99 protein-coding genes, 1 tRNA gene and 1 pseudogene are annotated in these 115,343 nt (G+C 66.9%); 41 read left to right on the top strand and 60 right to left on the bottom strand.

The window, feature by feature from the left end:
* Positions 1-85: 85 nt before the first annotated feature.
* Positions 86-847 (bottom strand): imidazole glycerol phosphate synthase subunit HisF, encoded by a 762-nt coding sequence (gene hisF, locus QM732_RS00505; protein WP_415654259.1) that lies wholly within the window; start codon positions 845-847, stop codon positions 86-88.
* Between the two features lie 114 nt (positions 848-961).
* Between hisF and QM732_RS00500 the strand changes: the two genes are divergently transcribed.
* Positions 962-1,567, top strand: a complete 606-nt coding sequence (locus QM732_RS00500) for a CHRD domain-containing protein (RefSeq protein ID WP_415654258.1) — start codon at positions 962-964, stop codon at positions 1,565-1,567.
* Between the two features lie 7 nt (positions 1,568-1,574).
* On the opposite strand, the gene hisA is transcribed toward QM732_RS00500, so the two are convergent.
* The 12 genes from hisA to QM732_RS00440 form a co-directional block, all read right to left on the bottom strand.
* A complete protein-coding gene (gene hisA, locus QM732_RS00495) occupies positions 1,575-2,321 on the bottom strand; it encodes a 1-(5-phosphoribosyl)-5-[(5-phosphoribosylamino)methylideneamino]imidazole-4-carboxamide isomerase (RefSeq protein WP_415654257.1) in 747 nt (248 codons plus the stop codon).
* 66 nt (positions 2,322-2,387) lie between these two features.
* A complete protein-coding gene (gene hisH / locus QM732_RS00490) occupies positions 2,388-3,035 on the bottom strand; it encodes an imidazole glycerol phosphate synthase subunit HisH (protein ID WP_415654256.1) in 648 nt (215 codons plus the stop codon).
* Positions 3,032-3,640 (bottom strand): imidazoleglycerol-phosphate dehydratase HisB, encoded by a 609-nt coding sequence (gene hisB / locus QM732_RS00485; protein WP_415654255.1) that lies wholly within the window; start codon positions 3,638-3,640, stop codon positions 3,032-3,034. The genes hisH and hisB overlap by 4 nt, the downstream gene beginning before the upstream one ends.
* Positions 3,637-4,716: a histidinol-phosphate transaminase gene (hisC, locus tag QM732_RS00480; RefSeq protein WP_415654254.1), complete on the bottom strand. Its 1,080-nt coding sequence runs from the start codon at positions 4,714-4,716 to the stop codon at positions 3,637-3,639. Before hisC ends, hisB begins: the two co-directional genes overlap by 4 nt.
* Positions 4,713-5,144 carry a PIN domain-containing protein gene (locus QM732_RS00475; RefSeq protein ID WP_415654253.1) on the bottom strand — a complete coding sequence of 144 codons (432 nt, stop codon included), beginning with the start codon at positions 5,142-5,144 and terminating at the stop codon, positions 4,713-4,715. Before QM732_RS00475 ends, hisC begins: the two co-directional genes overlap by 4 nt.
* Positions 5,141-5,359: a CopG family transcriptional regulator gene (locus QM732_RS00470; protein WP_415654252.1), complete on the bottom strand. Its 219-nt coding sequence runs from the start codon at positions 5,357-5,359 to the stop codon at positions 5,141-5,143. Before QM732_RS00470 ends, QM732_RS00475 begins: the two co-directional genes overlap by 4 nt.
* A 55-nt stretch (positions 5,360-5,414) precedes the next feature.
* Positions 5,415-6,263 carry a substrate-binding periplasmic protein gene (locus QM732_RS00465; protein WP_415654251.1) on the bottom strand — a complete coding sequence of 283 codons (849 nt, stop codon included), beginning with the start codon at positions 6,261-6,263 and terminating at the stop codon, positions 5,415-5,417.
* Between the two features lie 39 nt (positions 6,264-6,302).
* The gene (gene hisD / locus QM732_RS00460; protein ID WP_415654250.1) at positions 6,303-7,610 is read right to left on the bottom strand and encodes a histidinol dehydrogenase; all 1,308 of its coding nucleotides are present in this window, start codon (positions 7,608-7,610) and stop codon (positions 6,303-6,305) included.
* Positions 7,607-8,266, bottom strand: coding sequence for an ATP phosphoribosyltransferase (gene hisG, locus QM732_RS00455; protein ID WP_415654249.1), 660 nt, complete (start codon positions 8,264-8,266; stop codon positions 7,607-7,609). Before hisG ends, hisD begins: the two co-directional genes overlap by 4 nt.
* Complete coding sequence (locus QM732_RS00450) at positions 8,263-8,502, bottom strand: BolA family protein (protein ID WP_415654248.1); 240 nt, start codon at positions 8,500-8,502, stop codon at positions 8,263-8,265. Before QM732_RS00450 ends, hisG begins: the two co-directional genes overlap by 4 nt.
* Positions 8,503-8,634: 132 nt before the next feature.
* Complete coding sequence (locus QM732_RS00445) at positions 8,635-9,390, bottom strand: ABC transporter permease (RefSeq protein ID WP_415654247.1); 756 nt, start codon at positions 9,388-9,390, stop codon at positions 8,635-8,637.
* Entirely contained in the window at positions 9,387-10,310 is a 924-nt protein-coding gene (locus tag QM732_RS00440) for an ABC transporter ATP-binding protein (RefSeq protein WP_415654246.1), read from the bottom strand. The genes QM732_RS00445 and QM732_RS00440 overlap by 4 nt, the downstream gene beginning before the upstream one ends.
* Positions 10,311-10,482: 172 nt before the next feature.
* On the opposite strand from QM732_RS00440, the gene QM732_RS00435 reads away from it, so the two are divergent.
* From QM732_RS00435 to QM732_RS00415, 5 genes are all read left to right on the top strand, one after another.
* Positions 10,483-11,145 (top strand): TetR/AcrR family transcriptional regulator, encoded by a 663-nt coding sequence (locus QM732_RS00435; RefSeq protein ID WP_415654245.1) that lies wholly within the window; start codon positions 10,483-10,485, stop codon positions 11,143-11,145.
* A gap of 13 nt (positions 11,146-11,158) precedes the next feature.
* Entirely contained in the window at positions 11,159-11,932 is a 774-nt protein-coding gene (locus QM732_RS00430) for a hypothetical protein (protein ID WP_415654244.1), read from the top strand.
* Between the two features lie 185 nt (positions 11,933-12,117).
* Complete coding sequence (locus QM732_RS00425; protein WP_415654243.1) at positions 12,118-12,462, top strand: hypothetical protein; 345 nt, start codon at positions 12,118-12,120, stop codon at positions 12,460-12,462.
* Positions 12,463-12,570: 108 nt separating this feature from the next.
* Positions 12,571-12,924, top strand: a complete 354-nt coding sequence (locus tag QM732_RS00420; protein ID WP_415654242.1) for a hypothetical protein — start codon at positions 12,571-12,573, stop codon at positions 12,922-12,924.
* 83 nt (positions 12,925-13,007) lie between these two features.
* On the top strand, positions 13,008-13,361 hold the full coding sequence (locus QM732_RS00415; RefSeq protein ID WP_415654241.1) for a hypothetical protein: 354 nt from the start codon (positions 13,008-13,010) through the stop codon (positions 13,359-13,361).
* A gap of 13 nt (positions 13,362-13,374) precedes the next feature.
* On the opposite strand, the gene QM732_RS00410 is transcribed toward QM732_RS00415, so the two are convergent.
* Complete coding sequence (locus QM732_RS00410) at positions 13,375-14,808, bottom strand: wax ester/triacylglycerol synthase family O-acyltransferase (protein WP_415654240.1); 1,434 nt, start codon at positions 14,806-14,808, stop codon at positions 13,375-13,377.
* Positions 14,809-14,914: 106 nt separating this feature from the next.
* On the opposite strand from QM732_RS00410, the gene QM732_RS00405 reads away from it, so the two are divergent.
* Positions 14,915-15,166 (top strand): acyl-CoA-binding protein, encoded by a 252-nt coding sequence (locus QM732_RS00405; RefSeq protein WP_415654239.1) that lies wholly within the window; start codon positions 14,915-14,917, stop codon positions 15,164-15,166.
* 49 nt (positions 15,167-15,215) lie between these two features.
* On the opposite strand, the gene QM732_RS00400 is transcribed toward QM732_RS00405, so the two are convergent.
* Positions 15,216-15,542: a polyhydroxyalkanoic acid system family protein gene (locus QM732_RS00400; protein ID WP_415654238.1), complete on the bottom strand. Its 327-nt coding sequence runs from the start codon at positions 15,540-15,542 to the stop codon at positions 15,216-15,218.
* Positions 15,543-15,649: 107 nt separating this feature from the next.
* Here QM732_RS00400 and QM732_RS00395 point away from each other — a divergent pair, with 107 nt between their 5' ends.
* Genes QM732_RS00395 through QM732_RS00385 form a run of 3 tightly spaced genes read left to right on the top strand, consistent with a single transcriptional unit; the run spans position 15,650 to position 17,610 of the window.
* Complete coding sequence (locus QM732_RS00395; RefSeq protein WP_415654237.1) at positions 15,650-16,417, top strand: tetratricopeptide repeat protein; 768 nt, start codon at positions 15,650-15,652, stop codon at positions 16,415-16,417.
* A gap of 2 nt (positions 16,418-16,419) precedes the next feature.
* Positions 16,420-17,382 carry an aldo/keto reductase gene (locus QM732_RS00390; RefSeq protein ID WP_415654236.1) on the top strand — a complete coding sequence of 321 codons (963 nt, stop codon included), beginning with the start codon at positions 16,420-16,422 and terminating at the stop codon, positions 17,380-17,382.
* Positions 17,383-17,400: 18 nt separating this feature from the next.
* A complete protein-coding gene (locus QM732_RS00385) occupies positions 17,401-17,610 on the top strand; it encodes a hypothetical protein (protein WP_415654235.1) in 210 nt (69 codons plus the stop codon).
* A gap of 13 nt (positions 17,611-17,623) precedes the next feature.
* Here the strand turns inward: QM732_RS00385 and QM732_RS00380 are convergent, their stop codons facing one another.
* The 4 genes from QM732_RS00380 to QM732_RS00365 are packed head-to-tail and all read right to left on the bottom strand — an operon-like array spanning position 17,624 to position 21,976.
* On the bottom strand, positions 17,624-18,163 hold the full coding sequence (locus tag QM732_RS00380) for a GNAT family N-acetyltransferase (RefSeq protein WP_415654234.1): 540 nt from the start codon (positions 18,161-18,163) through the stop codon (positions 17,624-17,626).
* Positions 18,129-19,184 (bottom strand): aminopeptidase, encoded by a 1,056-nt coding sequence (locus QM732_RS00375; protein WP_415654233.1) that lies wholly within the window; start codon positions 19,182-19,184, stop codon positions 18,129-18,131. Before QM732_RS00375 ends, QM732_RS00380 begins: the two co-directional genes overlap by 35 nt.
* Positions 19,181-21,190, bottom strand: a complete 2,010-nt coding sequence (locus QM732_RS00370; protein WP_415654232.1) for a molybdopterin-containing oxidoreductase family protein — start codon at positions 21,188-21,190, stop codon at positions 19,181-19,183. The genes QM732_RS00375 and QM732_RS00370 overlap by 4 nt, the downstream gene beginning before the upstream one ends.
* A gap of 54 nt (positions 21,191-21,244) precedes the next feature.
* Complete coding sequence (locus QM732_RS00365) at positions 21,245-21,976, bottom strand: SDR family oxidoreductase (RefSeq protein ID WP_415654231.1); 732 nt, start codon at positions 21,974-21,976, stop codon at positions 21,245-21,247.
* A gap of 112 nt (positions 21,977-22,088) precedes the next feature.
* Here QM732_RS00365 and QM732_RS00360 point away from each other — a divergent pair, with 112 nt between their 5' ends.
* Positions 22,089-23,003, top strand: a complete 915-nt coding sequence (locus QM732_RS00360) for a LysR family transcriptional regulator (RefSeq protein ID WP_415654230.1) — start codon at positions 22,089-22,091, stop codon at positions 23,001-23,003.
* On the opposite strand, the gene QM732_RS00355 is transcribed toward QM732_RS00360, so the two are convergent.
* The gene (locus QM732_RS00355; RefSeq protein WP_415654229.1) at positions 22,994-24,379 is read right to left on the bottom strand and encodes a sensor histidine kinase; all 1,386 of its coding nucleotides are present in this window, start codon (positions 24,377-24,379) and stop codon (positions 22,994-22,996) included. The genes QM732_RS00360 and QM732_RS00355 overlap by 10 nt on opposite strands.
* Positions 24,376-25,035, bottom strand: a complete 660-nt coding sequence (locus tag QM732_RS00350) for a response regulator transcription factor (RefSeq protein ID WP_415654228.1) — start codon at positions 25,033-25,035, stop codon at positions 24,376-24,378. Before QM732_RS00350 ends, QM732_RS00355 begins: the two co-directional genes overlap by 4 nt.
* Positions 25,036-25,188: 153 nt before the next feature.
* Here QM732_RS00350 and QM732_RS00345 point away from each other — a divergent pair, with 153 nt between their 5' ends.
* Positions 25,189-26,250, top strand: coding sequence for an ABC transporter ATP-binding protein (locus tag QM732_RS00345; protein WP_415654227.1), 1,062 nt, complete (start codon positions 25,189-25,191; stop codon positions 26,248-26,250).
* Positions 26,251-26,254: 4 nt separating this feature from the next.
* Here QM732_RS00345 and QM732_RS00340 read toward each other — a convergent pair whose 3' ends face one another.
* Genes QM732_RS00340 through QM732_RS00330 form a run of 3 tightly spaced genes read right to left on the bottom strand, consistent with a single transcriptional unit; the run spans position 26,255 to position 28,251 of the window.
* Positions 26,255-26,857: a hypothetical protein gene (locus QM732_RS00340; protein WP_415654226.1), complete on the bottom strand. Its 603-nt coding sequence runs from the start codon at positions 26,855-26,857 to the stop codon at positions 26,255-26,257.
* Between the two features lie 34 nt (positions 26,858-26,891).
* Positions 26,892-27,605, bottom strand: coding sequence for a hypothetical protein (locus QM732_RS00335; RefSeq protein ID WP_415654225.1), 714 nt, complete (start codon positions 27,603-27,605; stop codon positions 26,892-26,894).
* Between the two features lie 55 nt (positions 27,606-27,660).
* Positions 27,661-28,251 carry a hypothetical protein gene (locus QM732_RS00330; protein WP_415654224.1) on the bottom strand — a complete coding sequence of 197 codons (591 nt, stop codon included), beginning with the start codon at positions 28,249-28,251 and terminating at the stop codon, positions 27,661-27,663.
* A 359-nt stretch (positions 28,252-28,610) separates the two neighbouring features.
* Here QM732_RS00330 and QM732_RS00325 point away from each other — a divergent pair, with 359 nt between their 5' ends.
* Positions 28,611-29,690, top strand: coding sequence for a porin (locus QM732_RS00325; protein ID WP_415654223.1), 1,080 nt, complete (start codon positions 28,611-28,613; stop codon positions 29,688-29,690).
* A 187-nt stretch (positions 29,691-29,877) separates the two neighbouring features.
* On the opposite strand, the gene QM732_RS00320 is transcribed toward QM732_RS00325, so the two are convergent.
* The 6 genes from QM732_RS00320 to QM732_RS00295 all read right to left on the bottom strand — a co-directional run bounded on the left by QM732_RS00320 (position 29,878) and on the right by QM732_RS00295 (position 36,161).
* A complete protein-coding gene (locus QM732_RS00320; protein WP_415654222.1) occupies positions 29,878-30,762 on the bottom strand; it encodes a family 16 glycosylhydrolase in 885 nt (294 codons plus the stop codon).
* 34 nt (positions 30,763-30,796) lie between these two features.
* Complete coding sequence (locus QM732_RS00315; RefSeq protein ID WP_415654221.1) at positions 30,797-32,134, bottom strand: GH1 family beta-glucosidase; 1,338 nt, start codon at positions 32,132-32,134, stop codon at positions 30,797-30,799.
* Between the two features lie 6 nt (positions 32,135-32,140).
* Positions 32,141-32,959, bottom strand: a complete 819-nt coding sequence (locus QM732_RS00310; protein ID WP_415654220.1) for a carbohydrate ABC transporter permease — start codon at positions 32,957-32,959, stop codon at positions 32,141-32,143.
* Complete coding sequence (locus QM732_RS00305; RefSeq protein ID WP_415654219.1) at positions 32,956-33,852, bottom strand: carbohydrate ABC transporter permease; 897 nt, start codon at positions 33,850-33,852, stop codon at positions 32,956-32,958. The genes QM732_RS00310 and QM732_RS00305 overlap by 4 nt, the downstream gene beginning before the upstream one ends.
* Complete coding sequence (locus QM732_RS00300) at positions 33,849-35,117, bottom strand: ABC transporter substrate-binding protein (protein WP_415654218.1); 1,269 nt, start codon at positions 35,115-35,117, stop codon at positions 33,849-33,851. The genes QM732_RS00305 and QM732_RS00300 overlap by 4 nt, the downstream gene beginning before the upstream one ends.
* A 126-nt stretch (positions 35,118-35,243) precedes the next feature.
* A complete protein-coding gene (locus QM732_RS00295; protein WP_415654217.1) occupies positions 35,244-36,161 on the bottom strand; it encodes a LysR substrate-binding domain-containing protein in 918 nt (305 codons plus the stop codon).
* Between the two features lie 105 nt (positions 36,162-36,266).
* On the opposite strand from QM732_RS00295, the gene QM732_RS00290 reads away from it, so the two are divergent.
* The 6 genes from QM732_RS00290 to fusA all read left to right on the top strand — a co-directional run bounded on the left by QM732_RS00290 (position 36,267) and on the right by fusA (position 45,842).
* Positions 36,267-37,028 (top strand): SDR family NAD(P)-dependent oxidoreductase, encoded by a 762-nt coding sequence (locus QM732_RS00290; RefSeq protein ID WP_415654216.1) that lies wholly within the window; start codon positions 36,267-36,269, stop codon positions 37,026-37,028.
* A gap of 11 nt (positions 37,029-37,039) precedes the next feature.
* Positions 37,040-37,420 carry a nuclear transport factor 2 family protein gene (locus tag QM732_RS00285; RefSeq protein ID WP_415654215.1) on the top strand — a complete coding sequence of 127 codons (381 nt, stop codon included), beginning with the start codon at positions 37,040-37,042 and terminating at the stop codon, positions 37,418-37,420.
* Between the two features lie 43 nt (positions 37,421-37,463).
* Entirely contained in the window at positions 37,464-38,540 is a 1,077-nt protein-coding gene (locus tag QM732_RS00280) for a LacI family DNA-binding transcriptional regulator (RefSeq protein ID WP_415654214.1), read from the top strand.
* Between the two features lie 403 nt (positions 38,541-38,943).
* On the top strand, positions 38,944-41,817 hold the full coding sequence (locus QM732_RS00275; RefSeq protein ID WP_415654213.1) for a TonB-dependent receptor: 2,874 nt from the start codon (positions 38,944-38,946) through the stop codon (positions 41,815-41,817).
* Positions 41,818-41,824: 7 nt separating this feature from the next.
* Complete coding sequence (locus QM732_RS00270; RefSeq protein ID WP_415654212.1) at positions 41,825-43,363, top strand: tryptophan halogenase family protein; 1,539 nt, start codon at positions 41,825-41,827, stop codon at positions 43,361-43,363.
* Positions 43,364-43,829: 466 nt separating this feature from the next.
* On the top strand, positions 43,830-45,842 hold the full coding sequence (gene fusA, locus QM732_RS00265) for an elongation factor G (RefSeq protein WP_415654211.1): 2,013 nt from the start codon (positions 43,830-43,832) through the stop codon (positions 45,840-45,842).
* A 105-nt stretch (positions 45,843-45,947) separates the two neighbouring features.
* Here fusA and QM732_RS00260 read toward each other — a convergent pair whose 3' ends face one another.
* The 7 genes from QM732_RS00260 to QM732_RS00230 form a co-directional block, all read right to left on the bottom strand.
* Entirely contained in the window at positions 45,948-46,316 is a 369-nt protein-coding gene (locus QM732_RS00260; RefSeq protein WP_415654210.1) for a hypothetical protein, read from the bottom strand.
* Between the two features lie 17 nt (positions 46,317-46,333).
* A complete protein-coding gene (locus QM732_RS00255) occupies positions 46,334-47,683 on the bottom strand; it encodes a S41 family peptidase (protein ID WP_415654209.1) in 1,350 nt (449 codons plus the stop codon).
* Positions 47,684-47,787: 104 nt separating this feature from the next.
* The gene (locus QM732_RS00250) at positions 47,788-48,504 is read right to left on the bottom strand and encodes a pirin family protein (protein WP_415654208.1); all 717 of its coding nucleotides are present in this window, start codon (positions 48,502-48,504) and stop codon (positions 47,788-47,790) included.
* Positions 48,505-48,593: 89 nt separating this feature from the next.
* Entirely contained in the window at positions 48,594-49,079 is a 486-nt protein-coding gene (locus QM732_RS00245; RefSeq protein WP_415654207.1) for a GNAT family N-acetyltransferase, read from the bottom strand.
* Positions 49,076-50,392, bottom strand: a complete 1,317-nt coding sequence (locus tag QM732_RS00240; RefSeq protein WP_415654206.1) for a cytochrome-c peroxidase — start codon at positions 50,390-50,392, stop codon at positions 49,076-49,078. Before QM732_RS00240 ends, QM732_RS00245 begins: the two co-directional genes overlap by 4 nt.
* Entirely contained in the window at positions 50,389-50,844 is a 456-nt protein-coding gene (locus tag QM732_RS00235) for a FixH family protein (protein ID WP_415654205.1), read from the bottom strand. The genes QM732_RS00240 and QM732_RS00235 overlap by 4 nt, the downstream gene beginning before the upstream one ends.
* Positions 50,845-50,887: 43 nt before the next feature.
* Positions 50,888-51,247, bottom strand: a complete 360-nt coding sequence (locus tag QM732_RS00230; RefSeq protein ID WP_415654204.1) for a DUF3703 domain-containing protein — start codon at positions 51,245-51,247, stop codon at positions 50,888-50,890.
* A gap of 600 nt (positions 51,248-51,847) precedes the next feature.
* On the opposite strand from QM732_RS00230, the gene QM732_RS00225 reads away from it, so the two are divergent.
* Positions 51,848-52,897, top strand: coding sequence for a sensor histidine kinase (locus tag QM732_RS00225; protein ID WP_415654203.1), 1,050 nt, complete (start codon positions 51,848-51,850; stop codon positions 52,895-52,897).
* Positions 52,898-52,918: 21 nt separating this feature from the next.
* Positions 52,919-53,725 carry a LytR/AlgR family response regulator transcription factor gene (locus QM732_RS00220; RefSeq protein WP_415654202.1) on the top strand — a complete coding sequence of 269 codons (807 nt, stop codon included), beginning with the start codon at positions 52,919-52,921 and terminating at the stop codon, positions 53,723-53,725.
* 12 nt (positions 53,726-53,737) lie between these two features.
* Here the strand turns inward: QM732_RS00220 and QM732_RS00215 are convergent, their stop codons facing one another.
* From QM732_RS00215 to QM732_RS00190, 6 genes are all read right to left on the bottom strand, one after another.
* Positions 53,738-54,418 (bottom strand): general secretion pathway protein GspB, encoded by a 681-nt coding sequence (locus QM732_RS00215; protein ID WP_415654201.1) that lies wholly within the window; start codon positions 54,416-54,418, stop codon positions 53,738-53,740.
* A 14-nt stretch (positions 54,419-54,432) separates the two neighbouring features.
* Complete coding sequence (locus tag QM732_RS00210; protein WP_415654200.1) at positions 54,433-56,076, bottom strand: AAA family ATPase; 1,644 nt, start codon at positions 56,074-56,076, stop codon at positions 54,433-54,435.
* Between the two features lie 82 nt (positions 56,077-56,158).
* The gene (locus tag QM732_RS00205) at positions 56,159-58,057 is read right to left on the bottom strand and encodes an NPCBM/NEW2 domain-containing protein (RefSeq protein ID WP_415654199.1); all 1,899 of its coding nucleotides are present in this window, start codon (positions 58,055-58,057) and stop codon (positions 56,159-56,161) included.
* The gene (locus tag QM732_RS00200) at positions 58,054-60,726 is read right to left on the bottom strand and encodes an alpha-galactosidase (protein ID WP_415654198.1); all 2,673 of its coding nucleotides are present in this window, start codon (positions 60,724-60,726) and stop codon (positions 58,054-58,056) included. Before QM732_RS00200 ends, QM732_RS00205 begins: the two co-directional genes overlap by 4 nt.
* On the bottom strand, positions 60,723-61,817 hold the full coding sequence (locus QM732_RS00195; protein WP_415654197.1) for a hypothetical protein: 1,095 nt from the start codon (positions 61,815-61,817) through the stop codon (positions 60,723-60,725). The genes QM732_RS00200 and QM732_RS00195 overlap by 4 nt, the downstream gene beginning before the upstream one ends.
* 121 nt (positions 61,818-61,938) lie before the next feature.
* The gene (locus QM732_RS00190; RefSeq protein ID WP_415654196.1) at positions 61,939-64,764 is read right to left on the bottom strand and encodes a TonB-dependent receptor; all 2,826 of its coding nucleotides are present in this window, start codon (positions 64,762-64,764) and stop codon (positions 61,939-61,941) included.
* A gap of 376 nt (positions 64,765-65,140) precedes the next feature.
* On the opposite strand from QM732_RS00190, the gene QM732_RS00185 reads away from it, so the two are divergent.
* The 5 genes from QM732_RS00185 to QM732_RS00165 all read left to right on the top strand — a co-directional run bounded on the left by QM732_RS00185 (position 65,141) and on the right by QM732_RS00165 (position 70,425).
* A complete protein-coding gene (locus tag QM732_RS00185) occupies positions 65,141-66,046 on the top strand; it encodes an EamA family transporter (protein WP_415654195.1) in 906 nt (301 codons plus the stop codon).
* Positions 66,043-67,323 carry a D-tagatose-bisphosphate aldolase, class II, non-catalytic subunit gene (locus QM732_RS00180; protein WP_415654194.1) on the top strand — a complete coding sequence of 427 codons (1,281 nt, stop codon included), beginning with the start codon at positions 66,043-66,045 and terminating at the stop codon, positions 67,321-67,323. The genes QM732_RS00185 and QM732_RS00180 overlap by 4 nt, the downstream gene beginning before the upstream one ends.
* Positions 67,324-67,417: 94 nt before the next feature.
* Positions 67,418-68,608, top strand: a complete 1,191-nt coding sequence (locus QM732_RS00175) for a tagatose-6-phosphate ketose isomerase (protein WP_415654193.1) — start codon at positions 67,418-67,420, stop codon at positions 68,606-68,608.
* On the top strand, positions 68,605-69,561 hold the full coding sequence (locus tag QM732_RS00170) for an N-acetylglucosamine kinase (protein WP_415654192.1): 957 nt from the start codon (positions 68,605-68,607) through the stop codon (positions 69,559-69,561). Before QM732_RS00175 ends, QM732_RS00170 begins: the two co-directional genes overlap by 4 nt.
* Positions 69,562-69,612: 51 nt before the next feature.
* Positions 69,613-70,425 (top strand): DeoR/GlpR family DNA-binding transcription regulator, encoded by an 813-nt coding sequence (locus QM732_RS00165; RefSeq protein WP_415654191.1) that lies wholly within the window; start codon positions 69,613-69,615, stop codon positions 70,423-70,425.
* Positions 70,426-70,431: 6 nt separating this feature from the next.
* Here QM732_RS00165 and QM732_RS00160 read toward each other — a convergent pair whose 3' ends face one another.
* The 13 genes from QM732_RS00160 to QM732_RS00100 all read right to left on the bottom strand — a co-directional run bounded on the left by QM732_RS00160 (position 70,432) and on the right by QM732_RS00100 (position 86,388).
* Complete coding sequence (locus tag QM732_RS00160; RefSeq protein ID WP_415654190.1) at positions 70,432-70,839, bottom strand: RidA family protein; 408 nt, start codon at positions 70,837-70,839, stop codon at positions 70,432-70,434.
* Positions 70,836-71,246, bottom strand: coding sequence for an acyl-CoA thioesterase (locus QM732_RS00155; RefSeq protein ID WP_415654189.1), 411 nt, complete (start codon positions 71,244-71,246; stop codon positions 70,836-70,838). The genes QM732_RS00160 and QM732_RS00155 overlap by 4 nt, the downstream gene beginning before the upstream one ends.
* Positions 71,243-72,844 (bottom strand): AMP-binding protein, encoded by a 1,602-nt coding sequence (locus QM732_RS00150; protein WP_415654188.1) that lies wholly within the window; start codon positions 72,842-72,844, stop codon positions 71,243-71,245. Before QM732_RS00150 ends, QM732_RS00155 begins: the two co-directional genes overlap by 4 nt.
* 7 nt (positions 72,845-72,851) lie before the next feature.
* Positions 72,852-73,991 (bottom strand): acyl-CoA dehydrogenase family protein, encoded by a 1,140-nt coding sequence (locus tag QM732_RS00145; protein WP_415654187.1) that lies wholly within the window; start codon positions 73,989-73,991, stop codon positions 72,852-72,854.
* 1 nt (position 73,992) lies between these two features.
* Positions 73,993-74,832, bottom strand: a complete 840-nt coding sequence (locus tag QM732_RS00140; RefSeq protein ID WP_415654186.1) for an enoyl-CoA hydratase family protein — start codon at positions 74,830-74,832, stop codon at positions 73,993-73,995.
* Positions 74,829-75,308: a MarR family winged helix-turn-helix transcriptional regulator gene (locus tag QM732_RS00135; RefSeq protein ID WP_415654185.1), complete on the bottom strand. Its 480-nt coding sequence runs from the start codon at positions 75,306-75,308 to the stop codon at positions 74,829-74,831. The genes QM732_RS00140 and QM732_RS00135 overlap by 4 nt, the downstream gene beginning before the upstream one ends.
* A complete protein-coding gene (locus QM732_RS00130; RefSeq protein WP_415654184.1) occupies positions 75,308-76,039 on the bottom strand; it encodes an SDR family NAD(P)-dependent oxidoreductase in 732 nt (243 codons plus the stop codon). The genes QM732_RS00135 and QM732_RS00130 overlap by 1 nt, the downstream gene beginning before the upstream one ends.
* On the bottom strand, positions 76,036-78,369 hold the full coding sequence (locus QM732_RS00125) for a bifunctional salicylyl-CoA 5-hydroxylase/oxidoreductase (protein WP_415654183.1): 2,334 nt from the start codon (positions 78,367-78,369) through the stop codon (positions 76,036-76,038). Before QM732_RS00125 ends, QM732_RS00130 begins: the two co-directional genes overlap by 4 nt.
* A 121-nt stretch (positions 78,370-78,490) precedes the next feature.
* On the bottom strand, positions 78,491-79,219 hold the full coding sequence (locus tag QM732_RS00120; RefSeq protein WP_415654182.1) for a polysaccharide deacetylase family protein: 729 nt from the start codon (positions 79,217-79,219) through the stop codon (positions 78,491-78,493).
* Entirely contained in the window at positions 79,219-80,529 is a 1,311-nt protein-coding gene (locus QM732_RS00115; RefSeq protein ID WP_415654181.1) for an MFS transporter, read from the bottom strand. Before QM732_RS00115 ends, QM732_RS00120 begins: the two co-directional genes overlap by 1 nt.
* Before the next feature lie 121 nt (positions 80,530-80,650).
* Entirely contained in the window at positions 80,651-82,387 is a 1,737-nt protein-coding gene (locus QM732_RS00110) for a glycoside hydrolase family 9 protein (RefSeq protein WP_415654180.1), read from the bottom strand.
* A 103-nt stretch (positions 82,388-82,490) separates the two neighbouring features.
* Positions 82,491-84,785 carry an alpha-xylosidase gene (gene yicI / locus QM732_RS00105; protein WP_415654179.1) on the bottom strand — a complete coding sequence of 765 codons (2,295 nt, stop codon included), beginning with the start codon at positions 84,783-84,785 and terminating at the stop codon, positions 82,491-82,493.
* A 79-nt stretch (positions 84,786-84,864) separates the two neighbouring features.
* Complete coding sequence (locus tag QM732_RS00100) at positions 84,865-86,388, bottom strand: tryptophan halogenase family protein (RefSeq protein WP_415654178.1); 1,524 nt, start codon at positions 86,386-86,388, stop codon at positions 84,865-84,867.
* A 183-nt stretch (positions 86,389-86,571) separates the two neighbouring features.
* Here QM732_RS00100 and QM732_RS00095 point away from each other — a divergent pair, with 183 nt between their 5' ends.
* The 13 genes from QM732_RS00095 to QM732_RS00035 all read left to right on the top strand — a co-directional run bounded on the left by QM732_RS00095 (position 86,572) and on the right by QM732_RS00035 (position 108,869).
* Entirely contained in the window at positions 86,572-87,804 is a 1,233-nt protein-coding gene (locus tag QM732_RS00095; protein ID WP_415654177.1) for an ROK family protein, read from the top strand.
* Positions 87,804-89,273: a xylulokinase gene (xylB, locus tag QM732_RS00090; protein WP_415654176.1), complete on the top strand. Its 1,470-nt coding sequence runs from the start codon at positions 87,804-87,806 to the stop codon at positions 89,271-89,273. The genes QM732_RS00095 and xylB overlap by 1 nt, the downstream gene beginning before the upstream one ends.
* 3 nt (positions 89,274-89,276) lie before the next feature.
* Complete coding sequence (gene xylA, locus QM732_RS00085; protein ID WP_415654175.1) at positions 89,277-90,590, top strand: xylose isomerase; 1,314 nt, start codon at positions 89,277-89,279, stop codon at positions 90,588-90,590.
* A 181-nt stretch (positions 90,591-90,771) separates the two neighbouring features.
* Entirely contained in the window at positions 90,772-93,789 is a 3,018-nt protein-coding gene (locus QM732_RS00080; RefSeq protein WP_415654174.1) for a TonB-dependent receptor, read from the top strand.
* 59 nt (positions 93,790-93,848) lie between these two features.
* Positions 93,849-95,492: a DUF5597 domain-containing protein gene (locus QM732_RS00075; protein WP_415654173.1), complete on the top strand. Its 1,644-nt coding sequence runs from the start codon at positions 93,849-93,851 to the stop codon at positions 95,490-95,492.
* Positions 95,489-97,849: a glycosyl hydrolase family 95 catalytic domain-containing protein gene (locus QM732_RS00070; RefSeq protein ID WP_415654172.1), complete on the top strand. Its 2,361-nt coding sequence runs from the start codon at positions 95,489-95,491 to the stop codon at positions 97,847-97,849. Before QM732_RS00075 ends, QM732_RS00070 begins: the two co-directional genes overlap by 4 nt.
* 2 nt (positions 97,850-97,851) lie before the next feature.
* Positions 97,852-99,126: a GDSL-type esterase/lipase family protein gene (locus QM732_RS00065; protein ID WP_415654171.1), complete on the top strand. Its 1,275-nt coding sequence runs from the start codon at positions 97,852-97,854 to the stop codon at positions 99,124-99,126.
* The gene (locus QM732_RS00060; protein WP_415654170.1) at positions 99,127-100,485 is read left to right on the top strand and encodes a GH1 family beta-glucosidase; all 1,359 of its coding nucleotides are present in this window, start codon (positions 99,127-99,129) and stop codon (positions 100,483-100,485) included.
* Complete coding sequence (locus tag QM732_RS00055; protein WP_415654169.1) at positions 100,482-101,921, top strand: MFS transporter; 1,440 nt, start codon at positions 100,482-100,484, stop codon at positions 101,919-101,921. The genes QM732_RS00060 and QM732_RS00055 overlap by 4 nt, the downstream gene beginning before the upstream one ends.
* Positions 101,918-103,495, top strand: a complete 1,578-nt coding sequence (locus QM732_RS00050) for a family 43 glycosylhydrolase (protein ID WP_415654168.1) — start codon at positions 101,918-101,920, stop codon at positions 103,493-103,495. The genes QM732_RS00055 and QM732_RS00050 overlap by 4 nt, the downstream gene beginning before the upstream one ends.
* Entirely contained in the window at positions 103,492-105,087 is a 1,596-nt protein-coding gene (locus QM732_RS00045; protein ID WP_415654167.1) for a GH39 family glycosyl hydrolase, read from the top strand. The genes QM732_RS00050 and QM732_RS00045 overlap by 4 nt, the downstream gene beginning before the upstream one ends.
* Before the next feature lie 152 nt (positions 105,088-105,239).
* On the top strand, positions 105,240-106,277 hold the full coding sequence (locus QM732_RS00040) for a glycoside hydrolase family 5 protein (RefSeq protein WP_415654166.1): 1,038 nt from the start codon (positions 105,240-105,242) through the stop codon (positions 106,275-106,277).
* 108 nt (positions 106,278-106,385) lie between these two features.
* Positions 106,386-108,869, top strand: a complete 2,484-nt coding sequence (locus tag QM732_RS00035; protein ID WP_415654165.1) for a response regulator — start codon at positions 106,386-106,388, stop codon at positions 108,867-108,869.
* On the opposite strand, the gene QM732_RS00030 is transcribed toward QM732_RS00035, so the two are convergent.
* Together QM732_RS00030 and QM732_RS00025 are read right to left on the bottom strand one after the other, a co-directional pair.
* Positions 108,866-109,354, bottom strand: coding sequence for a DUF1579 domain-containing protein (locus QM732_RS00030; protein ID WP_415654164.1), 489 nt, complete (start codon positions 109,352-109,354; stop codon positions 108,866-108,868). The genes QM732_RS00035 and QM732_RS00030 overlap by 4 nt on opposite strands.
* A 7-nt stretch (positions 109,355-109,361) precedes the next feature.
* Positions 109,362-110,129, bottom strand: coding sequence for an NIPSNAP family protein (locus tag QM732_RS00025; protein WP_415654163.1), 768 nt, complete (start codon positions 110,127-110,129; stop codon positions 109,362-109,364).
* A 330-nt stretch (positions 110,130-110,459) separates the two neighbouring features.
* On the opposite strand from QM732_RS00025, the gene QM732_RS00020 reads away from it, so the two are divergent.
* Positions 110,460-112,031 carry a methyl-accepting chemotaxis protein gene (locus tag QM732_RS00020; RefSeq protein ID WP_415654162.1) on the top strand — a complete coding sequence of 524 codons (1,572 nt, stop codon included), beginning with the start codon at positions 110,460-110,462 and terminating at the stop codon, positions 112,029-112,031.
* Between the two features lie 6 nt (positions 112,032-112,037).
* Positions 112,038-114,875, top strand: coding sequence for an EAL domain-containing protein (locus tag QM732_RS00015; RefSeq protein ID WP_415654161.1), 2,838 nt, complete (start codon positions 112,038-112,040; stop codon positions 114,873-114,875).
* A 109-nt stretch (positions 114,876-114,984) separates the two neighbouring features.
* On the opposite strand, the gene QM732_RS00010 is transcribed toward QM732_RS00015, so the two are convergent.
* A tRNA-Met gene (locus QM732_RS00010) sits at positions 114,985-115,061 on the bottom strand.
* A 183-nt stretch (positions 115,062-115,244) separates the two neighbouring features.
* A pseudogene (locus QM732_RS00005) lies at positions 115,245-115,343 on the bottom strand (50S ribosomal protein L17); the annotation flags it as partial.

Genomic DNA, 115,343 nt, shown 5'->3' with positions numbered 1-115,343 from the left:
TGCGCACCGGCCGAGCACCAGGCCGCTCCAAGCCGGCCGGCGTTGCGTCGAGAGATGGACGAACGCACTTGTTCAACGCCGGGCTTCATGTTCTGACTGGAATGCCGCGTGCGGCCATCAAGGCCTTGGCCTCGCCCACGGTGTGCTGGCCGAAGTGAAAGATGCTGGCGGCCAGCACCGCGTCGGCGCCGCCGATCGTGATGCCGTCGGCCAGGTCTTCCAGCGAGCCGACTCCACCGGAGGCTATGACGGGCACCGGCACGGCATCACTCACGGCACGCGTCAGCTCCAGATCGAAACCACTCTTGGTGCCGTCGCGGTCCATGCTGGTCAGCAAGATCTCGCCCGCGCCGAACTCGGCCATCTTCTTCGCCCACTCGACTGCATCCAGGCCCACGTTCTTGCGACCGCCATGCGTGTACACGTCCCAACCCGAGCCGCCGTCGCGCCGCTTGGCGTCGATGGCAACAACGATGCACTGCGCACCGTAGCGATCGCTGGCCGCACGGATCAGTTCGGGGTCGGCCACGGCGGCTGAGTTGAATGACACCTTGTCGGCGCCGGCATTCAGCAGCCTCCGCACATCGGCCACCGAACGAACGCCGCCACCCACCGTCAGCGGAATGAAGACCTGGGCCGCCACGGCCTCGATGATGTGCAGGATGAGATCGCGGCCATCGCTGGTAGCCGTGATGTCAAGGAAGGTCAGCTCGTCCGCGCCCTGCTCGTTGTAGCGGGCTGCGATGTCCACCGGGTCGCCTGCATCGCGCAGGCCGACGAAGTTGACACCCTTCACCACGCGGCCGGCGGTGACGTCGAGGCAGGGAATGATGCGTTTGGCGAGCATGGAGGCGGCTGACGGGAGCGAAGCCCGAATTATTCCCTCGATGGTTAGGGGCTTCGCGGGAGCTCCGAACAGATGCCAAATCCGCAGGCTTCGTCAATGACACAGGAGACTTGCATGCCTCGCGTCGCCCTTTTCGCCCTGAGCACCCTCGCGCTCGCGCTGGCCCTGCCCGTGGCGGCCCACGACACGGTCTACGTGGGCACCCTGGCCGGCAGCAAGGAGGCGCCCGCCAACGCCTCCCCCGGCACGGGCAGCGTGGTCATCACGTTCAACGACCACGACAGCACCATGCGCGTGCAGTTCGACTATGCGGGCCTGATCGGCACATCGACGGCCGCCCATATCCACTGCTGCACCGTCGCGGCAGAAACCGGCACAGCCGGCGTCGCAACCACTACGCCGACCTTCACCGGCATGGTGCTCGGCCTGACCTCGGGCAGCTATGACCACACCTTCGACATGACCCTGGCGAGCAGCTACAACCCGGCCTTCCTGAACAACGCCTCCACCTACAACGGGAACACGGCGCTGGCATTTGCTGGCCTGATGGATGGCATCGCCAACGGCAAGGCCTATCTGAACGTGCACAGCAACGCCTTCCCAGGGGGCGAGATCCGAACCTTCCTCCAGCTGGCACCGGTACCCGAGCCCGGGACCTATGCGCTAATGCTGAGCGGCCTGGGCGTGCTGGCCATGGCGGCGCGGCGCCGCCAAGGCTGACGCGGCGTCAGCCCGCCGCCATCAACTCGTCGGCGCGCGCCTGGGCTGCACCGAAGTCCAGCGCGCCGGTGTAGATGGAGCGGCCACAGATGACGCCCTCGACGCCTTCGCCAAAGACCGCACACAGGCGTTCGATGTCGGCAATGTCCGAAAGGCCGCCCGACGCGATGACGGGGATGGTCAGCGCCTGGGCCAACTTGACGGTGGCCTCGATGTTGATGCCGGTCAGCATGCCGTCGCGGCCGATGTCCGTGTAGATGATGCCTTCGACGCCGTAGTCCTGGAACTTCTGGCCCATGTCGATGACTTCATGGCCTGTCAGCTTGCTCCAGCCGTCGGTGGCGACCTTGCCGTCCTTGGCATCCAGGCCCACGATGATGTGGCCACCGAAGGCGCTGCAGGCGTCCTTCAGAAAGCCGGGGTTCTTGACCGCGGCAGTGCCGATGATGACGTAGGACAGTCCATCGTCCAGGTAGCGCTCGATGGTGTCGAGGTCGCGGATGCCGCCACCGAGCTGGATGGGGATCTCGTCGCCCACCTCTTTGATGATGGCCTTGATGGCGGGCTCGTTGACCGGCTTGCCCGCGAAGGCACCGTTCAGGTCCACCAGGTGCAGTCGCCGCGCGCCGGCATCCACCCAGCGGCGCGCCATCGCGGCAGGATCTTCGCCGAAGGTGGTGGAGTCGTTCATGTCGCCTTGCTTGAGGCGGACGCAGCGACCGTCTTTCAGGTCGATGGCAGGGATCAGCAGCATGGCCTAGGGCTGAGCGGAAGGGTGGAAAGGCGGCGGGTCGAGAACGTGCGGATCGGCGCGTGCCGATCAGGGCTTCCAGTGCAGGAAGTTGCGGTACAGGGCAAGGCCCAGCGCGGCACTTTTCTCGGGATGGAATTGGGTCGCGAAAATGTTATCCCGCGCCACCGCACAGGTAAAGCGCAGACCGTAGTCGGTCTCGCCTGCGCTGTGCTCGGGCTCGGCCGTCGTCGCATAGAAGCTGTGCACGAAGTAGAACCAGCTCTCGTCCGGAATGCCGTTCCACACCGGGTGTGCACGCTGCTGGTGCACACGGTTCCAGCCCATCTGCGGCACCTTGAAACGGCTGCCGTCCTCCTGCAGCCGGCCCTCCAGCCGGAAGCGCTGCACGCGCCCAGGGATGAGGCCAAGGCCGGGCGTGTCCTGCTCCTCGCTGTGGTCCAGCAGCATCTGCATGCCGACGCAGACGCCCAGCAGTGGCTTGGCGGCTGCGGCCTCCAGCACGGCCTCCTTCACACCAGAGTCGGCCAGCTCACGCATGCAGTCGCGCATCGCGCCCTGGCCCGGCAGCACGACGCGCTCGGCAGCCCGCACGACCTCGGGGTCGCTGGTGATGGCCACGTCGAAACCCTGGCCTTCAGCAGCATGGATGACAGCTTGCGACACCGAGCGCAGGTTGCCCATTCCGTAGTCGACGACGGCGACCGTTCTTGTCACAGCGAGCCCTTGGTCGAGGGAATCACGCCGGCCGAGCGCGGATCCGCCGTCGTGGCCATGCGCAACGCGCGGCCAAAGGCCTTGAACATGGTCTCGGCCTGGTGGTGGGCGTTGTGGCCCTTGAGGTTGTCGATGTGGACAGTGGCCAGCGCATGGTTGACGAAGCCCTGGAAAAACTCGAAGGTCAGCTGGGTATCGAATGCACCGATGCTTCCGGCAGTGAACTTGACGTCCATGTGCAGGCCCGGGCGGCCGGAAAGGTCGATGACGACGCGCGACAGCGCCTCGTCCAGCGGCACGTAGCTGTGGCCGTAGCGCGTCAGGCCGGCCTTGTCACCAACGGCCTTGGCCACGGCCAGGCCCAGCGTGATGCCGACGTCTTCCACGGTGTGATGGCCGTCGATGTGCAGGTCGCCCTCGCAGTGGATGTCCAGGTCGATCAGGCCGTGTCGGGCGATCTGGTCCAGCATGTGGTCGAAGAAACCGATGCCCGTTTGCAGCCTGGACTGGCCCGTGCCATCGAGATTGATGCGCACGGTGATGCGGGTCTCACGGGTGTTGCGGGTGACTTCGGCAACTCGGGAGGTGACAGGGAGGGTGCTCATAGACAGCTCGGGAGTTCGGCCAGCAGGCGGGTGTTTTCGTCGGGCGTTCCGACGGTGAGGCGCACACAGTTCGCGAGCAGCGGGTGCATGGCCGAAACGTTCTTGATCAGCACGCCACGGGCCTTGAGCGCCGCAAAGGTGGCGGCAGCGTCCTGCACCCTGGCGAGGATCATATTGCCCTGGCTGGGCCAGGGGTCGATGCCAGGCAAGGCCTGCAAGGCCGCGAACAGCTCCTCGCGCTGCTGACGCAGCTCGGCAGCCTGGGCTGCGTAGACCTCGGCATGCTCCAGCGCGAACAGCGCGGCCTCGGCGTTCAGCACGCTGATGTTGTAGGGCGGGCGCAGCTTCTCGACCTGGTCCACCAGTTCGCGGACGCCCAGCAAATAGCCGATGCGCACGCCGGCCAGGCCGAACTTGCTCATGGTGCGCATGACGAGCACGTTCTTGCGGCGCGCCATCAACGCGAGGCTGTCGGAACTGGCGAATGGCTGGTAGGCCTCGTCCATGATGACCAGCCCGGGCGCAGCCTCCGCAATGCGCTCGATGACGGCTGCATCCCATAGCGTGCCAGTAGGGTTGTTGGGATAGGCCAGGTAGATCAATGCCGGCCGGTGCTCGCGAACGGCGGCCAACATGGCGGCTTCGTCAAGCTGGAAGTCGTCGGCACGCAGCGGCACACCCACAAAGGCCAGCCGCTGCTGGCGCGCCAGTGCCTCGTACATGACGAAGCCAGGCACGGGCGCCAGCACCGTGGCACCTGGCTGCGCCACAGCCAGGGTCAGCAGGCCGATGAGCTCATCCGAACCGTTTCCCAGCGTGACGCCGACCTCGTCACCCACGCCGGCATGACGGGCCAGCGCCCGGGCCAGTTCGGCGGTGCGCTCGGCCGGATAGCGATTCAGTGCCAGTGCGCCGAGGCGCTCTCCCAGCGCATGCTGCAGTTCAGCCGGCAGCCGGTAGGGGTTCTCCATCGCATCCAGCTTCAGCAGGCCGGCACTGGGCTGCACGACGTAGGCGTGGGCCGCGCGCACGTCGGAGCGGATCTGAGCAAGAGCTTGGTCGAGTGCAGCGGTCATGGCGCGATGACGAGGGGGTTGATCACCTGCACGCTGTCGTAGACGGCGTCATGAGGCAGGGCCAGGCTGAGCAGGCGGGCACAGCCCTGCGCCTTGGCGCTTGCAACAACGAGGGCATCGGCGAACGGGAGGCCGAAGCGGCTTTCCAGCGACCACGCGGATTCGACGGTGGCCTGGTCAGCAGCCCAGGGACGCCAGTGCTGGTAGCGACGTACCTCGGCGCGCACGTCGCCCTGCGGCATGGGCGGGCTTACCCGCTGCGTAGCGAGCAGGTAGAAGTCGTTCAGCACCTGGACGGAGACGCGACCAGTGCGCGCAGCCCACAGCTCGCGCAGCCAGGCCAGCACCCGTTCGCGCTCGGGCGGTCGGGCACCGTCCTCGCTGAACAGCAGCACCGAGGTGTCGACAAAGACTGGGGCGGCGCTCACAGCGCACCCCGACCTGGATAGGGCTGGCCGTCAGACGACCAGGAGCGCTCACGATGCAGCCAGTCCTGCAATGCGCGCTCGTAGGCGTCGTCGTGCTGCATCTTCTCGGCCAGCAACTCGCCAAGCAAGCGTGAGACGCTGGTGTTGCGTCGCGCGGCCTCCAGCCGGGCCCATTCGGCCACGGCGTCATCCATGGACACGGTGACGTTCTTCATGCCCGGCAGAGTAACACGAAGTTCGTGAAACACGAACTTCGTGTCGCAACAACCCTCAGGGCCGGTACCAGAGTTCAGACTTGTCCAAAGGCGTCAGCGGCGGCAGCAGCGGGTTGTGCAATCTGATGATGCGGCGGCTGCCAAGCCGGGAGCGGGCCAGGTCCTGGGCGTGGTGCTGTGCAAAGAGGCGCTCGAAGGCGCCGCTGGAAAGCAGGCGCCGCAGGCCCAGTTCGATGGCGGCCGCCAACTCGACCTCGTCGGGCGCGACGAAGTAGTAGACAGGGGCCGGATAGTGCAGGCAGATATCGGGCACGACGGCCAGTCCCTGGCCGTAGCGATCCAGCTCCCACCAGACTTCCTCCACGGAGCGCGGAAAGGCGTCGACCCGTCCCAGGCGCAGTTGCCGGAACATCGCCTCGTAGCCAGGCGACACCACCACGTTCAGGCCGTTGCCCTGCAGGATGCCGGTATCGGGCCACTCCAGTCCCTGAACCAGAGAGAACGTGCGCAACTCGTCGAGGGTCCGCACCCCGCGCATGCGCGCTGCGACCTCGGGCAAGGCCAGAAGCAACCGCCAGCCGTACAAGCCCTTGAAGATGGGCACCCGGACGGGCAGCGCCTGCTGCTCGCGCTCGATCGAGGTCATGGTCCAGAGCACGTCCAGCCGTGCGCGCTGGCCCAGCTCCTGCAACGCGCGATTCTGCGGGATCAGCTCGGCAGTGGGCTCCAGCGTGACCGGCATTCCAGCCGCCGCCAGCGCCTGCTCCAGCAACACGGCCGCATAGCTGCGCGTCAGCGCGGCCTTGGCCGATACCTGCGGAATGCGCAAGCGGCGCGGATCCGCATGGGCGGTCAGCGGGACCGCGGCCGTGCAGAGGAGCAGTTCACGACGACGCAGCGGCATGGCGCCAGCGTAGCCGAAGCAGCGGCGCGGCTCACGCGCCTACCGCAGCCGCAACTCCGCGGCACGCGCATGGGCCTGCAGGCCTTCGCCGTGCGCCAGCTCGCTCGCGATGCGGCCCAGTCCCTGCGCGCCTTGCGCACTGACCTCGATAAGGCTGCTGCGCTTCTGGAAATCGTAGACGCCCAGTGGCGATGAGAAGCGCGCGGTGCCGGCCGTGGGCAACACATGGTTGGGCCCGGCGCAGTAGTCGCCCAGGCTCTCGCTGGTGTAGGCGCCCATGAAGATGGCGCCGGCATGGCGCAGCAGTGGCTCCCAGCGCTGCGGCTGGACGGCGCTGATCTCCAGGTGCTCAGGGGCGATGCGATTGCTGATCTCGCAGGCCTCTTCCATCGAGCGCGTCAGTATCAATGCGCCGCGACCTTCCAACGAGGCCCGGATGACGGCCTCGCGCGGCAGCGAGGGCAACAGCTTCTCCATGCTGGCGCGCACGGCGTCGAGATAGGCTGCATCGGGGCTGAGAAGGATGCTCTGCGCCAGTTCGTCGTGCTCGGCCTGGCTGAAAAGGTCCATGGCCACCCAGTCCGGCGGTGTCGTGCCGTCGGCGATGACGAGAATCTCGCTCGGGCCGGCGATCATGTCGATGCCCACCTGCCCGAAGACGTGCTTCTTGGCCGAGGCAACATAGGCATTGCCCGGGCCGGTGATCTTGTCGACGCGCGGGATGGTGGCCGTGCCGTAGGCCAGCGCGGCTACGGCCTGCGCGCCGCCCACGGTGAACACGCGGTGCACGCCGGCCACGGCGGCGGCGGCCAGCACCAGAGGGTTGCGGTGACCGTCGGGCGTGGGCACGACCATGACGATTTCCTGCACCCCGGCGACATGGGCCGGGATGGCGTTCATCAGCACGCTACTGGGATAGGCGGCCTTGCCGCCGGGCACGTACAGGCCCACGCGGTCCAGCGGCGTGACCTTCTGGCCAAGCAGGTTGCCGTCTTCGTCGCGATAGCTCCAGCTCAGGCCGCAGGCCTGCAGCTGGCGCTCATGGTAGGTGCGCACGCGCTGCGCGGCAGCCTGCAGCGCCGCTGCCTGAGCCGGCGTGATGGCGGCCAGTGCGGCCTGGAGCTCGGCGGCCGTGATCTCCAGCGCGGCGACGCTGTCCGCCTTCAGGCGGTCGAAGCGGGCTGTGTAGTCCAGCACGGCGGCGTCGCCACGGGCCTGCACATCGGCCAGGATCTCCGCCACGCGACCCTCGATGGCCGCGTCCGTCTCCGCCGACCAATGCCGCAGGCGCTCGAACTCGTCATCGAAGTCGGCGGCGGCAGTCGAGAGTTGGCGAATCAGCTTCATGCGGAAACGGCTTCAGAGAAGGCGTCGATGAGAGGACGGAGGGCGTCGCGCTTCAACTTGAGCGCGGCCTGGTTGACGACCAGGCGCGACGAGATGTCCATGATCTGCTCCACTTCCACGAGCTTGTTGGCGCGCAGCGTGCCGCCGGTGGAGACGAGGTCCACGATGGCCTCGGCCAGGCCGGTCAGCGGAGCCAGTTCCATGGAGCCGTAGAGCTTGATAAGGTCTACATGCACGCCCTTGTCGGCGAAGTGCTGGCGGGCGATCTCTGTGTACTTGGTGGCAACGCGGATGCGCGAGCCCTGTTTCACGGCCGCGGCATAGTCGAAGTCGGCGCGCGTGGCCACGCTCATGCGGCAGCGCGCAATCTTCAGGTCCAGTGGCTGATAGAGGCCGTGCGAGCCCCCCTGCGCCAGCGCCTGCTCATGCAGCACGTCGCGGCCGGCCACACCCAGGTCGGCGCCTCCGTACTGCACGTAGGTGGGCACGTCGCTGGCGCGCACCAGCACCACGCGCACGCCATCGCGGTTGGTCGGCAGGATGAGCTTGCGCGAGGTCTCCGGGTCCTCCAGCACCTCGATGCCTGCCGCGCGCAGCAGCGGCAGCGTCTCCTCAAAGATGCGGCCTTTCGACAGCGCGAGAGTGAGGCCGCTCATTGCTGCCACTCCTCAGGCGTCAGCGTCTTCATCGACAGCGCGTGGATCTCCTCGCGCATGCGCTCTCCCAGCGCCGCGTAGACACGCTGGTGGCGCTTGATGCGCGTAAGGCCCGTGAACTCCGCCGACACGATGGTGGCAAAGAAATGGCGGCCGTCGCCCTCGACTTCCAGATGCGCACAGGGCAGGCCTGCGGCAATGAAATCGCGCACTTGTTGCGGAGTCGGGTCGGCCATCACGGGTCCTCGGTGGAAACCCGGGATTTTAGGGAGGGTTGGCGCGACGCCCTTCGGCGCTGCGCAAAACCTCCTTCGGCGAGGAGCTGCGTTGCACCCAAGGGCAGCGCAACGCTCCTTCTCACTGAGTACTCAGGAACGGATCTTGTAGCCGCTCTTCAGCAGCGACAGCGCCAGGGTGGCCGTAGCGACGAAGCTGCATCCCACGACGCCTAGGCTCAGCCACGGTGACACGTCGCTGATGCCGAAGAATCCTCGCCGAAAACCGTCAATCATGTAGAAGAACGGGTTCAGGTGGCTGATGCCCTGCCAGAAGCCGGGCAGCGAGTGCACCGAATAGAACACGCCCGACAGGAAGGTCATGGGCATCACGATGAAGTTCTGGAAGGCCGCCAACTGATCGAACTTCTCGGCCCACAAGCCCGCGATCAGGCCCAGCGTGCCCATCAGACCGGCGCCCAACACCGTGAAGGCCAGCACCCAAAGAATGTTGTCGAGCCCCGGCGGCGCAAACCAGGCGGTGACCAGCAGCACCCCGGTACCCACGGCCAGGCCGCGCACGATGGCCGCACCGACATAGGCGACGAACCAGGCCAGCGGCGACAGTGGCGTCAGCAGCAGGAACACCAGGTTGCCGGTGATCTTGCTCTGGATGAGACTGGACGAGCTGTTCGCGAAGGCGTTCTGCAACACGCTCATCATCACGAGGCCCGGGATAAGGAACTGCGTGTAGCCGACGGTGTCGTAGACCCTTACGTGGTCTTCCAGCGTGTGGCCGAAGACCAGCAGGTACATGACGGCCGTCAGCACCGGCGCCGCGACGGTCTGGAAGGCGACCTTCCAGAAGCGCAGCACTTCCTTCTTGAACAGGGTGGAGGCGCCGTTCATGCGTGCTCTCCATGCATGATCTCCAGGAACACATCCTCGAGGTCGGCACGGCCGATCTCCAAGTCTTCAACGGGCACGCCAACCTTCCTCAGCTCCGCCAACGTGGATTCGACTTCGGCGGCGTCATGCGCCGTCACCTGCACGATGCGACCCGTCACGCGCGCACGAGCGGCGATGTCTGGCGGCAACTGCGCGTCGGTCTTGAATCGCAGCATGGTCGACGCCGTGCCGGCCAACAGCTGCGAGGTGCGATCCAGCGCGACGATGCGGCCCTGCTTCAGCATGCCGATGCGCTGACAAAGCGCCTCGGCCTCCTCGAGGTAGTGCGTCGTCAACAGCACCGTGTGGCCCTCCTTGTTGAGGCGGGCGATGAATTGCCACAGCGTCTGGCGCAGTTCCACGTCCACACCGGCCGTCGGCTCGTCCAGCACGATCACGGGGGGGCGATGCACCAGGGCCTGGGCCACCAGCACGCGACGCTTCATGCCACCCGAAAGCTGGCGCATGTTGGCATTGGCCTTGTCGGCCAGGCCAAGATTGGAGAGCAGCTCGTCGATCCAGTCGTCATTGCCATGCACGCCGAAATAGCCGCTCTGGATACGCAGCGTCTCACGCACGCTGAAGAAGGGGTCGAACACCAGCTCTTGCGGCACCACGCCCAGGGCCTTGCGGGCGGCGGCGTAGTCGTCGACGACATCGTGGCCCATCACGCGCACGCGGCCTTCGGTCGCCCTGGCCAGGCCGGCCAGGACGCTGATCAGCGTCGTCTTGCCGGCGCCATTGGGGCCAAGCAGGCCGAAGAACTCACCCGGGTGAATGTCGAACGTCACGCCGTCCAGCGCCTTCAACTGCCCTCCCCGGTAGGTTTTCTTGACGTTCTCGAACGAGATGGCGGGGGGCGATGAGGTCGGACTCGGCATAAGCTTGCGATTCTAAAAGTCGGCCTCTCCTGCGCGCAGATCACTGCCAGAATGGCCTGATGACCTGTGCGCCCCTACGCTCATTGCATTCGCCGCCGCCCCAAGGATCGCGCAGCGGCCACCGCGTGAACCATGAGATGCATCGGTCGCTCCGGACGGCCGCGCGCTCCTGATGCCCACGCCCAAACGCCCACGCCGCACCGCCGAGCGCATCCTGGAGATCACGCTGGATCTCTTCAACCGCTTCGGCGAGCCCAACGTGTCGACGACGCTGATCTCGGCCGAACTCAAGATCAGTCCGGGCAATCTGTATTACCACTATCCGGCCAAGGACGAGTTGGTCAACGCCTTGTTTGGCCGTTACGAGGCGGAGCTCGGTGAGTTGCTGGCCGCGGCAGACAACGTGCGCAACGTGGAGGACGCCTGGCTGTTCTTCCATATGCTCTTCGAGCTGATCTGGAGGCACCGCTTCCTCTATCGCGACCTGAACGACCTGCTGTTCAAGAACCGCCGCCTCGAAACCCATTTCCAGAGCCTGCTCGCTGCCAAGGAGCAGGCGATGCGCAACGTGCTGTCGGGCCTGCACCTGGGCGGCGCACTGAAGATGGAGCTGCGCGAAGCGGCACCGACAGCCAATGCAATGGTGGTGGTGGTGAGCTACTGGCTGAGCTACGAGTACGTGCGCGACCCGCGCCATGCGCTGGAGCCCGAACGCGCCGGCAGCGCCTTGATGCGCGGGGCCTTCCATGCGCTGAGCCTGCTGCTACCCTACCTCGAACCTGCCTCCAAGGACCACCTCTTCAAGCTCGCCGGTCAATACCAATCACAACCCTGAAGGAGACATCGCGATGGCCAAGTGGACCGCCTTTCCCTACGACAACAGCGCCTTTGTCTACACGCCGGCCACGCTGAAGAAGCACTGGGCCCGGCTGCACGCCGGCGACGCCGAGCCCTTCCCCAAGGACGCCGATGTCCAGCAGGCCTGGATCCACTTCCACGCTGGTGACTTCCAGGCAGCCTATGACGCAGGCCTCGCCGCCGGCGGCGCCGGCCTCACGGTGGCCAACAAGGCCCAGGGTATCTACGCCAACTACCTCGAGAAAAAGGAGAAGGTGAAGCTGGAGATGTTCCTGGAGATCGCCGAGCGCGCGGAAGGCCAGCAGGCCGAGGAACCCGAGAACGCCAATGCCTGGTACTGGCAGGCCTACGCGCTGGGCCGCTACGGCCAGGGCATCAGTGTCGCCAAGGCACTGGCGCAGGGCTTGGGCGCCAAGGTCAAGAACGCACTGGAGACCACCATCACGCTGGCTCCCAAACATGCCGACGCCCACATCGCCCTCGGCGCCTTCCACGCCGAGGTCATCGACAAGGTCGGCAAGCTGCTGGGGCGCACCCAGGGTGCCGACACGGCCACCGGACTGAAGATGTTCGAGCAGGCCCTGAAACTCAACCCGAGCAGCGCCATCGCCATGATCGAGCGTGCGAACGGCCTCGTCATGCTGGAAGGCGACAAGCGCATGAAGGAGGCCGAGAAGCTGTACGCCGACGCAGCGGCCTGCGAAGCCCGGGACGCGATGGAGCTGCTCGACATCGAGTTGGCCAAGGAAGAACTCGAGGAGTGAGCTGACGCAAGCAGCGTGCTGCCGGCGATGCCCGCCCCATGCGAGGAAGCGGGCATATTTCACGGCCGCGCGCTCGATTCGTGAATTACGTCACGACCCGACCTCCCGCGCCCTCGGGGGTGCCAGTCCAGGCGTCGCGGCGTAAGCTCCGCACCCATCACTCACCCCCCAAACGAGACAGCGCCATGAAGTTCCTGATCCCCGCAATTGCAGCCTTCACCGCTTTCGCAGCCCAGGCCGCCAACAACGCCACGCCCGAGCAAGCCGAGTTGCGCGCCGAGTGCGCCAAGAGCTACAGCGACACCAGCAGCATCTCGACTCCCGTCGCCGCGAACGAATACCAGTTCGTGTACGCCAACGGCAAGTACAAGGGCGAAGCCCGGCCCGGAAAGCTGCTGGCCTGCACCGAGCAACAGTACGCCGCCTACCTGGACAAGGCCGACCCGGCGAAGGTGATGGCGGCATACCCGACGGCCGCAGGCCGGCCGACCGTCAAGGGCAAGAAGAAGGCCGAGGCTGCCGGCTCCTGATACGGGACCATCTGTTAGCAAACGCAAGGCGCTCCTCGGAGCGCCTTTGTTTTTTCCGGCATGGTCGCCTAATCTTTCGACTCAGCGCAATTGCGCAGGAGGCCAGCCATGCTGAAGTCATTCACCCTTGCATTCGTCCTGGGCAGTGCCAGCGCCTTCGCGGCTGACAGCCCTGACACGCCGATGGACAAGGCCCGGACTGAGTTGCGCACCGCCTGCGCCCAGAGCCACGCCAGCTTCAGCGCCCACTACCCGGCCGGCAACACGCCGGAGTACCGCGGCGAAAAGTACCCCGGCGACAGCAAGTACTACCCCGACGCGAAGCCCTGCACCGAGGAACAACTGGCCGCCTACCTGGACAAGGCCGACCCGGCCCTGGTCATGCGCGCCTACCCCAGCGCGGCCGGTCGGCCGCAGCCCAGGAAGCCAGCGACCAACGCCTCCACGCCGGGCTCATCCTGATCGCAACCCTCGTCCCACGGCGCGTGCATTCGCGGCCGGCCAGGCGCAGTCTGGCGCATGCCCCAGCCGTAAGGAGGTCAGCCATGAGAGCTACAGCAACCGCAATTGCCGCTCTGCTCACCACCCTACCTGCATTCGCCGCCAACACGCCGGCCGACCATGCCCAGGCAACGTTGCGCGACGGCTGCTCGCAGAGCTACGCCAGCCACAGCGCCTACTACCCACCCGGCAGCCCAGGCCCCGCCTTCGGCGGCGAGCGCTACAAGGGCGACAACCGCTACTACAACGACGCCAAGCCCTGCGACGAGGCGCAGTACGCGATCTATCTTGAGAAGGCCGACCCGGCGACGGTCGCAATGGCCTACCCTTCCGCCGCCGGCAGGCCTCGGATGAAGAAGGCTGCTGCCGGCACGACGGGTCCCGTCAAGCCGAAGTAGGCCTGGTAGGCGCTCAGGCCGCGTCCCGCTCCCAAGGCAGCATCAGCGACAGCATCAGCAGCTTTTCGAACTCGGGGGCGAAGTTGGCGATGATGGTCTCTGGATCGGGGCACAGGCCGGTATCGGTGATGAGGCCGAACTGCACGCGGCCGGCGTAGGTCAGGATGCTGACCCCCATGCCGATGTCGCCGGACTGCGGCACCCAGAACATCACCTTCTCGACCGTCGAGCCGCAGAACTTCAGTGCCTGAGCCGGGCCGGGCACGTTGGTCATGACGGCCGTCGCCTTCTTCGCGAAGATGTTCAGCATCGCATGCTGGACCGGCTTGATCAGCAGGCCAGCCACCGACAACAGGCCGAAGGCCATCACGGGCTGGAAGCTGCCCTTGAGCTCGCTCATGCGCGCACGCACGGCGAACAGCCGCTCGACGGGGTTGGCGATGCCGATGGGCAGCACCAGCGGCACGAGGCCGAAGCGGTTGCCAAGCTGCCAGGCCTGCTCCAACGGGCGCAGGTTGACCGGCACCATGGCGCGGATCTCCTTGCCTGCCGGATCTTCGCCCTTGTCCGCCAGGTACTTGCCAATTGCCCCGGCCGCGCAGGCCAGCAGCACGTCGTTGATGGACGCTCCCAGTGCCTTGCCGACCGCCTTGACCTCATCCAGCGCAAGGCTGTCGTCCCAGGCCACCGTCTTGCCCACGCCGGGCTTGCCCTTGAGCCGGGTCGCCGAGTCGTCCGGCATCAGCGCAAACGCTGCCACGTCGGACACAGCCTGGTAGCCAAGGCGGGCCATCTCCAGCGACGAGTCCATCGGCGTGCCACCACTCAGGGCCAGGTTCATCCCCTTGGCGACGCCCTTGCCGGTCATGCCAATGGCCTTGACCGTCATGTTGCTCATGGGCCGCAGGAACGCGTCCAGCAGCCAGTCCGTCTCCTGCGGCTCCTCCGCCTCAGGCTTGGGGGCACGGTGGGGAGGCGCCTTGCCGCCGTCGGTGATGGACAGCATGACGGCGATCAGCGCGATCCCGTCGGCGATGCAGTGGTGGATGCGAGCGATCAGCGCACTGGTGCCGTCGCCCATGTCCTCGATGAGCTGGAACTGCCACAGCGGGTGCGCTGGGTCCAGCGGCTGCGTGCACAGCTCGCCGACGCGTTGGCGCAGCACCTCGTCGCGGCTCTGGCCTCGCAGCGGGAGCGGCACCTCGGCGACGACGTGGCGGGCAATGTCGAAGTCCTTGTCGACCACCCATTGCGCTCCCAGCAGCGCATCCTCGACCACCTTCTGCCGAAAGCGTGGGTACTGCAGCAGCCGCTCGGCCACGCGCGCACGCAGGTCGCTGAGAGAGATGCCTGGTCGGATGGACCAGACCCCGACGATCATCATCAGGTTGGCCTCGGTGTCCATGCGCAGCCAGGCCGTATCCACCTTGGACATGCGTTCGCTCATCTGGCCCACTGCGTCTCCTCGCGAGTTGTTCTTCGGGGCCTAAACTCGGCGGCCCGTCGACCGATTGTCACCAGATCGACGCCACTGATTCAGCCTGGAGAAACCCGTGAGCCTGAAAGACCAATTCGAAGCTGCCATCGCCGACTCGAAGAACCTGCCCGAGCGGCCCGACAACATGACGCTGCTGAAGATCTACGCTCTCTACAAGCAGGGCAGCAGCGGCGACGTGCAGGACAAGCGCCCCGGCTTCACGGACATGGTCGGCCGCGCCAAATGGGACGCATGGAACGAGCTCAAGGGCACCAGCACCGACGACGCGATGCAGCAGTATGTCGATCTCATCGATTCCCTGAAATAAGCCGCAGGCCGCGCTCGCGGCCGCGCCATGGAACCGGCCGGCCGCGTGGTCAGGCCGGTTTCTTTTTGTCCGGCGGCTTTTTGCTGCTCGCGGCGAGCAGGGAGTCCAGTTCCTTCTTGATCTCGTCCTCGATGGTCTTCTTGAAGGCACCGAGCAAGAAGCCCAGCTGGGCTACCAGCTCGAAGTGGTCGGGCGCCACGATCAGCTCGCCACTGACGCCTGGGCGAGTGAATTCGACGGTATCGCTGGTCTCGCCTTCAAGCACCGTGCACTCCATGTCGAACTTCTCCTCGACCTGCTCAGCCCACTTCCAGGCAATATCCCTGGCCTTCTTGAGGCCCAGCGCGTGGTCCCGGTGGATGCGGATCTCGGCCATCTGCGGCTCTCCTTGTCTCGTGGCCTGCACTCTACCGCTGCCACCCGGTTTGCACGCATACTGCCGCGCCGGAAAGCGGGCCGACGAGCCCGCCCCAGGGAGGAACCATGCGCCTTGTCGAACCCGACCCGCACCGCCTCGAACCGCTCGGCGAGGGGCTGCGGCATTTCCGCGCCGCCGACCCCGACCATGAGCAGGCCGTCTACTGGTTCCGCGTTGCCGCCGATTCGGGCGACGCCGAAGGCTTGGCGATGTTCGCTGTCTGCCAGCTCGAGGGCCTGGGCCTGCCCTGCGACCCCGTACAGGCGCGCGAGCGTCTGGAGCGCGCTTGTGCCGAAGGAAGCCTGACAGCCAAGTTCCACCTCGGCCGGGCCCTCGTCGCCGGCTGGGGAGGCGACCCCGATGCCCCGCGCGGCATCGCCCTCTACACCGCTGCCGCGACGCTGGGCCACGCCGACGCAACCTTCAACCTGGCCAGCTGCCTGGAGGCCGGCTGGGGCTGCCAACCCGACCGCATCGCCGCCAAGGCCTTGTACCTGCGCGCCCGCACCCTGGGCAGCGCACTGAAGGCGCAGGGCCTGCGCATTCGCCAGCGCGAGCTGGACGCCGTACGCGAACTCGCACGACGCCTGCAGCAGGGCAGCGAACTCGCCTCCCTCATCGAGGAACGCCAGCACGAGCTCCTGCTGATGCACGAGCTCGCCCACCAACCGAGCCGCAGGCCCCTGCTGAGCCCAAGGCAGCGCCGCCGGCTGCTGCATGCTGCCAGTGTCACGGCCATCATCGCGGGCCTCGCTGCGGCACTCGCCGGACTGCTCGGCTGGCGCAGCCCCCATCCGCTGGCGCATGATGCCGGCCCAAGCTCCATCGCCTGAACATGACCCGAACCCTGCCCCTGAACGCCCACCTGATCGATGTCGGCCCTCTCGTCTACGGCTGCATGGCCCTCGGCGGCGACTGGGGCGGCGCTCCCGTCACCGAGACCGACATTGCCCATGCCCATGCCGCTGTCGAAGCAGCGCTGGACATCGGCGTCAAGCTCTTCGACCACGCCGACATCTACCGCCGCGGCAAGGCCGAGGCCGTGTTCGGCGAACTGCTCAAGCGGGACCCGGGCCTGCGTGCCAGGGTGCGACTGCAGAGCAAATGCGGCATCCGCTTCGCCGACGAGGCCAACGTCGGCCGCTACGACCTCAGCGCAGACCACATCGAACACAGCGTCGACGGCATCCTGCGGCGCCTGGCCGTCGAGCACATCGATATCCTGCTGCTGCACCGCCCCGACGCGCTGATGGAGCCGGCCGAAGTGGCCCGCGCCTTCGGGCGCCTCAAGGCGGCCGGCAAGGTCGGGCACCTGGGCGTATCCAACATGCACGCCGGCCAGATGCGCTGGCTGCAAACGGCGCTGAGCGAGCCCCTTGTCGTCAACCAGCTGGAGCTCAGCCTGGCCAAGCTGGACGCCATTGACGCGGGCACCACGTTCAACGATCCACAGGTTGGCTCAAGGCCGGGCAGCATCGCCTGGGCCGGTACGCTGGAGTACGCGCAGCAACACGGCATGCAGCTGCAGGCCTGGGGCTCGCTGGCACAGGGGCGGTTCAACGACCCGGCGGCGTCGGCTGCGGCCCAGGTCGTCCACGAGATCGCCGAGACGCACCGAACGACGAGTAACGCCGTGCTGCTGGCCTGGCTGCTGCGGCACCCGGCAGGGATTCAGCCGGTCATCGGCAGTGGCAATGCCGAGCGCATCCGCGCGTGCGCTGATGCAACCCGGCTCCAGCTGAGCCGGGATGAGTGGTATCGCCTGTATGTGACGGCGCGAGGGCAGGCGCTGCCCTGAACCGCCCGGACGCCTGACATGCTTCGACACCTTGCCATCGCAGTCATGGCCTTGGTGGGCGATGCGGCATGGCCTCGACCCGTGATCTGTATCGCCATCGCAGCCGCATTGCTCGCCATCGTGTACTTGCTGGCACTGCCCGTCGAGCTGCCCGAATGGCCGATCTACACAGTGCTCGGTACCGCCGCCGCGATAGGTTTCATCTGGGACCGCTACTCCAGGCCCTAGTCGCGCCGCTGGCTCAGGCCGTCGAGACCTGCACCAACGGCTGCCTCGGGTGCAGCCTGGCCATCGTCACCACGTCCACATACTCTCCGTTGCGCAGCGCATAGGCCTTGAGCCGGCCCTCGGGCGCAAAGCCATGCCGCTCATAGAGGCGGATGGCGCGCTGGTTGTCGTGATAGACCGTCAGCTCGACGCGCAGGACCTGCGCCCAGTTGTCGGCATAGTCCAGCAGCGCGGTCATCAGTGCCTGACCCACGCCCTGGCCTTGGTTTGCCCTGGCAACGGTGATGCCCAGGCCCATCGCATGGCGGCGGCGCACCGATGGGCCGACCGGGTGCAGCCCCGCGAGGCCCACGGGTTTGTCGCCGAGCAGGGCAGCTAGCGCGATCTCGTTGGAGCCGGCTGCCGGCGGATTCATGCCGGCGATGCGCTGCGTCCACATTTCCTCGCTGGCGAAGGGCAACTGCAAAGTACCGCCAAAGACGTCGGGATCGCTGAACTGTTCGGCAATGGCCGCGGCGTCAGCGGCCTTGACGCGGCGCAGGGTCAATGTCATCGGAGCCTCCTTGGCTTCGCAATGTAGCCCGGCGCTCATCGCGTGGCAGCGACTTCAGCCGCTCGACGGCCGCGTGAAACTTCACCCAGTCCCGCCCCCCGCGCTCGAACAGGCGCACGAAGTCCGGCATCAGCTCGTCATAGGCCGACAGGATGGCAAAGCTGGCGTTGTTGGCTCGCTGGAACCAGACTTCATAGCCCGGCGCCTCCTTGGCTGCCCGCTCCCGCAGCTCGGCCATTACGGCAGCCTTGGCCGCGGCACGCGCCTCGACCGGGCCGGCGTAGACGGCCAGCAACCGTTCCCGCCCCTCGCGCGCCAGCGCCAGGAAGCGCGCCCGCCGCGCCCTGCCGGCCTCGAACGTGGCCAGCGCCTGCGGCTGAGGCGCCAGCCACTGGCGAGCGCCCAGCAGCTCAACCGCGCTGGCATAGGCCTCGTTGAATCCGGTGTCGTCGCCGACGTAGACGCGCTGGTGGGCCAGCTCGTGAAAGATCATGGCTGCCAGCTCGCCCTCGGGGTAGCGGATGAAGGTGTTCAGCAGCGGGTCACCGCCGAGCCAGCGGCTCCAGCCCAGCGTCGAGTAGGCCGCAATGGGCTGCACCTGCACCTCCCAGCCTTCGGCCTTCAACGCATCGGCATGGCGATATGCGTCGTCGCGGTCGAACCAGCCCTGATAGCCCGCGCAGCCCATCAGCGGATAGCACCATGTCTTGAGCTGCAAGCCGAACTCGGGCGCGGCGACGATGTTCCAGACCACGGCCGGGCGGCCCAGATCAGCGTAGCGCCGATAGCTGTTGTTGTCCGGCAGCGCCAGGCGCTGGCTCGCAAAGTCGCGCATCTGCTGGGCTAGACGCAGACGCTCGACGAGGTCGACGGACGTCACGGGATCGGCCAGCCAGTCATCCACCGGCTTGGCGGCACGCACGACGCCAAGATGCCCACCAGCGGCCTGCGCCCAGTGCCCCACCGCGCCGCAGCCGGAGAGGGTCAGCAGCGACGCGGACAGCAACAGCCGTTGGATCAAGCGGCCTCGACCTCGACCAGACAGTCGTAGAACGCCGGCGCGTTGCCCATGTCGGTCAGACGCTGGTGCGTCACCTCGTTGACGTTGCTCCCCTGCACGCCCAGCTTGCGCCACCACACACCCAGGCCGTTGACGACACCGGGTCGCGCGCGCGGGCTGACCCTGAGCTTGGCGACATAGCGGCCTCGGTCGTTGAAGGCGGCCACCAGCGTGCCGTCGGCCAGGCCGCGCGCGGCTGCATCGTCGGCGTACATCTCGATGACGGGCTCGCCCTCGATATCGCGCAGGCTCTTCACGTTGACGAAGCTGCTGTTCAGGAAATTGCGCGCCGGCGGCGAGATCATGGCCAATGGATAGCGCGCCGCCAGCTCGGGAGCAGCCTGGGCGCTCTCGTAGTTGGGCACGAAGTCCGCACCCGCTGCCTGGGCGCGGCCGTTGGGCGTGCGAAAACCGCCATTGGCAAACGGCGCATCCGGGATGGGCAAAGGCTGCCAGCCCTGGCTGCGCAGCAGATCCAGATCGATGTCGGGCGTGAAGGCCTGGGCGGCAAGCTCCTCGTCGGTCGCGCTGAAGGCTTTGTCGGTCAGCCCCATCGCCGCGGCCAATTCGCGGAAGATCTGCGTGTTGGTCTTGGCCTCACCCAGCGGCGCTATTGCCGCCTGGTTCATCAGCACGTCTGTGTGGCCGTACGAGGTGTGCACGTCCAGGTGTTCGAGCTGGGTCGTAGCCGGCAGGACGTAGTCGGCGAGGTCGGCCGTGTCGGTCATGAAATGCTCCAACACGACGGTGAACAAGTCCTCGCGCTGGAAGCCCTTGACCACCTTGGGCGACTCCGGCGCCACTGCTACAGGGTTGCTGTTGTAGACGACGACGGCCTCGATCGGCGGGTCGGCCTGCAGCAGCGCATCGCCGATGGTGCTCATGTTGACCATGCGCGGCTGGCGGCCGGCCAGCAAGTCGGGGCGTTCCAGCTCGGGGTTCTTGTAGGGCGCGTTCCAACCCGAGGCGGACAGCAGCGCGCCGCCGCTGGGATGGCGCCATGCGCCGGTCAGGCAGGGCAGCAGCGCGATGAGGCGTACCGCGTTGCCACCTCCCCGCACCCGCTGCAGGCCATAGTTCATGCGGATGGCGGCGGGAGCCTCCATCACATCCCTGTCCGCATAGTCGCGGGCCAGGCCGCGCACCTCGTCGGCCGTGATGCCGCAGGTCTCGGCCACCCGCTCGGGCGGCCAGGCCAGTGCCTTGGCGCGCAGCTCGTCCCAGCCGTCGACGTGGCTCTCGATGTAGTCGCGGTCCAGCCAGTCGTTGCGGATCAGCTCGTGCATCAACCCCAGCGCCAGCGCGCCGTCGGTGCCGGGCAGCACGGCGATGTGCTGGTGGCATTTGTCGGCCGTCTCTGTCCTGCGCGGGTCGATGCAGACCAGCTTGGCGCCTTCGCGCTTGGCCTGGTTGGCATAGGTCCAGAAATGCAGGTTGGACGTGATGCTGTTGCTGCCCCAGATGATGATCAGCTTCGCACCCGCGAAGTGCCGGGTGTGCATGCCCAGCTTGTGGCCATAGGTCAGCGCCAGGCCGGCACCGCCGGCCGAGGCGCAGATGGTGCGGTCCAGCCGGGCAGCGCCCAGCGCGTTCCACAATCGGCCGGCCATGGCTTCACCCTGGATCAGGCCCATGGTGCCGGCATAGCTGTAGGGCTGGATGCACTGCGGGTCCCTGACCGCCTTCAGCCGCGCCGCGATGTCAGCGATGGCATCGGCCCAGCTCACTTGCACGAAGCGCGGTGCCTCGGTCTTCTTGCTAACACGCTTGAGCGGGTGCAGCACCCGCTCGGCGTGATAGGTACGCTCGGCGTAGCGAGACACCTTGGTGCACAACGCGCCATGGGTGTTGGGATGCTCGGCGCGGCCCTGCACCTTGATGACGCGCTCGTTCTCGACGGTGACCTGCAGCGCGCAGGTGTCGGGGCAGTCATGGGGGCAGGCGCCGAAGACGGTACGGGTGGTCATGGCAATGGCGGATCAGGCTGAACCGCGATTGTCGCCACCCGCCGCCGGCTCTGCTCACAGCTGGCTCATGCCCCCATCGACGATGATCTCGCTGCCGACGATGAAGGCCGACTCCGGCGCGCTGAGATGCAGCACGGTCGCGGCGATCTCCTCTGGCGCACCGAAGCGGCCCAGCGGCACCTGGCTCTGGATCTGCGCGGCCACCTGCGTCAGCGTGTCGGCGTCGAAACCCAGCTTGCCATACAGCGGCGTCGTCACCGGACCAGGACTGATGACGTTGACGCGGGCGCCTTGCGGCAGCAGTTCGGCCGACACCGTCTTGGCCAGAGAGATCAGCGCGGCCTTGCTGGCGGCGTAGACGGCCGAGTTGGGCATGCCGATGTGCGCATTGATGGAGCCGTTCAGCACGATGGATGCGCCCCGGGCCAACACCGGGCGCAGCGCCTGGATCAGGAAGAAGGCACCCCTGACATTGGTTGCGAAGGTACGGTCCCAGAGATCCTCACTGACGTCGGCCAGTGAGGCGAACTCGGCGATGCCAGCGTTGATGAAGACGGCGTCGAGCTTGCGCCCAGCCGCGGCGAGATGGGCACCGAGGGCGCGGGAGCCGTGCACGTCGGCGGCGTCCAGCGGCATCAGCTCGAAGCCTTGGGCGTCCTGCGTCTTACCCGGGCGGGCGGTGATGATGACGTGTGCGCCTTCGGCCGCGAAGGCACGGGCGGCGGCCAGGCCGATGCCGGAGGTGCCGCCGGTGACGAGGACGGTCTTGTTCATGAAGCGGGTCATGGTGTTTCCTTTCAAGGGTTTGAAGCGGCGGTGTTGCCGTGGACTCGATACTCGGCCCGCCCCCCTTTTTGACGTCCGGCCGCATTGGTCGACTCGTACGAGGCTTTCGAACATGCTCAGCGACGACGAGATCCAGTTGATGGAAGCCATCCGCGAAAGCGGCAGCCTCTCGCGTGCCGCGGCCAGCCTGGGCAAGGCGCCGTCCACGGTGTCATACACGCTGCGCCAGATCGAGGGCCGTTTCGACGCGCTGCTGTTCGACCGTCGCCGCTATCGGCTGCAGCTCACCACCGCTGGTGCCCTGCTGGTGCGAGAAGCGGTGCGCCTGCGCGACGACATGCAGCGCCTGACGCGCCGCGTAACGCAGGTGGCCCGGGGCTGGGAGGATCGGCTACGCATCGTCAGCGACGAGATCATCGAATTCGAGTCGCTGCTGCCCGTCATCCACGACTTCGATGCGCTGGACTCGGGCGTCAGCCTGCGCTTCACGCACGAGGTGCTGGGCGGCACTTGGGAGGCGCTGGCCGAAGGTCGGGCTGACCTCGTCATCGGCGCGACCAACGAGCCACCCGCCCTCGTCGGCCTGCAGTGGCGCGAGCTCGGCGAGATGCGCTGGGTCTATGCCGTAGCGCCCCGCCACCCGCTGGCCAGGGCCAGGGCGCCGCTTGGCGCCGAGCAGATGAGGGAGCATCGCGCGGTCGTCGTGGCCGACAGCTCGCGCCGCGGTGATGGCCGAGCCTACGGCCATGGCGCCGGCCAGCCGACGCTGGCGGTGCCGAGCATGACCGCCAAGATCGCTGCCCAGCGCGCGGGGTTGGGCGTGGGCTGGCTGCCAGAGGCGCGCGTGGCGTCGCTGCTTCAGCGCGGCGAGCTGGTCGCCAAGGCGGTCGCCGTGCCGCGCGAGCCCAATCGGCTCTACCTCGGCTGGCGTGCTGGCGATGGCCGCGCGCTGGCCTGGTGGCTGGACCGGCTGAGCGATGCGCGGCTATGCCGGCGTCTCGTCGATGGCGTCGACGCCTACGCCTGAAGCGGCAGCGTCAGCCGCGCGATGCAGCCGTGCGGTGCAGCCGGCAGCAGTTGGGCGCTGCCGCCATGGCGCTCGGCGATCTCGCGCACGATGGCCAATCCAAGGCCGCAACCCTCGCCTGTCGTCGCCCCGCGCACAAAGCGCTCGAAGACGCGCTCGCGCAGCTCGGGCTCGATGCCAGGCCCGTCATCCTCGACGTCCAGCCACAGGTCATCGCCCGCACGGCGCAACCGCACGGTGAGCGTGGCGCCCGAGCCAGCGTAGCGCACCGCGTTGTCGATGAGGTTGACCAGGGCCTCGCGCAGCAGTAGCTCCACGCCCTGCACACGCAGGCCCACATCAACAATGTCCACGCCCAGGTCGCAGCCCGCTGCGAGTGCGCGCGGCACCCAGTCGGTCGTGGCCTCGTGCACGAGGCGATCACAGTCCACCGCCGCCCAGCCCTGCGCCGCCACGGCCTCGGGCTCTGCGCGCGCCAGCACCAGCAACTGGGACACCAGGCGGGCGCCGCGCACGGCGCTCTCGTGCACGCGCTGCAGGCGCTGGCGTAACGCTGGATCAGTGGCCAGCTCGAGCGCGAGCTCCGTCTGGCTCTTCAGCCCCGCCAGCGGTGTGCGCAGCTGGTGTGCCGCGTCGCTGATGAAGCGGCGCTGCGTGGCCAGGTTCTGCTGCACCTGGCCCAGCAGCTCGTTGACGGCACCGGCAAGCGCGCCGACCTCAGGCGGCGCCGCGCGCAGCTGCACCGGGTCCAGAGCATCGGCACGGCGCCCCTCCACCTGCCGCTGCAACTCAGCCAGCGGCTCCAGGCCCTTGCGGATACCGGCCCAGACGACCATGCTCATCAGAGCAATCAGCAGCGACAGCGGCAGCGCCGTGTCCAGCAGCATGCGCCGCGCCAGCAGCTCGCGCGACGCGCTGGAACGGGCGACCTGCACGCGCAACGTCGAGTCCGCTGCACCAGCGGCGCCGAGATGCTGGTCCAGCGAGACGACGCGCATGGGCTCGGGCACGAGGGTGTCGAAGAACACCGGCTCGCCCAGCGCCGGCATACCGGGTGGCGGCGGCAGGCGCGAATCGCCCAGCCGCAACTGGCCCGGTGGCGAACTGACCGTGTAGATGACGCGGCCATCGGGGTCGGCCGAATCGGTGCTGAGGATGTCCTGGGCCGAGCGCGGCAGGTCGACGAAGATGCCGCTGGCCGTGGGCTTGATCTGGCGGGCCAGCGCGCGTGCAGCCTGCAGCAGGCTGGCGTCGACGAGCTCGTCGGCGTGGCGGCTGGCAAGCCGGTAAGCCCCAAAGGCCGCGACCAGCCACAGCACGATCTGCGGCAGCAGCAGCCACAACAGCAATTGCCGGTGCAGCGAACGGCCGTTCACGATGCCGATGTGGCTTCGAGCAGATAGCCCAGGCCGCGCACGGTGCGCACGGCCAGGCCCGAGCCTTCCAGCTTCCTGCGCAGCCGGTGGATATAGACCTCGATGGAGCCCCCCTCGTCGGCCCCCCAGGCCTCGACGATCTGCTGCTTGCTGACGACGCGGTCTCTCTCGGTCAGCAGCAGGTCCAGCAGCGTCCACTCGCGCGGACTCAGCTCCAGCGGTTCGCCACCGATGCTGGCGCGACGCGCCGCACGGTCCAGACTCAACCGCCGCAACTGCTGGGTCTGCGAGGCCGGACGGCCTCGGCGCATCAGCGCATGCAGCCGCGCCTCCAGCTCGGGAAAGTCGAAAGGCTTGGTCAGATAGTCGTCGGCACCGGCCTGCAGGCCCGCCACACGATGATCCAGAGCGTCCAGCGCGGTCAGCACGAGGATGGGCAGGGTGCGGCCGGCCTCGCGCACGCGCTTGAGCACGGTCAGCCCGTCCACCAGCGGCAGGCCGAGGTCCAGGATCGCGACATCGAAGTCCTGCTTGCGAAGCAGGTACTCGGCCACGGCACCGTTCTCGGCCCACTCCACCTTGAACGAGGCGTTAAGCAACTGCTGTTGCAGCGCATCGGCCAGCAGAGCGTCGTCTTCGGCGAGCAGCAGGTTCATGGGGCCGGACTGTAGTCGCGTCGGCCCTCGTGGTTAATACGATATTAAGTTTATTAATCATCAGTAATGATGTCGGCGGACGAAGCGCATGGCCGCGCAGGCTGCCATGGCAGCCTCCGTCCCGATCTTGCAGAACATCCACAGGAGACACCCTTGACCCGCGTTCACATCCAGGACCTCGGCATCCGCTTCGGCAACCATGAGGTCATCAAGGGGCTGGATCTCGACGTGCACAGTGGCGAGTTCCTGGTACTGCTGGGGCCTTCGGGCTGCGGCAAGTCCACGCTTTTGCACACCATCGCCGGCCTCAATCCCGTCAGCAGCGGCAGCATCCACATCGGCGAGCAGGACATGACCAGCGCCGAGCCCAGCCAGCGCGGCGTGGGCATGGTGTTCCAGAGCTACGCGCTGTATCCGACGATGACGGTGAAGGAGAACCTCGCCTTCCCTTTGAAGATGGCCAAGACGCCCAAGGCGGAACTTGAGAAGCGCGTCGCCGCAGCCGCCGACATGCTGCAGCTGGGCCCCTTGCTGGAGCGCCGGCCCAGCCAGCTCTCCGGCGGCCAGCGCCAGCGTGTCGCCATCGGCCGTGCGGTGGTGCGCGAAGCCAAGGTACTGCTGCTGGATGAGCCGCTGTCCAACCTCGACGCCAAGCTGCGCACCGACCTGCGCCGCGAGCTAAAGCTGCTGCACTCGCGCCTGGGCAACACCATGATCTACGTGACGCATGACCAGGTCGAGGCAATGACGCTGGCCACGCGCATCGTCGTCATGCACCAGGGCATCATCCAGCAGATCGGCACGCCCGCAGAGGTCTACGACAAGCCCCGGAACCTGCGCGTGGCCGGCTTTGTCGGTTCGCCGGCCATCAACCGCATCGAAGGCCAGGTCGGCGAAGGTGGTCTGTTCGTGTCGCCCGCGCTGAGCCTGCCGCTGCCCGCGCCCCTGGTCTCGCGCCCACAAGGGGAGGTGTTGACTCTGGCGGTGCGCCCCGAGAACGTGCGCCTGGGAGCCGATCAGACCTTCGGCGGCGAGATCCAGCTCGTCGAGCCGCTGGGCAACCAGCACGTCGTCTGGCTGGGTTGCGCCGGCACCACCCTCTCGGCCGTGCTGCCGGGGCAGCCCGAAGTGGAGGATGGCGCCAAGGTCCGCTTCGGCTTCGACGCGACGAAGACGCTTTGGTTCGACGCCGCTGGCGAGCGACTGGAGGCCTGAGGCCTCAGAACACGTTGGACTTGGACTTCGCCTTCTCCGCGGCGTCACGGTCGTCACGACCTTTGGCCTGCCCCTCGACGGCGGCAAACAGGTCCGCGTTCAGATAGGTCAAGGTGGTGGGCTCGCTGACGAAGAACGGCCGCTTGAAGACGAGCTGCATCCCTTCCGGAAAACGCCAGATGTAGCTGCCGTCGCCGACGTACTCGGCAGCGAAGTCCGGCGTACCCCGAGAAGCCGACGGGTTGCCGTACTTCGACTTGAGCATCTTGCGCAGCGTCTCATTCTGGTAGTCGACCTCGTACTGCGCCGCCATCACCCGGTCGCCGGCATAGGTGACCGTCAGGGTCTTGACTGCGGGGATGCCCAGTGCGACGACGTCAAAGCGTTCGGCCGGGCCTTTGCGCCCCTGGCTCTTGGCGCCGGCGGCGCGGGCCGCCCCCTGGAACTGCGCCACGGACGCCGAGGCGAGATCGATGCTGAACAGCGCCAGCCGCTCGCCGCTGACAGCCGGCGCAGGCGGCGCGGCGTGGCTGGCAGCCGGCAACACGGCAAGGATGGCGCCTGAGACGGCGAGAAGGAGGCCAGCTAGGCGGCGGGACGGATTCATCATGAAGGCAAACGTCGGGTGTTGGGGAACGGGGTCAGAGGCTGGCCTTGAGCTTGCGCAGCTCCTCGGTGGAAAGGCCCGCGTCGTCCATGGGCACTTCGGGCTTGGCAAAGCTCTGCGTCGCATCTGGCTCCGTTGCGGGGCGGTGGCGCGCCGCTGTGCTCGCCGGCCGGGCTGCGGCCTCGGCAGTGCGTGTCGCGGAGCGCGATGCGGGCCGGGGTTGGGCGTGATCCGCGATCGGCGGGGGCGCCAAGACGCGGGCCGGCTGAGCGTCGCCTAAGTGTGTCGAGCCTTCGTCGCGCGCCTGGAGCTGGCCATACAGCCACATCGCGATCGCGGCCACGGCCCAGAAGCCCGCGACCGCCACGACAAAGCGCATCCGAGGACCGGATTGCGCGGCAACGGCACTCCGGCGCTGGGGCGGCTGCGGGTCTGCGGGGGCCTCCAGCAGCCTGCGCACGGCGCGTTGCGCCGTCTGGACGAAGCGTTCCGGCTGGCGCACTTCGGCCAGCGGGTTGTGGGCAAAGTCGTTGCGCACGGACGCGAGGTAGCGCAGATCGGCTACCAGTTCGCCGGCCAGCCGATGCTGGACCGCGCTGACACGCGAATGGATGCCGGTGCCTTCGGCCTGGAATCGGTTCGCGAGGATCCATTCGACCCAGCGGGCCGCCTCCATGACGCCCGCGGTGTCTGCTTGGACGTGCTGGATTTTTCCGATGATCTCGGCCGAGGTGGGCGCCGCGCTCAAGATGAAGCTCCTGTGGAAGGGTGATGCAGGGACCGGCGGGAGTACGAGCTCGGGATCACCAAGAGTCCAAGTTGCTGCCGGAAGAAATGCCCGAGTTGAAGTCATCGGACGAGAACGAATGCGAGGCGAAGGTATCGGACCCGAAGGCATGGTCTGAGCCGAACATGTCGCTGGACTGGGTCCCGTACAGGTTGCCGCCCACGTCGACGCCGCCGATGGAGTCACCGACCATGGGCAGGCCCGTGGCGGGGTTGATCACCGGCAGCGACGAATTGCTGTCGAAGGTGTCGTTCCAGGCAGGGCTGGCATCGTGCGTCGGCGACGCGAACGCCTGCGCACTGAGCGCCCCCAGGGCACCGAGACCCGCGCCAGCGATCACCGCATGGCCGTCATCGCTTGCGGATGAGCGGCGTGGCTCGGCCGAGGTGCCGGCCGGGCGGCTTGCATCCGGCCGCCCCAGCCGGGGTCGGGGGCGCTGCACGGCGAAAAGGCCCACGCAGGCCAGGAAGGCGGCAACAGTCGCCAACGGCATGCGTAGCGGTCCCTGTTCCGTGAACGCTGCAACGACCAGCGCACCGATCAGCCAGCAGACCGCGAACACCGCGGTGACCTTGATGAAATGCAACGCCCTCTGGAACCAGCTCACTTCCCCATCCCTGAGCGTTAGTCAAGCGGCGCATTCTTGGGGAGCCAGGACAGAGGCAGGAGCGGAAATACGCGTCAGGTGTGAACTACTGCAGCCCACGCCGCAAGGCGCGCGGGCTCGAGCAATGCGGCGCTATCGGCATCCACCGTGTCAACACCTGGCACCAGCACGCGGCTTGCGCACACTTTGGCGCCCGCGCAGACCTCGATTGAGGCGGAATCCGCAACAGTCCATTCCTGCCGGTCAGTCTTTTGACCCGGGCCCGAGGCCCGATCTGTCCAGTCGTGCGGGGCGCCCAGAAGGCGCTGGCGCACGGGGACCGCCAACCGGCGGCTCGACAGCCATCGAAAGACAAGACCATGAAGTACAAGACCTATGCCCTCTCCATCCTGGCCCTTGCCGCCAGCTCTGCCGCCTTCGCCCAGTCCGCAAGCCCGCAGGTGACGCTCTACGGCACCCTGGACGCCAACGTGCAGTTGCTTGACGGCGCGGCGCGCCAGACCCGCGTGCAGTCCGGCGGCCTGTCCGGCTCACGCTTCGGCCTGCGCGGCAACGAAGACCTGGGCGGTGGCCTGAAGGCTTTCTTCACGCTGGAATCTGGCATCAATGTCGATGACGGCAGCTATGGCCAGAACAGCTTCTGGGGCCGCCAGGCCTTCGTAGGCCTGGGCACGCCCTACGGCTCTGTATCGCTGGGCCGCCAGTACGGCAGCGTCTACACGCTGACCAACGAGTTCAGCCAGTTCTCCAACGTCGGCACCGGCGCCAGCACGGCCGTGATCGGTGGCTTCGGCGGCTACGAGCCGGTTCGCGGCAGTGACAACTCAGCCACCGGCAACGGCGGCCCGGCACGGGTCAACAACTCGGTGAAGCTGGAGAGTGTCAACTACGGCGGTTTCAGTGCCGGCGTGCTGTGGGGGCTTGGCGAAGTGGCAGGCGACACCAAGGGCAACCGCGTCGCGGATCTGTACGGTCGCTACACAGGCCACGGTTTCGACGCGATGCTGTCGCTGGTTGACGACAAGGCCGATGCGCTGGGTCGCAACCTGCGCACGGTGTCGGCCGCCGCCGCCTACGACTGGGGCAACGCTCGCCTCAACGGCGGCGTGATGCAGGTCGATGACCGCAGCGCCGCCGACCGCGACGGCAAGGGCTACTGGCTGGGCGCGAGCTATCGGATGGGCCAGCACCTGATCAAGGGCCAGTACGTGGAAAGCAAGAACGACGGCGCACTGGCCGACGGCAAGACCCAGGCCTTTGGCGTTGGCTACCAGTACGACCTGTCCAAGCGCACCGCGCTGTACAGCTCGCTGACCCGCTTCAAGAACGATGGCGCAGGGTACGTCAGCCGTGCGGCCGGCACCATCCCCGTGGGTTTGACCGACGCGAACGATCGCAACCTGACCGAGTTCGTGGCCGGCATCCGCCACAGCTTCTGAGTCCGGACCCAGGACAGTCAGCCGCTGGGTGAAGGCCGGGCGGTGTGCCAGCCGATTGGCATCACCCCGGCCCGACGAGCACGGCCCCCCCCGCGTTCCTCCCGGGTGCGCACAGATCCCGACGCGCACCCTTGGCCCAGCCCGCAAGGGTTGGGCTTTTTTTTGGCCGCGCATCGCGGCCCTGCGTTCACTCTTCCTTGTAGATGCGCACCCAGTCCACCAGCATGCGCGCCGGCAGCGGCGTGGTGGCGTCGGGCGCACCGGGCCAGTCGCCACCAACCGCGAGGTTGAGGATGACGAAGAACGGCTTCTCGAACACCCAGGTGCCGCCGGCCGGCAGTAGCGCAGGCGTCAGGCGGTGGAACTCGACACCGTCGACGTACCAGACGATCTCGTTGGGTCGCTTGACAATGGTGTAGGTGTGAAAGTCGCTGGCTACCGGGGCGCCGAACTCGCGCGGCTTGGCGATGCCCTGCGCGCCGGAGTAGCCAGGGCCGTGCAGCGTACCGTAGGTGGTGCTGGGGGTCTTGCCAACAAACTCCATGATGTCGATCTCGCCGGACTTGGGCCAGCCCACCGCCGCGAGGTCGGTGCCCAGCGCCCAGAAGGCCGGCCAGATGCCCTGGCCGGCCGGCAGCTTCATGCGTGCTTCGACCTTGCCATAAGTGAAGCCGACCTTGCCGCTGGTATGGATGCGGGCCGAGGTGAACTCGCAGGGCTTGCCGTTCCAGCATGGGCCGGGGTTGCTGGCCTTCTCGGCCGTAATGACCAACATGCCGGCGCCGTCCATCTGCGCGTTGCGCGCGTTGGCGGTGTAGTACTGGAACTCGTGGTTGCCCCAGCCGTTGTTCTCGGCGTTGCCAAGGTCATAGTTCCAGGCCGCCTTGTCAGGCACGCTGCCGGCGGCGCCACTGAACTCGTCGCTCCAGACCAGCGTCCAGGTCTTTGACGGGGCAGGGGCAGGCGTAGGAGCCGCTGTGGCGGAGCCGCCGCCGCCGCAGGCGGTCAGCACGGCGGCGATGACGGGCAGCGCGCCACGCCAGGGGTGGGGGGCGGGGGTGGGTTTGTTCATGCATGTCTCCTGTGTTGTCGATGTTGTCGTGGACTCAGCCGCGCCAGGCCTGGAGGAAGTCGCGGTACCAATCGGCGCTGGCCTTGGGCGTGCGGTCCAACGTCTTGTAGTCCACATGCACGATGCCGAAGCGCTTTAGATAGCCGCTGGCCCATTCGAAGTTGTCCATCAGGCTCCAGACCATATAGCCGGCCATGGGTACGCCCTGCTGCATGGCACTGGCCACGGCGGCGATGTGGCCGCGCAAATAGGCGATGCGGTCGTCATCCTGCACTCGGCCGTTGGCAAAGGTCTGGTCCCTGAAGGCACCGCCGTTCTCCGTCACGTAGACGGGGGGCAGCTCAGGGTAGTCGCGGTGCAGCAGGCACAGCAGATCGGTCAGTCCCTGCGGATAGACCTCCCAGTCCATGTCGGTGACGGGCAGGCCGCGCTCCTTGGCGCCCCAGTCAGCACCGCTCGCCGACACCACGGTACGGGTGTAGAAGTTGACGCCCAGGTAGTCCATCGGCTGGGCGATGGATCTCATGTCGCCAGGCTCCACGACGGGTGCGTCGGCGCCCAGCTCGGCCAGTACCTCCTCGGGATAGCAGCCCTTGAAGAGGGGGTCGGCATACCAGCGCCGGCCGCGCGCATCGGCCATCGCGGCAGCCGCGATGTCCTCCGGCATGGCCGTGGCCGGCACGCACGACGACAGGTTGAGCACGATGCCCAGTTGGCTCTTCGCGCCGTCGGCGCGCAGCGCCTGCAGCGCAAGGCCGTGGCTGAGCAGCAGGTGGTGCGACACCTGCGCGGCAATCTTGCGACTCTTGATGCCTGGCGCGAAGTTGCCATGGTCATGGCCCAGCGTGGCGACGACCCAGGGTTCATTGTGCGTCGTCAGGCCGTCGATGCGGTCGCCAAGGCGGGCCTGGACGTGGCGCGCGTAGTCGACGAAGCGGTGCACGGTGTCTCGATCGTTCCAGCCGCCACGCTCCTGCAAGCCCTGCGGCAAGTCCCAATGGTTCAGCGTGGCCCAGGCCTTGATGCCGCGCTGCCTCAGCCCGTCCACCAAGCGCTCGTAGAAGTCCAGTCCCTTGCCGTTCCAACCGCCATGGCCGAGGGGCTGCACGCGCGGCCAGGCGATGGAGAAGCGATAGGCATTGACGCCCAGCGACGCGATGAGGTCAAGGTCCTGCTCAAGGCGGTGGTAGTGGTCGCAGGCGATGTCGCCGTTGCTGGCGTCGGCAATGGCGCCGGGCTGCTTGCAGAAGCGATCCCAGATTGACTCGCCCTTGCCATCCGCGTGGGCTGCGCCTTCGATCTGGAAGCTGCTGGTGGCCACACCCCAGACGAAGTGGGGCGGGAACTGGCGGTGCAATGGGCTTTGGGACATGGGCATTTACTTGACGGCGCCGGCGGTCAGGCCCGCAATGAGCTGGCGCGACGAGATGACGAAGAGGACCAGCAGGGGCAGCGTCGCGATGGCCGAACCGGCCATCAGCGCCCCCCACTCCGTGCTGGTGGTGCTGAAGAGGCTGCGCAACGCCAGCGGCAGCGTGTAGTTCTCGGCGCTGCGCATGACGATGAGCGGGTTCATGAAGTTGTTCCATGAACTGATGAAGGTGATGAGGCCCAGCGTGCCCAGGGCCGGCTTCATCAGCGGCAGCGCGATACGCCAGTAGATGCCCAGCTCGCTGGCGCCATCGATACGCGCGGCACTGAGCAGCTCCCGCGGCACCGTGGAGGCCGCGAACTGGCGCATCAGGAAGATGCCGAATGCGCTCGCCGCACCCGGCAGGTACAGCGCGCGGTGGGTGTCTATCCAGCCGAGCGCATCCATGACCATGAAGGTGGGGATCATGTTCATGAAGGCGGGCACCATCAGCGTGCCCAGCACCAGCGCGAACAGCGGCTTCTTGAAGCGGAACTCCAGCATCGCGAAGGCGTAGCCGGCCATGGAGCAGAACAGCAACGTCAGCGCCGTGGACATCAGGCCAACGTAGAGACTCCAGCCGACGTTCTTCCAGAACGGCAGCCGCGTGGTCAGCACCTGGATGTTGTTGAGCAACTCACCGCTGAACCACAGCGGCGGCGGCACGTTGAAGATGTCCGTGCGCGACTGCGTCGCAAACACGAACATGAAGTAGAACGGCGCCAGCATGATCAGCGCGCCAACGACGACGATGGCATAGGCCAGGAGCTTGGAAGTCCGGTTCATGCCTTCACCTGCCGTTCCGCGAACGCCTTGTTGGTGAGCCAGGTGAGCGCAGCGATGACGCCGAACATGATCCAGGCCAGCGCACTGGCCCCACCGAAGTCACTGAAGTCGAAGGCCAGCCGGTACAGGTAGATGCCCACGGTCATCGCGGCCTGGTCCGCGCCACCCTTGCCGTTGGTCAGGATGAAGGGCTCCTCGAAGAGCTGCAGGCCACCAATGACGGACAGCGTCACGCCAAACAGGATCATGGGTCGCAATCCAGGCAGCGTGATGCGCCAGAACTGCTGCCAGGGGCCGGCACCGTCGAGCTTGGCGGCCTGGTAGAGGTCGTGCGGGATGGTCTGCAGCGCGGCGAGATACAGCACGAGATTGAAGCCGACGTAGCGCCAGAACACGACGATGGCGACCGCCGGCTTGATGGCCTCCGGCGAACGCATCCAGTTGATGTTCTCGGTGCCGAACAGCGCATGCAGCGCCTGGTTGACCAGCCCGTAGTCGGTGGAGAACAGCGAGCCGAACAGCATCGCGATGGCAACGGTGGACGTGATGTAAGGCAGGAAGTAGGCGCCCGAGAACAGGCCGCGCCAACGACCGAGCGCCTGATGCAGGAACACCGCCAGCGGCAGCGCAACCAGGTGCTGCGGCACGCCCGACATGATGGCCAGCCAAAGCGTGTTGTAGAGGGACTTCCAGAACCAGCCGTCGGTCAGTGCGAAGACGAAGTTGTCCAGGCCGACGAACTGCATGGCGTCCAGTCCGCTGGTCGGCTCCCAGCTCTGGAACGCCAACCACAGCGAGAACAGCAGCGGGAACAGGCCGAACACGACAAACAGGATCAGGAAGGGGCTGACCAGGACGTAGGGCGCCCAGCGGCTCGGGATGCGGAGTCTCATCGGTTCGCGCGGTGGACGAGCAGGGCCTGGGCGTCCGCCAGGGCCTTGGGGATGGGCTTGCCGTACTCCAGCACGTTGTCCAGCTCGGCGTTGACGACCTCGTCCGCGAACTTCTGCTGCTTGTGCATCTTGACGGCGGGAATGCGTCGCGCCGCCTCCCTCCACAGGACGCGGGCATGCTGTCCACCCAGGAAGGGCACGGGCTGGTCGAAGAAGGCGTCGTCCTGCGCCGCCAGCAGGGCCGGGAAAGCGTCCTGCGTGCGGAAGGCGTCGAGCTGGCGCTGGCGGTCCAGGGTCAGTTCCTGGACGAGCTGCCAGGCCAGTTGCTTGCGTTCCGGCGCAGAGCGGCGTGGGATGGCGTAGTAGGTCCCGCCATAGGAGCAGAAGGTGTTCTCGGGCAACTGGGCCACGCGCCACTTGCCGGCGGTGCCAGGAGCCACCCAGTTGGCCATCTGGCCGGCCATCCAGCCACCCGAGATCTCCGTGGCGAGTCGCCCGCGCTTGAGCATCTCGGCCCAATCGTTGAACCACACCTCCACGCGCGCGTCCAAGCCCTGGCGGCGCACCTTGCGCGCCAGCTCGAAGGCGCGCACGAAGCGCGGCGAGGTGACCTGCGCCCGCCCCTCGTTGTCGAAGAACTGGCCCTCGCCCGGCGGTGTTCCGGCGCGCACGATGATGTCCTTGAGCAGGCGTACGTCGCCAATCAGATAGGCGCCGGTCCTGGCCTTGATCTGCATGCCGGCCTCGACGTAGCCCTCCCACGAGCGCGTCAGGTCCGCCTCCGTCAGGCCGGCCTGGGCCAGGAGGTCCACACGATAGAACAGCGACCCGGGGCCGATATCGCTGGGCATGGCGACGATGGCGCCCTGGCGGTTGCGGGCCGTGTCGATCGCAAAGGGCACGAAGCCGTCCCGGAAGCGCTCCGCGCCGAACGCTGGCGCCGACAAATCCTCCAGACCCGATCCCAGCGAGAAGCGGCCCAGATAGCTGGTCTCCAGCGCGATGACGTCGGGCAAGTGACCCGAGGTGGACAACGCCGTCGTCATGGCCGTGTGGTGGTCGTCGTACTGGCGGCTGATGACCTGGGTGCGGATATCGGGGTGGCGCTGGCTCCAGCCCTTGAGCAGGTCCTTGGCGATGACGTCCACGAGCGGAAAGGCCGCCACCGTCAGCGGCCGCTCCGTCCTGGCCTCGCCCACGCCAGCTGCGCCGCCCAGGGCGGCGGCGAGCAGATGACGTCGAGGGATGGAAAGTGGGTTCTGCATGATCTTGAAAGCGCTTTCAAGATTGTGCGTCCATGCGCCGTCGCTCCCCAGCCGCACAAACCCTAGGGCGCCCGGGGGTGGGGGCGGCCAGGACGGCGAATTCCCACGGCAAACGTCAGCGAAACCTCAGCCGCTACGGCGGTCGTCGAAGGGCGCGAACACCTCGGCCACCCAGTCCGCAAACACCCGCAGCTTGGCATTTAGATGCCTGCCACTGGGGTAGATCAGGTGCATCGGATGGCGCGCGCGCGTCCAGTCGGTCAACAGTGCCACGAGCGCGCCGCTCGCCAGGTGGGGCGCCACCATGAAGCGGAAGGTCTGGCCCACGCCCAGACCAGCCAGCAGCACACTGAGGTGGGCCGTGCTCTCGTTGACGGCGACGCCCGAGGGCGCCTGCACGACGACTTGCTCCTCGCCACGCTGGAAATGCAGCGGGAACGCCTTGCCGCTGAGTGACGAGAAATAGCCCGCGACCGTATGCGCCAGTGTCTGCAGCTCGGCCGGCTGGGTGGGCACGCCGTGCGCGGCCAGGTAGGCCGGGCTGGCGCAGGTCACATAGTCCAGACTGGCGATGCGCCGCGCCACCAGCGATGTGTCGGCCAGTTCGCCGCCGCGGATCACACAGTCCACACCGTCGCCAATCAGATCCACCGGCCGATCGTTGACGCCCAGATCGAGCTGGATGTCCGGGTAGCGGTCCCGAAACGCCGGCAGGGCGGGGATCAGGATGAGGTTGGCCAGCGATGAGCCGATGTCCACCCGCAGCCGTCCTCGCGGCCGCACGCGGGCGCTGCCGGCGCTCTCGTCCATCTCGTCCAGTTCCCCCAGCAGGCGGACGGCACGCTCGTAATACGCAACGCCCTCGGGCGTCACGCTGACACGCCGGGTCGTGCGCTGCAGCAGCTTGACCTGCAGGTGGCGCTCGAGATCGCTGATCAGCTTGGACACCGTTGGACGCGGTACGCCCAGCGCATCGGCCGCTTTGGAGAAGGCGCCGGCCTCGGCGATGCGCACGAACACGCGCAGGGCAAGTAGTTGGTCCACGCCCCATTATCTACACGCATGAATTTACATGTTCAGTTTTACGTATTTATTCACAGCTATGAATAAACCATAGTTTCGACGTCCACATCAAACCGGAGAAACCAGATGGGAACCAGCAACAAGCTCAACGGCAAGATCGCCGTCGTCACGGGCGGCAGCAGCGGCATCGGCTTCGCCGCGGCGCAAGCCTTCGCCGCCGAAGGCGCATTGGTCTACATCACGGGTCGGCGCCAGGCCGAACTGGACGCAGCAGTCCTGGCCATCGGCCCGCGAGCTGTCGGCGTGCAGGCCGACTCATCCAAGCCGGCCGACCTGGAGCGCCTCTATGCTCGGGTGCAAGCCGACCACGGCCGCATCGACGTGCTCTACGCGAACGCAGGTGGCGGGTCGATGCTGCCGCTCGGCGCCATCACCGAGAAGCACTACGCCGACACCTTCGACCGCAACGTCAAGGGCGTCGTCTTCACGGTGCAGCAGGCGCTGCCGCTGCTAAGCGCCGGTGCCTCGGTGATCCTGGCGGGCTCGACCGCCGCACTCAAGGGCACGGCCAGCTTCAGCATCTACTCGGCCAGCAAGGCCGCCGTGCGTGCCCTGGCCCGCAGTTGGGTGTTGGACCTGAAGGACCGCGGCATCCGCGTCAACACGCTGTCGCCCGGCCCCATCCACACGCCCGGCCTGGCCGAGCTCGCCGGTCCCGACACCGCCCAGCAGCAGGGTCTGCTGGACTACCTGACCGGCCAGATTCCCATCGGCCGCATCGGCCAGCCGCGCGACGTGGCCGCCGCAGCCGTCTTTCTGGCGTCAGACGACGCCGGTTTCATCACCGGCATCGACCTGTTCGTCGATGGCGGCATCGCCCAGATCTGAAGGAGCCCGCCATGAACATCCCCGCCCAACTGCTGCAACGCTATCTCGACAGCATCCGCGACCCTGCCGCAGCAGCCGCGCTGTTCTCTGCAGACGGCGTGCTGGAACTGCCCACCGTCCAGGCCCGCGCCCAGGGTCCGGCCGCCATCGAGGCGCTGATCCACGGTCTGCTTGCCAAGGTGCCAGACTTCCGCTTCAAGGACGTACAGATCTTCATCGACACGCCCGACCAGGCCTTCGGCGAGTACAGCGTCGAAGCACAGGTGGCCGCCACCGGCAAGATCTACAAGCAGACCTATGCCGGGCGCCTCGTGGCCGAGGGCGGCCGGATCCGGCTGCTGCGCGAGGCGCTGGACACGGCCGCCGCTGCACGCGCTTTCAGCCCCGATTGATACGCGCTGCCGCCACGCCGGGGCCACGCCTACACTCGCAGCCTTGCCCCTCGCCGCCGACATGTCGACCAAGCCGCCCGTTCCGCCCTCCGCCAAGAAAGCGCCTTCAAGCCGCCCGGACGGCGTCGTCACGCTGGAACAGGTGGCTGAGTTGGCCGGCGTGTCGCCGAGCACGGTATCGCGCATCCTGAACGGTACAGCCGCCGTCAGCCAAGCCAAGAAGGATGCCGTACAGGCTGCCATCCAGGAGCTTGGCTTCCGGCCCAACCCGGTCGCCCGAGGCTTGGCGGGCGGTCGCACGCTCAGCGTGGGGGTCGTCACGCAGATCATTTCCAGCCCGTTCTACGGTGAAGCGCTGCTGGGCATCGAGCGCGAACTGGAACGCGCCGGCTACGTACCGCTGTTCGTATCGGGCAACTGGCACGAGGACGACGAGCGCAAGGCCATTGAAACCCTGCTGTCCCGCCGTGTCGACGGCGTCATCGTGCTGGCGGGCCGCATCGCCGATGCGGAACTGGCCAAGGTGTCGGACAACCTGCCCGTCGTGGTCGTGGGACGCCAGTTGGCCGGACCGCAGCTGTTCAGCTTCAGCTTCGACAACCGCGAGGGAGCGCGGCTGGCCACCCAGCATCTGATCGACCAGGGCCACCGCCGTATCGCGTTCATCGCCGGCGACCTGATGCACGACGATGCCGTCGAGCGTCAGAACGGCTATTTCGACGCGCTGGCTGCGGCCGGCATCGCCGTCGACCCCAACCTCATCGTGCAGAGCGACTACACCGAGGCCGGCGGCATGCTGTCGGTCACCCGGCTGCTGGAACGGGACGCGCACTTCACGGCGCTATTCGCCTCCAACGACCAGATGGCCATCGGTGCCTGCCTGGGCCTTCACCGGCGCAACCTGCGTGTGCCGGACGACGTGTCCCTGGTCGGCTTCGACGATCTCATCATGGCGCGCTATGCCATGCCGCCGTTGACCACGGTGCGCCAGTCGGTCTACGAGATCGGCGTCGAGGCCGCGACCGCCATGCTAGAGATGTTGCGGGGCGGCCAGCCCAAAGCGCAGCTCCCCGGCCCCGAGCTGGTTGTGCGCGAGAGCACCCGGCGCATGCAGCGCTGAGCGCTCGCCTCTTCCTGCAGGAACGATACCGGGCCGCCTGCGGCGTCCATCGAGTGCGCTGCGGGCGACTGTTGTTCCGCCCGGGTAAACCATGTGGCCGACCTCCGGCGGGCGCAGCATCATGATTTGAAAGCGCTTTCAGTACTTTCATCGGAATACCGCTTTTCAACCCTGGACAACCCTGAGCGCAGCGCTTCCCTGCATCGCCCCCCGGCGGGAGCAATACCGGGAGGCGAAGCAGTGACGGCGGCCACAGCCGGGCCACAACCAATCTGTGTTGCCGCCCCGCCGCGACCGAGGGTGTTGCCTAGGTTGAAAGCGCTGCCAATGACATATGCTTGAAAGCGCTTTCAGCTCGACATCGAGCCACACACGACAAGATCACAACTCTGGAGACAAGTGAATGAGACAGCCACGCCCTGCCCTTCGCCTCACAACCCTGGCCGCCGCCAGCGGCCTGTTGTTCGCCAGCGCCGCCGCGCACGCGCAGGTCGCAGCCCCCGCCGCCAAGGACAAGGACACGCAGCAGCTCGAAACCGTCGTGGTGAAGGGCATTCGCTTCAGCCTCGAAACCTCGGTGGCGACCAAGCGCAACTCCGACTCCATCGTCGAAGCCATCTCGGCTGAGGACATCGGCAAGCTGCCTGACGCCAGCATCGCCGAATCGCTCGCCCGCCTGCCCGGCCTGACCGGCCAGCGCGGTCCGGATGGCCGCGTCAACGTGATCTCCATCCGCGGCCTCTCGCCCGAGTTCTCAGGCGTACTGCTGAACGGCCGCGAGATCGTCAGCTCCAACGACAGCCGTGCCGTCGAATACGACCAGTTCCCCGCCGAGCTGGTCAACGCGGCCACCATCTACAAGACGCCCGACGCCAGCCTGGTGGGCCAGGGCCTGTCCGGCACGGTCAACATCCAGACGCTGCGCCCGCTGAGCCTGGGCAGCCGCCAGGTGGTCGTGAGCCTGCGCGGCGAGCGCAACTCCAACGGCACCATGGTGCCGGGCGTCACCGGCGCCACCGGCATGCGATTCTCGGCCTCCTACGTCGACCAGTTCGCCAACCGCACGCTTGGCGTGGCGGTGGGCTTCGCGCGGCTGGACTCGCCCTCGCAGACCAAGCAGACCGAACTGGTGGAGTATGGCGACTACACGCCCTACGGCCTGCCGCTGACGGGCAACGCGCCGTCCAAGGTGGGTACCGGCCAGGCCTTGCTGCCCATGTACTGGACCGCCCAGACCGCCACCAAGAAGAACCTGCGTGACGGGCTGGTGGCCGTCGTCGAATACAAGCCCAGCGACGACCTGCATTCGCAGGTGGACCTCTACTACTCCAAGTTCAAGACGCACGAGGTCGCGGGCAAGTGGCAGCAGAGCCTCTTTGGCAATTGGTCCGCCGGCATCACGCCAGCGATGAGCAACATCACCACTGAGCAGATCGGCAACAACACCTTCGCCACCGGTGCCACGATCTCGCAACTGGTCGCCAACGTCGGCAGCATGGATACGCGCCGCACCGACGACATCGTCGCGCTGGGATGGAATACCAGCCTCAAGCTGAACGAGAACTGGAAGGCGGTGACCGATCTCAGCTATTCGCGCGACAAGCGCAACGAGCGCTACGCCGAGGCCTATGGGGGCGGCTACGACTACGCCAACAAGGCCTGGACCTACGGCGCCTACCGCTGGAACGTACCGACCAACGGCGACCCGCAGACCTTCACGCCCGTGCTGGCCGACCAGCTGTCCAACCCCGCCAAGATGGCCTTCGGCGACGTGGCCGGTATGGACTGGGTGCCCAACGAGGCCTGGTTGGGCGCCATCCGCCACCCGGAGGTCAAGGACGAGATCAAGTCGGCCCGCATCTCGCTGGAACGCTCGCTGGATGGCTTCTTCAGCCATCTGACGCTGGGCCTGAACTACACCGAGCGCGGCAAAGACGTGGCCAAGAACGAAGACCGGCTGCTGATGAAGAAAGACGCCAACGGCGAGTTCATCCGTTCCATCCCCACCAGCGTCGTGCAGCAGCCCTTCGACATGAGCTGGGCCGGCATCCCTCAGATGCTGCGCGTGGATGTTCCCGGGCTGGTCGCCAGCGGCGCCATCACGCTGGAGGAGGGCCAGTTCAGCAAGTGGGTGGCCAACAACTCCAACGTGCGCGAGAAGGTCCGCACCGCGTTCAGCAAGCTGGACATCGACACTGATCTGTGGGGGCTGTCGCTGCGGGGCAACCTGGGCCTGCAGGTGGTACACGCCAGCCAGAGTTCCGAAGGTTGGGAGTACCGCGGCAACGACGAGATGCCCGACAAGAGCCTGCTGTTCAAGCGCACCGGCGGTACCAGCTACACCGACGTGCTGCCCAGCATCAACCTGGTGGCAGACTTCCGCAACAACTGGATCGCCCGACTGGGGCTGGCCACGTCCATCGTGCGCCCCAACATCGTGGATATGCGCGCCGGCACCAGTACGCCGGCCGTCAACGGCGATGCGGCTGGTACGCCACACGCTGGCGAATGGACCACGGCCTACGCCGGCAACCCCGAACTCAAGCCCTGGCGCGCCGCGGGTATCGACCTGTCGGTGGAGCGCTACTTCGGCAAGCGTAGCTACGTGTCGCTGGCCGGCTTCCGCAAGAACCTGCTCAGCTACATCTACAACCAGCTGACAGCCGTGGATGCTTCTGGATTCCCGCAAGTGGCTCCCCCGGGGGTCACGCCCAAGCCCATCGCGCCCATGATCCAGCCGCGCAACGGCACTGGTGGCAAGGTGGAGGGCATCGAGTTCGCCGCTGCGCTGGAAGGCGGGCTGCTCGCCAAGGCGCTGGACGGCTTCGGCGTCATCGTCAGTGCCTCCAAGCTGCGCAGCTCCATCAAGGACCAGAATCCCGACCCGACCGTCAGCACTGCTCGCGACGTCCCCCTCAACGGCCTGTCGGGCCGCTCCAACAGCGTGACGCTCTATTACGAGCGCGACGGCTTCTCGGCCCGCTTCAGCCAGCGTTACCGCTCGCCATTTACGGCCACCACGCGCGACATCTTCCTGAACAACACGACGCTGCAACAGGCCGCCGACAAGGTGGCGGACATGCAGATCGGCTACGCGTTCGAGGAAGGCAGCCTCAAGGGCCTGGGGCTGACGCTGCAGGTGGGCAATATCTACGACAAGCCAACGATGAACTACAAGTCTCTTGGTGGCGAGGCGCCGGACAAGACGCAGCTGATGCCCAACTACATCCGCTACTTCGGTCGCACCACGACAGTGGGCCTGACCTACAAGTTCTAATGCGCGGATGAGCAACGTGAACGCCGTGCGCAGCCTCGTCGTCGTGGGCGGCGGCACTGCCGGCTGGATGAGCGCTGCCGCCTTTGCCAAGGCGCTGGGCGGCAGCGTGCAGATTCGGCTGGTGGAGTCGGACGAGATCGGCATCATCGGTGTTGGGGAAGCCTCCATCCCCAACCTGACCGAGTTCAATCGCGCCCTGGGCGTCGACGAGGATGAGTTCCTGCGCGCCACGCAGGGCTCGTTCAAGATGGGCATCGAGTTCGTCAACTGGGGTGCGGTCGGCGAGCGCTACATCCACGGCTTCGGCCGTGTCGGCCAGCCCGAGGACACGGTGCCCTTCCACCAGTTCTGGCTGCGCATGGCCCGGCAGGGCAAGGTCCGGCCGCTGGGCGAGTACTCGATCAACACGGCCGCACCGCGCGAGGCCCGCTTCATGCGCGCGCGGCCGGACATGCCGGGCTCTGCGCTGGCCGAGATCGCCCACGCCTACCACTTCGACGCCAGCCTTTACGCGCGCTTCCTGCGCCAGTACGCGGAGCAGCGCGGCGTGCGTCGCACCGAGGGCAAGGTGTCGAGCGTGGAACAGCACGAGAACGGCCACATCGCGGCCTTGCGCATGGAGAGCGGCGAGCGCATCGCGGGCGATTTCTTCATCGACTGCACGGGCATGCGCGCGCTGCTCATTGGGCAAACGCTCAAGGCCGGGTACGAGGACTGGTCGCATTGGCTACCCTGCGACCGCGCCATCGCCGTGCCATGCGAGCGCATGGACCCGCTGCTGCCCATGACGCGTTCCACGGCGCACTCGGCCGGCTGGCAGTGGCGCATTCCGCTGCAGCACCGCACCGGCAACGGTCATGTCTACAGCAGCCGCTTCATGGAGGCCCAGGACGCCGAGGCCATCCTGATGGCTGGGCTGGACGGCAAGCCCACTGCCGCGCCGCGCCACCTGAGCTTTCGCACCGGCCGCGCCGGGCGCTTCTGGATCGGCAACTGCGTCGCCGTGGGGTTGTCCAGCGGCTTCCTGGAGCCGCTGGAGTCCACGAGCATCCACCTCATCCACATGGCGGTCGCACGCATCCTGGAGTTTTTTCCGAACGCCGGCTTCGACGCCACTGACATCGACGAGTACAACGCCCTGACCCGCGAGGAGTTCGAGAACGTGCGCGACTTCCTCGTGCTGCACTACAAGCTCACGCGGCGCGACGACTCCCCATTCTGGAACTACTGCCGCCAGATGGAGGTGCCGGAGCGGCTTGCGCGCAAGATGGCGCTGTTCGCCTCCAACGGGCGCGTCTACCGCCGCAGCGACGAGCTGTTCGCCGAGTCGAGCTGGCTGCAGGTCATGGTCGGTCAGGGCCTGATGCCGCGCGGCCACCATCCTTTCGCCGACCAGCCGGACGAGGCCGAGGTGCTCGCCTACTTGGAGAACGTGCGCCAGGTGGTGGGCAAGTGCGTACAGGTCATGCCCAGCCATGCGGAGTTCATAGCCCGTCACTGTGCAGCACGCCCCGCCGCGACCGTCGCGACACCCCAGCCGGCTTGACTTCAGCCTCCAGGCAACGTCTGGTTCGGCGGCGCTCCCTTGATGTTGCGCCGTCCTTGTTCGCCACTTGGCGAGGCCGCGGAAGCGGCCATTTTTTTGCGCGGGCTTGAAAGCCCCACAGCCACCCCGACATTTGACGTCGATCGAAAATCGCTCTTGTCATGAAGATCAACCACGCGCCCCAAGCCCGCATCACTCACTGAAGCGTCTTCGACCGTGTTCGGAAGGCGCCATGCCTTCCGGTTCAGCAAGCAACCCCGGCAGGCACGCACCTCCCGGGGTTTTGTTTTTCTGATCCGACTTCCACCATGTTCAACCGCACCTTCGACAAGCTGATCGCCACGATTTCCGAGCGCCGGAGCGCGGCTCGGCCCTGCCTGTCGCGTGCGCGCTTCGGCGTCCTGCCTTCGCGCTAGCCCTCGGCGATTCCGCTGAGGGCCTGCCCCTCACCCATTCAGGAATCGCCATGAACTCGAACAACTCCCGCCAACTGCGCAACATCGGCGTCATCGCCCACGTCGACGCGGGCAAGACCACCACCACCGAACGCATCCTGTTCTACACGGGCGAAAACCATCGCATCGGCGACGTCAACGACGGCAACACGACGATGGACTTCGACCCACAGGAGCGCCAGCGCGGAATCACCATCCACAGCGCGGCCACGACCGTACACTGGCAGGGCACGCAGATCAACCTGATCGACACGCCCGGGCACATCGACTTCAACCTCGAGGTGCGACGCTCCCTGCGCGTACTGGACGGCGCCATCGTCGTGTTCGACGGCGTGGCAGGCGTGGAACCCCAAACAGAGACCAACTGGCGCCTCGCGGACGAGTACCGCGTGCCGCGCCTGGCCTTCGTCAACAAGCTGGACCGCGTCGGTGCGGATTTCCAGCGCGTTGTTGCGTCCATCCAGGACCGCCTGTCCGTGCGCGCGCTGCCGCTACAGCTGCCCATCGGGGCCGAGAGCCAGTTCCGCGGCGTAGTGGACCTGATTGCCATGCACGCCCTCGTCTGGGAACGCGACGATGCCTCCGCACCGCCGCGCATCGAAGCCATCCCGCCCGAGCTGCTGAGCGCCGCCGAAGCTGCACGCGCACATATTCACGAGGCCGCCGCCGAACAGGACGACACGCTGCTGGACGCCTGGCTGAGCGGCAACGCACTGCCACCGGACGCACTGCGTGCAGCGCTGCGCCGCGGCACCATCGCTGGCGCCTTCGTACCCGTGCTGGCCGGCTCGGCCTTCCGCAACCGGGGGGTGGAGCCGCTGCTGGACGCCGTCGTCTCCTACCTGCCCGCACCCGGCGAAGCGCCCGGCGCGGCGCCCACCGACGGCCCGCTGTCAGCACTGGCCTTCAAGCTCAATGCCGACGACCACGGTGCAATGGTGTTCGTGCGCGTCTACAGCGGCCGGCTGAAGCGCGGTGACACCGTCATCAACGCCAGCACCGGCAAGGCCGAGCGCGTATCGCGCCTGTACGAGATCCACGCGGACCGTCGCGTCGAGCGGGACGAGCTCGTCGCGGGCGACATCGCAGGCGTCGTCGGCCTGAAGGACGTCCTGACCGGCCACACGCTGGCGGACCGGAAGGACTCGGCCGTGCTGGAGAGCATCGTCGTGCCCGAGGCCGTCATCGACGTCGCCATCGAGCCGCGCCAGCAGGCCGACGCCGCCGCCCTGGCAAAGGGCCTGGGCGTGCTCGTGCGCGAGGACCCGTCACTGCGCCTGCGGCAAGACGCCGACTCTGGTCAGACACTGCTGTCCGGCATGGGCGAGCTGCAACTGGAAGTGGCGGTGGAGAAGCTGCGTTCGCGCTTTGGCGTGGCCGTAGCCGTGGGCCGCCCGCAGGTCGCCTACCGCGAGAGCATCGCGACCGCGGCAGAGATACACCATCTGCACCGCAAGCAGAGCGGCGGTCCTGGCCAGTTCGCCGAACTGACGCTGCGGGTTGCGCCGCTGCCTCGCGGGTCCGGCATCCGCTTCGAGAGCCAGGTGGTGGGCGGCGCGATTCCGCGCGAGTTCATCCCTGCGGTCGAGGCTGGCATCCGCCGCGCAGCCCTGGCAGGCCCGGTCGCGGGCTATCCGCTGGTGGACTTCGAGGCGATGCTGATGGATGGCAGTGCCCATGTGCGCGACTCGTCCGCGCTGGCCTTCGAGCTGGCCGCAGCAGCGGCGCTGCGCGAGGCCGTCATGAAGGCGGCACCTGTAGTGCTGGAGCCCGTCATGGCCGTCGAAGTCATCACGCCCCAGGACTATCTTGGCGACGTCATCGGCGACCTGCTGCGCCGGCGTGGCCAGGTGCAGGGCCAGGATGCACGTGGCAATGCTGTCACCGTGACGGCCCATGTGCCGCTGGCACAGATGTTTGGCTACATCGGTCACCTGCGCGCGATCAGTTCGGGGCGCGCGCAGTTCACGATGCAGCTGAGCCACTACGCCGAGGCCCCGGCACGCGCCGCGCTGGCGGCGTGAGCGGCGGTGGGGTGGTCGGCCCGTTCGGGCTGGTCACCCCACCGATCGCCATCCAGTCGTTGAGCGCCGACTGGGGGCCGATGTGTCATCCCGCGTCGAATGCAGTCATTCCCACTTGTGGCTGACGGTGCAGTTCATGGCCGAGCCCGAAGAGGCAAAGCGCACGTTGCTGTACACGGCTCGGGCAGCGTCATCGAAGGCTCCCTTGGGACTCGAATCCAGGACTTCCACCTTCGTCACGACACCTCGCGAAACATCGAACCGAAGCAGAGTCCATCCATAGGGTGGCCGATCGCCTTCGCGCTTCGTATACGTCATCTGCCCCAAGGCGCGGCAATCGTCATTCCAATAGCCAAGGCCCATGGGGGGCTCGGGCGCGACGGGAAGCCGCGGCGCCGGCGTGGCACAACCTGCGCAAAGGAGCATCGCAAGCATGGACAGCAGGGGCAGACGCGACATGAAGCTGTCTTTCAAGGCAAGGTACGTTGCATCTACTTCGGACGAAACCCGGCCATGATGGTCTTGCCATCTTCGTCCAGCAGAAGGGACCAGCGCCATTCAGCTTTGGCGAACTTCACGTCGTAGATGGTTTCTCCAATTCGCCCGACTTCGACGAACGTCACGCTCTGCAGCGGCCCCAGCGCAGCGATGTCCGAGTGAATCTGTGGCAACTGCCCGCGCGTCAACTCCGCCATTGCGGGACTGAGCAGGTCGTACCTGGGTGCGCCCGCCTGCAGCTCGGCAATGCTGCGCCGGAGTGCGGCCTCACTGCCTGGCTGGGCCGTCGAGCGCGGGACGAGCAGGCGCCGCTCGGCCACGCCGTCAGGGCCGGAAGGCGCGTCGGCGGGTGGCAGCTCCTTTCCGGCGGCCTTGAGGGCGATCGCATAGGCCCGCGCGAAAGCCTCGGCCGAAGGCGCGGGAACGTCAGGCTCGACACCTCGGCCCTCCCAGTTGGTATGCGTGATCGGATTCACCGCCGTGCCGGTCGGCAGGAACATGGACAGCCCCGCAGGAAGCGGCTTCACGCCGCCCGGGTTGGCGCCGCCGCCTGTCACTTCCCCTACAAGCGTCGCCAGCTTCAGGCTACGCATGTCGTAGGCGAATTCCTCCCCGCCGGAGAAGGTCTGCGGTCCGATGAGGAGCACCACGGGCTTGGCCAGGTAGCTGAACTGAACCGCCTCGGTTTGGAACACATCCCGCCGGTATTCGTCGGTGCCGGGCCTGCGCCACAGCAGGTCGTTGACATGCGTCGGCGTCTGCGGGTCGACGAAGAAGCTCACGAGATACGAAACCGCCCCTGGCGCGCCACCTCCATTGCCGCGCAGATCGAGGATCAGGGCATCAGTCCCGGCAAGCAGCCGCATGACTTTGTCCGCCGTCGGCTTGAACAGGTCCTTGGGCACAAACCCGTTGAGGTCCACGTAGCCGATGTTCTGCCGGAGTACGTCGACGCGGGTGAAGCCGGCCTCGCTGCGCGGCGGCACCTCGCCTCGCTTCGGTGGATCCCGGCGCCGCTCGGTGCCCCGCACCCGCAGGTGCTTGTCACGCGTTACGGCGGCCAGATCCTCCGTCAATCGCCGGGCAAGGGCATCGGCGTCCGTGATCGCGTCGTACTCGCCCGCGGCCAGATTCCTGGAGAGGACAGTCGCCGCGCGGCGGCCGACGTCCGGAAAGACGTACTCCTGCGTCATGCGCTTGGCCGCTTCATCCACGACATTTCGCCGGACCGAGGCGTCGAGGCCAAGCTCCGATGCTGCCCCGCGCGAGACCTGATCCGCAGCTGCCGGCTGCCAGATCCCGGCCAGCCCGATCAACGCGCTCGACACAAGCGCGACGGTCACCGAACGTTCCCTCATTTCCTGTACACCCTTGCCTGCATGATCTTGTCAGTGGCCACCATCGTTCAAGCCCACCCTGACGGCGGCTCAGTTCGGTGCGCGTTGACCTAAGGCAAGTCGAACCAGATCCATCGCGCCTCCGTGCGCGCCACCACGGCCACCTGCCTGACCGTCGACAGCTGCAGCCCATCTCCGCCCCGTAGCTCCAGCGGCTGCGGCTCGCCGTCCACCTCGGCCAGCACGACGCCTTCGAGGATTTGCAACCAGCCGTAGCGGTCGCCCGGGATGTCGTGTGCGCAGCGATCGCCAGGCTGCGCCGCCACGGCCCAGATGTTCACCGGCGCACGCAGCTGCAGCACGCCGGGCTGCTCCACCGCACTCGCGACCAGACGCGGGCCCTGCGTCGCCCGTAGAGCTCCTTGCAGCAACTGATAGCGCGGCGGTAGCTCGTCAGCGTTGCCGTGCAGCCAGATCTGGAACAGATGCGTCGGCGACTCGGCGGCCGGGTTGCGCTCCGAATGCCTGACACCGGTGCCTGCGCTGATGAGCTGCACATCCCCTGCTTTCAGAAGTCCCCGATGGCCTGCCGAATCCTGATGCTCCAGTTCTCCAGACAGCATGAACGTCAGGATCTCGAAGTGGTCGTGGGCATGCTCGGAGAAACCCGAGCCGCCGGCAACGATGTCCTCGTTGATCACCCGCAGGGCACGGAAGCCCATGCGCGTCGGGTCGTTGAACGAGCCGAAGGAGAACGTGTAGTGCGCCTGCAGCCAGCCCGTCTTGGACCAGCCGCGGGCCTGCCGGTCATGGAATACGTCGCTCATCGTCTGCTGCACCGGGTGGAATTCCTCATCCCGGCTTTATAGCCGCCGACGTGGACCGAGCGGGATTCGGACCGCCCGGTCCACTTCTGTCAGGGCCTGACGGGCCAGAAGAACACGCTCTTGAGCCGCATCGGAGCACCCAGCCGCTCATAGAAGCGGATGGCGCCGTTGTTGTGCGGCTTGGCCTCCCAGCGCAGGCGCGAGGCACCAGCCGCCCGCGCCACGCTTCGCACATGCTGCATCAGGGCTTCGCCAATACCGCCGTTGCGATAGCCTGCCCGCACATAGACGTCGTCGAGGTTCATGAGCTTAGCGTCGCGCCAAACGGAATAGGTCCAGGTGTAGCTGACGAAGCCCGCCAGGGCGCCATCGACCTCGCCCAGCACTGCCCCGAAACGGAGGGACTCGCCAAAGCCGGCCTGCGCCAGCGCAGTCGCATCGGTCAACAGTTCGGCCGCGTCGCCCTCATGGTGAGCCAGCTCCTGCATCATGCACAGCAGCTCGGGCAAGTCGTCGATCGTGGCCGGTCGGCAGATGGCCACTTGCGCGGGCCGCCGAGGTGTCGTCGACTTCATGGCGCGGGCCTCCCTGACGGACGTTCATCGACGGCGTCCGACAGACTGCGCAGGAAGGCGACTATCTGCCGCGACTCCTCCTCGTCCAGACGGATGGCCAGGCGTCCGGCCCGGGCTTTACCACCTGGTGCCAGTTCGCTGACGCCCGCCACGGCGGGCGGCGAGCGCCGGTAATGCGCCACGACCTCATCCAGCGTCGTCAGTTGGCCGCCGTGCATATAGGGTGCGCGCAGCGCCACGTTGCGTAGGCTGGGAGTCCTGAACGCGGCTTCCATGCCAGGATCGTCGGCAGCGATGAAACTCAGCTCACCGCAAGCTTGCGCATCAGCATCGCTGTAGCGGCCCAGGCAGTTGAACTCGTCCGCCTGCACGCGGGCGATGGCGCTTGCACGGCCCCGGTCGGGCGCTCCCGACAGCCGCGGCGGCACACCGGTGTTGTGGAAATGCTGGTCACTGAACAGCGGGCCGTTGTGGCAGGTCGCGCACTGGGCCTTGCCGATGAACAGCCGCAAGCCACGCACCTCGTCCAACGCCAGCCATTGGCGGCCAGCGGCGTCGCCGGCTTCGACGGCACGAACATATCGGTCGAAGCGGGAAGGACTGGAGACCACCGTCCGCTCATAGGCCGCCACGGCCTTGCCCAGATTGGCGAATACCCGATTCACCGCGTCGCGTTGCACCTCGCTCATGCGCTCCCACGCCTGCCGCTGCTCCGGCGTGCCGGCGGGGCCGGCATCCTCGGGAAGGCCCGTCAGCGGCGGGAATGCACCGAACACCTGCTCGTACTGCTCCCGATGATGGGCGAGTAGCTGCTGAGCGATGCGCGTACGGTTGCTGCCATGCTCGGCGCCGTCCTCCAGTGGCCCCAGCGCCTGCGACCAGAGACTATCCTTGCGCCCGTCCCAGAACAGCCAGGGGCTGTGGGCCGCGTTCGCGATGGGCATAGTACGGCGCACGCCCTCGCCGATGCCTAGCCCGACCGGACGTCCGTCCTGGAACTGTTTCCTGGGGTCATGGCAACTGGCACAGGACACTCGACCATCACGCGAGAACCTAGTGTCGAAGAACAGCGTCCGGCCCAGCCCAGCGGCCTCGGGAAGATCAGCCACTGCGTTGCCGGGGTCAGGAGGCACTGCGCCCAGCCGATCCAGCCGCATCGACGCCAGCGTGGCGAGTTCTACGGCAGACCATCCCTCATCGCGGGCGCCGTTTGCGCAGACGCCCGCCAGCGCCGGCAACAGCGCGGCCAGGGTGAGGGCGGTCCAGCGGCGGCTGCGCAGCGGATACCAGCTGGAGAGACGCTCCAGCATCATGGGCGCTTCAGGCCATCGTCGGCCATCGCCAGGTTGAACACTGCCTTGTCGCGTGCGCCGGCGGCGTCGATGTCCAGACGCAGGTTCCACCAACCGGTCATGCTGAACTTCATACCTTCGATGAGATAGCTACCGGATGCCAGCTCCCGGGTCACCCGCGGCTTAGTAGGCAGCCCGTGGCCGTGCTGAGGCATGCCACCGTCGACGGCGATACGCGCACCGCTCACCGGCGAACCGTCACTGCCGGCCAGCTTCACCGTCCAGCTGTGGATTTGGCCGATGGCAGGCCCCTGCCCGGGCGGGATCATCTCAACGACAAAGCGGCCATCTGCGCTGCGATGCTTCAGCGAGTAGTCAAGGTCGGCGGGCGGTGTGCTGCAGCCGGACAGCAACACGACAGCAGCGAAGGTCGCGGCTGTCAGAGTGGAGGCAAAGAGGATTCGTGTGAACATGGATTGCGTGCTCTAAGGGGTTGGACTGGACCGCTTGCGCGGCCTAGGCGCGGGTCGCGTCGATGACGCGCTGCAGGTCGGCGGGAATGGGTAGGGGTTTCCAGCTCGGCACGTCGGAGCCGCCCGTGTTGCCGGGCGGCACGGCCCCCCAGGGCGTCAGCAGCACCGCGGCAACGATGCGCCAAAGCTGGCTCAACACCTCGCCCGCACGACGCTGCCGCAGCGCCCAGGCAAGCATGGCGACATGCACGCGGACATGCTCGCGAGTACTGGCCTGGCCCAGGACATGGGCCCGTTCGAGATGCCGGAAGGCGTTGATGGGTGCGCCAAGCGCCTCGTGGAATCGCGCAGCGTCAAGTTCGTTCGAGACGGGAAGGCGTATGCGCCGGGCAAAGGAAGTCATCTGGTACTCCTGAGTGAAAGATGGGGCGGTGGGAACTTGCCGGAAGCGGACTGTGGGGATGTGCCACCGCGCATGACAGCGCGCCGCGACGTGCGGTCGGAAAGCGTCCCGCGGCGGTCGTTTGCACCGACCGAACGGAAACCCGTACTCCGGCGCAGTCCAGGCCCGCGGTGTCGGCTGCCATCCGCGCGGTCGATGCGATTCGGTAGGCTGCGCGGCCCCTTGCCGCACTGGGAACCACCGCTCGTCGCAAAGCGCTGCCGACGGCGCCAGGCCACCCGGCACAGTCGGCCCGCCGACGACATCCTGTCGGCGATCAACCCCGGAGATGACCATGAATTCCACCCCGAATCCTCAGACCTGTCGTTGCGACCTCTGCCCTGGCGTGGGGTGCAAGTGCGGCTGCCAGGACAAGGCGGCACAGCCGTCGTGCGCCTGCGGACTGCAGTGCCGCTGCGGCCCAACCTGCGCCTGTCCCAAGTCCTGAGCCGGGCGCCCGGCTCTCGAGTCGACGCCCCCTCGTCGACTCGATTGGCGTATCCGCCACCCGGCCTTAGAGTGCTTCGCCGTTGCCAGCCCCTTCCCTGCCCCCCGCGCGCCATGACGCCTTCCGCCCAAACGGCCCCACCCCGCGGCCTGCTGCAAGTCCTGCTGATCGCCGCAGCCCTGTGGGCGGTCGCCGCTGTCCTGCTGTTCCTCGTCGTGCCTGGCATCGAGACCCTTCCCAGGCTGCTGACGTTCTCCGAGTGCGTTGGCCTGACCATGGTCGTCGTAGCGATGCTGCTGCGCCGCGCCCAGCATTTCTCCCGCTTCAAGCCGACCTGGCGCTGGCTGCTGACGGGCCTCATCGCCATACCCGCGGGCTACTTCATCGGCCACCAGATCGCCTTCCTGCTGCTGGGCGAGCCCATGCAAATGGTTGGTCACCGGGCCATCAGCTTCATCCCCATCCTCTTCACCATCCTCGTGGGCGGGTTCGGCCTGCACTACTACGCCACCCGCGAGCAGTTGGCGTCGGAAGCGGCACAGCGTGCCGAGGCACAGCGCCTGGCCGTCGAGTCCCAGCTGCGCCTGCTGCGCACACAGCTAGAGCCGCACATGCTGTTCAACACGCTAGCCAACGTGCGCTCGCTAGTGCGCGAAGACGTAGGCCGGGCCGAGACGATGATCGACCAGCTCATCATCTACCTGCGCAGCACCTTGATCGCCTCGCAGACCGACGCCGTGGCGCTGAGCCGCGAATTCGCCCAAGTGCGCGCCTACCTGGACATCATGGCACTGCGCATGGGCGCGCGCCTGAGCTACCGACTCAGCCTGCCCCAAATGCTTGAGGGTGTGCTCGTGCCGCCCATGCTGCTGCAGCCCCTGGTCGAGAACGCCATCAAGCACGGCCTGGAGCCCAAGATCGGAGGCGGCAGCATCGATGTGCAAGCGCTGCTGCGTGACGGGTTCATCGAACTGCGCGTGCGCGACAGCGGCCTAGGCCTGGCCGCGGATGGCGACATGGCCCCCGCTGGGTCGGGCAGCACCAGCTACGGCCTGCAGCATGTGCGCGACCGGCTGCGCGTGACCTATGGCCAAGCGGCGGAGCTCCGCCTGGAACGGCGCGCACCTTCAGGTGTCGACGCCACGATTCGCATCCCAGGCTGACATGCCCCCGAGGAGATTGACATGTCAACTACCCGCGCACCCAGCGCCGTCATTGCCGAGGACGAGCCAGTCCTCGCCCGCACACTGCGCCGCCTGCTGGAACAGGCCTGGCCCGAGCTGCACATTGCCGGCCTGGCGGAGGACGGACTGCAGGCCACGGAGCTTGCGCTGACGCATGCACCGGACATCATGTTTCTGGACATCAAGATGCCGGGCCGCAACGGCATCGAGGTGGCGGAGGCCGTCGCGGACGAATGGCCCGACGGGTCGGCCGAGCCACTGTTCGTCTTCATCACGGCCTACGACGCCTATGCTGTCGCGGCCTTCGAACACGCCGCCGTCGACTACCTGCTGAAGCCCGCGACCGGCGAGAGGCTAGCGCAGACTGTCCAGCGCCTGAAAACGCGACTGAGCGAACGAGCGCCAGTGCCGAGCGAGGGCGACATGGCGCAGGTCATGCAGCGTATGCAGTACATGGCCGCCCCCCCCGCGGAGCCGCGGGAGCGCATCAAGGTCATACGCGCCGGCGTCGGCAACACCGTACGCATGATCCCAGTCTCCGACGTGGTCTGCTTCGAGGCGACCGAGAAGTACGTCAACGTCGTGACGGCGGCCGGCGAGGCGCTCGTCCGGATGAGCCTGCGCGAGCTGATGGCAAGCATCGACTCGACTGATTTCATGCAGGTCCACCGCAGCGTCCTCGTGAACTCGAACACCATCGTCAGCGCAACCCGAGATGAGAACGGCCACTACAGCCTGAACCTGCGCGGCCTAGCCCGCCCGTTAAAGGTCAGCCGCGCCTTCAGCCACCTGTTCCGGCCGATGTAGCTCCAGCCTGGGCTAGACCGGCTGCCGGTAACGCTGCCCCTTGAAGCGCAGCACCAGCTCGCGAGGGCGGATCTGCTCCAGCACCAGATCGGCACCCAGCTTGGCGCCTTCACGCTGCACTTCGCCGTTGATCATCACGAAACGGCTGGCCGGGTCGTCCGAGTAGACCGAGCCGCTGATCACCAACCGGGGCAGCTCGCGCAGCGTACTCTCCGGCAGCTCAGCCAGCCGCGGGATGCGGGCTTCGGCCGGCGCCGCCGCGGGATTCTCGGTTGGCGGGGCGGCAACCACGGGGCCAGGCGCTGCAGCCACGGCCGCCGCACCCGGCGGCGGTTCGGGCGCCAAGTAAGGTGAGCCCGAAGCTGCGGCCAGCGGAGCCGGCACGCTCACGGCCGGTGGGCGCGCTTGCGCTGTTGGCGGCACGACGGGAGCGCTCAGGGGCGCCGTGGCGGACGGTGCAGGTGATGGCAGCTGGGAGATTGCTTCCTGGGGGCCGCTGGCCCACCAACTGCCGGCGCCAATGCCGGCAAGCAGCAGCAGTCCGCCACCAGCCCAGGGCAGCCAGCGGCGCGGACCGGTCGCTGGCTCGACCTCGTGGCCGGATGGCGGCGGGGTGTGCAGGCCCGGCACCTGGCCACGCTCGCGTTCACGGTCGGCTTCGGCCCGGCGCAGGGCATCGAGGATGTAGGACATGGCAGCCTCGATTCTCAGTGCGCCGCGTCCAGGCGCGGCTCGGCCACGCCGATGACCCGGTTGAGCTGCATCAGCGTGATGGGGCCAACGCGGCCATCCGGCTGCAGGCCCTGGCTGGCCTGGAAAGCCTGCACCTGAGCGGTCAGTTCGGTGCCGCCTGGCGGTGCGGACGCGGCCGGGCCGCGCCCTTGGGCTGCCAGTTGGACGGCCAGCCAGTCACGCAGCGGCGCGCCGTTGTCGGCGCGGTTGGTGTAACCCGGCGGCACGCGCCAGAAGGTCGTGAACTCACCGCGCCATGCGGCGGCCAGTTCGGGCAGGGCGACCCGGCGCAGCGCGCCGTCCACTCGCAGCGTAGCCCACTGTCCATGCGTCGCGTCCAGTCCCACCAGCGCGGCCAGGGTCGCCGGCTGACCGGGGCGCTGCAACGTCAGCAGGACGGGCCGGTCAATGAGGCGGATCAGCGACAGGCTGCCGCTGGTGCTGCGATAGCACTGCAGACCACGCTGGGCAGCGGCGATACAGGGGTCGACCGATGCCGGCAGCGGCAGGCCCCAGGCGTCAGCCAGCGCCGCCCAGGCATCGCCGTCGCGCGGCGTCCAGTCGGCCAGGCGCAGCGGCTCGGACACGAACCCGGCGCTGCTTGCCGCACTCGCGGCGGACGCCGCCGCGGCTGCGCTGGCTGGCAACGACGCGGCTGCAGCCGGGGAGGCGGCCTCGGCCACGGCACCTGCCGGCGACGGCCGCTGCAGCGCCCAGGTCAGCCCGGCCCCAGCCACGGCCGCAGCCAGCAGCGCCAGGCCCATGAGGACGGAAGCCGACACGCGCCCGGGTGCCGGTGCCACCTGCTGCGCATCGAACACCTCGGCCGCGGCCTGGCGCACGATGGTCCGCGTGACCTGCACCTGGCCGCTGGCATAGCCGCCCAGCAGCGCGCGATCGCAAAGCAGATTGATGCGGCGCGGCACGCCGCGGGTGAGCTGATGGATGAGGCGCAACGACGCGCCGTCGAACGGCAATGCGCCGGTAAGGCCGGCCACGTTCAGGCGGTGGCGGATGTACTGTGCCGTCTCGGCCTCGGACAGCGCCCCGAGGTGGAAGCGAGCAATGACGCGCTGCGCCAGTTGCTCCAGCTCCGGCCGCGCGAGCATGCCGCGCAGTTCAGGCTGGCCGATCAGCACCACCTGCAGCAGCTTGCGCTCGGCAGTCTCCAGGTTGGTGAGCAAGCGCAGCTGTTCCAGCACGTCGGCAGACAGGTTCTGCGCCTCGTCGATGATGAGGACGTTGTTGCGCCCGGCAGCGTGCTGCGCCAGCAGGAAGGCGTTCAGCGGGTCGACATAGTCCTTCACCGTCTGCGCGCCCGGCGGTACGGGCACGTGGAACTCGTCGCAGATGGCCCGCAGCAGCTCGGTGACGGTGAGCTTGGGGTTGAAGATGTAGGCGACGTTGCAGTTCGCCGGGATCTGCTCCAGGAAGCAGCGGCAGACGGTGGTCTTGCCCGCACCGATCTCGCCGGTGAGCAGCACGAAGCCGCCGCCGCCGTCCAGCCCGTACAGCAGATGAGCGAGCGCCTCGCGGTGGCGCTCGCTCATGAACAGGTAGTGCGGGTCCGGCGCGATCGAGAACGGCGCTTGTTTCAAGCCGAAGAAGGGCGCGTACATGGCCGGCAGGATAACCAGGGCGACGCCCAACAGCCGAAGCCGCCACCGCACCCAAGGTCGGCGTCGGCCAGCGCCGCAGCGCCTACTCGATGCGCGCCTCGCCCCAGGTCACGACGACAGGGCCCGCAGGGTCGGCACCGTGCTGGCGCACAACAAGCTCCACCAGCGCCACACCACGCAGGTCCGCGCCGAGTTCGCGCGCCGGCTGGTCGAAGGCCATTGGCCCCGTGGACGCGAGGCGGCGGCCGTCACCCCAGACCTCGAAGCTGACCGCGGCGTGCTTGCCACGCGTCGAGTCGTCCACCCCTACGCTGGCCATGAAGCGCTGTGAGCCCGGCGCCACCTGCACCTGCAGGCGCGAGTCGGCCAGCACGCCGATGCCATGACGGAAGGCCCTGCGTTGCACGCTGAGCGCCTGGTCGTAGGGGGTGGAGTCCGCACGCGGCCCGCCCCAGCCGGCATAGGCCGGGCGCGTTCCGCCGTTGTCGGTGGCCGACCATGACGCCAGCGCGCGATAGACGACCGGGTCCTGCTCCAGCGCACGGATGCCGTCGCGCGCGACGTAGACACTGCCGGGTCGCTCGGACACATAGTAGCCACGCGATAGCGCATGCTTGCCACTGGCGGTGAACAACAGCGCTTCCCGGGCTTGCAGCTCGAACTCGCGCTTGCCGACGAAAGTGCCCGCGTCTGCGCGCTTCCAGGCGTCGCGCAACGCGATGGGCGCCGCAGCGTCCATCTTCAGGTGCTCGGCCGTCAGCGTGAACTTCGCCGGAGCGCTGGTGCGGTTGAACAGCAGCACGGCTTTCCTGTTGCCTTCAGGCCCGTCAGCCAGCGTCTTCACGAGGATCTGGCGGTCGCTGTCGGCATAGGCCAGCACGCCCTGGTGGCCGGCCGGGTCCTGGTTGATGGCAACGACCTCCGGCGCCTTCAGGATGTCGATGATGGCGGGTGACACCTTGGACAGGTCGGTGCCTATCATCAACGGCGCGGCCACGATGGCCCACAGGCCCAGGTGCGTGCGAGCCTCGGTCAGGTGAGCATCGCCGAAATCGCCGTTGCCGATCTCCAGCATGTCAGGGTCATTCCAGCGACCCGGACCAGCATAGAACTCGCGCGTGGCGACGGTGTCGAAGTTGTGCACCATCTGGGCAAAGCCCTTCCAGATATCCCGGCTGCTGCGCCACATCGTGCCGTAGTCCTGGCCCCAACTGCGCACATTCACCGTACCCCACAGGCACACCGACAGTACATAGTCTCCGCGCGGACGCACCTCGTGCAGGGCCTGCCTCAGGCCGGCATAGAGCTTCTTGGTACCTTCGATGTCGGACTGGTTGATGCTGCCCTCGACAATCGTCGGCTTGAACTCGCGGTACTGGCCGGATGCGACATGCGGCCGCTCGCGGCCGTATGAGGACAGGCCACAGCCGTCCACCTTCAGGTAGTCGAAGTTCCACTCGCCGAAGAACAGCGCCACGTCCTGCTTCATGAAGCCCATCAGCCCCACCTCGCGCTCCGCGTGCGTGCCTTCGGGGAGATTGGGACTGTCGGCGTCGTAGGCTTGTGAGCAGGCGTTGCGGCCGATGTCGGTGTACAGGCCCGCCTTGAGGCCCATCGCATGGATGCGGTCTGTGAAAGGTCGCAGCGAAGAGTCCTTGCCCGCACCGGCATCCGCGCTGGGGAACAAGCCCGTGCGCACCAACAGCCGGCCGTCGCTGCTGCGGCGCTTGAGCCACCAGCCGTCGTCGATGTTGATACTGCGGTAGCCGGCCTTCGCCAGGCCGGAGTCGACGATGACCTTGGCGGAGTCCAGTACTTTCTGCTCTGTGATGTCGACGCGGAAAGCATTCCAGCTGGACCAGCCCATGGGCGGCGTGAGCGCCGTGCCGACGGGTCGGTGTTGCCAGCGGCCAGTGGCCTCCAGTGTCTGCTGTGCCTGCGCGGAGAACGCGACGAGCAGGGAAAGGGCGAGCAGCTTCATGCGGCGGGCAGCAGGCGGCCGAAAGCGGCCGGAATGTGGAAGTCGGGCGAGGCAGTCTTCGTCGGGCTCCAGGCGGAATACACACGGTCCTTGCCTTGGCCCTCGACGCGGAACAGGTTCAGGCGCCAGCCGTCCCCCGCATCGCGCATGGGCACGGCAAGTTCCGCCGTCCATACCTTGCGCTTCGCATCGATGTGCGCCTTCGCGCGGCTCTCGCCGACGATGCGCTTCTTGCCCGAGGCTTCGACGGCGATCTCCAGCAGCAGGCCGTTGGGCGACACCTCCACCTCGCGGTAGCTCTTCAGGCCTGCGCGGTCCGGCGCCTGCAGGAAGACCTCGACGACGTCACGCTCCCACAGCGGCCAGAGATCGGTGGCCGACCCGGCGCGCTCGAAGGTACTGAGCGTATCGAACTTGCAGATGAAGCGCAGGTAGAGCTCCCCTGCGCCGCGCAGCAACTGCACCCGGGTGGATTGCGGGCCGACGAGCATGCGGCCCTGCCAGTCGTGGCGGAAGAACGTCGTGGGCGCATCGGCCCACTGCGAGGCCAGCGGGAAGCCATCCGCTCCTATGCCTGACACCCGGCCGGCAAAGGCGACGGGCAGCTCATCGGGCACTTCGGGGTGCGCCTCGATCAGCAGGCTGTGCGTGAATCGCACGGGCAGCGTGGGCTTGTCCGCACGGACCGTGCCAAGCACCTGGCCGCTCAGCGAATCCCGCACCGTCCAGCGTCCGGCGCCCAAGCCGCGCAGCACGACCGGCCCTTCCCAACGTTCGGCGTAGAACGCGTAGTGCAGTGCGCCACTGCGTTCGACAACGTGGGTCTCGGGCTTGTCGAAGCCCAGGTCGTACAGCTCGCCGAGATAACGGCCTTCGGCCAGGCGCTGGCGGTTGTAGAGATCCACCCACTGGCGCCAGTGCGCCTCGCGCTCCGGCGTGAGCAGGAAGGAGTCTTTGGGCTTGGGGTCCACCGGCCACGTGAACTTCGTAGCCACGACAGCGCCAATGCCCACGCTGGAAGCGAAGTCCTGCCCGCCTGTACTGAGCTCCACATGGTCGCCCGCATAGGCTGACCATGGCCCCATCAGCGCCTTCAGTGTCTTGCCCTTGTGGCGCACCTGCCAGCTGGACAGCGGGTCCGACGACGGCGCCTGGTCCATGAACGGCATGTTGTGGAAGGCGTAGCTGGTGCCGCAGGGGCAGACCTCGACGACCGCTTCCGGGTTCGCCGCATGAGCCGTGTCGTGCATGACCTTGTAAAACGCCGAGACCGCTTCGACCGACTCCTCCGGCCGCGCGTGCTTGTGCCTGGGATTGAAGCAAGGTGCCACGCCATTGAGGTGCTGGCCGTCGACCTTGAGACCGTCAAAGCCCCAGTCGCCGATGATCATCCGGATCGTTTCTGCCAAGCGGGCCTGTGTCTTCTCGTAGGCGGGGCAGAGGTAGAAGGCGTTCCACCAGGTCACGTCCTGAACCGCACCGTCTCGGTCAAGCAGCAACAGGTCGGTATGGTCGTGCAGCTCGTCGCTGCCAGGCGCGACGGCTAGCGGCGCAATCCACAGCCGGGCCTTCATGCCGCGGGCATGGATGTCGGCGACGAGGGCCTTCATGTCGGCTTCGCCGCGCGGGAACTTGGCGCGGTCGGGCGTCCAGTCTCCGGTCTTGACCTGCCAGCCGTCGTCCAGCACGGCCCACTTGAAGCCCAGTTCCTGAACCTTGGGCAGCGTGGCACGCACATAGTCCAGGGAGAAGTCGCGCTCGTAGCCCCAGGCGCACCATTGCGCCTCGTAGGCGCTCTGCGGCGGCTCCGGCGCGGCAAGCCCCTGCGCCGCCATCAGGCGGCGGTAGCGGTCCAGCGGAACGAAGAAGTCGCCGCGATGCACGGCGATGAATGTGGGCGGCGTGGCAAGCATTGCGCCAGGCGCCAGCGCCTTCGGCTCGTCTGCGCGCAGGGCCACGTCGACCCGGTCGCCACTTGCCTTGACGGGCAGCGCGACGAGCTGCGGCCGCAGCGCCAGGTGTCCGACAGCCAGGCCGACATCACGCCGCCACACATCGACGACGGGCGTGCCGCCGCCGTAGTCCGACGCGTTCATGCCCATGAAGTTGCGCTGCTCGAAGCCTCGCTTGACAGGCTGCACCCAGTCGCGCCGATCGGCATGGCTGGCGCCGGAATAGGTCCAGTAGCCACCCGCGTGCCTCGGCGCAGCGGCCAGGCGATGGGCCGCATTGACCCAGGCGTCGATGGCGATGGGCCTGGCACCGGTGTTGACGTAGCTGACGTCCAGCAGCGCGACGCCGGGATGCTCATCCAGCAGCGTGACTGTGACGCGCTTCTCGATGCCTTCGGCAGAGCGGCCTGTGAGGCGCAGCGACTGCCCCGCGCCGAAAGGCGTGGCCGCCTTGACGGGCTCTGCCCGCTGCAGCGTGAAGCGCGTGACAGCCTTTCCCTTCACGACGAGATGCTCGCTGGCATCGAAGCCCGTCAGCTCAATGGGCTGCCGACCCATCAGGCTGACGATGCGGCAGCGCAGCTGATCGTCGAACTGAAGCGACAGCGCGGCGTCCTGCACGCGCACATGGCCGCGGCCCTGCGCTTGCGCGAGGGGCAGTTGCGTGGCCAAAGGCGCAGCGCCCAGCCACTGCAGGAAAGCACGGCGCGCCGTCATTGCTTGCCGCTCCACGCGCCGGGGAAGGCGCGCTCGGCATTCCGCCGGTAGAGCTTGTCGACGACCGTGCGCGGCAGTGCCAAGCCCGTCACCGGCTCATCGAGGTCTGCCACCTTGAAGCTGTCTGCGGTGTTGAAGTAGCGCCAGTGCATGCGCCACACGGTCTCGGCCTCCCTTGCCAGCGCGGCACCATCCTGGTCAGGCGCCTGTGCCATGTCGCTGCCGTACAGGATGCGATCCTGGTACTTGATGAAGAAGCTGCGCACGCGCTCGCGGTTCTTCTGGCTCTGGTATTGCAGCTGGCCGATACGCGCGGCCACGTCAACCACGGCATTGGGGAACTTGTCGAGGAAGGCTGCCAGCTCATCCACGTCGCGCTCGAGGGACGCCAGGTGCACGCCAATGAAATGCAGACCCGGATGGGCCGCCACCATGCGGTCGCGGGCCGCCATCTGGGATTCCCAGCTGGGCATCTCGGGATGCAGGTGCATGTGGTACTGCGGATGGGCCTTGAAGTACTCACGGTCATTGTTGACGGTCATCTGCTCCAACGGCAGCCAGCAGTTGTGCGGCTCGCCCTGGTGGCCCAACAGCGGGATACCGCGTCGGGCGAAGTCGTCGAACAACGGCGCGAAGCGCGCGTCGTCGATCATGACGAGGTGGTCGTCCGTCCCGCGCAGGCTCATGCCGATGTTCTTCCACACCTTCACGCCTACGGCGCCGGCCTTGAGCGCGGCGTCCACGCGCTGGCGCGTGGCGGGCAGCCAGCCGGGCTGGTCGGAGCCGTCTACCGGGAAGCTGGCCGCCCAGGCCAAGTCGCGCGGAAACTTTGCCTTGAGCTGGATCGCCACGCGCTGCTGGTCCTCCAGCGGCGGGAAGTCCGGGTAGTCGACGTTGATCGTCAGTACCTTGAAGTTCTGGCGCTTCGCGGCGGCCAGGAAGGCGGCATCGGGGTTGTGCAGGTGCATGTGCACGTCCAACTTCACGACCCGGCCGTAGTCGGCCATCTTGTAGCTCGGCTCGGCCGCCAGCGCAGGAAAAAAGGCCGCCCCGGCAAGCAGGGCGGCAACGGAGGAGACAAGAGATCGCATATCAATCAATCCAGGTGTATCGGGCCAAGCGCCGGGCCGGCCCAAGCCGACCCTCGCTGGCAGCGTGCTTGCGGTTCGATGCCGCAAGCATCGCCCAGCTTCAGGGGCTGGGCGAGAGGCATCAGAACTTGATGCTCGCGCCGAGCGTGAACGCGCGGCCGTAGCGGTAGTAGCCCTGGGGCAGTTTCACGCTGTCGTTGCCCAGCGTGTACTCCTGCGTCGCGTCGGTGAGGTTGTTGCCCTCGATGCTGATGCGCAGCCACTTGTTGACCTCATAGGCGACCTGGGCCGTCATCCAGGTCACCGCCTTCGCCCGCTCGTTAAAGCCGGCACCCAGCACGTTGGTGGCGGTGACGAAGGCATCGGTGTGGTCGGCCGTGGCGCTCATGCTCCAGGGCCCCCTCTCATACAGAACGCCGAACGAAGACGTGGCCGGTGCGATGCCTTCCAGCGCACGCTCCTGACCGTCCACCCAGCTACGCGACTTGTTGCGGGTGTACTGCGCCCGCACGCCGAAGCCGTTGCTCCACAGGTGCTGCAGGCCAATCTCGAAGCCGCGCGCCGTGGCCTTGTCGCCGTTGATGGGCTTGCTGACGTTGAACAACCGTCCGGGCACGCCAATGTCCTGGCCCGTCAGGTACTGGGTGGTGATCTGATTCTTGATGTTCTTCTGGTAGACGGCGAAGTTGAGTGCCGAGTCCTTGGCGTAGTACCACTCCAGCGACACGTCGGCCTGGCGCGCGCTGTAGGGCTTGAGCTCTGCATTGCCCCCGAAGATCTGGCTGAACTCGCCCCAGGAGATGCTGGCGGTGGTGTTCGTCGGCGCCAGCTTGTCCACCGACGGGCGGGCCATGGTCTTGGCTGCGCCTACGCGCAACTGCAGGTCGTTGGTGAACAGGTAGGTGAAGTTGACCGAAGGCAGCGCAAAGTTGTAGCTGGCCTCCTGCTGCACGACGGACGGCGGCGCATAGACGGCCGTGTAGTTCCAAGGGCCGTTCTCGATGATGCTTGTGATCTTGGCGTCCCAAGCCTGCGACGTGGTCTTGGTCCTCACGAAGCGCACGCCGGCGTCCGCGTTCCAGCCGTCGCCCGCCAGATCCGCCTGCACGAAGGCCGTCGTGGTCTTCTCGGTCACGCGGTAGCTCTCGAGCGGGTTCCAGACCGGCGCGGAGAGCTCCGTGCTGTAAACACCACCACCCGGGCGCGGCTTGCCGTCCCAGGACTTCAAGGCCTGGGCGTAGGTGTCGACGTCGAAGCCCAGGAAGCTGCGCGGGAAATTGCCACTCACCCCGTCGAGGAAGCCCTGAGGGCTCAAGGTCTGGTTGATGACGTTGCCGCCCAGCGCACCGACGTTGATCGCGTTGGCACCCGAATAGTGGTCGGCGCCACCATTGAGCGCGTTGTTGACCAGGTCGCGCGACTTCTTGCGGTTGGTCTGGCTCAGGCCGAACTTCAGCGAGTCGATGTAGAAACGGTCCAGCGACCAGACGGCGTCGACATTGGCGCCGTTGATCTTGTCGTCGATGTTGTCGCCAGCGCGGCTGTAGTAGTGGGTGTTGAAGTCGCTGGCCTTGAACAGGCCCTGCGCCAGCCCGGTCTGAAGGTCGCGTCCATCGGCGAAGGTGGTCTTCACGTCAGGCACTGCCGCGCCGGTCAGCTGGATGCGCGTCACGTTGGGCTGGTTCATGCGCAGCACGACGTAGCTGTCCTGGCCGCCCGAATGGCGCTTGGAGGTGGACTCGTAGAGGTCGCCCGTCACTTTCAGCGTGGGAGAGATCTTCCACTCCGCGTTGGCACCGTACATCGCGGTGTCCACCACGCGGTATTCGGTCTTATTGAGCAGCTCGGGGTTGAGCTGCATCTCGGGATCGGTGCTGGACAGCGTCAGGTCTGTGACGACGCCGTTGGTGATCTTCATATTGGACCAGCGGCCCGGCGCGTACAGCGGGTAGAAGGACAGCTGGTAGCCGACCTGAGGCGAGTTCAGCCGGGTCTTGAAGCCATCGACGACGACCTTCACGTCGCTGCTAGGCCGCCACTCAACCTTGCCCGACAGCGCCGTGCGCTTCTTCTTCTCCATGATTGAGCCGAAGCGGAACTGACCGGGGCCTATCAGGCCCTCCTCGTCCAGGTCCAGTTGGCCATTGCCATTGGGGTCGATAGCGCCACCCCAGGTGTTGCCCCACTGCCAGAAGGCCTCCGGGTCGCTGGGCTTGGGGTTGCGGCTCCAGCCACCGTCGTTGCCGGCCGTGTCTGTGCGCACGTCGCGGTTGGCAACCACCACACCCAGCAACACACCCAGAGAGTCGCCGAAGGTGTTGCTGTAAGTGCCTGACAGCTTCTTGCCGTTCAGACCGCTCATCTGGTTGCGATCGGCCTCCAGGCGCAGCAGGCCGCGCTGCCCCTTCTGATCAAAGGGGCTGGCGGAGCGCAGGTTCACCAGGCCGCCGATGGCTCCCTCCATCAGGGACGCTTGCGTGGACTTGATGACGTCCGCACCGCTGATGACGTCTGCCGGCAGCACGTCGTAGGCGAAGTAGCGGCCGGCGCTATCGGTACCCAGCAGGCGGTTGTTGAAGGTCGTGATCGTGTATTCGGGGCCGAGGCCGCGGATGCTCACCTTCTGGCCCTCGCCGCCGGCCGTGCGCGAGATGGCAACACCGGTGATGTGGCTGAGCGAGTCGGCGACGTTGTTGTCGGGGAAGCGACCCAGCTCGGTTGCGCTGATGCTGTCCTGCACGCCTGCGGCGTTGCGCTTGAGGGCCAGCGAGCGCTGCAGGCTGGCGCGGGTGCCCGTCACCTCCACGCGTTCCAGCGTGTCGGTCTCGGGCTTGTCGGTGGCCTGCTGGGCAAGGGCCGGCGCTGCACCGCCGAGGGCTGCCAGGGCCACCAGGCCGGCCAGCGTCAGCGGGTGCAGCGCAAAACAGGGTTGCAGTCGAGGACTCATCAAACGGTTCCTTTTGTGTCTGGCTGCCGTCAGGGCAGCACCAAGCAATCTGCGAAAAGGTGCCGGGGCAGCTCTCCCCCGGTGCGGGCTGCCGGCTCCGGATGGCCCCGAGCCAGCTTGACGCAAGTCTACGAATCCTTTCGTTTGATTTCGTATATCGTTTTCACCGATGCCGAATACTTTCGTTGAATGATGCCACGAAAGCCTTCCGCAGAGCTGACATAGGGAAAATAGCTCCATCTATATAGAGACTCATGCGTCACCCCTCAAATTCGGCATACGAAAGCACCTTCGCCGTTGTGTTTTCGTTTTTGTTCGTTTATGCTTTCGCTCGAAAGTCGCGACAACGCCCCACCGCAACACGAAAGATTTCCCGATGCAGAGCAACTGGCTCACCTACGCGCTGATCACCACCGGACTCTGGGGCCTGTGGGGCGCCTTTACCGGCCTGCCATCCGAGCACGGTTTCCCGGACACGCTGATCTATGTCGTCTGGGCACTGACGATGATCCCGCCAGCCCTGTTCGTGCTGGCGCGGGCCGGCTGGCGCATCGACCGCGACCGCCGCTCGGTGCTGCTCGGCCTGACCGTGGGCCTGCTGGGAGCTGGCGGCCAGATGCTGCTATTCCGCGCGGTGCAGTTGGGACCGGCCTACCTGATCTTCCCGATCGTCTCGCTGTCGCCAGCCATCACCATCGCCCTGTCCTTCGGACTGCTGGGCGAACGCACGGGCAAGCTGGGCGTGGCGGGAATCGCGCTTGCGCTGTGCGCGCTGCCACTCTTCGACCTGCAGCCGGGCCAGGGCGGCCAGGGGCTGGGCCTGTGGTTCGCGCTGGCACTCGTCGTGATGGCGGCCTGGGGTCTGCAGGCCTACTTCATCAAGCTGGCCAATGCAGGCACCAGTGCAGAGAGCATCTTCTTCTACATGATGGTGGGGGGCCTGGCCTGCGTGCCGGCCGCGCTGTGGCTGACGGACTTCTCCCAGCCCGTCAACTGGGGCTGGCAGGGCCCGGGCCTCGCGGCCGTCATCCAGGTGCTCAATGCCGTCGGGGCGCTGACGCTGGTCTATGCCTTCCGCTACGGCAAGGCCCTGGTCGTCTCTCCCCTTGTCAACGCAGGCGCCCCGCTACTGACAGCCGTGCTGTCCATGGCCGTCAGCGGCGCCATGCCAACCGGCACCAAGCTGCTGGGCGTTGCCCTTGCCCTGCTCGCCGCGCTGCTGCTCGCACTGCAGCCCGAAACACCCTCTTCCACCCAACCTGTTCCAGGAGACGCAGCATGAAGCTCATGCTGGACCTCGTGCGCCGCCATAAGCAAGCAGGCGCCGGCCCCGCCGTCGGCATCCCGTCCGTCTGCTCGGCCCATCCCGTCGTGATCGCCACCGCACTGCGCGAGTGCGCCGAGCAAGGCCGGCCCGCCCTCATCGAAGCGACGTCCAATCAGGTCAACCAGGACGGCGGCTACACCGGCATGACGCCGCTGGACTTCCGCCGCTACGTGCAGAAGCTGGCCGAGAACGAGGGCCTGTCGCCCGAGTTGCTGCTGCTGGGTGGCGACCACCTTGGCCCCAATGCCTGGCGCAGGCTGCCGGCAGACGCCGCCATGGCCAAGGCCGAGATCATGGTGACGCAGTACGTGGCCGCGGGATTCCGCAAGATCCACCTGGACTGCTCCATGAGCTGTGCCGACGACCCGGTGCCGCTGGCTGAAGCCGTGATTGCCGCCCGCGCCGTTCGGCTGTGCCACGCCGCCGAGCAAGCCTGGCAGCAGGCGCCCGAGCGCGGTGATCCGCCCGTCTACGTCATAGGCACCGAGGTGCCCGTGCCCGGCGGCGCGCACGAAGACCTGGGCGAGCTGGCCGTGACCTCGCCCGAAGCTGCCGCATCCACGCTGGAGCTGCATCGGGTCGCCTTCCAGCGCGCCGGGCTGGAGGCCGCGTGGGAGCGCGTCATCGCGATGGTTGTGCAACCCGGCGTGGAGTTCGATCACCACAAGGTCATCGACTACCGCCCCGAGAAGGCCCGCTCCCTGAGCGCCTTCATCGAAGGCCAGTCCGGCCTCGTCTTCGAGGCGCACTCCACAGACTACCAGACCCCCGAGCGCCTGGCCCAGCTGGCGCGCGATCACTTCGCCATCCTCAAGGTCGGCCCCGGTGTGACCTTCGCGCTTCGCGAGACGCTGTGGGCACTGGCCGCCGTCGAGCGCGAATGGGTGGGCGAGGGTGAAGGGCTGGTCGACACAGTTCTGGGCGTCATGCGCGCCGAGCCCGAGCACTGGCGTGGCTACTACCAGGACCCCGCGCGCCTGGACGTGGACCTCGCCTACTCCTTGAGCGACCGCATCCGCTATTACTGGGCCCACCCTGCCGTGCGCCAGGCCTGCCAGACCATGCTGTCCCGCCTGGACGCCTCGCCACCGCCGCTGACGTTGCTCAGCCAGTACCTGCCCCGCCAGTACGAGGCAGTGCGCGACGGCCGACTCGCCACCCGCACCGACGCCCTGCTGCGCGACGGCACCGCCCAGGCCCTGCGCCCCTACCTGCACGCCTGCAGCGCATGAGCCCGTCGCCCGATTTCGCCTTGCTGAGCGCAGGCATCGCCCGCGAGGTCTGGCTTGGAGCGGCTCGCAAAACAAAACAGATCACTGAACTGACATGACCCTTCTGCATCTCGATCCCTCCGACCTCGACCATCGCGGCGGCACCCACACCGCGCGCGAGATCGCCCACCAGCCGGCCGTCTGGCAGGCCGTCCACGACCAGCTGCAGGCCGGGCGGACGCAGCTTGAAGCCTTCCTGCGGCCGCTGCTTGCCCTGCCGGACCTGCGTATCGTGCTTACCGGTGCCGGCAGCTCCGCCTTCATCGGCCAATGCCTCGCGCCCGGCCTGCTGCGCCTGCTGGGCCAGCGCCCCGGCATCCGCGTCGAGGCGGTAGCCACGACGGACATCGTCTCCAGCCCGGAGCAATGCCTGCAGCCCGAGGTGCCGACGCTGCTGGTGTCCTTCGCCCGCTCCGGCAACAGCCCAGAGAGCCTTGCCGCCGTGGAGCTGGCTGATCGCCTCGTCAAGCGCTGCCACCACCTCGCTGTCACCTGCGCCGCCGAAGGCACGCTAAACCGCCGCCTGGCCAACCGGCGCGAGGCCCATGTGCTGCTGCTGCCCGACGAGACCCACGACCGCGCCTTCGCCATGACCTCCAGCTTCAGCGGCATGCTGCTGGCCGCCGCCTGGGCCTTCGGCCTGCCGCTGCGGCCCGTGACGGAGCTGGCAGATGCTGCCCAGGCGCTGGCCGAGCGCGAGGCCGACCGTCTCTACGCGCTGGCCGAGCAGCCCTTCGAGCGCGTCGTCTACCTTGGCAGCAACGCGCTGCTGGGCCTGGCCCGCGAGGCCGCGCTAAAGCTGCTGGAGTTGACCGACGGGAAGCTCGTCGCGCTGGCCGACTCGCCGCTGGGCTTCCGCCACGGCCCCAAGACCATCCTCAACGACAGGACGCTGGTTGTTATCCTGCTGTCCAACGATCCCTACACCCGCCAGTACGACTTGGACCTGCTGCGCGAACTGCGCCGCGAAGGCCGGGCCCGCGTGCTCGCGCTGCGTGCCGCGGCACCTGCCGACGCTGAAGCTCCGCACGCGGACGACGTGCCGCTCAAGCTGCCCGCCGCGGCTCCCGACCTTGCCCTGGCCCCGGTGGCGCTGGTCTTCGCGCAATGCCTGGCCCTGCTTGCGTCGCTGCGACTGGGCATCACGCCGGACAACCCCAGCGCATCCGGCACCGTGACCCGTGTCGTCAGCGGTGTCACCATCCACCCCCTGCCGCCAACACATCAGTCGCAACAGTCCTCATGAGCGCCCTCTTCCTCGGCATCGACGGTGGCGGCACCAAGACCGCTTTCGTCCTCCTGGACGAGAGCGGTCGCCTGCTGGCCCGCCATGAGGCGACGACGAGCTACTACCTCGAGATCGGCTTCGACGCCCTGCGGGCACTGCTGCGCGACGGCGTTCAGGCCACGCTGCACAAGGCCGATGCGGTCGCAAGCGATGTGAGCCATGCCTTCGCCGGGCTGCCCGCGCACGGCGAGGACAGCGGGCTGCTCGCGGCCTTCGACGGCCTGCTGACCGGCGTCCTGCCCCGCAGTACGGTGGGCAACGACATGGTCTGCAGCTGGGCCGGATCCCTCGCCGGCACGGACGGCATCAGCCTCGTCGCCGGCACCGGCTCTATCGCCTACGGCGAGTGGATGGGTCGCAACGCACGCAGCGGCGGCTGGGGCGAGGTCTTTGGCGACGAAGGGTCGGCCCACTGGCTGGCGCGCGAGGTGCTGGCGCTGTTCTCGCGGATGGCCGATGGCCGCGCCGAACCCGGCCCGCTGATGGGCCTGGTGCGCGAGCACTTCAGGCTCGCGCACGACCTCGACCTCTGCGGCGCGATCAATGGCGGTGCCGCGCGCAGCCAGTTGGCCCAGGTCGCCCGCCTGGCCACTGCTGCGGCGCAAGCCGGCGACGCGCAGGCTCGCGAGCTCCTGGTACGCGCTGGCGACGAGCTAGCAGCGCTTGCCGCCGGCGTCGCGCGCAGCCTGGGCCTGGAAGGCATCCAGGCCGTACCCATCTCCTATACCGGCGGCGTGTTCGCGGCCGGCGAGCTGGTGCTGGGCCCGCTGAAGGCCTCCCTCGCCCTGCGCCTGCCCGGCGCCGTGCTGACGACACCGCTTCACGGCCCCGAGCTGGGCGCAGCCCTCTACGCTGCACGCCTGGCCGGCCGACCGCTGTCACCCGCGGCGCTGGCACGACTGAAGGGCTGACGAAAGGCCTCGATCGATATGATTCGAAAGTAGCCTGCCTTTCGATCTCGCATGTCTCGCCCGAACTCCAAGCCGCCACCGGCCAAACCCGAAAGTACCCTGCTCATCGACGAGCGCCGTCGCCTGATCCGCGAATTGGTGCAGACGCAGGGCCGCGTCACGGTGGATGAACTGGCCGAGCGCTTTGGCACGTCGGTCGTCACCATCCGCAGCGATCTCAACGCGCTGGCGTCCACCGGCGCCGTGCTGCGTACCCATGGCGGCGCGCTCGCGCAGCGTGACACGGAGGAGGTGCCCATCGGTGTCAAGCAGAAGCTGCGCCACGAACAGAAGGCCCGCATTGCCACCGAAGCCGCGAAGATGATCCGGGACGGCGAGACCATCCTGCTGGACTCCGGCTCCACGACCGAGGAGATCGCCAAGCAGATCCGCAGCCTAAGGCTGACCTCACTGAACGTGATCACCAACGCGCTCAACATCGCCGGCCTGCTGGCGACGGTGCCGCACGTCAACCTCATCATGCCGGGCGGCCAACTGCGGCCGAACTCCTACTCGCTGTCCGGCCCACAGGCAGTGGCCGCGCTTCAGGGCCTGCATGCCGACCGCCTCTTTCTCGGCGTCGACAGCCTGGACCCAGACATCGGCCTGATGACGCCTCACCTGCTGGAGGCCCAGCTCAACGCCCAGATGATGAAGATTTCGCGTCAGGTCGTTGCAGTGGCGGACGCATCCAAGCTGATGAAACGCAACCTGTCAGTCATCGCGCCGGTGGAACAGCTGGACGTGCTGATCACCGACAGCGGCGCGGATCAGGCCATCGTGGACCAGTTGCGAGGCCGGGGGATCGAGGTGGTCTTGGCCTAGAGCCGGCTAGCCCTGATCCGGCACGACGGCCGTGACCTCGATCTCCACCTTGGCCCGGTCTTCCATCAGCGCCGACACCTGCACTGCGCTCATCGCGACGCCGTAGTCGCGACCCAGCACGTCGCGGTAGGCCTGGCCCACGTCGCGGCCTCGGACGAGGTACTCGCGCTTGTCGACCACATACCAGGTCATGCGCACGATGTGCTCAGGCCCGGCGCCGGCCTCTGCCAGCACGGCTCGGATGTTGAGCAGCGTCTGCCGCACCTGGTCGATGAGGTCATCGCTGTCGAATTCACAGCGCTCGTTCCAGCCGATCTGTCCGGCAACGAAGACCTGGCGGCCGCTGGCCGCGACGCCGTTGGCATAGCCGCGCGGTGCGGCCCAGCCGGCAGGTTGCAGGATTCTCTTGGTCATAGGGTCTCCAGCGCGACTCGCAGGTCGGCGGGCAGAGGTTGGGGTCTATGCGTATCCAGCGAGGTGCAGACCAGCAGCTGGTCGAACTCGACGCGGGTGCCGTCACTACCGTCGAAGGCGATCGCCAGCATCAGCGAGCTGCCGCCCACACGTTCGACGTACAGACGCTGACACAGACGGTCGCCCAGACGGCTGATGCGTTTGAAGCGCGTGTCGAGTCTTGCGGTGGGCATCCCGATGCGGCGCTGGACGATCAGCTGCGCGAACGGCAACCCCAGGCCATGCGCAAACCAGTCCTCGACCAACTCGTTGAGCATCTCGAAATAGCGCGGGTAGAAGACGATGCCGGCCGGGTCGCAATGGCCGAAGCGCACGGTCTGCTCGCGCTCGAAGGCGGCAGCCGTCATGTCTCGCGCAGCTTGAAGCGCTGCAGCTTGCCCGTCTCGGTGCGCGGCAGCGTGGCGCGGAACTCGATGGCGCGTGGGTACTTGTAGGGCGCGATGCTTGCCTTCACATGCTCCTGCAAGGCTTTCACGTCTCCCGCCTGGCCCTCGCGCAACACGACGAAGGCCTTGACCAGTTGGCCGCGCCCTTCATCGGGCACGCCGACGACAGCGCATTCGGCCACGGCCGGGTGGCTCAGCAGCGCGGCCTCGACCTCTGGGCCCGCGATGTTGTAGCCGCCCGAGATGATCATGTCGTCGGTGCGAGCCTGATAGACGTAATAGCCGTCCGCATCGATGAGGTAGGAGTCGCCGGTCAAGTTCCAGCCCTCCTGCACATACTGGTGCTGGCGCTCGTCGGCGAGGTAGCGGCAGCCAGTAGGCCCCTTGACGGCAAGGTTGCCTACTTGGCCGGCCCGCAGCGGCTGACCCGCGTCGTCAAGGATGCAAGCCTGGTAGCCAGGCACCGGCTTGCCGGTCGCGCCACCCTTGGCATCGGACTCCGTGTGGGAGATGAAGATGTGCAGAAGCTCGGTGGCGCCTATGCCGTCGATCAACTCGATATCCGTGACCTGCCTCCACAGCGCACGCGTGGCCGCCGGCAGAGCTTCGCCGGCGCTGACACATTTTCGCAGCGACGAGATGTCGTGCTGGGCGACCAGCGGAGCCATCGCACGATAAGACGTAGGCGCCGTGAAGCAGACCGTCGCACGATGCTCGGAGATAGCCTTCAGCAGCAGGTCGGGCGCCGCCTTCTCCAGCAGCACGGTGGATGCGCCCACGCTCATCGGAAACAGCAGCAAGCCGCCCAGACCGAACGTGAAGGCCAGCGGCGGGCTGCCGACGAAGACGTCGCTGGGCTGGGCCTTCAGGCAATGCACTGGCCAGCAGCGGCAGATCGCGATGACGTCGCGATGGAAATGCATGGTGCCCTTGGGCTGGCCAGTGGTGCCGGACGTGAAGGCGATCAGCGCACAGTCGTCGCTGGCGGTATCCACGTTCGTGAAGGTAGCCGGCTGGCGGGCCGCGCGAGCTTCAAGGCCGTCCGGAGCACTGCTGCGGTAGTGACAGATGCTGCGCAGCACCGGGTTCTGCAGTTGCGCCGCCGCGAGCTCGTCAGCCAGTGCGGCGTCGCACAGCGCATGAGTGACTTCGGCCTTGGCGATGACCTTGCCCAGCTCCACGGCGCGCAGCAGCGGCATGGTGGCCACCGCGATAGCGCCAGCCTTGATGACGGCGAACCAGCAGGCCGCCAGCTGCGGCGTATTCGCGCCCCGCAGCAGCACGCGGTTGCCCGGCACGACACCCAGCTCGTTGACGAGCACGTTGGCGATACGGTTGGCCTCGGCCTGCAGCTGGGCATAGGTCCACGTCAAGCCGGAGCCCTCAACGCAGGGGCGATCGCCCCACCCCTGAGCGACCCAGCGGTCCAGCAGCTCGGTCGCCGCGTTCAGTCTGGGGCCGAACTGCAGCTCGGGCAAATCGAAGACCAGCTCGGGCCACTGGTCCTGTGGCGGGAGGTGCTCTCTTGCGAAGGTATCCAGATGAGCCGATGGATGCATGGTTTCCTCACGCCCTTTTGAGGAGTTCGCGACCGATGATGAGCTGCTGCACTTCGCTGGCGCCCTCGTAGATGCGCAGCGCACGGATTTCCCGGTAGAGGGATTCGACGATTTCGCCCCGGCGCACGCCACGGCCACCGAAGAGCTGCACGGCGGCGTCAATGACCCGCTGGGCACCCTCTGTCGCCATCAGCTTGGCCATGGCGGCTTCCTTCGTAATGGTCTTGCCCTGGTCGCGCTGCCAGGCAGCGCGATAGACCATCAGCGCGGACGCGTCCACCGTGCAGGCCATGTCGGCCAGCTTGGCCTGCGTCAGAGGCAGATCCGCCAGGCGGGCGCCGAACATGGCCCGCTCCCTGGCCTGCTTCAAACCCTCTTGCAGCGCGCGTTGGGCAAAGCCCAGGGCGGCGGCAGCCACAGATGTGCGAAAGACATCCAGCGTACGCATGGCCAGCTTGAAGCCCTCGCCCGGCGCGCCCAGCATCTGGCTCCTGTGCACACGACAGTCGGTGAAACGCAGGCGCGCCAGCGGATGCGGCGCGATGACGTCGATGCGCTCCGCGATCTCGAAGCCCGGAATGCCGGCATCGACGATGAAGGCCGAGATGCCGCGCGATCCAGGCGCTTCACCCGTCCTCGCAAACAGCACGTAGAAGTCGGCGATACCGCCGTTGGAGATCCAAGTCTTCTCGCCATTCAGCACATAGGCGTCGCCGTCTTCGCTGGCGCTGCATTGCATGGCGGCAACGTCCGAGCCAGCCTCTGGCTCGGACAGTGCAAAGGCCGCCAGAGCCTCGCCCCGGGCAACGTGTGGCAGGTAGCGCTCTTGCTGGGCCGGCGTGCCCTGCAGCGAGATGGCGCCCGAACCCAGGCCCTGCATCGCGAAGGCGAAGTCGGCAAGTCCATCGTGCCTAGCCAGGGCCTCGCGGATCAGACAGATGGCTCGGGTATCGATGGCCTGGCCCTCACTGGCCACGGCGTGGTTCAGCCAGCCTGCCTTGCCGAGCTCGCCAACCAGTGACCGGCATTGCGCGTCGACATCGCCGTCATGCTCAACGTGCTGCAGGTGCTCACCGCACCAGGCGTCCAGCGCCGCAGCCAGCTCGCGGTGCTTCGCGTCGAAGAAGGGCCAGTCGAGATGGTTCATCTCAATCCCCTTGGAACACGGGCCTTTGCTTGGCCACGAAGGCCTCGTAGGCACGATGGAAGTCCTTGGTCATCATGCAGATGGCCTGGGCCTGAGCCTCGGATTCGATGGCCTCGTCCACGCCCATGGCCCATTCCTGGTGCAACATGCGCTTGGTCATGGCATGACCGAAGCCAGGTCCTGCCGCGATGTCGCCGGCCCACTTCAGCGTCTCGTCCAGCAGCTGCTCCGGCTCGACAATGCGGTTCAGGAACCCCCAGCTCAGCGCCTCCTCGCCGCCCAGGGCACGACCGCTGTAGAGCAGGTCCGATGCCCGCCCCTGGCCAACGATGCGCGGCAGCATGGCACAGGCTCCCATGTCACAGCCCGCGAGGCCCACCCTGGTGAACAGGAAGGCCGTCTTGCTGCGTGTCGTGCCCACACGCAGGTCGGACGCCATGGCCAGGATGGCCCCCGCGCCGGCGCATACGCCGTCAATGGCCGCGAAGATGGGCTGCGGGCAGCCTCGCATGGCCTTCACCAGGTCGCCTGTCATGCGCGTGAAGGCCAGCAGGTCGGGCATGTCCATGCCGGTCAGCGGGCCGATGATCTCGTGTACGTCGCCGCCCGAGCAGAAGTTGCCGTTGGCACCCTGCACGACGATCGCCTTGACCTCGTCCACATAGGCCAGGCGGCGGAACAGGTCGCGCAGCTCCGCATAAGACTCGAACGTCAGCGGATTCTTGCGCTCCGGCCGGTTCAGCGTGATGACACCGACGGCGCCCTGCTTCTGCCAGGCGAAATGCAGGGGCTGATAGCCGACAAGGCCTTGATGGTTGCCTGGGGCCAGATGGGGCGTCATGTGTTGTCCTTCAGATGTGTCTTGAGCAGCGCCAGCAGCTCGTGGACCTGCGTCTTCTGCGCGGGCGTCCAGCCGGCGAACAGCTCGACAATCCAGCCTTCGTGCGTAGCGGCCATGCGCTTGAACTGGCGACGGCCTTGCGGCGTGAGCCTGACGATGAAGCTGCGGCGGTCATCGGCGCGGGTCTCGCGCAGTACCAGCCCTTCGGCCTCGAGCTGATCGGTGATGCCGGTGACGTTGCCGCCAGTCACCATCAGGCGCCTGGAGAGCTCGCGCATGGTCAGGCCATCGGCATGGCGCTCCAACTGGGCCAGCAGGTCAAAGCGCGGCAGCGTGGTGCCGAACTCGGCGCGCAGACGCTGGCGGATCTGGTCTTCCACTCGCGTAGTGCAGGAGAGCAGACGCAGCCAGAGCTTGAGCGCCTGATGGTCATCGTCGGACAGCCGTGTTTCGAGGTCGAGTTCAGTCACCGACATCACATCGTCTCCCCACCGCAAACAGCAATGGCCTGGCCATTGACTCCCGTGGCAGTGAGCAACCAAGCCACTGTGTCGGCGACTTCCTCCGGCTGGATCAGTTGTCCTCTCGGATTGGCTCTGGCCAGCTCAGCCCTCGCCTGAGCAGCGGTTCGGCCGGTCTTGGCGACGATGGTGTCCACCGCTTGAGCCACGATGTCGGTCTCGGTGTAGCCTGGGCAGACGGCGTTGACTGTCAGGCCCTTGGCCGCCACTTCAAGCGCCATCGCCCGCGTCAGCCCCAGCACGCCATGCTTGGCCGCGCAGTAGGCAGCCACGTAGGCATAGCCCTTAAGCGCCGCAGTGCTGGCCACGTTGACGATGCTGCCCTGGCGGCGTTCCAGCATGCCAGGCAGCACGGCACGGCTGCAGAGGAAGCTGCCGGTGAGGTTGGCGTCGAGCAGGCGCCGCCAGAGCTCCAGCGAGGTCTTGTGCAACGGCGCGGTCTCAACCTGACCAGCGTTGTTGACAAGGATGTCTACGTCGCCGACGGCCATGAAGGCGGCCGCAACGCTGGCCTCGTCGGAGACGTCGCAGGCCTGGATGGCCACGCCGCCCAGCTCCGCCTGCCGCGCCTGGAGCCGCGTCACACTGCGCCCCATCAGCGTGACGCGCAGGCCATCAGCCAGAAGCCGCTTTGCCACTGCGGCACCAATGCCGCTTCCACCGCCGGTGATCACCGCATGCTTCATACGCCCAAGGCCTTGTTCGCCTGCTCGGCCACAGCCACGCTCCCGGCTCGCTGGCGCTCGAACTCACGTTCGAGCTGGCTCTTGCCTGACATGTATTGTTTGGGCCACTCCAGTCCGACCGGGCCGCGGTAGCCGATACGCGCCGCCTCGGTCAGGGTCCAGGCCGGATTGGCCAGATGGGGGCGCGCTATGGCGCAGAGATCGGCACGACCCGCCGCGATGATGCTGTTCACATGATCAGCCTCGGAGATGGCGCCCACGGCCATGGTGGGGATGCCAATGCGGTTGCGGATTTCTTCAGCGAACGGTGTCTGGAACATGCGGCCATAGACCGGCTTCTGCGCCTTGCTGACCTGGCCGGAGGACACGTCGACAAGGTCCGCACCCGCGGCCTTGAAGGCCGCGGCGATGGCAACCGCATCCTCGGTCGTCGTGCCGCCGGGAACCCAATCATGGGCCGAGATGCGCACGGACATCGGCCGCTCCGGCGGCCAGGCCTCGCGCAGCGCGATGAAGACCTCCAGCGGATAGCGCAGCCGGTTGTCCAGCGAACCACCATAGTCATCGTCGCGCCGGTTCGTCAGCGGCGAAATGAAGCTTGAGAGCAGGTAGCCATGGGCGCAATGCAGCTCCAGCCAATCGAAGCCGGCGTCGGCCGCGCGGCGTGCGGCACTGACGAAGTCGTCTCGCACGCGATCCATGTCGGCGCGGGTCATCGCGCGTGCGGTCTGGCTGATGCCGGCCAGGTACTGCTGCGACGAGGCTGCAATCAGCGGCCAGTTGCCGTGGGACAACGGCTGATCCTCGCCCTCCCAGGGCACGCAGGTCGAGCCCTTGGGGCCGGCGTGGCCCAGCTGCATCGCAATCCTGGCGCTGCTGTACAGGTGAACATGCTCCACGATGCGCCGCCAGCCCTCGCCCTGGGCATCGTTCCACAGCCCCGGGCAGGCGGGCGTGATGCGCGCATCGGGCGACACGCAGGTCATCTCGGCGAAGACGAGGCCGGCACCGCCCAAGGCCCGCGCGCCGAGGTGGACGAGGTGGTAGTCGCCTGGGATACCGCCATCGCAGCTGTACTGCGCCATGGGCGATACAACGACCCGGTTTTTCAGCGTTAGGCCGCGCAGCCTGAAGGGCGTGAACATCGGCGGGACCACCGCTTCCAGACCACTCTGCGCTGCCAGCCAGCGCTCGAACTCACCAACATAGTGGGAGTCACGCAACCTCAGGTTCTCATGAGATATGCGTTGCGAGCGCGTCAGCAGCGAATAGGCAAACTGCTCGGGCTCCAGCCGCGCATGGCGCTCGACGTTCTCGAACCATTCGGTGGAGTTTCGCGCCGCGTTCTGGATGCGCAGCACCTCGATGCTGCGCGTGGCCTGATAGGCGTCGAGCGCCATGGTGAGGTCGGCATGCGCCTGGATGTCGCGCGCCAGATCGATGGCGTCCTCCAGCGCGAGCTTGGTGCCGGAACCGATGGAGAAGTGGGCCGTGTGCGCCGCGTCACCCATCAGAACCACGGGTGTACCTCGGTCGTTGCGGTGCAGCCAGGCCTTGCAGACGACGCGGGGGAAGCGTATCCACTGCGCCGAGCCGCGCAGGTGGCCGGCGTTGGAGATCAACGCATGCCCGTCCAGAATCTTCGAGAACAGCCTCTCGCAGAAGGCGATGCTCTCCTCCTTGCTCATGTCCTCCAGGCCCGCTGCGCGCCAGACGTCTTCTGGCGCCTCGACGATGAAGGTCGAATGCGTTGCGTCGAATCGGTAGGCATGCGCCTGGAACCAGCCCCACTCCGTCTGCTGGAAGTCGAAGGTGAAGGCGTCGAAGAGTTGGGTAGTGCCCAGCCACACGAAGCGGCAGGCGCGCAGGTCGACATCGGGCTGGTAGGTGGTCGCGTACTTCTGGCGGATGCGGCTGTTCAGGCTGTCTGCCGCAATGATGAGGTCGGCATCTATCTCGGCATCGTCGGGCACGTCGGCTTCGTAGACCAGCTCAACGCCAAGCTGCTCGCAGCGTGCCTGAAGGATGTTGAGCAGCTTCTTTCGGCCGATGCCGCAAAAGCCGTGGCCACTTGAGACGATGCGACGCCCCTTGAAGTGCACGGCGATGTCGTCCCAGTGGTTGAACGCGTCGCTGATCTGATTTGCCGTCTCGGGGTCGGCAACGCGCAGCGCATCCACCGTCTGGTCGGAAAGCACGACGCCCCATCCGAAGGTGTCACCGGCACGGTTGCGCTCCAGGACCCTCACCTCATGGGCGGGGCTGGCCTTTTTCATCAACAGCGCGAAGTACAGGCCGGCCGGACCGCCGCCAATGCAGGTGATACGCATGATGCGAATCACTTTAGGAATCAATAGTTCAAACGTCAAGCAATTGGATGCAGGCGACGCAGAAAGTGAAAACCCTGAGTCCGGTGACGGACTCAGGGTCTGCGTTGGGGCGCGGCAGGCGTCAGTTCCAGTTCACATGCACAACCCGATAGCCGTTGCTCTTCAGCGCCCGCAGCAGGAAGGGCAGCGCCCGGGCCGTCTGGTCCTGGGCATCGTGCAGCAGGACGATGCCGCCACCGCTCTTGGCGAGCTGGCCAAGCAGCTTGTCAGCCAGCATCTGCGGCGTCTGGTCGGGCAGCCAGTCCTCGGCGCCGGCGTCGATGGACATGACCACCAGCCCTCGCTCCTTCAGGCTCGCCAGCAGGGTCGATGTTTCTTCCAGGAAGGGGAATCGAAAGGCCGCAGGCTCTGCGCCGAACACGGCGCGGTACGCGGCCATCATGGCATCGAGGTCGGCCGTCTGCGCTGCCGGCGGCAGTTGCGAGAAGTGCTCGTGCCGATAGCCGTGCATGCCCACGCTATGGCCCTCGTCGCGCACCTGGCGGGCCAGGGCGGCATGCTGGGCCAACGGCTCGCCATTCATGAAGAAGCTGGCCTTCACGCACTGCTCAGCCAGCGCCTTCAGCACGACGGGCGTGGACCCAGGCCTCGGGCCATCGTCGAAGGTGAGCACCACCTCCTTGGGCGCCAGCGTGGGCAGGGCGGCGTGCTGGGCCGTGCCCCAGGCAGCCGCCTCGCGCCTGAGCGTCAGCGTTCGCGAGGTGCCCAGCACATCGGCACCGCAGGCAGGCTGCGCCGTCGCAGCTGCGGCGAACACGAGGCTCGTCAGCAATCCCGTCAGTGGCTCCATCAGTGAGCCCCGACCGGGGCCTCACGGCCCTTGGCAGCTTCCGGCTGATCGTGCGGGAAGGGTGCCAGCCAAGCCAGGATCACGGGTGGTATGGAGAAGATAAGCACCCAGCCAAAGAAGCTCACGTACTGGTGGTTGACGTAGTTCCACAGCAAGCCGCTGACGCTGCCCGTGCCCCACTTGGTCAACGCCATGACGCCGGTGGCCATCGCGTAGTGGGCCATGCGAAACGGCCCGGGAGCGATCTGCTGCATCATGTACAGCATGTGGCCCACGGAGCCCATGCCAAAGCCGAACTTCTCGATCGAGACGATGACTGCGATGGTGACCGTGTCCGTCGGCATCGACTGCGCGAGATAGAAGTAGGTCAGGTGCGGAATGTTGAGCACCAGGGCCAGCGTGAAGAACGTGCGCGGCAATGTGCGCCTGGCGACCATAAAGCCGCCCAGGAAGGCGCCGGCGATGAAGGTCAGAGTGCCTACCGTGCCGTTGATGTGGCCCAGGGCCTCGTTGTCCAGGCCCAGGCCGCCAGCCACGCGCGCATCCAGCAGAAAGAGCGGACCGAACTTCTCGATGAAACCTTCGCCGAAGCGGTAGAAGAAGATGACGGCCAGCATCATCCAGATCTGCGGCTTCTGGAAGAAGGTGATCCAGGCCTGCGCCGTGGCCTTCAGGCCGCCGGAAAGCCCTGCACCGTGCAAATGCGAAGGCGACCCCGGCGGCAACACACGCAGGTGATAGACGCCAAAGACGGCCATGAACGCGGCCGCCAGCGACACCACGACCACCCAGCACTGCACCCAGCTCAGCCCCATGTGGTTGTGCAGATAGCCCGTCAGCGACACCAGCAGGCCGGAGGCGACGACTGCGCCCAGATTCCAGCACATGCCCTGCACGCCGGAGTAGCGGGCCTGGTCGGTCTTGGAAACGGTGGTCATGAAGACGCCGTCCGCGCACGTGTCCTGGGTGGCGGAGGCGAAGCCGACGATCCAGAAGAAGGCCAGCGACAACTTGAAGAAGCCCTCCATCGGCAGGCACAGCGCAACCAGGCCCAGCGCCGCCGCCATCGTGAACTCCATGCTGATGACCCAGAAGCGCTTGCTGCGGTAGGTCTCCAGCAGAGGTGCCCAAAGTGGCTTGAGCACCCAGGGCAGGTACATCTGCGAGGTGTAGAGGGCGATGTCCTCGTTGGAAATGCCCAGGTTCTTGTAGATGATGGCCGCGACGACGCCGACCATCACGTTGGGCAAGCCCATGGCCAGGTAGAGCGAGGGCACCCAGACGAGCGGGTGGCGGGTTGGCAAAGTCATTGGGTCTCCGTTTTGCTTGTTTCTTCCGGGGCAAGCGCCGTGCTGCGCCAAGCCGGCTCGGCGCGGCAAGCGCCGCTGTTCCCTGGGGAGAACGCCCGAGGCAGCCTTTGGACGAGGAGCGTCATTTCGGGGGCGTCAGCGCCTGCAGCGCTGCCGATACATAGACCAGCGGCGCATTCCAGTTGATGGCCACCTCGTTGCTGGCGTAGCTGCAGCCATGGTCGAGATAGGACAGTGCCGGCAGCGCGGACGCATAGCGCACGGGGCAGTGCTTCTGGTCCTGCTGACCGGGGTTGGGCCCACCGACGATGAAGCCGGGCACTGGTGCGTCCACGCCATCGGCCTCGGAGGGCCGATGATGAGGATGCAGAGGGCTGCGTCGGCCGAAGCCCGTCACATAGCTCAGGCCCAGTGGGTTTCGTCCCAGAACATAGTCCAGCACGGACTGCGCGGCATCCAGCTGCGCACGGTCATGACCGAGCCGGTAGGCCTGGATCAGCATCAGCGCCTGGTTCAACGCATGGGCGTTGCTGCCCCAGACGAAATCGGAGGCGGCCTCCATCGTCAATCGGTAGGCCGAGGCCCTCCAGGACGCCGCGAGTTCGTCCCCGAAGCCAAGAACGCGGCGCGTGACGAGCTCGGCGTCGGCCTTGGGCAGTTTGTCGCGGTGCTGGGCCAGACTGACCCACGCCAAGCCGGCCACGTCGCCCCAGCCGGGCACGCGGATGGGCTGTGTCTCCAGCTTCATCGCCTCCCGATAGCTGACATCACCCGTCGTGATGAAGAGCTCGGCGGCAGCCCAGGCGAACTCGTCGTCCAACTGGACATCGCCGTACTCGCCAGTGCGAACGTCAGGCGGGTTCCTGAAGAAGGCCCGCGGATTGGCGCGTGCCCAGGCCCAGGCGGCGACGGCTGCCTCGCGCATGCGCGCCGACAAGCCGGGCCGCTGCCCGTCGAACGGCTTGAAGACCCGGCTCGCCTGCGCCATCACGGCGGCGAAGTCCAGTGCGGCGGCCGTGCTCTTTTGCACGACGTAGCGCTCGCCATGCGTCTGGTGAGGCATCAGGTTGCCGTCAAAGCCCTTGTTGGTGAGCTTGTGATAGACGCCGCCGTCGACTGGATCCTGCATCGCCAACATCCAGTCGAGGTTCCACAGCACCTCGGCCAGAACGTCCGGCAGGACGTCTCCGCTCTCGGGAATGTCCAGCTTCTGGGCCTTGAACAGCGCCGGGAACTGCTCCCATGCTGCGAGCAGCGTATAGACCGTGATGCCCGAGTTGACGATGTACTTGTTGTAGTCGCCCGCGTCATACCAGCCCTTGGGCGCGGAGATGCGCGTGCCCTCCGGCCGCCCGTCACTGACAGCCGAGGCGTGGATCAGCACCGCAGTGTCCGGATGGCCGGCCGGGCGCGCCCAACGGCCGGCATAGCGGGCCTCCAGCGGGATGCCAGCGCGGTTGAAGTAGAAGGCCTTTAGGCTGGCCGCCGTCAGCGCGGCATAGGCATCGGACGCGACGCGGAAACGAGGCGACGTTGGCATGCCCTCGACGCGCAGTTCGTACTCGCCCGGCTCGGTGAGCGCCGAGAAGTCGGCCAAGCGCACGGCCTGGTCCGCCGGGGCCCATGCCCTCGCCGCGCCGAGGCGGCCGCTCAGCACGACGTCGCCACTGCCCACGCGGACGACGCGGAACTCGTCGCCCGCGTCGGCTGACGCAACGGCCCACTTTGCGGCGGCAGGCAGGTAGCCGATCTGGTTCACAGCGACGCCTTGCGCGCATACGCCGCCGTTGAGGGCACCCAGGCCCAACAGGCCTAGCAATGCGCCGCAAAAGCGTCGGGATAGGACTTGAGGCTTCATTTCGATCGGATTATGACAACGCTGTCAGTTGGGGTGTATTGGGGTCACTGCTCAGATGAAAGCCTCCGCCGAACCAGAATGGGCACGGCGGAGGTTGGCCATCTCAAGCGCTCCAGCGCAGCTCAGCGCCTTCGGCCAGCACCGGGCTGCAGCGGCCGTCGACGTCCAGGCTCCAGTCACGCAGCACACCCTCGGCAATCCGCGCCGTGTACTGCGCGCCCTGGCGGCGGACCTCGCCTCGGGCCGCAACGCTGCCATCGACCGCCACGACCGTGAAGGCCGCGCTTGCGCCGTCGTCCAGCTCGAACACGCGCAGCACCGTGCCACTGGCGTAGTCATAGTCAGGCTTCTCGGTTTCGGCACCCCAGGCGATGACGCTGTTCGGCGCGGCATACAAGGGCATGGACAAGAAGCCATGCGTCTCGCGATGCCAGCGGCCTCCCTGCTTCTTCTCCCCGGACAGCAGATGGGTCCACTGGCCCGAACCTTCCGATCCAGGCAGATAGAACGCCACCTCGCCGCTCTCGGTGAACACCGGCGCCACGAGCAACGATTCGCCCAGCTGGTACTGCCGGTCCAGCGTCGTGCAGGCCGGGTCATGCGGGTGCTCCATCAGCATGGAGCGCATCAGCGGCACGCCGCTCTGCGTTGCCTCATGGGCCTTGGCGTAGAGATAGGGCATGAGGCGGTGCTTGAGTCGTGTGAAGACCCGCAACACGTCGCAGCTCTCTTCATCGACCAGCCATGGCACCCGGTAGCTGCTGCTGCCGTGCAGTCGGCTGTGCGAGGACATCAGGCCGAACTGGATCCAGCGCTTGTAGACGGCCGGTGGCGGATTGCCCTCGAAGCCGCCGATGTCGTGGCTCCAGAAGGCGAAGCCGCAGCTGGTCAGCGACAGCCCGCCGCGCAGGCTCTCGGCCATGGATTCGAACGTGCTCCAGCAGTCACCGCCCCAATGCACCGGAAAGCGCTGCCCCGAGGCGTAGGTGGAGCGGGCGAAAACGATCGCGTCCCTACCCTGCACTTCTTCCAGTAGCTCGAACACGGCCTGGTTGTATTGCAGCGCGTAGAGGTTGTGCATCTCGACGGGGTCGGAGCCGTCGAAGTAGCTCACGCCCTCGCTCGGAATGCGCTCGCCGAAGTCGGTCTTGAAGCAGTCCGCACCCGTGCCCAGCAGGCGGCGCAGATGCCCCTGGTACCAGGCCTTGGCTGCAGGGTTCGTGAAGTCCACGATGGCCATGCCAGGCTGCCACTGGTCGGTCTGGAACGTCAGGCCATCTTGCGGGCCGCCCTTGCGCTTGATGAAGTAGCCGCACTTGACGCCTTCGGCGAACAACGGCGACTTCTGCGCCACGTAGGGGTTGATCCACAAGCTGATCTTCAGCCCCTTGGCGTGCAAGCGCTTGAGCATGGCCTCAGGCTCGGGGAAGCCACGGCGGTCCCACTCGAAGTCGCACCACTGGAACTCGCGCATCCAGAAGCAGTCGAAGTGGAAGACCGACAGAGGCAGCTCGCGCCTTGCCATCTCGTCAATGAAATGCGTGGCCGTGGCCTCGTCATACTGGGTCGTGAACGACGTCGTCATCCACAAGCCGAAGCTCCAGGCCGGCGGGAGCGGGGCGCGGCCTGTCAGCGCTGTCAACCGGCCAACGACATCCTTGGGCGTGGGGCCGGCGATGACGCAGTAGTCCAGGCTCTCGCCTTCGCGGCTGAACTGCACACGCGCCACCTTCTCCGAGCCGACCTCGAAGGAGACCGGACCGGCCTCATTGACGAGCACGCCGTAGCCGCGGTTGGTCAGGTAGAACGGCACGTTCTTGTAGGCCTGCTCGCAGGCCGTGCCGCCATCCTTGTTGGTGTTTTCGACGACTTGGCCGTTCTTGACCCAGGGTGTGAAGCGCTCGCCCAGGCCGTAGACGTTCTCGCCGACGGCCAGCGTCAGCTGTTCGTGAACATGATTGCCCTTGGCGCCCCACTGGATGTAGCCCAGGCCGCGCCAGTCGCTCTTGGTGAGAATGCGCTCGCCTTCGCGGAATGTCAGCGCCCAGCCATCGCCCTTCTTCACGTCGACCGAGATGCTGCCGGAGGTCAGAGTGGCCATATCCTCGCCATCGACGATCTGCACAGCAGGCTTGCCTGCACCCACCATGGGAATGTGCAGGCGCGGCGGACTCGACGCGGTGTAGTGCTCGACGCTGACACGGACGACGCCGGGGAGCGGCGAGCTGAGCGTGACGGTCAGCGTGGGGCCTTGCAGCGTGTCGCCGCGATGCTTGATGGGGCGGGTCGTGGCGAGCACGACGAGGCGGTCTTCGTGGGCTTCGATGGCATAGGCCTCAGCCGCGTAGTGAGCGGCGACGCCTGGCTGAAGCAGCCACTGTCCGTCGGTGAACTTCATGGTGTTTCCTGGTTGTCTCCAAATCGGCCGGCTGGTGGGCCGGCTCCTGGGTGTTCTTGGGTCCTTGGTCTTCGATCTCCTAGGTTGGGAGCGCCTTCACATGGCGAGCGATGTAGTCGCTGTGGCCGGGCATGCCGTCCACCGTCTGGTTGATGGCATGCCGCAAGCGCACGAAATGCTGCAGAAGGGCCTGCGGATCGATGTGGTCGACAAAGGGGTCATAGCTCTCAGGCAGCAGGCCCAGGCCGAGGAACAGCGACACCCAGGAAGGCTCGGCAAAGCCGTCGGGGTCGAAGATGGCAACGCGGCCGGCGCTTCGGAAGAGCTCGATCTGGTGAGCCAGCGAATCCGGAATGGGCATGGCCGCGCAATAGCGCCACAGCTCGGCGTCGCGCCGCTCGGTCAGCTTGTAGTGCAGCACGATGAAGTCGCGGATTGACTCGTACTGCAGGGCCATGCGGCGGTTGAACTCGGCCGCCAGATGGGGCTTGAACTGCTTGTCCGGGAAGAACTGGATCAGCCGCCCGACGCCGTCCATGATGAGTTGGATGCTGGTGGACTCCAGCGGTTCCAGGAAGCCCGAGGCCAAGCCGATGGCGACCACGTTCTTCACCCACCCGGCCTTGCGCCGCCCTGTGGTGAAGCGCAACTGGCGCGGCGTGTCCAGTGCCTTGCCGTCCAGGCCGGCGAGCAACGTGGCGGCGGCCTCGTCATCGCCGATGAAATGGCTGCAATAGACGTGGCCGTTACCCGTGCGGTGCTGCAGCGGAATCCGCCACTGCCAGCCCGCCGCCTTGGCGGTGGACATGGTGTACGGCGTCAGCGGCTCGACGCGCTCGCTGGGCACGGCCTGGGCGCTGTTGCAGGGCAGCAGCGCCGTCCAGTCCTCGAAGGGCGACTGCATCGCGCCGCCGATGAGCAGGGCGCGGAAGCCCGAGCAGTCGATGAAGAGGTCACCATCGATGCGGCGCCCATCCTTCAGCTTGACCGCGACGACGAAGCCGTCCTCGGGTCGCAGCTCGACATCAACGATCAGCCCTTCGATGCGCTGCGCGCCGCGCGCCATTGCGTACTCGCGCAGGTAGGCCGCATAGAGGCCGGCGTCGAAGTGATAGGCGAAGGAGTACGCATTTGCCGCAGACGGTGCGCCATCCACGGGGGGCGTGAAGCGGTTGCGGCGCGCCATCACGGTGGAGGTGGACCAGTCTTCGTAACCCGGCAACTTGTCCACGATGCGCTGCAGGCGCAACCAGTGCTGCCAGGGCGCCCGGTTCTCGATGGCGGGGCCGAAGTCGCCGAAGCCGTGGAAGAAGCGATGACCCACGCGGCCCCAGTCGCGGAACTCGATACCGAGCTTGAAGCTGCCCTGCGTGCGCTTGACGAAGTCGGCGCCGTCCAGGCCGAGCGTTCGGTTGTAGGCGCGAATGGGCGGCAGCGTCGCTTCGCCAACACCGATGGTGCCGATATCTGGAGATTCCACCAGCACGATCTCGCAGCGTTCTTCACCGGCCGCGGCACAACGAAGCGCGAGCGGCGCAGCCGCCATCCAGCCGGCGGTGCCGCCGCCCACGATGACGATCTTGCGGATACGGGAGTCGGTCATTTGGCTGTCTCTGGGCCAAGCGTTCTTATGGACCTCGCCAGTTCGGCAAGGCGGCGCGATCTTCGGCGAGGTCCGGCGCATTGCGATAGGGGTCAACACCGTATTTACTTCGTTCGATGGCCGAACTAATATGATTGAAAGCCCGTCGAAGCATGGGCATCTATAGAAGCCGTCAGGAGACAAATGCAGGCCGAAGCCGCAGGCAGCCAACAGCTGCTCAAGGTCATCAATCGCATGGCGCTGGTGAGACACCTCTGCGCCCACCCAGGCCTGTCGCGCGCGGACTTGGCCGGGGCTGTAGGCCTGACCAAGTCCACCGTCAGCATGCTGACGCGCGAGCTGATCGCCGAAGGCTGGCTCGTCGAGCGCGAGGTCGTCGCCACCGGCGACCTGGGCCGCCGGCCGACGCCCCTCTTCATCGACCCCGACCGACTGCTTCTGCTCGGCGCCGAAGTCGGCATCGAGTCCGTGCGCGTCGTCGCGACGTCGCTGACCGGCCAGGTCAAGGCGTGCACCGTCGCCAACTACGGTGCCAGCCGCTCGGCAAAGGCCTGTATCAGCAGCCTGGCCGGTGCGCTGGTCAAGCTCAGCAAGCAGCTGGACACGTGCCAGCAGATCCTCGGTCTCGGCGTGGGCCTGCCCGGCGGCGTCAACGAGGCGCGAGGCGTGCTGCACTTTGCCCCCAACCTCGGCTGGCGTGATATCCCCTTCGGCACGCTCCTTGCCGACAAGCTGCAAGACACCGCGCTCACCGGCGTGCCGCTCTTCATCCAGAACGAAGCCGATGTGGCGGCGCTGGGCGAGATGGAGTTCAACCCCGCGCCAGCCTCGGATCCGCTGCTGTACGTTTCCATCAACCAGGGCCTGGGCGCCGGTGTCATCGTCGGCGACCGGCTGCTGACCGGCAGCCGCGGCTTCGCTGGCGAGGTCGGCCACATGGTGCTCCAGCTGGGCGGTCCGCGCTGCTCCTGCGGCCGCCGCGGCTGCGCCGAGGCGCTGATCGCGACGCGCGCCATGCTGCACGGCAGCGGCGACGACGCAGCGTTGCGCTCGCTGGCGGAAGTGCGCACCCATCTCGTCGATGAAGACGCCGAGACGTTGAAGGCCGTCAACTCCGCCGGCCGCTACCTGGGCGTGCTGCTTCAGAACCTGGCCACGGCCTACGACCCCGCCTGCATCGTGCTGGGAGGATCAGTCGTCGAGCTCGGCGAGCCCTTCCTGAAGCCGGCGCTGGACACGCTGCTGGACTACGCCGCCGCGGCAAATCTGCCTCCACCCACCGTGCGCACCTCGATGTTCGGCGCCAATGCCGTCGCCGTCGGCGCCGCCGCGCTGGCGCGCTATCGCCTGACCCGCCCCGCCCTGCCGCTCGCAGACAGCGGCGCCGTCACCGCCGACGCCGAGGAGACGGCTTGATGTATCTCGGCATCGATCTCGGCACCTCGGAGGTCAAGCTGTTGCTGCTCGACGGCGAGGGCCGAATCGTCGGCACGGCCGGCAGTGCCCTGACGCTGTCCTGCCCCGAGCCGCTGTGGTCCGAGCAGCATCCGGACGACTGGTGGCAGGCCACGCAGGCCGCCGTCGCGAAGCTGCGTACAGCCCACCCCGTGGAGTTCAGCGCAGTACGCGGCATCGGCCTTTCGGGCCAGATGCACGGCGCCGTGTTGCTCGATGAAGGCGACACGGTGCTGCGCCCCGCCATCCTGTGGAACGATGGCCGCAGCCATGACGAGTGCACCGATCTGACGGCCGCAGCGCCCCGCCTTCACGAGATCGCAGGCAATCTCGCGATGCCCGGCTTCACGGCGCCCAAGCTGCTGTGGGTCCGCAAGCACGAGCCCGAGGTGTTCGCCCGCGTGAAGTCGGTGCTGCTGCCCAAGGACTGGCTGCGGCTGCAGCTGACCGGCAACAAGGTCTCCGACCCCTCAGACGCGGCCGGCACGCTCTGGCTGGACGTCGCCAGTCGCGACTGGTCGGACGAACTGCTGGCGGCCTGCGGCCTCACGCGCGCGCAGATGCCGCGCCTCGTCGAAAGCAGCCAATCGAGCGGCCTTCTCAAGCCCGGGCTGGCCAAGGCCTGGGGTCTCGGATCCGAGGTCACCATCGCGGGCGGCGCGGGCGACAACGCGGCCAGCGCCATCGGCATAGGCGCAACGACCCCGGGCGATGGCTTCATCTCGCTGGGCACCTCCGGCGTGCTCTTCGTCGTCAACGACCGCTTTGCGCCCAACCCGGACTCAGCCGTGCACGCCTTCTGCCATGCCCTGCCGCAGCGCTGGCACCAGATGGGCGTGATGCTATCGGCGGCTGGTTGCCTGAAGTGGTTCTGCCAGCTCGTCGGTGCCGATGAGGTCACGCTGCTGGCCGAGCTGGCATCTTCTTCGCCTTCGTTTTCGCAAAATGACAGCGCAGTCAATGCGCCCATCTTCCTGCCCTACCTTGCCGGCGAGCGCACGCCCCACAACGACCCCTTCGCACCCGGCGGCTTCCACGGGCTAAAAGCGCAAACGACACGAGCGGAGTGCACCTACGCCGTGCTCGAAGGCGTGACCTTCGGCCTCGCGGACAGTCTGGCCGCGCTGCGCGAAGCGGGTACGGAAGTGCATGCGCTGTCGCTCGTCGGCGGCGGTGCGCGCAGTGCCTACTGGGCCCAGTTGATTGCCGACGCGCTGAACGTCGAGATCCTCGTGCACACCGGTAGCGAAGCCGGTGGCGCCCTCGGTGCGGCACGGCTCGGTTGGCTCGCTGCTGGCGGCGACCTCGCCACCGTATGCACCCGCCCCGCCGTCGCGACCCGTCACGCCCCCAATCCCGAACGCCACGCTCGCCTGGCCCCGCGCCTGGCGCGCTTCCGTGACCTTTACCAGCGCCTGCGCGGCGCTTGATCCATGAGCTACTTCGAACACATTCAACCCATCCGCTACGAAGGCCCCGACAGCCAGAGCGAGCTGGCCTTCAGGCACTACGACAAGGACCGCATCGTCCTTGGCATGCGCATGGAGGATCACCTGCGCTTTGCCTCCTGCTACTGGCACAACTTCGTCTGGACGGGCCTGGACCCCTTCGGCGGCGCCACCTTCGAGCGCCCCTGGTTCCAGGGCGGAACGCCCATGGAACTCGCCAAGGCCAAGGCAGATGCCGCTTTCGAGTTCTTCGAGAAGCTCGGCGCGCCCTACTACTGTTTCCACGACCGCGATGTCGCCCCCGAAGGCGCCACGCCGCGCGAGAGCCACGAGAACTTCCTGCGCATGGTGGACGTGCTGGGCGAGAAGCAGCAGGCCACCGGGCGCAAGCTGCTGTGGGGCACGGCCAACCTGTTCAGTCATCGCCGCTTCATGTCCGGCGCGGCCAGCAACCCCGACCCCGAGATCTTCAAGCTGGCAGCACTGCAGGTGCGCGACGCGATGGACGCGACCCTCAAGCTCGGCGGCGAGAACTACGTGCTGTGGGGCGGCCGCGAAGGCTACGAGACCCTGCTGAACACGCGCATCGGCCAGGAGCTGGACCAGCTCGGCCGCTTCCTGAGCATGGTCGTGGACTACAAGCACAAGATCGGCTTCAAGGGCGCCATCCTCATCGAGCCCAAACCACGCGAGCCATCCAAGCACCAGTACGACTTCGACACGGCCACCGTCTACGGCTTCCTCGTGCGCTACGGCCTGGAGAAGGAAGTCAAGGTCAACATCGAGGCCAACCACGCCACGTTGTCGGGCCACAGTTTCGAACACGAGATCGCCACGGCTGGCGCCCTGGGCATCCTCGGCAGCCTGGACATGAACCGCGGCGACCCACAGCTGGGCTGGGACACCGACCAGTTCCCGAACAACGTACCCGAAACGGCCCTGGCGCTGTACCACGTGCTGCAGGCCGGCGGCCTGGGATCGGGCGGTCTGAACTTCGACGCCAAGGTGCGCCGCCAGTCCATCGACGCAGCCGACCTTTTCCACGGCCACATCGGCGGTATGGATGTCTGCGCACAGGCACTGCTGATCGCCGAGCAGATGATCGTCGATGGCCGCCTCAAGGCTGCCGTTGACGCCCGCTATGCCGGCTGGGACACCGCCGCCGGACAGGACATCCTGAAAGGCCGCCGCAGCTTGGGCGAACTGGCCGATCTGGTCCTTGCGAACAACACCGACGTCGCCCCCGTCTCGGGTCGCCAGGAAGTGCTGGAGAACCTCGTCAACCGCTTCTGCGCCTGACGCCCAGCCCCAAGTCCCATTCAACCCACCCCACCGACCGACGGCCCCGCCCATGACGAACAGCCTCGCCCCCATGAAAAGCGCTCGCCGGCCGGGGCGATGTTGACCCCCGCCATTCCGACGAACCAGCAGTAAGACACACAGGCCAAGAGCCCCCCCGATGACAACGAGAGGAGACACAGTGAACCACTACCGCCGAACCGCCGTATCCCTAGCCGCCGCCCAGGCCGCCCTGCTATGCAGCGGCATGGCTTTCGCGCAGACAGCGCCCGCCCCGGCGGCCGCCGCGTCCGCCCCCGACGCCAAGCCCCAGCAGACGCAAAAGATCGAGTCCGTCGTCGTGATGGGCCGTCGTGCCGCCCTGGAGTCGGCGCAGCGCATCAAGCAGAACTCCGACGAGATCGTCGACTCCATCGTCGCCGACGACATCGGCAAGCTGCCCGACCGCTCCGTTACCGAGGTACTGCAGCGCGTCGTCGGCGTGACCATCGACCGCACCATGGCCAAGGGCGACCCGGAACACTACTCGGTGGAAGGCTCCAGCGTGAACATCCGCGGCCTGTCCTATGTACGCTCCGAGGTGAATGGTCGTGACACCTTCTCCGCCAACGGCGGCCGCGCGCTGAACTTCGAAGACGTGCCGCCCGAGCTCATGGCTGCGGTGGACGTATACAAGAACCCAACGGCCGCGCAGATCGAAGGTTCCATCGGCGGCCTGGTGAACCTGCGCACGGCCATGCCGTTCGACTACGCAGGCTTCAAGGGCCACGTCACCGCCAGTGGCAACTACAACCAGCTCCAGGGCCGGTTCAGCCCCTCTGCCTCGGGTCTGCTGTCCAACCGCTGGATGACCGACGCAGGCGACTTCGGCGTGCTGCTGAGCCTGGCACACAGCAAGAGCACAACACGCACCGACCTCTGGCAGGTCGAGCCCTACTACAAGATCGACGGCACGCACTGGGCCCCCAAGGGTGCGCAGTGGCGTGACTCCAACTTCGAGCGCAACCGTGACGGCGCCTACGCGGCCGCGCAATGGAAGAAGGACAACGTCAGCAGCTCGCTGACGTACTTCCAGTCCAAGTACAAGATGCAGTGGGACGAGAACGCGCTGTTCGCGCAGACTAACCCGTGGAACATCGTCATCGGCAGCGATGCCAAGTACAACAGCAACAACGTCTTCGTCAGCGGCACGCTGACCGCCCCGGCGGACGGCGGCGTCAACTTCGGCGCCGACACGCGCTACATGACGCGTAATTCCAAAACGCGTGATCTGGCTTGGAACCTCGCCTGGAAGGCCAGTGACCGCTGGAGCTTCAGCACCGACCTGCAGCTGGTCAAGTCCGACACGCGCGGCTTCGACTCGACGGTCGCCACTGGCCTGCTGATGCCCAAGGAGAACCTGGACCTGACCGGTTCGACGCCCCGTGTCGTCTTCGATTCGAGCGACCTCGCGGCGCTGCAGAACAAGGCCAACTACTACTGGGCCTTCACGATGGAACACCTGGACCGCAGCAAGGCCGAGCAGAAGGCGTGGCGCGCGGACGGCAAGTTCAACTTCGACCACGCGGTGCTGCAGGATCTGTCCTTCGGCGTCCGTCTGACCGACCGCGACGCCAGGACCACCAAGACGGTACCGGACTACAACTGGTCGGCAATCACCCAGACTTGGCAGCGCGGCTGGGACATCAGCGACGTGGCCTATCTGAGCGACCCGCGCTTCAACGCGCCGACCCGCCTGCACCCTTTCACGAACTTCTTTGGCGGTCAGAGCGTGCCGGCCGTATACGTGCCCGACGTCTCACTGGCCAAGGACTATCCGAACAGCTATACGGCACTGCACAAGTACCACGACATCCGCTGCCAGGAGTTCACCGCGGCAAACGGCTGGGGCAGCGGCTGCGCAGCCTGGACACCCGCCAGCTTTGGCACCGACCCGGCAGGCAACAACGAACAGCATGAGCGCTCACAGGCCGCTTACGCGCAGTTGCGCTTCGATTTCACGGACTCCGGCACCCCCATTGACGGCAACGTCGGTCTGCGCGCAGTGCGCACCGAGATGAAGGCCAGCGGCTACACCGTCTTCAACAACAAGGCAGACCAGCCCAACCCGAACCAGACAGTGCGCGGCGTCACGGTGCCGAACATCGCCAACTTCGCGACACCGATCAACGCCGAGCAGAGCTACGTCAACGTGTTGCCCAGCCTGAACCTGCGCCTCAAGAGCAGCGACAACCTGCAGTTCCGCGCGGCCTTGGCCCGAGGTGTCTCGCGGCCGGACTTCGCGGACATGCAGGCTTACACCACGATGGACCTGACGACGACCAAGCACACGGAGAACAACGACACCGTGCTGGTCATCGACTCCGTCAACCTGTCTGGAACGGCCAACGGCAATCCGCTGCTGAAACCGATCAAGTCCACGCAGCTGGATCTGACCGCCGAGTGGTACTTCTCCAAGAACGGCTCGCTGACGCTGGCGGTGTTCAACAAGCAGCTGAGCGACATCATCGTCAAGCAGTCGGCCACAGTGCAGCTGCGCGATACAGCCAACAACCCGCTCAACTTCACCGTCACGTCGCCAGTGAATGGAGCCAAGGGCCACGCCCGCGGCTTCGAGATCGCCTTCCAGCGCTACCTCGACATGCTGCCGGGCTGGATGGCAGGCATCGGTGTGCAGGCCAACTACACCTACGTGGACAGCAAGACCAAGCCCTACAGCCCGGTCACCTCGCCATTCTGCGCCGGCACCAGCACTGGAGCAGAGAACCTCAACCTCAACATCAACGGCTGCGACACCGACGGCCGCACCTTCGGCAACCTGCCGCTGACCAACCTGTCTAAGAACGCCTACAACCTGGCACTGCTCTATGACTGGGGCCCGGTGTCGGCGCGAGTTGCCTATGCCTGGCGCTCCAAGTACCTGCAGGGCGTCAACGTCAACGGCACCCGCAACGGCGACGGCAGACTGGCCGACTCCACCTCCGTGGCCTACGCGTTGCCCACCTGGAGCGACTCCTACGGGCAGATCGATGCCGGCATCACCTACCGCTTCAACGACAAGTTCAGCCTCAGCCTTGAAGGGCAGAACCTGAACAACGCTCTGGCGCGCCAGCTGATGCAGCAGAACATCGGCATGATGACCCGCGCAGTCAACTACACCGGTCGCCGCTACTCGGTGCAAGCCAGCTACTCGTTCTGAGTCCCGGATGGGTCCGGCGGCGGAGCCGCCGGACCTTTTCTGCAACTTCCGAAATCCCGATGAAGAAGATCCCTATCCTTGCAACGGCGCTGGCTTGCCTGTTGAGCATTCAGGCCGCCATGGCGACCGAACCACCCCGCCTCGTCACACACGATGGCCGCCATGCGCTGCTCGTTGACGGCAAGCCCTTCCTGATCCTCGGTGCCCAGGCCCACAACTCCAGCAACTATCCCGCAGCGCTCAAGCAAGTGTGGGACGCAGCGCACGACCTGAAGGCCAACACTGTGCTGATGCCGGTGGCCTGGGAGCAGGTTGAACCCGAGGAGGGGCGCTTCGACTTCAGCTTCGTCGACGCCCTCGTCGCCGAGGCGCGCCAGCAAAAGAAGCACCTGGTTCTGCTGTGGTTCGCGACCTGGAAGAACACCAGCGCCCAGTACACACCCGCCTGGGTCAAGCTCGCGCCCAAGCGTTTCCCAGCCATGCTGGACCAAGAGGGCAAGCCCAGCTACTGCCTCAGCCCCTTTGGTGACGAGACGCTGAAGGCCGACAAACGCGCCTTCGTTGCGCTGATGTCGCATCTGAAGAAGATCGATGCTGCGCAGCGCACCGTGCTGATGGTGCAGGTCGAGAATGAGGTCGGCACCTACGGTCTGGTACGCGACTACGCGCCGGCCGCCCAAGCTGCCTTCGAGCAGGACGTGCCCGCCGCCGTGCTGGCGCGCAAGAAGGCCCCGGTGCCAGGTGCCGGGAGCGGCAACTGGCGCGCCGTCTACGGCGACTACGCCGACGAGTACTTCCACGCCTGGGCCATCGCCCGCTACATCGGCGACATCGCCGCGGCCGGCCGTGCCGTCTACGACCTGCCGATGTTCGTCAACAACGCGCTGCGCAACCCGCTGGAGCAGCCGCCAAAGCCCTGGAACAAGAACTTCGCCAGCGGCGGCCCCTCGCACGATGTCATCGACATCTACAAAGCCGCCGCGCCAGCCATCGACATCGTCGGCCCCGATATCTACAACTTCGAGTCCGCGCAGGTGAACGCCAACCTCGCGCTTTTCCAGCGCTCCGACAACGCATTGTGGGTGCCCGAAATCGGCACCAAGCCGGCCTACGGCCGCTTCCTTTACGCGATGCTGGGCCGCGGAGCCATCGGCGTGTCGCCGTTCGGCATCGACTACTTCAACTACAGCAACCACCCGCTGGGCGCCACCGCCACCGACCGCACGCTCGTCGAGCCCTTTGAGCGCGTCTACCGCATGTTCGCGCCCATCCAGCGGCTGTGGGCGCAATGGGCCTTCGACGGTCGCACCCAGGGCATCGCCGAGGGCGACGACCGTCAGCCCCAGCAGTTGGACTTTCCCGGCTGGACGGCCAAGCTGAGCTATCGCCTGGGCCGATTCGGCGAAGCAAGCTGGGGTGGCGAGTTCGCCAAGCCAGCCCCCGGCACCGAGGAGCCCAACGGTGGGGTCGCCATGGCGCAGATCGCACCGGACGAGTTCATCCTCATCGGGCACCGCGTGCGCGTGCGCATGGAGCCGGCTGCCGGCACCAGCGGCATGATGCTGCGCGCCGAGCAGGGCCACTTCGACGAGCAGGGCCGTTGGCAGATGGAGCGCGTTCTCAACGGCGATCAGGTCGACTGGGGCCTGAACCTGCCGGCCGAGCCTGTCATGCTCAAGGTCCGCATGGGCCGCCCGAGATGAGCCCACCGCCGGCCGGTTTCTCGGCACCTCTCGAGCAGCGCCCATCAGTGGCCCGGCAAAGTCGGCTCCACGGCAGCCGCTGGAAGGAGCGGCTGCTGTACGCCGCCTTGTCCCTGGCTCTCACCGCAGCCCTGCCGTTGCAGGCCTCGGCGCTGTCACTACGCTACGCCGCGCCTGCGCCCGACACACCCCAAGGCTGGGAGCGACAGGCCCTGCCCATCGGCAACGGACGGCTCGGCGCAATGCTGTTCGGCCAGATCGAGCGAGACCGACTGCAGTTCAACGACATCACGCTGTGGACGGGCGACGCGAAGACCATGGGCGCCTACCAGCCATTCGGAGACGTCGTGCTGGAACTCGAAGGCGCGGCAGGCCCCGTCAGCCAGTACCACCGCGAACTGGACATCGCGCGCGCGCAGCATAGGCTGAGATATGTGCAAAACGGCGTGCGCTTCGAGCGTCAAACGCTGGCCAGCCATCCGGCCCAGCTCATTGTCTGGCGACTCAGCGCTGACAAGCCCGGCCGCTACAGCGGCCGCATCACGCTGACCGACCGCCATGGTGCGACGCTGGCCGCTGCACACGGAACTCTCACCGCCATCGGCAGCCTGCCCAACGGCCTGGCCTATGCCAGCCAGTTGCGCGTACTGAGTGAAGGCGGCAGCGTCGCCGTTGACGGCAACACGCTGGTCTTTCGCAACTGCGATGCACTGACGCTGGTCCTCGGTGCCGGAACCAGCTTCGCCGATGGCCAGCTGCCACTGCCGCGCGTGCAGGCGCAGGTCGCCGCCGCGAAGCCCTGGCGCCAGCTGCGCGCCGACCACGAGCGCGACGTCGCGGCCCTGTTGGGCCGCGTGCAGCTGAACCTTGGCCCCAGCTCAGCTGAGCGCCGCGCGCTGACGACGGATGCACGCCTGGCCGCCTACACCAAGGACGGTGGGGACCCCGAACTGGAGGCGTTGTACTTCCAGTACGGTCGCTACCTGCTGGTCAGCAGCTCGCGCGACTCGCTCCCGGCCAACCTGCAAGGCCTGTGGAACGACCACCTGCAGCCACCGTGGAACAGCGACTACCACTCCAACATCAATCTGCAGATGAACTACTGGCCGGCCGAGGTGACCAACCTGGCCGAGGCAGCGCGCCCCTTCCACCGCTTCGTTGCACGGCTTCTGCCCGAGTGGCGTAGGGCGGTGTCCGACCGCGCCGCGCAGGCGCTGCGGGATCCGCGCTCTCTGCCGCCGGAAACGCCGCCTTGGGACAACTCCGTGCAGCCACCGCAGGAGACTTTCCTGACGGCTGACGGCAGGCCCGTACGAGGCTGGGCGCTTCGCACCGAGACCAACCCCTTCGGAGCCCAGAGCTATCTGTGGAACATGACCGGCAACGCCTGGTATGCCCGCCACTTCTGGGAGCACTACGCCTTCACGCGGGACCGGGCCTTCCTGCGTGAGACGGCCTGGCCGGTGTTGAAGGAAGTCGGCGAGTTCTGGGAGGACCGGCTCCAGCCGACGCACGACGGTCGCCTTGTCGCACCCAACGGCTGGTCACCCGAGCACGGTCCCATCCAGGACGGCGTAGCCTACGACCAGCAGATCCTGTGGGACCTGTTCGACAACATCGCGCAGGCCGCCGACGCGCTGGGCGAGCGCCGCGCGCGCGACCACGCGGTCTCGCTGCGAGACCGCCTCGCGGGCCCGCGCGTCGGCAGCTGGGGCCAGTTGTTGGAATGGCTGGACGAGCTGAAGCATCCCGTGCTGGACACGCCCAGGGACACGCACCGCCACGTCTCCCACCTGTTCGCCCTTTTCCCAGGCCGCCAGATCTCGTCAGCGCGCACGCCCGAACTTGGCGCCGCCGCCCGCAGGACCTTGGAGGCCCGCGGCGACGTCAGCACCGGCTGGTCCATGGCCTGGAAGATGGCCTGGTGGGCGCGGCTGCGCGATGGCGACCATGCCTACCAACTGTTGCGCGGCCTGCTCGCCACGCCGGGCGCGCGCGCGGCGCGCGAAGGCGCCGAGATGCACCAGGGTGGCACCTACCCCAATCTCTTCGACACCCACCCTCCATTCCAGATTGACGGCAACTTCGGCGCCACCGCCGCCATCGCCGAGATGCTGCTGCAGTCGCAGGACGGTGTGCTGGACCTGCTGCCCGCACTACCCGCAGCCTGGTCGCAAGGCTCGGTAAAGGGCTTGCGAGCGCGCGGCGGCTTCGAGGTCGACATCGCCTGGGCCGAAGGCCGACTCACCAGCGCCACGGTGCGCTCGGTTGCCGGAGCCGGCGGCGGCCACGTCCGCATTGGTGATCGTGTGATCGCCCTGCACCTCAAGCCTGGCCAGGCCAAAACCTTGCACTGACGATGAACCGCATCCTTCTCGCCCTGCTCACCGCACTGCCACTGACAGCGCAGTCACTGGACCTGGACACTGGCCGCCCCGCGAAAGGGTGGCAGATCACCGTGACCGACTTCGAAGGTGAAGCCAAGCTGACAGGCGACCGCGTCACCGTGCCCAAACCGCCAAATCCGCGGGTGCCCAACAGCCATGTCGCCGCACTCCGTGGCGAGGACGGCGCGCTGACGCTGCAGTTCACCAACACCTGGATCGCCCAGCTGCGCTGGCAGAACGGTTTGCCGCTGGACCTGCGCGGGTACCTGCCCAAAGGCACCGTCGAGTTCGACCTCGACGTCCTCGACCTCGCCCACGGCGGCATGAAGTTCAAGCTTGGCTGCGGCATCGACTGCGAGCGCAAGGTCCCCTTCCTGTTCGCCGGTCGCGAACTGATCGGCCGGGGCAAGCAGCACCTGTCCTTCGCGCTGACATGCTTCTGGCGCGAGGGCGACGACTTCTCCGCCGTCAACGTGCCGTTCACCCTGGAGGGCACTGGCAGCGGCGAGGTGCGCATCAGCCAGTTGCGCATCAACAAGATCGGCAAGGCGACAACCGCCTGCCCCGACTACCGCAAGCAATCCTTTACTCCAGAGCGCCTGCAGGAGTCCTGGGCCGTGGACTGGTGGCTGGCGCGACATGAGACCAAGTTGGCCGAGATCCGCGCCCACGGCGAGGCCGGCCGGCGTGTCGACCTCGTCTTCCTCGGCGACTCCATCACGCAGGGCTGGGAGAACGAGGGCAAAGCCTCCTGGGCCACGCATTTCGCCCGGCACAACGCCGTGGCGCTGGGCTTTGGCGGCGACCGCACCGAGAACCTGCTGTGGCGCCTGCAGCATGGCGAGCTGGATGGCATGAGCCCGAAGGCCGTCGTCATGATGATCGGCACCAACAACACCGGCGACCGGCTCGAAGAGCCCGCGCTGACGATAGCCGGCATCCAGAAGAACCTCGACGAGATCCGCAGGCGCCAGCCACAGGCCAAGGTATTGCTGCTGGCCCTGTTCCCACGCGGCGAAAAGCCCGACGACCTCATGCGCCGCCACAACGCCAGGATCAATGCGCTGCTGCCGGCACTGGCCGACGGCGAGCAAGTTGTCTTCCTCGACATCGGCAAGGCCCTCACCAATCCGGACGGCACGCTGTCCAAGGACATCCTGCCCGACTGGCTGCACCTCAGCCCGCAGGGCTATGAGATCTGGGCCCGCAGCCTGGACACCACCCTGAGCCCCTGGCTCCTTCCCTGAATGACTGCCCTGACCTACTCCAGCCCCTTCCCCGCCGACTTCGTCTTCGGCGTCGCCGCCGCCGCCCCGCAGATCGAGGGCGCCGCCTTCACCGACGGCAAGGGTGAATCCATCTGGGACCGCTTCAGTCGCGTGCCCGGCAAGGTGCATGACGGCGACACCCTCGACGTTGCCTGCGACCACTACCACCGCTTCGACGAGGACTTCGCGCTGATGGCCTCGCTCGGGGTCAAGAACTACCGCCTGTCGCTGGCCTGGCCGCGTATCTACCCCAACGGCGACGGCCCCCTCAACCAGGCCGGCCTGGACTTCTATCACCGCCTCTTCGCCAGCATGAAGAAGCACGGCATCACGCCCTGGGTCACCCTCTTCCATTGGGACTTGCCGCAGGCGCTGGAGGAACGTGGCGGCTGGACCGCGCGCGCCACGGTGGACGCCTTCGCGCGCTATGCCGACACCGTCGTTCAGTCCTTCGGCGGCGTCGTCAAGCATTGGATCACGATGAACGAGATCCGCTGCTTCACGCAGCTGGCCTATGGCTACGGCACCAAGGCGCCGGGCCGCCAGGAAAGCGCGGCCGTCGTCAACCAGACGTTTCACCATGCCCTTCTGTGCCACGGCCATGGCGTGCGCGCCGTGCGCGAGTTCGGCGGCGCGGGCGCGCAGGTGGGTCTGACGGACAACCTCGACGTCTGCATCCCCGTCACCGAAACGCCTGCCGACATCGCCGCAGCAAAGGCCTGGTTCCTAGAAATGAATGCCCATGTGCTGGGTGCAATGCACGCCGGCCACTACCCCGCCGACTACCTGGCCCGCGCCGGCTCCGACGCGCCCAGGGTCCAGCCCGGGGACTTCGACCTCATCAGCCTGCCGACCGACCACCTGGGCCTGAACATCTACACCGGCACCTACGTGCGAGCCGGCAAGGGCGGCACGGCCTACGAGGCGTTGCCCAACCCGGTGAACTACCCGCGCGCCGACAGTCCCTGGCTGCGCCTGGTGCCGCAGTCGATCTACTGGGCCACGCGCTTCGCGCACGAATGCTACGGCCATGCCTCGCTCTACATCACCGAGAACGGCTGCGGCTACAACGACGAGCCGGTAGTGAACGGCGAGGTGCTGGACCTGCACCGCCGCGACTTCCTTCGCAACCACCTGCGCGAGGCCCACCGCGCCATCGCCGACGGCGTGCCGCTGCGCGGCTACTTCCTGTGGAGCTTCATCGACAACTACGAGTGGGAGGATGGCTACCAGCGCCGCTTCGGCATCGTGCATTGCGACTACGCCACGCAGGTGCGCACGCCCAAGCTGTCCGCCCGCTACTACGCGCACGTCATCCGCGAAAGGCGCATCCTGTGAACGCCGGCACCCTGCACCTCGACCGCATTGCACCGTCCTCCGCGGACCGTCTGCCCATGCGGCAAAAAGTGGGCTTTGGCCTAGGCGCAGTGCTGGACATGTGGGGCCACTGGCTCTATCCCTCGCTGGCCTTCCACGTCTTCAACATCTTCCTCGGCGTCGCCCCCGGGCTGATCTCGACGGTGCAGATGGTCAAGATCTTCATCGACGCGGCCAGCGACGCAATCTTCGGCTGGATCTCCGACAACACGCGCACGCGCTATGGGCGCCGCCGCCCCTTCATTCTCGTTGGCGGAGTGCTCGCAGGCATCGGTCTTCCCCTGATGTTCGCCGTGGGCAAGGGCTGGACCGACACGCAGTACTTCATCTTCATGCTCGTCAGCATGCTGATCTACGTGCCGGTGATGAGCTGCTTCAACATGCCTTGGGTCAGCCTGGGTTCGGAGATGACGCCGGACTATCACGAGCGCACCACCGTGATGGCCATCCGCAACGCCATCCAGAAGGGGCCGGAGCTGGCGATGTTCTTCGCTGCTCAGTTCACGACACTGGCCATCTTCAATGATGCCGATGGCAAGCCCGACATCCTGCGTGGCGCCCAGACGTACTGCGCCATCCTGGGCGCTGTCATGGTCGCAGTATCCATCGCCATCTTCCTGCTGGTGCGAGAGCGCTACTACGAGAAGCTGGTATCACGCACGCAGACCCACATCCCGCTGGCCGACACGCTGTGGCGCACGCTGCGCTGCAAGCCCTTCCGCCATGTGCTGCTCATGGCCCTGGCCTATGGCATCGGCACGGCCATGGTGGGCGCGCTAGGGTATTACGCCACCGTCTACTACGTCTGCAAAGGCGACATCGTGCTGGCCACGAAATGGAACACCGCCATGGGCCTGGCCGGCATGGCGTTCGGCTTCGCAGGCATCCCGTTCTTCACCTGGGTCGCGCGCCGCTATGGCAAGCGCGCCGGACTGGCCACGGTGCTGACGATGGCCATCGCCGCCTTCATCGGCGACTGGTGGCTGTACGACCCCGAGCGGCCCATGCTGCAGCTCCTCGCCTGCGGCTTCGTCGCCTTCACCGGCGCCGGCTTCTGGACGCTGTACGGTGCCACCATCGCCGATGTCGTCGACTATGACGAAACCCTGACGGGCCAGCGCCGCGAGGGCTCGTTCTCAGCCTGCCAATCATGGATCACCAAGGTCGGCATTGCGCTGGGCGTGGGGGCGTCGGGCTGGATCCTGCAGTTCACCGGCTTCGACGCCAAGCAGGCCGTCCAGACGCCAGAGGCCATCTTCTGGATTCGCATCCTGCTGTCGGGCATCCCCGTCATCGGCCTGGTGCTGGCACTGATCGCCATCCTGCGCTTCCCGCTGACCGAGTCGCGCATGCTGGAGATACGCGGCCGGCTGGAAGCGACGCGGGGCACGGTATGACGCTGTCGCGCCGCATGGCCATGCAGGCGGCGGTGGCCGGCGCCGCCGCTGGCCCGGCCGTCGCCGTGCCGCGCTTCGCTGCTGGCATCGAGGGCCAGCGCAAGGCTGATCTGGGCGACGGCAGCTACCTGAACCCCATCGTCGCGGGCGACCATGCCGATCCGACCATCCTGAAGGACGGGAACGACTACTGGATGACGTTCTCGTCCTTCCAGTCCTACCCCGGAGCTGTCATCTGGCACTCGCGGGACCTGGTGAACTGGACGCCGGTCACGGCGGCGCTCACGCAGTTCATCGGTACGGTCTGGGCCATGGATCTGGTCAAGCACCAGGGGCGCTACTACCTCTACATCCCGGTGCTGAACGACACGGGAACGGGTGTCTACGTCATCCACGCCACCGATATCCGCGGTCCCTGGAGTTCCCCCATCGACCTGAGGATCCCAGGCTGCATCGACCCTGGCCACGTGGTGGGCGAGGACGGTAGGCGCTACCTCTTCGTCAACGGAGGCCGCCGCGTACGGCTGACGGACGACGGGCTGGCGACCGACGGCCCGCTGGAAGAGAAAGCCTGGACACCGTGGCAATACCCCAAAGACTGGGTCGTCGAGATGTTCGCGCCCGAGGGCCCGAAGCTGCTCAGGCGTGGCGAATGGTTCTACCTGATCTCCGCCGTCGGCGGCACCGCCGGGCCACCGACCAGCCACATGGTCACCGTCGCTCGTTCCCATTCGGTGCACGGCCCGTGGGAGAACGCCCCCAACAACCCCATCGTGCGCACCCGAAGTGCCAGCGAGCCCTGGTGGTCGCGCGGCCATGCGAGTGTCGTCGAGGGGCCGGCAGGTGACTGGTGGATGGTCTATCACGGCTATGAGAGCGGCATGCGCACGCTCGGTCGCCAAGCCCTGCTGGAGCCCGTCGAATGGACGAAGGACGGCTGGCTGCGAGCAAAGGGCGGCACACTGCACCGCCCCCTGCCCAAGCCGCGCGGCGGCCATCCCGGCCCGGCCGGTTTCGCCCTGTCGGATGATTTTTCGAGCGGCCGCCTGGGTCTGCAATGGGCCTTTCACGCGCCCGGTCCTGACGAATTGTCCCGGCTTCGCTTCGAGCCCGACACCATCGTCCTGCGCGGCAAGGGCAAGTCGCTGGCCGACTGCTCGCCGCTCACCTGCACCGTCGGCGACCGCAGCTACGCAGCCTGGGCGGAGTTGGAGATCAGCGGCGACGCGCACGGTGGCTTGGGGCTGTTCTACGACGAACGCGGCCATGTCGGCATCGGCTTCAGCACCACGCAGCTGTTGACCTATGGCTACGGCCAAGAGCAAACATGGATGCGTGAGCCGGTGGCGACGCACAAGGTCCGAGTCCACATCGTCAACCGCGAGAACGTCGTCACCTTCCGCTATTCGCTCGATGACGGCCGCACATGGAAGCAGCACCCCTGGCAGATGGAAGTCTCGGGCCTGCACCACAACGTCTTCGGCGGCTTCGCCAGCCTGCGCATCGCACTGTTCAGCGCTGGCGCCGGCGAGGTGCGCATCCGCAACTTCGTCTACAGGGGACTCCCGACGTGACCTCGCTACGCCATCTGCGCCGCCGCCAGCTGCTCGGCGCCACCGCCATGTCGCTCTTGCCCACTACCGGCTTTACCGCTACGCCGCCGCAGCGCCGCATCGTGCTGGATCTGGCGCACGCCAGGCAACCGCTGGATCGTTTCTTCGACCACTGCGTCGGCGCGGACTACCCCGGCACGCTGTTCCGCGAGGACTCGCTGGCGCAGCTGAAGACGGCAGTGGATGAGCTGGGCTTCCGATACCTGCGCTTCCATGCCATCTTCCACGACGTGCTGAAGACGGTGAATCGCGACGCAGGTGGCGAGCTCGTGTTCGACTTCGACGGCATTGACAGGCTCTACGACGCGCTGCTTGCTCGCCGCATCAAGCCCTTCGTCGAACTGGGCTTCACACCACTTGCGCTCAAGACCTCCGACAACAAGATCTTCTACTGGGAGGGCAATACCTCGCACCCCGAGCCTGCGGGCTGGGTCGCACTGATCGATGCCTTCACGCGCCACCTGCTGCAGCGCTATGGCGCTGCCGAGGTACGCAGTTGGTACTTCGAGGTTTGGAACGAACCCAACCTCGACGGTTTCTGGGAGAAGGCCGACCAGAAGGCCTACTTCGACCTCTACACGCGCACGGCCAGGACCATCAAGGCAATAGACCCACTGCTGCGCGTCGGTGGCCCGTCTACCGCCGGCGCAGCCTGGGTACCGGAGTTCCTGGCTCATGCCAAAGCCACCGACTCGCCAGTGGACTTCATCACCACCCATACCTACGGCGTGGACCACGGCTACCTGGATGAGTTCGGCGTCGAGGACCGCATGCTGTCTCCATCGCCCGAGGCCATCGTGGGCGATGTGAAACGCGTGCGCCAGCAGATCGAAGCCTCGCACCTGCCGGGGCTGCCGCTGTTCTTCACCGAGTGGAGTACCAGCTACAACCCGCGCGACCTCGTGCACGACAGCTACATGAGCGCGGCATATGTGCTGACAAAGCTGAAGCAGACGCAAGGCATCGCCCAGCACATGAGCTACTGGGTCTACAGCGATCTGTTCGAGGAGCCCGGCCCGCCGGATGCGCCCTTCCATGGCGGCTTCGGCATGATGACCCGCGAGGGTATCCGCAAGCCGGTGTGGTTCGCCTACAGCTACCTGGCACAGTTGGCCGCCCTGCGGGGCAGTGAGGTGCCCGTCAGCGACGCGTGCACCTGGGCCGCCACCGACGGTCAGCAGATCCAGGCCCTGGTCTGGGACTGGCGCAACACCGGACAGAAAATCAGCAATCGAAGCTTCTTCGGAAAGCCGCAGCCGGCACGCGACGTGGGCGCTGCCGCCATCGAACTGCGCCACCTGCCGCCAGGCCGCTACCGGCTCGCGCTTCGACGCACCGGTTTCGAGGCCAACGATGCGCACACGGCCTATCTGAAGATGGGATCGCCGAAGAATCTCGACGCGAAACAACTCGACGAGCTGCAGGCACTGACGAGCGACCGGCCAGAGGTACGGCGCGAGCTTCGCGTCGGCGCCAATGGCAAGACCCACGTGAACCTGAAGCTGCGCAGCCACGACGTCGTGCTGCTGAGCCTGCAGCGGGTGGGGGCATGAAGCGCCGCGAACTCGTCCTCGCACTGCTGCCGTTGGCCGGCTGCGGCGGTGGAGGCGGCGCGGAAGCTGCTCCTGCTCCTGCTCCTGCTCCTGCTCCTGCTCCGGCTCCGGCTCCGGCTCCGGCTCCGGCTCCGGCTCCGGCTTCCGGCAGCATGCGCGACCTCACAAGCCTCCAGCTGAGCAAGCTGATGGGTATCGGCTGGAACCTCGGCAACGCGCTGGAGGCCATTGGCGGAGAGACCGCCTGGGGCAACCCGGCCACGACGCAGGCGCTGATGACGGCCGTACGGGCCGCAGGCTTCGAGAGCGTGCGCATACCGGTGTCCTGGAAACAGTACGCTGACGCGAACGACAACATCGGCGCGGCATGGTTGACCCGCGTCGCCCAGGTCGTAGGCTATGCGCAGACGGCGGGTCTCTACGTCCTCATCAACATTCACTGGGACGGCGGCTGGATGCAGCCCACGTACGCAGCCCAGGCGATGGCCAATGCCCGCATCACCAGGTTCTGGACACAGATCGCCAACCACTTCAAGGCCTTTGACGACACGCTGCTGTTCGCCGGCACCAACGAGGTCATGGTGGAGGGTGACTACGGCACACCCAAGGCCGAGTACGTGGCGGTGCAGAACGGCTTCAACCAACAGTTCGTCAATGCCGTGCGCGCCACCGGTGGCAACAACGCAATGCGCCATCTCGTCGTGCAAGGCTTCAACACCAACATCGACCACACCATCAGCTTCGCCGTCATGCCCAGCGACCCCGCGAAAGACCGGCTGATGATGGAAGTCCACTACTACGACCCCTACGACTTCACGCTCAACGAGAAGAGCAGCATCTGGCAATGGGGCGCCGCTGCAACCGATGCCAAGGCCAAGGTGACCGGCTTTGACGAGAGCTGGGCCGACTCGCAGTTCCAGAAGATGAAAGCGGGGTTCGTCGACAAAGGTGTTCCGGTCATCCTCGGCGAGTTCGGCGCCATCCGCCGCGCCGAGTACCTGGGCGCCGAGGCCTACCGCTTGGCCTGGGACCGATACATCGCCCGCTCAGCCCGGACGCACGGCATGGTGCCCATCTACTGGGACGCCGGCGCCGCCACTGGCAACCACAGCATGGGCCTGTTCGACCGCAGCACCGGCGCCCAGGTCTATCCGGAGATCATCAGCGCCCTCGTTGGCGCCGCCAGATGACCCGCTGCCGGCCGTAACGATTTCAAACCCCCGCCTCGCGGGGCGCTGGGCAGTTGGACTATCCTGTTAGCGAGCGTCCACCGACGACGGGCGCGGCAGGGAGCCTACGTGGAAGTGCAAAGCGCGCCCCGGGAGGGGCCAGCCTTCCTGCTGGATCAGCCGGCAGGCGAGCGCGAGCGCCGCCATGCGCTCGTCGTCGCGCTGCTGTCGGTGGCCGTGTTCGCTGCACTGCTGCCCTTTGCCAAGCTCAAGCTGGCACCGGTGCCGGCGTTCATCCCCATCTACGAGTCGGCCCTGGTGCTGACCGACCTGATCACGGCCGTGTTGCTGTTCGGCCAGTACCGCATCCTGCGCTCCCAGGCTCTGCTTCTGCTGGGCTGTGGCTACCTCTTCACGGCCCTGCTGGCGACGGCCCATGCATTGACCTTCCCTGGGCTTTTCAGCGAAACGGGCTTGCTCGGCGCCTCGACGCAGACCACGGTCTGGCTCTACATGCTGTGGCATGGCGGCTTCCCCCTCTTCGTGCTCGGATACGTGGTGCTCAAGGCCCGGCCGCGGCCCGCCGTGCCGGCGCTGGCATGGGTGGCCGCGACGCTTGCTGCCGCGACCGGGCTCATCGCATTGGCAACTCTCGGCCACGCCTGGCTGCCCGACCTGCTCGTCGGCGGCCGCTACTCATTGGCTTTCCGGGTCGCCGTTGGCAGCGTCTGGCTGCTCAGCCTTGTGGCACTGGGTGCGCTGTGGCGGCAGCGGCCGCGCACGGTGCTGGACCTGTGGCTGATGGTTGTCTGCATGGCCTGGCTGTTCGACATCGCCCTGTCGGCCATGCTGAACGCGGCGCGCTTCGACCTCGGCTTCTACGCTGGCCGCATCTATGGCCTGCTGGCCTGCTCGATCGTGCTGATGGAGCTGCTGCTGGAGAACAGCACGCTTTACGCCCGCCTGTTCAAGGCCTACGAGGCGGGCCACCGCCAGGGTGAGGCACTGTCAGCCGCGCGCGAAAAGGCCGACGCCGCCAATGCTGCCAAGAGCCTTTTCCTGGCCAGCATGAGCCACGAGATCCGCACGCCGATGAACGCCATCATCGGTCTGACCAACCTGGTGCTGGAGACGCACCTGGAAACTCGCCAGCGCGACTATCTCGCCAAGGTGCAGACCTCATCCAAAGCCTTGCTCGGCCTGCTCAACGACATCCTCGACTACTCCAAGATCGAGGCCGGCAAGATCACCCTGGAGACCGAGGAGTTCTGCCCCGAGGAGCTGATCGAGAACGTCGGTCACCTGTTCTCGGCGCGGCTGGAAGAGGCTGGGCTGGACCTGCTCTTCGAGTTCGACGACAAGCTGCCCGATCGACTGGTGGGCGACAGCCTACGCCTGACACAGGTGCTGAACAACCTCGTCGGCAACGCCATCAAGTTCACGCCCAACGGGGAGATCGTCGTCCGCGCCGAGTTCCTGGGCGAAGAGGCCGATCGCATGCGGCTGCGCATCACCGTGCGCGACACCGGTATCGGCATGACGCCCGAGCAGGTCGGCCGCCTTTTCCAGGTCTTCGGCCAGACGGACGCGTCCATCGCGAGGCGCTATGGGGGCACTGGCCTGGGCCTGGTCATCTGCAAGCGCCTGGTGGGGCTGATGGGCGGCAGCTTCGACGTCAGCAGCGAGCCCGGCCAGGGCAGCAGCTTCGCCTTCACCTGCAGCTTAGGCAAGGCCAGGCCCGGCGTCGAGCGCATCGACCTGCATCGCATCCGCGGCATGCGTACCCTGGTCGTGGATGCCCAGCCGACCGAGCGGCTCATCCTGCAGCAGATGCTGCAGAGCTGGCGCTTCCAGGTCGGCGTGGCTTCGTTCGGAGATGAGGCCCTCTACCGGCTGCGCCAGGCGGAAGCCCAGCATCCCTACGAGTTGCTGCTGCTGGATTGGAAGACTGCCCAGGCCGACTTCGTCGACGCGGCAAGACGCGTCGCTACCGAGCGCGGCATGCCTGCCCCCGCCGTCATCGCGCTGGGCAGCCTGCACGCCAGCGAGAGGGTGGCCGAGGAGTTGCAAGGCCGGCCCGGCACGCAGGTGTTGGTCAAACCGGTCACGCCATCGCGCCTTTTCGACGCCCTCATGCAGTTGCAACGGCGCGAGCCTTCTTCCGCGCCGCCTGCCGGCAACGGCGTGGCCGAGCTGGCCGAGTCCATGCGCCCCCTGCACGGCGCGCGCGTGCTGCTGGTGGAGGACAACCCCGTCAACCAGCAGGTTGCGTGCGCCTTCCTGGCCATGGCCCGGCTTGAGGTCGAGGTGGCGGAAAACGGGCAGCAGGCCATTGAACGCCTCAGGCATGGAACATTCGACGCGGTGCTGATGGACATGCAGATGCCGGAGATGGACGGTCTCACCGCCACGCGGCTGATCCGCGCCATGCCCCAGCACGCCCGGCTGCCCATCATCGCGATGACGGCCAGCGCCATGGAGCGCGACATGCAGGCCTGCCTGGCCGCCGGCATGAACGCCCACGTCAGCAAGCCCATCGATCCACGTCAGCTGGTGCGCACACTGCTGGCCTGGATTCCGCCATTCGCGCGGGCCGGCACGCAGCAAGGTTAGGCAGCGTCGGGCAGGCGCTCGAAGTCCATTTCCCAATTGACTTCCCAGGTGCAACCACCATCTGGCGAGAAAGCCTGCTGCCAGTGCGGGCGGCCGCTGGCCGTATCGGTCCAGCGAAAGCGCACACGGATGGGCTGGCCGCGCAGCTCATCGTCGCACTGGAACTCACCCACGCCACCTGCAAAGCCGCCAATGACCGGCGGCTCCAGGCGGTGTGGATCCCGGCCGTCCACCCACCATATGGCCCATTGGCGAGTGGCCGGATCGAAGCTGCGCAACGCCGCCGCGCGGTAAGTGCCGGCAGGCAGCTCCAGCATGTTGTCGTCGACGTTGCCCAGACCGTTCATCAGCTGCCACGTTTGGCAGCGACCTTCGAAGCGCTCCCAGTCCTCGCAGCCGAGCAGGCGCTCCTTGAGACGCCGGTGGCTGACCTTCCAGCGGCCGACGAGGAAATCGAAGTCTTGCGGTGTGGATTCGGTGGTCATGGCGGACTCAGGCTTGAAGGGCAGACCGGCTCGTGGGAGCCAGTCGAAGGGCTTGGGCGGGACGCCGCTGCCAGGGCTGGAGAAGGGTGTCGAGCTCGTTCGCCCAGCCCTCGCCAGCAAGGGCATCGTCGAAGAAGGCCAGGCCGACGAGCACCGGCTCGCCCTCCCGCAGCGGCAGTCGCGGGAAGTTGTTGAGTGCCGACTCGGTGACGTACCAGGCCTGCACCCTGGCCTGCGGGCAGGCTGCGCGTCGGCACAGGGCAAGTAGCTCGTCGCCGGCAGCTTCTTTCAGGTGAAAGATCTGCGCCCGCAGCAGGCCATCGCCCCGGGCTGCCCCGCGGGCCTGCGCCGGCAGTGCCGCGCCGCGCCAGGCCGGGCGCAGCAGCAGCACGTCGTCGGAATCGGCCATGGTCGCGTTGGCTGCGTCACGATGCTCCGCCCAGGCCCGGCCGCCATAGAAGGCCGCCAGAGCGTCGCCACGCGCGGCCATGTCGGCAAAGCCGCGCAGCCAGACGAAGCGGTCCGCATCGTCCAGGTCGCGAAACTGGCCGAGCACGTTGATTCCCTGGGCCTCCTGCGCGTCAACGAACTCCCGGTCAAAGAGCTCGATCAGCGCGTCGCGACGACCTGGGTACAGGGTGTACTGGCGCAACTCGACGACGCGACAGTCCGGCGCGGCCGGGGTGGGTAGATCGGAGAGGGTTGGCATGGCGCGGTGTTCACGGAGTTCATCGTCCGTGCAGTCTGCGCCGCCATACATGTCATTTCGCGTCATGTATTCCACCTCTGCGCGAGAACCGAGTTCCCAGCCGCACGGCCGGCACCCCGCCACGGTGGGTGCAGGCCCCAGCATCGGTATTCGCATGTCAACAAAGCCGCGCGGCCCCTCGCGGCATGCGCCCATGGCCGCATTTCAGGATATCGGCCACAGGCACGCCGCCATTGACCCAGCGCAAGGAATAGCAACATGACACCCCACCTTCGGTGGATCGGCATTAGTTCGCACACGAACGAAAAAACCTGCGGCTACCCTCCGCGCTCCGACAAGACCACATAAAGACCTGAGGGCGCTGAGACAGCCCCCGGCGGCAATGGAAGGGGCGCAATGAATCGGTTGAAGATCTCGACCCGGCTGAACCTGCTTATTGCATGTTTGCTGGCTCTGGTGGCGCTCGTCGCCGGCACCGGCTTGACGGGCATGTCGCGCGCCGACGATGCGCTGCAGAACGTGTTTGAACGCAGCGTCGTGCCCATGGCCCGCATCGCGGAAATCCAGGAGCGCCTGCTGCGCAACCGGCTGGCGGTCGCCGTCGCCCTGGTGACACCGGACGAGGCAACCATTGCCCGCAGCGTCGGCGAGGTGGAGGAGAACATCGCCGCCATCGACAAGGTCTGGCGAGAGCATCTTGCCGGTCCCATGGGGGCTGAACAGCGGCAGCTGTCAGAACAGTTCGCCGAGCATCGGCGGCTTTTCGTCACCGAAGGCTTGCTGCCGGTGGTCGCGGCACTGAAGAAGCGCGAGATTGATCTCGCCAACCGACTGGTCGTCGAGGCCCTGCGGCCGCGCTACGCTGCCGTGGCCACGGACATCAAGGCGCTCATGGAGCAGTTGCGCTCCTCCGCTCAGGCCGAACATGAGACGGCCCTGGAGCGCTATGTGCTCATCCGCAATCTGTGCATCGCGCTAGGGATCGGCGCGGCGCTAATGGCCGTTGGATTTGGGCATCTGCTGACGCGCAGCATCGGCTCGGCGCTGCGTCAGGCGATCGAGGTTGCCGAGGCCGTCGCCCGTGGAGACCTCAGCACGCCCGTGGACGTCGAGGGCAGGCACGAGATCTCCCGCCTGCTGGCCTCGCTTGAGCGCATGCGCTCCGCGCTGGCGATCGTGGTGGCGGGCGTGCGCCGCGACGCGGAAGGCGTCGCGACTGCCAGCGCCCAGATCGCCCAAGGCAACACAGACTTGTCCAGTCGGACCGAAGAGCAGGCCGCCGCGCTCCAGCAGACGGCCGCCTCAATGGCGCAGCTGGACTCGGCCGTCAAGCAAAACACCAGCAACGCCAGGCACGCCGACGAACTGGCCCAGAGCGCCAGCCAGGTGGCGTCGCGAGGCGGCGAGATGGTGGCCGAGGTGGTGCAGACCATGCAGGGCATCAACGAAAGCTCGCGCCGCATCGGCGAGATCATCTCGGTCATCGACAGCCTGGCCTTCCAGACCAACATCCTGGCCCTGAATGCTGCGGTGGAGGCAGCTCGAGCCGGTGAGCAGGGACGGGGCTTCGCCGTCGTCGCCGGCGAAGTGCGGTCGCTGGCCCAGCGCAGCGCGCAGGCGGCGCGCGAGATCAAGGCGCTGATCATGGGCAGCATGGAACGGGTGGACAAGGGCAGCGAGCTGGTCACCAACACGGGTGCTGCGGTGGATGAGCTGGTGCAGGCCATCCATCAGGTCAGCTCTGTCGTCGGTGGCATCAGCCTCGCCAGCCACGAACAGAGCGAAGGCGTCGCCCAGATCGGCGAGGCCGTTAGTCAGATGGACCGCGCCACCCAGCACAACTCGGCGCTGGTCGAGGAGACCGCCGCAGCTGCGGAAAGCCTGAGGCAACAGGCCAGCCAGTTGGTCCAAGCTGTCGAGGCGTTCCGGATCCATGCCGAACCGACGGCTGCCCCTGCCAGGTTCTAGATGAGCTTGGGCTGGCAAATCACAGCGGCCGCTGCCGGAGCCCTGTTTGTCGCCCTGCTGGCGCTGCACGTGCGGCGTCAGCGGCGAGAACGCCTCGCGTTCGCTCCGTCCAGTCGCTATCACGAGCGGCTGAGGGGTGCTCAGCTACACCGACAGGTACGGGTGGCGCTGTATGCCGTCCTCTTTGCTGCCGGAGGCCACGCATTCTTCCTGGCCTGGCAGGCCGAATCGGCCCTCGAGCGCCATGGCCTGGAGGCCGAGGCCACCAACCTGGCCGGCCGGCAGCGCATGCACAGCCAGCGCATCGGCCGGATCGCCTCGCTGCTGGGCCAGTCCCCTGCGCAACGGGCCACCGATAGAAGCGTGCTCGCCGAGGTTCTAGAGCAAGCCCAGCAAGACGCCGGTGCACTGAAGGTGTTCCTGCATTCCGAATCGCAGGGTACTGAGGAGGTCTTCGACGCGGCGGTGCTGGCGCGCTGGGACGAGTCCCGAGAGGCCTTGAATGCCGGGGCGCAAGCGCTGCTGGACGCCATGCGCCAGGGCCTGCCCCCGGGGCAGGCGGACATCGAGCCCGTGCAGCGCGCGGTCGAGCCGGCGCTGGCCGCCGCCGAGCAGTTGGTGACGTCGATCGAGACGACGCTGCGAGCCAGGCACAGAAGCGAGGTCGTCCGGTACAAGCTGTGGGCGGTAGCGACCATCGTGCTGCTGGTGGCGATGGGGCTCATCGTCGCCGAGCCGACCGCCCGCGTCGTCAAGTCCCAGTACCTGCGGATCGCCTCCCAGGCCCGCGAGCTCGAAAGACTGGCCCTCGTCGCAGAGCTGACCAAGAACGCCGTCATGATCACCGATGGCCGGTTCCGCATGACCTGGGTCAACGATGCCTTCTCGCAGATCACCGGCTATGCCCCCGGCGAGGCCCTGGGCAAGAGCCTCAGCGGGCTGCTGCGCAGCGAGCTGGAAACCCAGCCAGGCCTGGCCCACATCGAGCGGGCCATCGAGTCCGGCCGCGGCGGGCGCTCACTGCTCCTCAACCGCCGCAAGGATGGCAGCGAGCTCTGGCTCGACATCGACATCCACCCACTGCACGAGGACGAAGAAGGCCAGGGGGGATTCGTCGCCGTGGCTTCGGACATCACGGAGCGACGCCGTGCCCAGACCGACCTGCGCATCGCAGCCATCGCATTTGACTCCCTGGAGGCCATCGCCATCACCGACGGCAAGCAGGCCATCCTGCGGGTCAACTCTGCGTTCACGCGGATCACGGGCTACACCGCCGCCGAGGCACGGGGCAAGGTGGTCGGGCGACTGCTGCGGTCGGGCCGGCACGACACGAGCTTCTACGAAGCCATGTGGCAGCAGCTGCACGCTCACCGTCACTGGCAGGGCGAGGTCTGGAACCGCCGCAAGGACGGGCAGATCTACCCGGAGTGGCTCAGCATCACCGCCGTGACCGATGACGACGGTGCGGTGGCGAACTACGTAGCGGTGTTCACCGACATCACGCAGAAGAAGCTAGCGGACGAGACCATCCACAACCTCGCGTTCTACGACGCGCTCACCGAGCTGCCCAATCGCCGCATGATGCGCGACAGGCTGGACCAGATCTGGGCCTCGGAGACGCGGCAGCAGCTGGCGGCAGCGGTGCTGTTCATTGATCTCGACAATTTCAAGGAACTCAATGACAGCCGCGGCCACGACGTAGGCGACGCACTGCTGATCGAGGCGGCCCGCCGGCTGCGTGCCTGCGTACGGGTACACGACACGGTAGCGCGCCAGGGTGGCGACGAATTCGTCGTCATCCTGTCCGACCTCCATCCCGAGCTCCACCATGCCGTCAAGGACGCTGAGGCCGTCGCCGAGAAGATCCGGACCACACTCTCCCGCCCCTATGACGTCGGCGGCGCTTGGCACTGCACCGCAAGCATCGGCATCTGCATGCTGCACGGTAGTGACGCACCCGTGGAGGAGATCCTCAAGCGCGCCGACATCGCGATGTACGAGGCCAAGCGCGCGGGCCGCAACGCAGCCCGCTTCTATGACCCGGCGACACATGCGGCGATCCAGCTGCGAATTGGCCTAGAGGCCGACCTCAGGGAAGCCCTCCCCAGGGGGCAGTTGCTGCTGTACTACCAGCCCCAGGTCGACGCCAATCGCAGGCCCATCGGCGCCGAGGTGTTGCTCCGTTGGCGCCACCCGATGCGCGGCATGGTCTCGCCGGGTGAGTTCATCGGGCTGGCCGAGGAAACGGACCTCATCCTGCCGATCGGCGCCTGGGTGCTGCGGCAGGCTTGCCACCAGCTGCGCGCCTGGGCGGATGCACCGTGGACTCGCGACCTGCAGCTGGCCGTGAACGTCAGCGCGCGGCAATTCCGCCAGGCCGACTTCGTTGAACAGGTGGGGCAGGCGCTGAACGAAAGCGGCGCCAACCCGCGCCTGCTCAAGCTTGAACTGACCGAGAGCCTCGTGCTCGTCAACATTGAAGACACGGTGGCCAAGATGAAGGCCGTCAGGGCGATGGGCGTGCGCTTCGCGATCGACGACTTCGGCACCGGCCAGAGTTCGCTGGCCTACCTCACACGACTGGCCCTGGACCAACTCAAGATCGACCAGGCCTTCGTCGCCAGCATGCTCAGCTCCCGTACGGACGCCGTCATCGTGCAGGCCATGATCGGCATGGCCAACACGCTCGGCCTGGACGTGATCGCTGAAGGCGTGGAAACCGACGAGCAACTGGCCTTCCTGAGTGCCAGCGGCTGCCATTGCTACCAGGGCTACCTCTTCGGTCGACCCATGCCCATCGAGCAATTCGAGAAGCAATGGTCCGGCGAGGCGCAGGCCAGCTGAAGGCCTGTTGCAGCACGTCCAGCATTCCCGGAGCGAAGAGCAAGCGCCCGAAAACGGCAAAGCCCGCACTAGGCGGGCTTTGCTGCGCCGTTATTGGCGCTGTATTTCTTGGTTGCGGGGGCCGGATTTGAACCGACGACCTTTGGGTTATGAGCCCAACGAGCTACCAGACTGCTCCACCCCGCGACTGAAGCTAGCAGTATACACCAGTTTTCGGGCGTCTGACAACTTTCTGCGCGCACCGTACTCGCGGGGCCTAGCGCACTGCAGCACTGCTGCCCATAACCTTCAGTTCAGCGCCCGCCGCGTGCTGAGCAAGATGAAAAAAGCCCGCTCAGGGCGGGCTCTGGAGATCAGCGCGGGCTGAACTTACTCGGCGGCTTCGCCTGCGGTCTCGCCTTCAGGGCGATCCACCAGTTCGACGAAAGCCATGGGAGCGTTGTCGCCAACACGGAAGCCCATCTTCAA

This window comes from Roseateles sp. (assembly GCF_047654805.1).
Lineage (GTDB): Bacteria > Pseudomonadota > Gammaproteobacteria > Burkholderiales > Burkholderiaceae_C > Pelomonas.
Note: the sequence above shows the minus strand (reverse complement) of the source record. Positions and strands in the feature narration are given on the sequence as shown.

What these genes read in the sequence shown, in the direction of transcription:
- xylB (WP_415654176.1), top strand. Translation starts at nt 87,804, where the DNA reads ATGTATCTCGGCATCGATCTCGGCACCTCGGAGGTCAAGCTGTTGCTG.
- QM732_RS00340 (WP_415654226.1), bottom strand. Translation starts at nt 26,857, where the DNA reads ATGAATCCGTCCCGCCGCCTAGCTGGCCTCCTTCTCGCCGTCTCAGGC.
- QM732_RS00425 (WP_415654243.1), top strand. Translation starts at nt 12,118, where the DNA reads ATGAAGTTCCTGATCCCCGCAATTGCAGCCTTCACCGCTTTCGCAGCC.
- fusA (WP_415654211.1), top strand. Translation starts at nt 43,830, where the DNA reads ATGAACTCGAACAACTCCCGCCAACTGCGCAACATCGGCGTCATCGCC.
- QM732_RS00135 (WP_415654185.1), bottom strand. Translation starts at nt 75,308, where the DNA reads ATGTCGGTGACTGAACTCGACCTCGAAACACGGCTGTCCGACGATGAC.
- QM732_RS00310 (WP_415654220.1), bottom strand. Translation starts at nt 32,959, where the DNA reads ATGAACCGGACTTCCAAGCTCCTGGCCTATGCCATCGTCGTCGTTGGC.
- QM732_RS00300 (WP_415654218.1), bottom strand. Translation starts at nt 35,117, where the DNA reads ATGCAGAACCCACTTTCCATCCCTCGACGTCATCTGCTCGCCGCCGCC.
- QM732_RS00430 (WP_415654244.1), top strand. Translation starts at nt 11,159, where the DNA reads ATGGCCAAGTGGACCGCCTTTCCCTACGACAACAGCGCCTTTGTCTAC.
- QM732_RS00450 (WP_415654248.1), bottom strand. Translation starts at nt 8,502, where the DNA reads ATGGCCGACCCGACTCCGCAACAAGTGCGCGATTTCATTGCCGCAGGC.
- QM732_RS00415 (WP_415654241.1), top strand. Translation starts at nt 13,008, where the DNA reads ATGAGAGCTACAGCAACCGCAATTGCCGCTCTGCTCACCACCCTACCT.
- QM732_RS00380 (WP_415654234.1), bottom strand. Translation starts at nt 18,163, where the DNA reads ATGACATTGACCCTGCGCCGCGTCAAGGCCGCTGACGCCGCGGCCATT.
- QM732_RS00230 (WP_415654204.1), bottom strand. Translation starts at nt 51,247, where the DNA reads ATGACTTCCTTTGCCCGGCGCATACGCCTTCCCGTCTCGAACGAACTT.
- QM732_RS00440 (WP_415654246.1), bottom strand. Translation starts at nt 10,310, where the DNA reads ATGCCGAGTCCGACCTCATCGCCCCCCGCCATCTCGTTCGAGAACGTC.
- QM732_RS00115 (WP_415654181.1), bottom strand. Translation starts at nt 80,529, where the DNA reads ATGACTTTGCCAACCCGCCACCCGCTCGTCTGGGTGCCCTCGCTCTAC.
- QM732_RS00125 (WP_415654183.1), bottom strand. Translation starts at nt 78,369, where the DNA reads ATGCGTATCACCTGCATTGGCGGCGGTCCGGCCGGCCTGTACTTCGCG.
- QM732_RS00145 (WP_415654187.1), bottom strand. Translation starts at nt 73,991, where the DNA reads ATGAACCATCTCGACTGGCCCTTCTTCGACGCGAAGCACCGCGAGCTG.
- QM732_RS00150 (WP_415654188.1), bottom strand. Translation starts at nt 72,844, where the DNA reads ATGCATCCATCGGCTCATCTGGATACCTTCGCAAGAGAGCACCTCCCG.
- QM732_RS00170 (WP_415654192.1), top strand. Translation starts at nt 68,605, where the DNA reads ATGAGCGCCCTCTTCCTCGGCATCGACGGTGGCGGCACCAAGACCGCT.
- QM732_RS00040 (WP_415654166.1), top strand. Translation starts at nt 105,240, where the DNA reads ATGCGCGACCTCACAAGCCTCCAGCTGAGCAAGCTGATGGGTATCGGC.
- QM732_RS00465 (WP_415654251.1), bottom strand. Translation starts at nt 6,263, where the DNA reads ATGCCGCTGCGTCGTCGTGAACTGCTCCTCTGCACGGCCGCGGTCCCG.
- QM732_RS00110 (WP_415654180.1), bottom strand. Translation starts at nt 82,387, where the DNA reads ATGAAGCCTCAAGTCCTATCCCGACGCTTTTGCGGCGCATTGCTAGGC.
- QM732_RS00175 (WP_415654193.1), top strand. Translation starts at nt 67,418, where the DNA reads ATGACCCTTCTGCATCTCGATCCCTCCGACCTCGACCATCGCGGCGGC.
- QM732_RS00360 (WP_415654230.1), top strand. Translation starts at nt 22,089, where the DNA reads ATGCTCAGCGACGACGAGATCCAGTTGATGGAAGCCATCCGCGAAAGC.
- QM732_RS00185 (WP_415654195.1), top strand. Translation starts at nt 65,141, where the DNA reads ATGCAGAGCAACTGGCTCACCTACGCGCTGATCACCACCGGACTCTGG.
- QM732_RS00140 (WP_415654186.1), bottom strand. Translation starts at nt 74,832, where the DNA reads ATGACGCCCCATCTGGCCCCAGGCAACCATCAAGGCCTTGTCGGCTAT.
- QM732_RS00120 (WP_415654182.1), bottom strand. Translation starts at nt 79,219, where the DNA reads ATGGAGCCACTGACGGGATTGCTGACGAGCCTCGTGTTCGCCGCAGCT.
- QM732_RS00365 (WP_415654231.1), bottom strand. Translation starts at nt 21,976, where the DNA reads ATGACCCGCTTCATGAACAAGACCGTCCTCGTCACCGGCGGCACCTCC.
- QM732_RS00315 (WP_415654221.1), bottom strand. Translation starts at nt 32,134, where the DNA reads ATGTCCCAAAGCCCATTGCACCGCCAGTTCCCGCCCCACTTCGTCTGG.
- QM732_RS00205 (WP_415654199.1), bottom strand. Translation starts at nt 58,057, where the DNA reads ATGAAGCTGCTCGCCCTTTCCCTGCTCGTCGCGTTCTCCGCGCAGGCA.
- QM732_RS00065 (WP_415654171.1), top strand. Translation starts at nt 97,852, where the DNA reads ATGAACCGCATCCTTCTCGCCCTGCTCACCGCACTGCCACTGACAGCG.
- QM732_RS00370 (WP_415654232.1), bottom strand. Translation starts at nt 21,190, where the DNA reads ATGACCACCCGTACCGTCTTCGGCGCCTGCCCCCATGACTGCCCCGAC.
- QM732_RS00060 (WP_415654170.1), top strand. Translation starts at nt 99,127, where the DNA reads ATGACTGCCCTGACCTACTCCAGCCCCTTCCCCGCCGACTTCGTCTTC.
- QM732_RS00400 (WP_415654238.1), bottom strand. Translation starts at nt 15,542, where the DNA reads ATGGCCGAGATCCGCATCCACCGGGACCACGCGCTGGGCCTCAAGAAG.
- hisC (WP_415654254.1), bottom strand. Translation starts at nt 4,716, where the DNA reads ATGACCGCTGCACTCGACCAAGCTCTTGCTCAGATCCGCTCCGACGTG.
- QM732_RS00270 (WP_415654212.1), top strand. Translation starts at nt 41,825, where the DNA reads ATGAGCAACGTGAACGCCGTGCGCAGCCTCGTCGTCGTGGGCGGCGGC.
- xylA (WP_415654175.1), top strand. Translation starts at nt 89,277, where the DNA reads ATGAGCTACTTCGAACACATTCAACCCATCCGCTACGAAGGCCCCGAC.
- QM732_RS00200 (WP_415654198.1), bottom strand. Translation starts at nt 60,726, where the DNA reads ATGACGGCGCGCCGTGCTTTCCTGCAGTGGCTGGGCGCTGCGCCTTTG.
- QM732_RS00070 (WP_415654172.1), top strand. Translation starts at nt 95,489, where the DNA reads ATGAGCCCACCGCCGGCCGGTTTCTCGGCACCTCTCGAGCAGCGCCCA.
- QM732_RS00305 (WP_415654219.1), bottom strand. Translation starts at nt 33,852, where the DNA reads ATGAGACTCCGCATCCCGAGCCGCTGGGCGCCCTACGTCCTGGTCAGC.
- QM732_RS00155 (WP_415654189.1), bottom strand. Translation starts at nt 71,246, where the DNA reads ATGACGGCTGCCGCCTTCGAGCGCGAGCAGACCGTGCGCTTCGGCCAT.
- QM732_RS00020 (WP_415654162.1), top strand. Translation starts at nt 110,460, where the DNA reads ATGAATCGGTTGAAGATCTCGACCCGGCTGAACCTGCTTATTGCATGT.
- QM732_RS00420 (WP_415654242.1), top strand. Translation starts at nt 12,571, where the DNA reads ATGCTGAAGTCATTCACCCTTGCATTCGTCCTGGGCAGTGCCAGCGCC.
- hisG (WP_415654249.1), bottom strand. Translation starts at nt 8,266, where the DNA reads ATGAGCGGCCTCACTCTCGCGCTGTCGAAAGGCCGCATCTTTGAGGAG.
- QM732_RS00470 (WP_415654252.1), bottom strand. Translation starts at nt 5,359, where the DNA reads ATGAAGAACGTCACCGTGTCCATGGATGACGCCGTGGCCGAATGGGCC.
- hisB (WP_415654255.1), bottom strand. Translation starts at nt 3,640, where the DNA reads ATGAGCACCCTCCCTGTCACCTCCCGAGTTGCCGAAGTCACCCGCAAC.
- hisF (WP_415654259.1), bottom strand. Translation starts at nt 847, where the DNA reads ATGCTCGCCAAACGCATCATTCCCTGCCTCGACGTCACCGCCGGCCGC.
- QM732_RS00390 (WP_415654236.1), top strand. Translation starts at nt 16,420, where the DNA reads ATGACCCGAACCCTGCCCCTGAACGCCCACCTGATCGATGTCGGCCCT.
- QM732_RS00195 (WP_415654197.1), bottom strand. Translation starts at nt 61,817, where the DNA reads ATGCGATCTCTTGTCTCCTCCGTTGCCGCCCTGCTTGCCGGGGCGGCC.
- QM732_RS00215 (WP_415654201.1), bottom strand. Translation starts at nt 54,418, where the DNA reads ATGTCCTACATCCTCGATGCCCTGCGCCGGGCCGAAGCCGACCGTGAA.
- QM732_RS00235 (WP_415654205.1), bottom strand. Translation starts at nt 50,844, where the DNA reads ATGTTCACACGAATCCTCTTTGCCTCCACTCTGACAGCCGCGACCTTC.
- QM732_RS00210 (WP_415654200.1), bottom strand. Translation starts at nt 56,076, where the DNA reads ATGTACGCGCCCTTCTTCGGCTTGAAACAAGCGCCGTTCTCGATCGCG.
- QM732_RS00130 (WP_415654184.1), bottom strand. Translation starts at nt 76,039, where the DNA reads ATGAAGCATGCGGTGATCACCGGCGGTGGAAGCGGCATTGGTGCCGCA.
- QM732_RS00410 (WP_415654240.1), bottom strand. Translation starts at nt 14,808, where the DNA reads ATGAGCGAACGCATGTCCAAGGTGGATACGGCCTGGCTGCGCATGGAC.
- QM732_RS00285 (WP_415654215.1), top strand. Translation starts at nt 37,040, where the DNA reads ATGAACATCCCCGCCCAACTGCTGCAACGCTATCTCGACAGCATCCGC.
- QM732_RS00095 (WP_415654177.1), top strand. Translation starts at nt 86,572, where the DNA reads ATGCAGGCCGAAGCCGCAGGCAGCCAACAGCTGCTCAAGGTCATCAAT.
- QM732_RS00225 (WP_415654203.1), top strand. Translation starts at nt 51,848, where the DNA reads ATGACGCCTTCCGCCCAAACGGCCCCACCCCGCGGCCTGCTGCAAGTC.
- QM732_RS00350 (WP_415654228.1), bottom strand. Translation starts at nt 25,035, where the DNA reads ATGAACCTGCTGCTCGCCGAAGACGACGCTCTGCTGGCCGATGCGCTG.
- QM732_RS00500 (WP_415654258.1), top strand. Translation starts at nt 962, where the DNA reads ATGCCTCGCGTCGCCCTTTTCGCCCTGAGCACCCTCGCGCTCGCGCTG.
- QM732_RS00050 (WP_415654168.1), top strand. Translation starts at nt 101,918, where the DNA reads ATGACGCTGTCGCGCCGCATGGCCATGCAGGCGGCGGTGGCCGGCGCC.
- QM732_RS00030 (WP_415654164.1), bottom strand. Translation starts at nt 109,354, where the DNA reads ATGACCACCGAATCCACACCGCAAGACTTCGATTTCCTCGTCGGCCGC.
- QM732_RS00290 (WP_415654216.1), top strand. Translation starts at nt 36,267, where the DNA reads ATGGGAACCAGCAACAAGCTCAACGGCAAGATCGCCGTCGTCACGGGC.
- QM732_RS00025 (WP_415654163.1), bottom strand. Translation starts at nt 110,129, where the DNA reads ATGACGCGAAATGACATGTATGGCGGCGCAGACTGCACGGACGATGAA.
- QM732_RS00245 (WP_415654207.1), bottom strand. Translation starts at nt 49,079, where the DNA reads ATGAAGTCGACGACACCTCGGCGGCCCGCGCAAGTGGCCATCTGCCGA.
- QM732_RS00190 (WP_415654196.1), bottom strand. Translation starts at nt 64,764, where the DNA reads ATGAGTCCTCGACTGCAACCCTGTTTTGCGCTGCACCCGCTGACGCTG.
- QM732_RS00275 (WP_415654213.1), top strand. Translation starts at nt 38,944, where the DNA reads ATGAGACAGCCACGCCCTGCCCTTCGCCTCACAACCCTGGCCGCCGCC.
- QM732_RS00075 (WP_415654173.1), top strand. Translation starts at nt 93,849, where the DNA reads ATGAAGAAGATCCCTATCCTTGCAACGGCGCTGGCTTGCCTGTTGAGC.
- QM732_RS00240 (WP_415654206.1), bottom strand. Translation starts at nt 50,392, where the DNA reads ATGATGCTGGAGCGTCTCTCCAGCTGGTATCCGCTGCGCAGCCGCCGC.
- QM732_RS00325 (WP_415654223.1), top strand. Translation starts at nt 28,611, where the DNA reads ATGAAGTACAAGACCTATGCCCTCTCCATCCTGGCCCTTGCCGCCAGC.
- QM732_RS00320 (WP_415654222.1), bottom strand. Translation starts at nt 30,762, where the DNA reads ATGAACAAACCCACCCCCGCCCCCCACCCCTGGCGTGGCGCGCTGCCC.
- QM732_RS00160 (WP_415654190.1), bottom strand. Translation starts at nt 70,839, where the DNA reads ATGACCAAGAGAATCCTGCAACCTGCCGGCTGGGCCGCACCGCGCGGC.
- QM732_RS00395 (WP_415654237.1), top strand. Translation starts at nt 15,650, where the DNA reads ATGCGCCTTGTCGAACCCGACCCGCACCGCCTCGAACCGCTCGGCGAG.
- QM732_RS00220 (WP_415654202.1), top strand. Translation starts at nt 52,919, where the DNA reads ATGTCAACTACCCGCGCACCCAGCGCCGTCATTGCCGAGGACGAGCCA.
- QM732_RS00385 (WP_415654235.1), top strand. Translation starts at nt 17,401, where the DNA reads ATGCTTCGACACCTTGCCATCGCAGTCATGGCCTTGGTGGGCGATGCG.
- QM732_RS00165 (WP_415654191.1), top strand. Translation starts at nt 69,613, where the DNA reads ATGTCTCGCCCGAACTCCAAGCCGCCACCGGCCAAACCCGAAAGTACC.
- QM732_RS00250 (WP_415654208.1), bottom strand. Translation starts at nt 48,504, where the DNA reads ATGAGCGACGTATTCCATGACCGGCAGGCCCGCGGCTGGTCCAAGACG.
- QM732_RS00180 (WP_415654194.1), top strand. Translation starts at nt 66,043, where the DNA reads ATGAAGCTCATGCTGGACCTCGTGCGCCGCCATAAGCAAGCAGGCGCC.
- hisA (WP_415654257.1), bottom strand. Translation starts at nt 2,321, where the DNA reads ATGCTGCTGATCCCTGCCATCGACCTGAAAGACGGTCGCTGCGTCCGC.
- hisD (WP_415654250.1), bottom strand. Translation starts at nt 7,610, where the DNA reads ATGAAGCTGATTCGCCAACTCTCGACTGCCGCCGCCGACTTCGATGAC.
- QM732_RS00100 (WP_415654178.1), bottom strand. Translation starts at nt 86,388, where the DNA reads ATGACCGACTCCCGTATCCGCAAGATCGTCATCGTGGGCGGCGGCACC.
- yicI (WP_415654179.1), bottom strand. Translation starts at nt 84,785, where the DNA reads ATGAAGTTCACCGACGGACAGTGGCTGCTTCAGCCAGGCGTCGCCGCT.
- QM732_RS00435 (WP_415654245.1), top strand. Translation starts at nt 10,483, where the DNA reads ATGCCCACGCCCAAACGCCCACGCCGCACCGCCGAGCGCATCCTGGAG.
- QM732_RS00445 (WP_415654247.1), bottom strand. Translation starts at nt 9,390, where the DNA reads ATGAACGGCGCCTCCACCCTGTTCAAGAAGGAAGTGCTGCGCTTCTGG.